Raw genomic sequence first — 115,343 nt, forward strand, 5'->3', positions numbered from 1 at the left:
CGCGCCCGCCGGGGGGGGGGCGGACGCGTGCCCGCCGCTAGCGCGACGGGCGGGAAATCTGAGGAAACACGGCACTTCAATGCCCCAAAACTTGGCTGAGGAAGGTTTTGGTGCGTTCGTTCTGCGGGTTGTCGAAGAACTGTTCCGGCGTGCCCTGCTCGACAATTTCGCCATCGGCCATGAAGATCACCCGGTCGGCGACCTGGCGGGCAAAGCCCATCTCATGGGTGACGCAGACCATAGTCATGCCCTCTTCGGCCAGCGACACCATCACGTCGAGCACTTCGGAAATCATCTCAGGATCCAGGGCCGAGGTGGGTTCGTCGAACAGCATGATCTCGGGCTTCATGCAGAGCGCCCGGGCAATGGCGACGCGCTGCTGCTGGCCGCCGGACAGCTGGCCGGGGAATTTGTCGGCCTGCTCGGGGATCTTGACCTTGTGCAGGTATTCCATCGCCACCGCTTCGGCCTCTTCGCGCTTCTGCTTGCGGACCAGGATCGGCGCGAGGGTGCAGTTCTCCAGGATGGTCATATGCGGGAACAGGTTGAAGTGCTGGAACACCATGCCGGTCTCGCGGCGGATCTCGTCGATGTGGTCGAGGTTGTCGTCCAGTTCGGTGCCCAGCACGTTGATCGAGCCCGCGTGGTAATCCTCCAGCTTGTTGATGCAGCGGATCAGGGTGGATTTGCCGGAGCCGGAGGGGCCGCAGACGACGATCTTTTCGCCCTTGCGGATATCAAGGTTGATGTTTTTCAGCGCGTGAAAGCTGCCGTAGTATTTGTCCATATCGGCGATGCGCACGGCGGTGCCGGTGTCAATAGCAGTAGCGGGCATGGGTTCCTCCCTCAGCGGCTGGCAACGGCCAGGCGGCGTTCCAGATAGGCGCCGTAGCGGGACAGCGCGAAGACGAAGACAAAGAAGATAAGCGCCACGAAGCTGTAGACTTCGATATGGGCAAAGCTCCATTCGGCGGTGCCAAAGGCGGCATTGCCCGAGGCCATCACATCGAAGAAGCCGATGATCACAACCAGCGAGGTCTCTTTGAAGGTGATCACAAACTGGTTGATGGTCGGCGGCAGCGCGTTGCGGAAGGCCTGCGGCAGCACGATGTAGCTGATGCGGTGCCAGTAGGACATGCCTAGCGCCTTGGCGGCCTCTTCCTGGCCAGCGGGCAGCGCCTGCATGCCGCCGCGGATGATCTCGGCCTGGTAGCAGGCAAAGAACAGCGCGTAGCCGACGATTACCCGGTAGAGCTTGTCGCCGATCAGCCAGCCCGGCAGCACGAAGGGCAGCACGATGGCAAAGGTGAACATGATCGACAGCAAGGGCAGCGAGCGGATGGTGTCGATCACCAGCCCCATGGTGCGGGCGATCCACGGGAGCTCGGACCGGCGCAACAGGGCAAAGACGATCGACAGCGGCATGCCGATGATGGCGACGGCGGCAAAGACAAAGATGGTCAGTGACAGACCGCCCCAGCTTTGCGGCGGGATTTCCTTGAGCCCGAAATAGCCACCCGCCATCAGCACATAGAAGATGGCAAAGCCGGTGAGCCACAGCACCGGCAGGCGTATGGCATTCCAGAACCAGGGCACGCAGGAGAGCGCGGTGACCAGCACGATGGCGGCGCAGGCGATGGCAGAGCGCCACTGTTCCTCGAACGGGTAGAGGCCGAACAGGATCAGCCGCCAGCGCGCGTCGATCACCGACCAGCAGGCGCCGGCATCATGGCCGCAGTGCTCCTTGTCGGCGGCACTGAACACGGCGTCCAGAACGGCCCAGTTCAGCAGGCTCCAAAGGATCCACAGGGTGATGGCGCCAAAGAGGACCGACATGGCGGTATCCAGGCGGGTGGCGAAGTAGCGGGTGCGGATGTGATCCAGCAGGGTGGGGCGGTGGTAGGTCTTGGCCATGGCGTGTGCTCCTTCAGATCCGCAGCTGCGTGCCTTTGAGCTTGATCGCGTCGTTCACGCGATTGAGCACCCAGGCCATGGAGTAGTTGATCAGCAGGTAGCCCCCCATCAGGATCCCGATCAGCTCCAGCGTCTGGCCGGACTGGTTGATCGAGGTGGAGACCACCATGAAGAAGTCCGCAAAGCCGATGGCGATGCCGATGGTGGTGGCTTTGAACAGCCAGACGTACTGGTTGATCATTGTCGGCAGCACCACGCGGATCGCCAGCGGCAGGCGGATGCGGCTGAAGATTTGCCAGCGGGTCAGGCCAAGGGCGTGGCCCGCCTCGCTCTGGCCGCCGGGGATGGCGTTGAAACCGGCGCGGATGATCTCTGCAATATAGGCGGCGCCGTAGATCGAAATGGCGATGATGCAGGCCAGGAGCTCCGGCGAGATGCGGATGCCGTCTCGGTAATTCAGCCCCTTGAGGTAGGGCATGTTGACCAGCGGGGTGTCCGGCAAGCGGCCGAGCCATATCGACAGGATGCCAAGGATAATGGCACCCAGCCACAGGCTGCGGCGCAGCGTTTTCTTACGTGCCTTGCCCATCCGCGAGAAGCGGCGCGCAGCACCGAGCCAGAGCGACAGGCCGAACGCGGCAAGCAGGAACAGGAAGGCGAGAAAGACGGAGCCGCCGGAGACATTCAGCCCGGGCACAAAGATGCCGCGGCCGGTGAGGGCAATGGAGTCCCAGACAAAAGGCGCCTGTTTCGGCTTTGGCAGCCCGATCAGCAGCGCGTACCAGAAGAACAGCTGCAAGAGCAGCGGCACGTTGCGGAAAATCTCGACAAATGCAGTGCCCAACAGCTCGGCCATGCCGTTGCCGGAAGTGCGCATGACGCCTGCGGTGACGCCCAGGACGGTTGCAACGGTCAGCCCGATGGCGCCGACAAACATTGAATTCAGCACTCCGACCAGAATGGCCCGCCAATAGGGAGAGGATGTGGAATAGTCGATCAGGGAGAAATTGATCTCCCAGCCGGTGGCGCGCTCAAGGAAGCCAAAGCCGGACGTCAGCCCCTGTGCCTCCAGGTTGGTTTGCGCGGTCAGTACAAAGACCACGATCATGATGAACAGGCCGCCGGTGAAGCCGGCCTGCAGGCCTGCGTCGCGCACGGATTTGCTTCTGAGCAAAGCTGTCATAGTGTCTCCCCCCTTTGTTTGACGGGCAGAGCCGGATGGCTCTGCCCGGGTTCAAACCGGATCAGTCGATGATCATCGGGTAGAAGACGCCGCCCTCGGTATAGAGCGCGTTGATGCCGCGGGGCAGGTTGTAGGGCGAGCCGGAGCCGATGTTGCGCTCGTAGATCTCGCCGAAATTGCCGACTTCCTTGATCATGTTGTAGGCCCAGTCGTCCTTGAGGCCGAGGCGCTCGCCGTAGCCCGGGGTCACGCCCAGGAACTTGCCCACGGTGGTCGACGGCGGGTTGGCCTTGAACTCATCCACGTTGGCGGAGGTGATGCCTTGCGCCTCGGCGTACCAGAGCGAGTTCAGCATCCAGTTCTGCACATCCAGCCAGTCCGGGTCGCCTTCGGGCACGATGATGCCTTCGGCTTCCAGCTCCAGCACGTCGGGCAGGATCACATGGGCGGAGGGGTCTTCGGCCTCAACCCGGGCGGCGGCCAGGCTGGGCGCCCATTCGATCAGCCCGTCGCAGCGGCCGCCGAAGTAGGAGGTGCGGACCTCGTCGCCTTTCTCAAAGACGATGATTTCGGCGTCGATGCTGTTGCTTTCCAGGTATGAGGCCAGGACACGCTCGGTGGAGGTGCCGGCCGAAACGCAGATCGAGCCGCCGTCCAGATCCGCCACGCTTTCCGCTTCGGTTTCGGCATGGGCCATCACCTGGAAGGCGCCGATGAAATAGGGGCGGCTGTAGGCCAGGTTCAGTTCGGTGTCGCGGCTTTGGGTCCAGCCGGAGACCTTGATCACCACGTCGATGTCGCCTGACTGCAGCGCCGGCCAGCGCTGGGCCCAGCTGATCGGCACGATTTCCAGGTTGCCGTCGGACTGGCCGAACAGGCCCGCCGCCAGCGCCTTGCACAGGTCGATGTCGACGCCCTTCCAATTGCCCTGATCATCCACCTCGGCAAAGCCCAGGAATGAGCCGTTATGGCCCGAGCACAAGAGCGAGCCACGCTCCAGGACAGTGCTGAGGCGGGTGTCATCAGCGGCAAATGCGGTGCCTGCCGCCAGTGCGGCAGCGCCTGCTGCGGCGCTCAATACCAGTGGTTTCATGTTTTCCTCCCATTCTTGTCGACATTTTGTCTGCACGTTTTGTGTCGACAGTTTGGCGACACGTCAATAAATTTGTTTGGCCCGGCAAATGCTGTATGAGTAGGCAGAGGAGCCGCTTGCCGCCTTTGGAAGAGTAAAAATGACGGAAAATCAGCAGTCTGCACAAAAGCTTGCCAAGGGGCGCGGGGCCAAATTTGTCTATGACGAGCTGCGCCGGGAGATCCTGACGCTGGAGCTGGCCCCGGGGGAACCGCTGGATGAGACCAGCCTGTCGCAGCGATTCGCCATGTCGCGCTCGCCGATCCGCGAAGCTTTGGTGCGGCTGTCAGCCGACGGGCTGGTTGAAATGCTGTCGAACCGCTCGACCCTGGTGGCGCCGATCCGGCTGGGGGAGTTTCCCCGTTACGTCGAGGCGCTGGATTTCCTGCAGCGGATAAATACCAGGCTGGCGGCAGAGTTCCGCAGCGCGGCGGATCTGGAGCAGATGACCCGGGATGCAGAGGCCTTTGAGGAGGCCTGCCGCAAGAACAATTATCTGCGGATGTCTGCCACCAACCGGGATTTCCATATGACCATCGCGGCAGCGGGCCGGAACCCCTATCTGGCGCGGTCTTACGGGCAGCTGCTGGATGAGGGGCGGCGGCTGCTGCACATGCATTTCGACTATATCCAGTCGTCGGCGACGGATCATCTGCTGACCAGCGAGCATTTCGATATCATCGAGGCAATCCGCAATCAGGACGTGCCGCTGGCCGACAAGCTGGCGCATGAGCATACCCGGCAGTTCCATGACCGGTTCATGAACTTCCTGAGCGCGCGCTACCACTCAGATTTCGAGTTCTGAGCCCGGCGGCAGCCCCGCAAACATCTGACACGATTCCCTGCCACCTGCCGCTTGCGGGCAGAGCGGAGCCGTTGAGCGGTACAAACTGCTGGGCCTGAACGTCCTGTCCTAGACAGCTGATTTCTCCTGTTTGCAAGGTCTTACGGCATCGCTTGAGCGGTTGCGGGTCACTGCTAATTGTAGCAAATGGAACTGAAAATAACAAAAGTATTGCAAATGCAACAAATCTCGACCTAAAGTCTCACCCGATGCGGCCCGCAAGAACCCGCACCAGTCTGACGCGTCCTGAGCAAGGGAGGGAAACATGCTCAAATCACTCAAATTCGGAAAACTCCTGGGCCGGGCCGGCCTGGCAGGCGCCCTGGCCCTGTCCGTTGCCACCCTGGCCTCCGCTGCCGACATGCGCCTGAAATTCGCAGGCACCTTCCCGGTCGATCACCCCGGCACCAAGATGATGGAGCAGATCAAGGCGGATATCGAAGCTGCTGACGTGGGCCTCAAGGTCTCGCTGTTCCCGGCCAACCAGCTGGGGTCAGGCGAAGCGCTGATGGAAGACACCATCCGCGGCAACATCGACTTCACCGCCGCCTTTATCTACAGCCACAAGGATCCGCGGCTGGAGTTCCTGTCGATGCCGTTCCTCGTCAACAATTTCGACGAGATGGACAGCATCATGCGCAACATGGACAGCCCCTTTAACCAGATCCTGCAGGAGCGCCTGAACGAACTGGGCCTGCGCCTGCTGGCCAACAACCCCGAAGGATTCACCGGCATCGTTGCCAACAAGAAGCCGGAGAACTGGAACGTCATGGGTTCCAAGGACATGAACATCCGGGTCTGGTCTTCGCCTGTTGTGAAGAACATGGTCGAAGGCCTGGGCTTTCAGGCAACCACCATGGCCTGGGGCGACATCTTCCCGGCGCTGCAGTCGGGCATCGTGGACGGCGCGATCTGCTGCACCAAGTCGGCGACCTATTCGATCTTTGCGCAGTCGGATGTGGGCAAATACTACGTCCAGTACAACTCGGTGTCCGAGCTGACCTCCTATTACGCCTCCGAGAAGACCTGGGCCAAGCTGGACGACGCGCAGCGCGCGGCTGTGCAGGCAGCCTTCACCAAGGCGTCGGATGATTTCTTTGCCTACAACCGCGAGAACGACGCCAAGTTCGGCGAGCTGCTGCAGGAAAAGGGGTATGAGATCCTGGCCCTGAACGACGACGAGCAGGCTGCGATGGCCGCTTGGGTGCGTGAAAACATCTGGCCGACCATGGTGGACACCATCGGCCAGGACACGCTGGACCGTCTGACCGCGGAGTAATCCAAGGACTGGGGCCGGCGGCATCCTGTGCTGCCGGCCCCTTCTGCCACGGCGAAAGGGGAGGGCTGATGAGCGAGATTACCGAAAGACTGCCGCATGGCGCAGCTGCCCCGCTGCGGGCGGCGCTGCGGTTCATGCGCCTGTTCGTGGCCGCAGGCGGCCTGTTGATGGCGCTGACCTTTCTGGCTGTTGTGATCATCCGCTACGGCTTTGCCGGCAATCTCTTTGCTTATGAGGAATGGCTGCTGGCGATCAGCTTCTGGACCTTCTTCTTTGGCGCCGCGCTGGCGGGCGAAAAGAAATCCCACGTCAACGCCGATATCCTGGGCGTGGTGCTGGGGGACGGCAAGCTGGCCTGGGCGCGGGGCATCCTCGTCTACCTGATCGAAATCGGGGTCGGCGCCTATATCGTCTACTGGTGCTACCTGGCGGTGGAGAGCGAGATCATCGCCTACCCGCTGTGGGAGCGGACCACGGCGCTGAAGATCCCCGCTGTTCTCCCCCGTGCCGCGATCATGACCGGCTTTGCCTTCATGACCCTCTTCAACGCGATTTACTTCGTGCTGCATCTCATCGATGGGCCCGACGCCTATCACGCGCCCCGCCCCGAGGAGGACGACGCATGATCATCTTTGGCAGCATTGTCATCATCTGCGGCCTGCTGTTGCTGGGCGTCAGCGTCTATATCGCCTTTGGCGCGGTTCTGCTGTTTCTGGCCATGACCGGCGGCCATGACATCACTGGCTATCTGCCGGCGGGCTATTGGAAGATGAACACGCTGGTTCTGCTGGCAATCCCGCTGTTCATGATCTCCGGTGCGATCATGGAAAAGGGCAAGATCGCCGCACCGCTGGTGGCATTGGCAGAGCTGTTCATCGGCCATATCAAGGGCGGTCTGTCCGCCGCTGCGGTGGTTGCCTCGGGCATTTTCGGGTCGATCTCCGGCAGCGCAAACGCGACACTTACCTGCATCGGCGGCATCATGATGCCGCATCTGCGCAAGGCGAATTACCCGGATGGCCTGTCTGCGGCGCTGATCGTCAGCGCCAGCCCCTTGGGTCTGCTGATCCCGCCGAGCTCTTCGCATATCCTCTATGCCTGGGTGGCGCAGCAGTCGGTGCTGAAGGCGTTCCTGTCGACCGTTTTTCCGGGCATCATCCTGATCGTCCTGCTGATTGCCACCAACCAATTTGCCCTGCGCAAATACAAGGACATCAAAACCACTGAAAAGCCGGTGGATTTTGCCCCGCAGTTCAAGCTGCAGACCCGTCAGGCAATGCCCGCGCTGCTGATGCCGCTGATCATCCTGGGTGGCATCTATGGCGGGATCATGACACCAACCGAAGCCGCGGGCGTGGCGGTGGTCTACTCAATCCCGATTGCGATTTATGTCTACCGCGGCCTCACCTGGCGCGGTCTGATGGAGACGCTGACCGGCGCGGGCATCACCATCGGCGTGGTGATGACGATGATCTTCATGGTGCTGATCGTCTCGCGCTTCCTGATCTTCGAGGACATTCCGAACATCGCCCGCGATCTGGTGTTCTCGGTCTCGGAGAACCCGATTGTGATCCTCTTGATGGTCAACCTGGTGATGATCCTGATCGGGATGCTGATGGACGATATCTCGGGTCTGCTGCTGGCAACACCGCTGCTCCTGCCCATTGTGCGCGATGTCGGGGTCGATCCGATCCATTTCGCGGCGATCCTGGGTGTGAACCTCGGGATGGCGAATGTCACCCCTCCAACCGCACCGCTGCTTTATCTCGGCGCGCAGGTGACCGAGACGCCGGTGGGCAAGATGCTGGGTCCGACGCTTCTGTTCATCTTCTGTGCCTGGCTGCCGACACTGGCGCTGACCACCTTTGTTCCTCAGCTGTCGCTCTGGCTGCCGGATGTGCTGCTGAGCCGCTGAGGCCTCCCCGGGCGGCAAGATGATCCCCCGCGCCGCCCGGGCCTTGAACTTCCCCGTTGCAAAGATTGCAAATGTAAAATCTTGTGCAGCGGGGTGTATCGAATGGATCGGGCTGCACCCTTGGCAATTGCAGGGGAGCCTTGGATGCAACAGGAGACGTCGGCCGGCATGAATACCTACCTTCACGTGAGCGACAGGCTGAAGGAGCTGTTTCCGCAGCTCCCGCGCGCGCTGAAGGTGGCGGCGACCTATATGCTTGAGCATCCGGGCGATATCGCGACGCTGTCGATGCGGCAGGTGGCCGGCAATGCGGGCGTGTCGCTGCCGAATTTCTCGCGCCTGGCCAAGGCGCTGGGATTTGAGACCTACAGCGAGCTGCGCGAGGTTTACCGCAAGCAGGTCCAGCAGAACGATATCAACGAGTACCACCTGCGGGCCGAGAACCTGCAGAAATCCGGTGGAGACCAGGCGGCGCGGGAGGTCTGGGAGGACTTCCGCAACGCTACGATTGGCAACCTCACGGCGATCTTCGATTCCATCGATCCCGACTATTTTGCCAGCGTGGCCAAGGTGCTGAACGACGCTGAACAGGTTTATGTGGTGGGGATGCAGGCCTCGGCCAGCTTCTCGGCCTACGCGCACTACATCGGCGGCATGGCCAGCGGCAAGGTGCGGCTGGTGCGCGGCGAGGGCGGGGTGTTTGCCGACCCTGTCGCCGACATCGGCGAAGGCGATGTGATGATTGCCATCAGCCAGCAGCCCTGCGCGCGGGCCGCGATCGAGCTGGCGATGCTGGCGCGGGAGCGCGGTGCCAAGGTTATTGCGATCACCGACAGCCCGGCCTCCCCCATCGCAATGGAAGCGGACTATGTGCTGCTGGGACCGAACCGCAGCCCGCTGTTTTTTGAATCCTATGTCGGAACCACGGTGCTGATCGAAGCGCTGATCGGATTCTTCACCATTGGCCAGCCCAGCGGTGTGGTGGAGCGGATCGAGCGGATCGAGGCCGACCGGCTGCGCATGAACGAATACTGGAAAAACAAGAAAGCCTGAGCCATGACCGCCACCGAGACCCTGACCCTTCTGGCCTGCCAGATCAGCATCCCGCCGATGACCAGCGCGGCGGAGCGCGATGCGCATCTGGCGGCCTCGGCGGCCAAGGTGCGTGCGCAGCTGGAGGCGGCGGACGGCAAGGTGGATCTGGTGGTGCTGCCGGAACTGTCGAGCATCGACTATGCCCGTGACACCTTTGCCCGGCTGGATGAGATTGCCGAACCGCTGGACGGCGCCTCTTTCCAGGCCTGGAGGCAGGTGGCGCAGGTGCATGGCGTGCATGTCTCCTACGGGTTTGCCCGCGCGGGCGAGGGCGGCCCGTTCATCAGCATCGGCGTGGTGGGCCCGGACGGGGAACTGGCCGGTCATTATGACAAACTGCATCTGGCGCAATACGGCGCCTCGATGGAGAAAGAGTACTTCAACCGCGGCAGCCACTTGTTTGTGTTTGAGGTCAACGGCTTCCGCCTGGCACCGATCATCTGCTACGACATCCGCATCCCGGAGCTGGCGCGCACCTTGGTGGTGGACCACGGGGTCGATGCGATCCTGCATTGCGGCGCCTATTACCGGGATGAGAGCTTTCACACCTGGCATCCTTTTGCGATTGCGCGGGCGCTGGAAAACCAGGTGTTCTTTCTGTCGCTGAACCGGGCCGGGGAGACCTATGGCAACTCGCTGTTCTGCCTGCCGTGGCAGGACGAAAACACCCCGCCGGTGGCGTTTGCCGAGACTGCGGAGGAGTTCCGTCTGATCACCCTGGACCGGGAAACCCAGGCCAAGGCGCGGCGGGATTACACGTTCCTCAAGGACCGGCTGGACGATTACCGGATCAGCGTTCTGTCGGCCTAATTCCTGCTTCCCACGTAATACTTCCGAACTTCCCGGATCGCCTAGCGATCCGGTTCGCGCCCGGCCCCGCCCCCCAAGGGCGGGCGCGAAACACTGTCAGAGCAGGATGTGTTAAAGCGTATTGAGGAAGCGCACCCTCGCGCCAAGCCGTGAAGCGCCCACCCTCGGGACCGGGCGCGAACCTGCTGTTGCACGAGGCCTAGCGGTTAACTCCGGATGCGCGGCGTGCGGCCGGCCTTGTAGTACGCGCCGCTGTCTTCGCGGGTGGCCTCGTAGTCGGCAATCCGCTGCTGGGCTTCCTCGCCGCCAAGCGACACGAGATGGCCCAGCAGGCACTCCAGCACCGCCATCGCTCCGCCGTAGCAGCCGAAGTAGTGATGCGACTGGGTGGTGATGGGGAAGACAACATCCGGGTCGATTTGCGGCGCGACCACCTCGCTGTCGGAAATCACGATCAGCCTGGCCCCGCGGCTGCGGGCATAACGCAGCGACTGGATGGTCTCGGCGGAGTAAGGGGCAAAGGTAATGGCGATCAGGCAGTCCTGCTCGGTCGCGCCGATCAGCTCATCCACGGCTGACCCCATATGGCGGGGGATCAGCTGCAGGCCGGGCAGCGCCATGCGGCCAACGTAGTGGAAGTAGTAGGCCATGGCGTAGCTGGAGCGGGTGGCGGTCACGTAGCAGTTGCGCGCTTCGGTCATGCAGCGCAGCGCGGTCTCGATCCGGTCCTGCGACATCATCCGCAAGGAGCGTGAAACGATATTGATCTCGTTACGGGCCAGCCTCCCTTGCGTCTGGGCCAGGCTGTCGCCGTCGTCCAGCTGGGCAATCCAGTCGGCGCCCATCTGGTCTTCGCGTTCGGTCACCAGGGCATGGCGGAATGGGTCGCGGAACGGCTCGAAGCCGTCAAACCCCATCTTCTGCGCCAGCCGGACCAGTGAGTTGGGACTGACCCCGATTTTCTCGGCCGAGACGCGGATCGGGTCCATGCCAAAGTCGCCGGGATTGTCGATGATGTACTTGGCGATCACCTTGAGCCGCGGCGGCAGGCTGCCGATGGCGGCTTTGAGATCGGCGAGGAGACGGGCTTTGCGGTTTTTGTCCATGCCTAAATAAGAACGAATGTTCTTATATTGGCAAATTGAAAACACGTGTGGAGAGGGCAATCTGGCGCAAATCTGAGTTTTAGAGAAAGACAGGCCCATGTCCCTTCCTTCCCACGCCTCGGTCGTTGTCATTGGCGGCGGCATCATGGGGTGCTCGACGCTGTATCACCTGGCCCAGATGGGGGTGCGCGATGCGATCCTTCTGGAGCGCAACAAGCTGACCAGCGGCACCACCTGGCACTCGGCGGCGCAGGTGCGGGCGCTGCGCCATTCCCAGAACCTGACCCGGATGATCCAGTATTCGGTGGATCTCTACTCGCGGCTGGAGCAGGAGACCGGCCAGTCGGTGGGCTGGATCCAGAAGGGCAGCCTGTCGATTGCCACCAACCCGGACCGGATGACTCACATCAAGCGGCAGGAAGCGCTGGCCCAGGCTTACGGCGTGCGGGCGCAGTCCGTGAGTGCGGAGGAGGCCAAGGAGCGCTGGCCGCTGATGAATGCGGAAGACGTGATCGGCGCGGTTTGGTCTCCGGATGACGGGCGGGTGTCTCCGTCGGATGTCTGCGCGGCACTGGTCAAGGCGGCCAAGGGGCTGGGCGCGAAGATTTTTGAGAACACCGGTGTCACCGGCATCCTGACTGAGAACGGCAAGGTCGTGGGGGTCGAGACCACGCAAGGCACCGTGATGTGCGATGCGATTGCGCTGTGCACCGGTCTGTGGTCGCGCGAGGTGGGCGCTATGGCCGGGGCCGAAGTGCCCGCGCTGGCCTGCGAGCATTTCTATCTGCTGACCAAGCCGATTGACGGCATCACCGGCAACACGCCGACGCTCAGCGACCACGACAACCATCTCTATATCCGCGACGACAGCGGCGGGCTGCTGGTGGGCTGCTTTGAGCCGATGGGCAAGCCGATCAAGCCGGGCGTGCTGGACGAAAGCTTTGAATTCGGCCTGCTGCCCGAGGATTGGGAGCATTTCGAGCCGATGATGATGAACGCGCTGCACCGCTTGCCCGCGCTGGAGACGGCGGAAGTGAAGATGCTGCTGAATGGCCCGGAGAGTTTCACCCCGGACGGGATGTTCATGCTGGGTGAGACGGCGGAAACCAAGGGGCTGTTCCTGGGCTGCGGCATGAATTCGGTTGGTCTGGCTTCGGGCGGCGGTGCGGGCATGAATCTGGCGCATTGCATCGTGCACGGGCACACCGCCTATGACCTGGGCGAGGCCGATGCCAAGCGGTTTGCCCCAGTTTACAACAGTCTGGAGCATCTGATGGCGCGCGCGCCGGAGATCCTGGGCACCCATTACGAAATTGCGTATCCGGGGCGGCAGCTCTCAACGGCCCGGGGTTTGCGCGCCTTGCCGCTGGAAGCCGAGTACAAAGCGGCGGGCGCGCATTTCACCCAAGTCTATGGCTGGGAGCGGCCGCTGTATTTCGGCAAGACTGCCGAGCCGCGGATGACCTTCGGCAAGCCGGACTGGTTTGAAAATGTGAAGGCTGAGGTGATGGCGGCGCATCAGAAAGCCGCCGTTTTCGACGCCTCGCCCTTTGGCAAGATCGAGGTACAGGGGCCGGATGCGGAGGCCTTCCTGCAGCACACCTGCGCGTCGAATATGGCCAAGGCGCCGGGCAGCGCGATTTATACCGCGGTGCTGAATGGGCGCGGCACCTATGAAAGCGACATCACCGCGCACCGGATTGCCGGGGACCACTACCGGCTGTTTGTCGGCACCAATGCGATCAAGCGCGACTTTGCCTGGTTCAAACGGTACGCCGAAGGCTTTGACGTGACCCTGATCGACAGCACTGAGGACTATGCGGTGCTGGGCCTGATGGGGCCGGAGGCGGCGCGGATCATTTCGGACTGCGGCGCGCCGGAGCTGAATGAATTGGGCTACTTCAAGGTTGGTCCGGCGCATGTGGCGGGATGCCATGTGCGGGCTGTCCGGATGTCCTATGTGGGCGAGGCCGGCTGGGAGCTGACCATGAAGGCGGAGGATGCCTCTGCAGTCTATGCGGCGCTGACCGCTGCCGGGGCGGTGCCTGCGGGGATGTTTGCCCAGACCTCGATGCGGGTGGAGAAGGGCTTTGCCGCGATGGGGCATGAGCTGGACAGCGACACCAGCCCGGTTGAAGCGGGGCTGGACATGCTGGTCTCCAAGAAGAAGAGCTTCATCGGCTCCGAAGCGCTGGCCGGGCGGCGCAAGGACGCGAAGCGCGCAATGATGACGGTGATCATCGAGGATGAGAGTGCGGTGCCGCTGGGGCACGAGCCGGTTTATGCGGGCGGCAGGATTGTCGGGCACACCACCACGGCCTGCTTTGGCTACCGCGTCGGCAAGCCGATCGCACTGGCCTATGTCCGTATGGAGGACGCGGACGGGGCCGCGGCCGAGGTCGACATTGCGGGCACCCGATTTGCTGCGCTCCTGCAGTTTGCCTGCGCTTTCGATCCGAGCGGCAGCCGGATGAAAGGATAGCTTCCGTCAGGAACACCCCGGTGCCAGCGATGACGTTGGCGCCGGACTGCCGCGCGCCGGCAGATAGGCCTGTTTGCGGTCCTGAACGGGCGTGACGCCGTAGAACTTGCGGTAATGCAGCGTCAGGGTTGAGGAACTGGCATAGCCGACCGCATGGGCGATGTCCGAGACGGAATCCCAGGAGTAAAGCACCATCTGCCGGGCCGCCTTCAGACGCTGGCGCCTGTAGTATTCGCCGGGGCTGAGGCCGGTGGCGGTACGGAAGCTGCGCTCCAGCTGGCGCGGGGAGATGCCGGCCATGCGGGCCACGTCGCGGATGCAGACCGGCGTCTCGAAGTTTTCTGAGAAGATTGCCATGGCCTCCTTAACCGCGGGCGGCATCTGGTCGACGGTGCGGTCGCTTTGCAGCACCGGGATTTTCTGCCGCGCACTGCCGTTGCGGATGATGGGGTGCTGGAACATGCAGGCAACCTCGTTCATGGCGTCGGCACCAAGCGCTTTGCCGATCAGCTCAAGCGACAGGTCGAACATGGCAGTGGCGCCGGAGACTGTGTGGACATTGCCGTCGCGCACGATCAGCCGGTCGACGGCGGTGCAGTCTGGAAAGGCGGCCTCAAATGCGCTGCGGTAGCACCAATGCACGGCAGAGCGCCGCCCGGCCAGCACGCCGCTGCGGGCGAGCGGGAAGACTCCGCCGGACACCGCGCCCAGGGTCACACCGTGGCGGGCAAGGTAGCGCAGCCGGCCGGGGCTGGCGACCGGGTCTTCAAACTCGGCTTCCGGGCCGGACAGAAGGAACAGGCAGTCGAACCCCTCGGCCTCTGCCAGGCTGGTTTCCGCTGGAAAAAGGACCCCGGCAGAAGCCTTTGCGTCCGCGCCGGTTTCCGTCACGAGGGACCAGGAGAACACCTGGTGCCCGGCGATTTCATTGGCGGCACGCAAGGGCTCCATTGCCGAGGTCAGGCAGGCCATGGGAAAGCCTGGAAACAGCAGAAAGCCTATGCGGGTATGGGGGGCGGGGCCGAAGTCGTTTGAATGGATCGTCATGGTCTTACTCCAGCCCCAGCGCTTCTTTCTTGGTCTTTGCCCAGGTGGTGACCAGATGGTCGACCATCAGCCCCATGAAGGCGACGGCGAGGCCAAGGACCAGGCCTTTGCCCACATCGGTGGAGGAGAGTGCGCGCTGCATCTCTTGGCCCAGGTCCTGGGTGCCGATAAAGGCGGCGATGATCACCATGAAGAGCGAGAACATGACCGACTGGTTCACGCCGACCATGATGGTGGGCAGGGCCATCGGCAGACGGACCTTCCACAGGGTCTGTGACCGGGTGGCGCCGGACATATCGGCGGCCTCAATCAGGGTTTCCGGCACCTGGCGCAGGCCTTCGATGGTGTAGCGCACCAGCGGCACGGCAGCGAAGAGGACCACGGCGCCGATCACCGCCACGTCGTTCACGCCGAACAGCATGACCACCGGGATCAGATAGATGAAGCTGGGGAAGGTCTGCAGCGTGTCGCAGATCAGCAGGGCGAGGGCCGAGCGTTTTTCGTGGAAAGAGCCCCAGATGCCCAGCGGAAAGCCGATCACGGCAGCAATCGAGACGGCGACCACGACAGTATAGACCGTGATCATCGCGCGGTCCCACCAGCCGGACATGGCGATGAGGCCAAAGAAGGCGAGGCAGACAAGGGCGGAGCGCAGGCCGCCTATGGCCCATCCAACGGCCGCCAGCAGCGCCAGCACCGCAGCATAGGGCATCCACAGGAAGGCGTCGCGGATCGGGATCAGCACCCAGGTGATCAGGAACCAGCGCAGCCATTGGGTGATCGGGTCGATCAGCACGATGAACCAGTCCGCAACCGCGTCGATCGGCTTGGAGATGGTGAAGGCATCGCGGCGGCCGATCTGGTCCATCAGCGGGATGAACTGTGCCAGTACCAGGCAGGCCAGCGACAGGCCGGCGCCAAGCAGCAGGAACTTGTTGCGGACAGCGAAGGAGGTGCCTTTCTCAAAGTGCTCGGGCTGTTTGGTGGCCCAGGCCTTGGTGCAGCGGTCCAGCATGACCGCCAGCAGCACGATGGTGATGCCGATCTCGACCGAGCGGCCGATCTTGAGCGCCTGCAGGAGCTGCAGCAGCTTCTGGCCAAGGCCCGGCATGCCGATGAAGCTGGCCAGAACCACCATGGCGAGGCACTGCATGATCACCTGGTTCACGCCCACCAGAATCTCGGTCCGGGCGGTGGGAATGCGCACGTAGCGCAGCAGCTGCCAGCGGGTGGAGCCGCACATGTGGCCGCTTTCGATCACCTCATGCGGAACCTTGCGCAGGCCGAGGAGGGACATGCGGATCATCGGCGGCACTGAGAAGATGATGGTGACGATGGCGCCTGCCTTGGGACCGACGCCGATGAAGACAACCACCGGGATCATATAGGCGAAATGCGGCAGGCTTTGCGCGATGTTGAGGATCGGGTTCAGGATCCGCTCGAACGTCTTGGACCGCCAGGCACAGATGCCCATGACCAGGCCGAACAGGATCGAGAAGGGGGCGGCGACGACGATGACCGAGAGGGTCTCCATCGCCCATTTCCACTGCCCCATGACGGCGATCCAGACAAAGGTGCCGCCGGTGAGCAGCGACAGGCGCCAGCCTTGCAGCGCGTAGCCGATGACAAAGCCGATGCTGGCAATCACGGTCCAGGGGATCGGGCCGATGCGGGGCCAGCGGTTCTTGCCGTAGAGCAGGTTGGCGGTCACATCGAGCAGCCATTCGACACCATCGGCAAAGGCGCGGGTCAGGTAGAGAAGGCCCAGGTCATCGCGCAGAAAGGCAAAGATGGCATTGATCCAATCGGCAAAGGGCAGCACCAGCCATTCCGGCGGACGCACCAGCCCTGCGGGCAGAATGGAGTTGCCAATGGCCAGCAAGCAGGCTGCGGCAAAGATTGCCCAGCCGGTTTTGGCCCGTGTCCAACTGTGGGATTTTCCGGCAAGTGTCATGGTTTGGTCTGTCATGATGCCTCTCCCAGAAGCACGTCGAGCGCCTCCTGGCGGCTCATGGCTCCAATCAGGCTGCCGGCGCCATTGGCCACGGGCAGGAAGTCGCGGTTGTCATTGACCAGCAGACGGGCCAGTTCGGAGATGGTCTGCTTTTCGCCAATGGGGGTGCCTGTCAGGCTGTGGCCGTTCACTTCGCGCGCCAGCACGCCAGCATGGACAACGCGGGATTTCTCGATCTCCTCGGTGAACTTGGCGACATATTCGGTGGCCGGGTTCAGCACGATCTGATCCGGGGTGTCGCATTGCTCAACCACACCGTCCTTCATGATGGCGATCCGGTCGGCGAGGCGCAGGGCCTCGTCAAAGTCGTGGGTGATAAAGACAATCGTTTTGCCCAGCATCTCCTGCAGGCGCAGGAATTCGTCCTGCATTTCGCGGCGGATCAGGGGGTCGAGGGCGGAGAAGGGTTCGTCCAGGAACCAGATGTCGGGCTCGATTGCCAGGCTGCGGGCAATACCCACACGCTGCTGCTGGCCGCCGGAGAGTTCGCGTGGGAAGTAATCTTCGCGGCCGGAGAGGCCCACCAGTTCGATCACTTCCAGCGCACGCGCGCGGCGCTCAAAGCGGTCCTGGCCGCGCATTTCCAGCGGAAAGGCGACGTTGTCCAGAACGGTGCGGTGCGGCAGCAGGCCGAAGCTTTGGAACACCATGCCCATCTTGTTGCGGCGCAGATCAATCAGCTCTTTCTCGGACATGTCGCCGATGTTCTGGCCTTCGACACGGACCTCGCCGCCAGTGATGTCGATGAGGCGGGACAAGCAGCGCACAAAAGTCGATTTGCCGGAGCCGGAGAGCCCCATGATCACCAGCATTTCCCCCTTGGCAATTTCCAGGGAAACGTCGCGCACCGCGGCGATGTAGCCGGCCTGGCGGATTTCATCAAAGCCCGGGTTGCCGGTCAGCGACTTCAGATACTGTTCCGGATTGGCGCCAAACAGCTTCCAGACGTTTTTGCAGGAAATGACGGGGGTGGCGGCGGTCATGGGTCTACTTTCGCTAGTAAAAAATCCGGGGCAGCAGGCCGCCCCGGTGAGTTGGAGAGGAGTGCGTGGTTCAGGAGCCGGTCCAGGGCTTCCAGAGATCCTCATTGGCCTCCAGCCATTCGGCGGCGGCGTCCTCAGGCTCCATCTCGTCAATGTCGACCAGCTTGGCCATCTCGGCGATCTGCGGGTTGGTGAAGCTGATTTCGGTCAGCGTCTGATAGGCGGCTGGCCATTTCTCTTTCATGCCGTCCCAAGCGGCCTTTTTCAGGTAGCCGTTGGCCGGGTTGCCGCAGTCATAGGTGGCGTCGGGGTTCGGACCGACCGAGGGATCCTTGTCGCAGCCTTCGACCCAGGTCGGGAACTCGACAAACTCGCCCGGCCAGACAGCTTCGGCAAAGTTCGGGGTCCAGTTGAAGATCACGACGGGCCGTTTGGTTTTTTCTGCCGCGGCCACTTCTGCCCACAGTGCCGAGGCTGAGCCAGCGTTCACCACGGTGAAGTTCATGCTCAGCGCCTCGACGCGCTCGGCGTCATGCTTGAGCCAGTCCACCGGTCCGCCCAGGAACCGGCCTTTGTCGCCGGTTTCCGGCGTGGCAAAGATGGCTGCGCAGTCGTTCAGCGCTTCCCAGCTCGGCAGGCCGGGGCAGGCTTCCTTGGTCCAGGCCGGATACCACCAGTCTTCGCGGGTGACGGCATTGTGGTCGCCCGCGTCATGCAGGCCGCCTTTGGCCAGCGCTTCGTTGAAGGATTTGCCAAAGGCGCCTTCCCAGACTTCAAGTTCCAGCGTCACATCGCCCAGACGCACGGATTCATAAACCGCCTGGCTGTCGGTCGAGACGTATTCAACATTGTTGCCCATCGACTCGAAAATCTGTCCGACAACGTGGCTCATCACGATCTGGCTGGACCAGTTGTGAACCGGGATTATGATGGGGTCTGAGGAGTCTTCCGCCATTGCCATCGGGGCTGCCATGGTGATGGCCGCTGCACTGGCCAAAAGATATTGCCGGTATTTCATGTGTGTCTCCCTGTTGTCGCAGCCCGGGTCCGGATGGCCTGAGCTTTTCGCGTGTTGAAAGCCTGTGCTTTCAGGAGGGTAGGCTAGGAAGCAGATGTGAACAGGTCAGCCCGGCCGGATGAACAGGCTGGTCAGTGATGTTAAAATTTGTTAACCGGTAGGAAAATTCCGCGAAGGGGCACTGCGTTCATGGCGCATATTCTGATCATCGAGGACGAGCCGGTCACCCGGGCCACCCTCGCCAGTTATCTGGATGCGCAGGGGTATGATGTCTCGCAGGCCGAGACCGCGGAGGAGGCGGAGAAAATCCTGGAAGAGCAGGAGGTTGACCTGCTTTTGGTTGACATCAACCTGCCCGGAAAGGACGGCTTGCAGATCACCCGCGAGCAGCGCGGAAAATCGGAAATTGGTATTATCCTTGTGACTGGAAGGGATGATGAGATCGACCGGATCGTCGGGCTGGAGCTGGGTGCGGATGATTACGTCTGCAAGCCGTTCAACCGGCGTGAACTGCTGGCGCGCCTGAAGAATCTCTTGCGGCGGACACAGGACATCCGGCGGCTGTCGCGCCGGATCTACAAGTTCGGAAAGTTTCAGTTCGATGTGGCCGCGCGGCATCTTCAGACGGCGGAAGGCGATAGTATTTCACTGACCCGCGCCGAGTTCGAAGTGCTTGACATGCTGGTGAGCAGGGCAGGGGAGGTGGCCACTCGAGATGCGCTGATGAGCCGGGTGACCCACCGGCAGTACGGTGCCAATCCCCGCACTGTCGATGTGCTGATCCGGCGTTTGCGCGGCAAGCTCGAGGAAGATCCGGCAAACCCGCGGGTGATCACCACCGTACACGGGGAAGGCTATGTCTTCACGGCGCCTTTGAACTGACGGCTTTGCAATCCCGCATGACAGCAGCAAGCGCTCTAAGGATTTGCGGTGCCAGCCGTTGGAGCGCGCTCAGCTTTTCCGCGGCAGCTGACCGGCCGCCGTCTCCGGCTTGGGTTTCAAGGCTTGCCAGCAGCGCCGCCAGATCTTTCTGGCCAAAAGTAGCCGCCGCACCCTTGGCCCTGTGCGCCTCCTTGGCAAGGGCTGCGAAATCCAGCGCCTCCAGCGCCGTTTCCATACGCGCAATGCTTTGCGGCAGTTCCCTTTCGAACATCAGCGCGATGTTCAAGGCCTGCGGTTCTCCGAGGTCTCTGATGTTCTCCTGCATTTGCTGCAGAAGGCCGGCATGGCGGTCAGGCGGTTCTGCTCCTGCCTGCCGTGCCGACAGGTAGATTGCACCTTCCCGGCCCTGTGTGACGCTGTCGAGTGCCTTGGCAAGGCGCTCGGGCGAGACCGGCTTGGCGACGAATCCGGTCATCCCGGCCTGCAGGTGGGTTTCGATCTGCTCTTCCTGCACATGCGCGGAGATGCCGATGACCGGCAGCCTGGCGAGCTCCGGGTCGGACAGGGCACGCAGGCGGCGGGTGGCCTCAGTGCCGCTGATACCAGGCAGGTTTATATCCATCAGGACAAGATCAAAACCAGAGCCCGGCAACAGCTCCAGTGCCTCTTCGGCACTGGCGACACATTGGCAGGAATGGCCCATGCGCTCCAGATATCCCTGGGCGACCATTTGGTTGATCTCATTGTCCTCCACAACCAGGACTGACAACGGGTTCTCGGCCACTTGCACCGGGGCCGGGACATCTTCCGGAACCAGATCAGCGGGATCGCCCTCTTCAAGTTCCAAGGCAAGGGTAAACACCGAACCAACGCCCTGTGTGCTTTCCAGAGAGAGCCGGGCGCCGATGGTTTCTGCAAAATGCTTGCTGATCGCAAGCCCCAGCCCGGTGCCGCCAAACCTGCGGGCTGTATCGCTGTCCTCCTGCTCAAAAGCCTCGAAAATACGGGATTTGGCCTCTTCTGAGATGCCCATGCCGGTGTCGCTGACTTCAAAGGCAACCTGGTGACGGCCATTGCCTTCACCATTGGCACGGACCCGCAGGATGACCTCGCCTTCCTCGGTGAACTTCAGCGAATTGGAGAGAAGATTGAATAGGATCTGACGAAGCTTGGCGGCGTCGCCCCGGACCACGTCGGGCAAGTCTGAGGGTGCATCGAGCCAGAGATGAACGCCCTTTGCATCAGCACCAGGGCGCAGCAGCACAACAATATCCCGGACCAGCCTGTTCAGCGAAAAGGCGGTTTCCTCAGGCTGCAGCGCGCCGCTTTCGATCTTCGAGTAATCCAGAATGTCGTTGAGGATCTTCAGCAGGTTCTGGCCGGAGACCAGCGCCGCCCGCAACCGTTCCATCTGCCGGGGCGGCAAGCCATCATCAGAGAGGCTGCGCAGCATGCCCAGCACGCCATTCATTGGCGTGCGGATCTCGTGGCTCATCATCGCCAGGAACTCGGATTTGGCCTGATCGGCTGCCTCGGCCTTTTGCCGGGCCTCGTCATGGGCTTCGACCTCTTCACGCAGCCGTTCAGTCTGGTCGTCGACCAGGGCCTGCAGGTTGTTGCGGTGCTCGCGAAGCTCCTGCTCGTTGCGGTCGCGAACCCTTTCCAGCTCAAGTTTTTCGATGGCTTGCTTGCGGAACACTTCAACCGCTTCTTCCATGCGGGCGATCTCGTCCTGACCTCTGGGGCGCAGGGGGCGGTTGAGCTGGCCGCGCATCAGGGCGGCCATGGTGCCGGACAGCTGGTTCAGGCGCCGGGTGATGCTGCCGCGCACGTAGAACCAAAGGACCGCCAGCGACAAGGCAAACCCAGCCAGGGCTGCGAAACCATTGCGCAGCTGCGCCCGCTGCACATCGAGCGCTGCGTCATTGCCGGAGCGGATCGCCCGTGCCTGTGCCTGGTCTGCGACGGCTGCGGCCTCATCGCCGAGGCGCAGCGCTGTGTTCTGCAAGTCCTGCTGCAGAGCGGTTATGCGGGTTTCAGTGGACAGGATCCGGTCGCGCAGCACAAACAGCCCGGTCTCCGTGTCGGAAATGGTCCGCAGCTGAGCGGCAGAGGCTTCAGCCTGCTGGCGGCGGCCGGGGTCGCGGATTGCTTTGATCCGGCGGGAGACGATCAGCAGGCGGCTGGTCAGCGACGCTTCGATCTCACCAAGCTCAATCTCACTGCCGGCGTCTTCGATCCGGTTGATCAGCAGGCCGATCTCAGCAGTTTGCGAGCGCAGTTCGAACATCAGGCCAAGCTGGAACAGATCCACTTCGATAAGCTTGTCCAGCGTGTCGGTGCGGGCCTGCTCTTCAACCGGGGATGAACCGGGGCCGTAGAGGCTGGAGATCACCGCAGTCGTGCCCATCTCGGCATTGGCAACCAAAGTGTCGGCCATGCTGAGCAGGTTGCTGGCAGCCGAGAGGTTGCGTCCTGTCAGCTCCTTGAATTCGCTGTGCAGGGCGATTCGCGTTTCGACCAGCTCGTTCAGCAGGGACAGCGTCCGGGAAGCTTCGGTCACGGTATCCCGCAGCCGCGCAGAGCCGCCCCCGGTCTGTTCCAGCGCTTCCAGCCGCAGCGTCAGTGCACCAACCTGATCTGCCAGGAACTGAGCCCGGTTCTGCCGGTCGGACTGGGTCGTCACAGCTGCCAGTTCCGGCGCAATCGCGATGATGCGGGTGCTTTCCTCGGCCATGCCGCGGACTTCGGCTATGGCGGGGATTGTCTGGCTGATCACCTCGGCCTGGCGCCGGGCCAGCACACGCAATTCGACCAGTCCAAGGATGCCCGCAAGAGTGGGCAGCCCCGCAATGACGATGAATGCGAGGCTCAGTTTTCCGCCAAGGCCGAGCTTTCCTAACATACCCGAACTTTCGCGCGCATCGGCACGCTGTGCAATTTTGAATTTCCCTTTTCTCTTCCTCTGCCTATCCTCTGAGCCGGGAAGGGGCACACATGCGCGCGATCTGGCTGCTGATTTTCACTGTTGTTTGCTCTGCCGCAGCTGCAGAAAGCTGGCGGCTGCAGTTGCCCAGGACGCCGTTCGACTACCAAAGCGGTTTCGGGACGGAGGACTACCAGCCTCTGGAAAGGGCGGCCCGGGACTGGCGGCTGTGCATTGCTTATCCGCATCTGAAGGACGCCTACTGGCTGAGCGTCAATTACGGAATGGTGGTGGAGGCTGCGCGGCTGGGCGTGTCCTTCAAACTGGTTGAGGCAGGGGGCTATCCTAACCTGCAGCGTCAAATCCGGCAGGCAGAGGAGTGTGTGGCGGCTGGCGCTGATGCTCTGATCCTGGGACCGGTTTCTTTTGCCGGGCTGACCCCGGCCGTCGAACGGATTGCCGCTTCGGTGCCGGTCATCGCTGCCGTGAATGACATCGCTGATGCAGGGATCACGGCCAAAGTGGGGGTGTCCTGGACCGAGATGGGCGCCGTTGCCGGGCGGATTATCGCCGCGCGTCACCCCAAGGGGACGCCGCCGGTCAAGGTCGCTTGGTTCCCGGGGCCGGAGCAGGCGGGCTGGGTGAAGTTCGTGGAGCAGGGGTTTCACGCGGCGCTGGCAGACAGCTCGGCCATAGTTTCGGTGACAAAGTACGGCGACACCGGGCGGGAAATCCAGGTGCGGCTGGTTGAGGATGCGCTGGATGAGGTGCCGGATCTGGACTACATTGCCGGTTCTGCACCGGCAGCGGAGGCCGCGGTCTCAGTGCTGCGTGCCCGCGGCCTGCATGGCAAAGTGCAGGTCGTTTCTGACTATATGACCCATGCGGTGTACCGCGGAGTGCTGCGCGGCCGCGTCATCGCGGCACCGACGGATTCGCCTGTGCTGCAGGGGAGGCTGGCGGTTGAAATGGCGGTGCGCGCGATCGAAGGCAAATTGCGGACCAAGCACGCCGGTCCGGAGATCCGTGTGTTCGACCGGAATGCGCTGCAGACAGAGGTGCTGGAGCAATCTCTGGCACCGGCCAGCTTTGTTCCTGTCTTTGACTTCCGGCCGCAGCGGTGATGCGGTTTTCAGCCGGCTTAAGGGGACTGCGTTGCTTTGGGCAGTGCGAGCCAAGGGCCCGGAACCGGGAATGCCGCTTCGGCAGCATGGGGCCGTTAAGAAATACTTCTGAACCCGGCTTTTTTGGGGTTGCGACTCTGCAGTGCTATGATTAAACCCCGCCGCAGTGGACCGATAGCTCAGCTGGATAGAGTACTTGACTACGAATCAAGGGGTCGGGGGTTCGAATCCTCCTCGGTCCGCCACTTCCAAATTGTCGAATGCCAAGCAAAACTGACCTTCTTGTCAGGTTTTTGACCCAATTCCCGTTATCTGCTCGCGGGGTCTGTTAGGTTTGATCTGACTTCCTTCAGGAAAATTAGGGCTGATTTGCAGATTCAATCGGCGAAGTTGCCTGTTCTTGCTGAGCCATCAGTTGCTATGAGCACCAGGCCGGATTGCTGCGGGCGCAGTCGGTCACTAGCAGCCCTAAGCAAACCGTCGGCCTGCCTAACATCCGGGACCGGTACTCATGCAAGTCGGGCGGATTCCGGTAGTTCGCCGCAGGCGCGAGCCGAACATGGTGAAACGTTGGAAGCCGACCTCCAGGCAACGCCGCAATAGGATTCTGTTCTGCATCGCCGCAGGTCAATTGAGCCCTGAGCCGCCATCCCCCGGCAGATGGGATGCTGCAGGCGCAAGAGGCCGGCCACAGCTCATAGCCACCGTTCATACGCAAGGGAGAATGGCGGAAAAGTAGCGTTCCTAAATGCGGCGTTGACCTGGCGAGCTTCCATGCAGACGACATCAAAGCCATTGTTCGTGAGCCCGTATTCCGCCAACGTAGCGATGATTAGCAGGTGGTGACTGTGGGCATCTTCCTAAAGAACGCCAGCCGAAACTTTGTCGGCTGGCCCTATCATAATGTAGTTACTGGCTCCCCCAAATTTTGTCGTAAACCAGCTGAGCGATCAACCTGTGGCCGGTCAGGTTTGGATGAACCGCACCGGTTATTCTTTTGTCGCCGGGTTGAGTGATAACTGTATCATTGCCCGTTCTTATCGCACGCGTTTCGCTCTCATAAGCATAAGGGTTCCAGTCCCACACTGCCCAGTATGGTTTGGTATTCGGGAGATTCCCACGCGATCCTTTCCACCACCCGTACCCGACAAATGCATCACGTGTTTCACAAACAAAAGAGATACCTCGGTCGCGTGCTGTGTTTGAAAGAACTTCCCGGAGTTCATCAAATTGTTTCAGGGCGAGCCCAGCTTCACTTGCTGTAAGGTTGAATTGCCAGCGACGAAAGTTTCGCCCAGGCAAGTCACTCAGAGTTCGGATGAGGCCCTTTGACGCGGCTGCTTTCAAACCGTACCAAGCGCCTTGAGGGTTGAACACCTTGGGAGCGTCGCCTGGCACTCGAAAATCCGTTGAGGCGAGTGGCTCGCAAACCGGGCTGGGAGAAGCAGTATCGCGCAGAGGGTCGGGGTATTGTGCCATCACAATCTGCTTAGGCTCCAATCCTAAACGGTGTTCTAAGATGTTGAACAATAGGGTGTATCGATCCTTCATACCCAGCGACCCAGTTTGACCATTGGTCAGATCACCGGAGTGATAGTTGATTTTCTTGTCTAGTCTCTTGCAATAGCGGTCCAGTTGTCGATTATCCTTGGAAGCCACTCGGTACTCTGGGCTGGGGCAGACTTCCGGAAACAGGAGATTGCCGACAATGCCTAGCTTCCACTGTGTCGGAACAACAAAGTACTGCACGATATCTGCAAAACCCATGCTGTTCCCGCCTTCGTTCAAGAGCACGTAGTCAGGCGTTCGAATTTTCCCTGTTGCACAGGTTAACAACCCGGACTGCGGGAAGTGCCCATTATTTTTTTCCCGGATGCTCTGTGTAAACCGGCTAAAGTTATCCAGTTCCGGATTAGGTATTAGGTTGCTGTGGCTGCGCGGCCGATTGCCAGGGCCGCCTCTACGGTGGAAAGCGCGAATGTTTATGCCGCCGGTTTCTTTTTTTGAAACCGCCTCATAAATTGGCGCCGCTTCGCCAAGAGGTTTCCCATCTTGACAGAGCTCACGGATTGCAAAATTTACTTGGGAGTACGGGACATAAATTCCTTTTCCCCAAGCTTGGTATTGCGGCACAAGCAGGCCATCGAAGGCTTCAGCGCCTGTGCAGGCATAGTGTAGAAAAGAAACGTAGGCGTGCGGGTTTTCTGAAGCGATCTTGAGCGCAGTAAGACTCTGGTGGCTATAAAAGCTGCGGTGGCAGGTATCGTCTACCCAGTGGTTAGATTTCGCATCTGGCGCTTCTGCTGGAGAAACGAGACGGTTCTTATAATCAACCAGCCACTCCAGTTCATTGTTTCCAGGGAGGGTTTGGCCTGACTTCCAGTCGCCCGGGTAATCAGGGTTGCCTTCTCCGGAGGCGTAACTGTCTCCCATGCCGATGATGACTACGTGGTTTGGATTGATCGGTTCTTCGATTTCCTTTCCATCAAAGGTCACTTGCAATTTTGCGCCTGAAAGCGGCACTTGGAATAAAAAACCGAGTTCACAAGGCTGCGTTGTCATTTCTCCCTGAAAGGACCAGGTGCAATCCGATTGCGAAGCCACTCTCGCGACGGCTGTAATCGTGGTGCTGGCGTCGTTTTCGTTTCTGACATAGCTTAGAATTTTGGCCCTGTGCTGTTTGGTGCGCTGATCCCAGTGCATGTTTTCATGCTGACCGGCTTTGAGTGCTGCGCGATAGGGCGAGGGCAGACCTCCAGCCGACAACCGCTTATGCCAGTCCTCAAAATTCTCCCCCGGGGCCAACTTGTAGCGCTCAAACAGATTGGCCGGGTCCTTCTGTGTAGCGAAGGGGCCAAACCTGTTTACAACTTCCCATTCGATTGTCTGCAAACTCTCTTCGGCTGAAAACCCGAACGAAGGTGTAAGTGTCGCAAGAAGCAGCAGTGGTCGAAATAAACGCAAAACTATACCTCCAAAAATTGAAAAGAATGACGTAAGCTTAGCTACTCACCCGTACATACAGCTTTTGATTGATTTTCAGGTCAAGTAAATTGGTACCTGTGATGGCCTGCGGTGTGTAAGCAGCTCGGTCTATGCTGGGTCCGTTCTCAATGCCTAGGATCAGGCTGTTCGTGACTAGTCATCTAATGTAGGCGCGACGAAAGCTCCTTCTGCACCTGAAGCTTGTTCGGCACCAGATTTGCGCACCCGCAGCGAACGACCGAAGGTCCCGCGTGGAGGTATCGGTTGGTTCGAAATGCTGCACGCTGCGTGAACGGCAGGTTTGACGGCCGCACCGCAGCATTCACGATGACTGCTGAATGTCTCCTCAGGGCCGTCCTTGAAGACGGCCCATAACCTTAGATTTCAATGGCCTCTGCAATCGCAAGAGCATCTTCCAACTCAACGCCGAGATATCTAACAGTGCTGTCCATCTTGGTGTGGCCCAACAGGAGCTGAACGGCGCGCAGATTGCCCGTCTTCTTGTAGATCTGGGTCACCTTGGTGCGCCGCATGGAATGGGTGCCGTATGCGCTCGCCTCCAGACCAATCGACGTCACCCAGTCACGGACAATCCGTGCATACTGACGGGTTGAGATGTGAAGACGTTCGTGAAACCGACCGGGCCATAGGTATTCAGATCCGACCATCAGCGGGTCTTGCATCCACTTTTCCAGTGACGCCCGCGTGCCTTCAGAGATTTCGAAGCGTACAGGTTTCTGTGTTTTGCTTTGCAAAACCGATGCGCGTTCCTTGATTTGGCCTGACGCCATAACGTCGATGACCTTCATTTTGACAAGATCGCAACCGCGCAGCTTGCTGTCGATTGCCAGGTTGAAGAGCGCAAGATCTCGTTGGTTATCAGCGAGCTCGAGCCGGACCCTGATCGCCCAGACATGTTTGGGCTTCAATGGTCGCTTTTGCCCAACAATGCGCCCCTTATTCCAAGCGGGACGAAGTGCGCGAATGGCAGGTAAGTTGGCAATGGTCATGATGGTTCCTCCCATCCGCCACGACCCACCACAGCGCCAACCGGACGTTGACAATCCAAGGTAACACTCTCAGGTTTCATCGCGGACAAAGGCGGGAACGAGCCCAAAGCGACTGATGCTGCAAGTTACATTCCGGTCAGGTTGGGTACTGATACGCGATATCAGTTACAGCCCATATTGAAGTGATGCGCGCGATTATCGCGCGCATCGGTCTGAGGCATTTCAGATCACAGCTCTACAACGACTTTCCCGAGCGTAGAGCCGTCTGTCAGATGTACAAAAGCCGCGCCGGTATCTGTCCATTCAAACCTGCGTTCGTCGACAATCGGTTTAAGCGCGCCAGCATTGGCCATGTCCGCCAGTGTCTTCAGGATACCGCCATGGGTTTGCCGTCCGACATTGTGCATCATCGGGATCAACATGAAGACGACGTGCAGGGTCAGGCCTTTGAAATGCACAGGCGTTAAGTCGATCTCGACCATCGCAACCGTTGAGGCGACCTGGCCATTGAGCTTGGCTGCTGCAAACGAGTTCGTCATATTCACCCCGCCCACGCTGTCAAACACCATGTCAAAGCCTGCGCCGCCGGTATGTTCAGCCACATAGTCTGCGACGTTTTGGGATGTGAAATCCACGGCACGCGCACCGAGTTCTTTGATCAGGGCCAGCTGATCTGCGCCGCGGCCTGTTGCAGATACGGTTGCGCCAAGGTGGCGGGCGATTTGAATGGCGATATGCCCAACACCGCCGGCACCGCCCTGGACAAGAACGGTCTGGCCCTCGCCAACACCTGCGCGTGTCAGACCTTCGTAGGCGGTGATGCCGACGAGAGGCAGCGCTGCGGCTTCCCGCATGCTAAGCGTCCGGGGTTTATGCGCAATCAGGCGGGCATCTGCATTGATGTACTCTGCCAGAGAGCCGGGAAGGTCCATCAAACCTCCAGCACAGCCGTAGACCTCATCGCCTATGGCAAAGCCTGTCACGTCTTCGCCAATTGCGACGACTTTGCCAGCAAAGTCCATGCCAAGCACGGCGGGCAATGCGGGGGACAGGGGCAGCTCTGCGCCCATGCCCCGGATCATTGTGTCGACAGTGTTGACGCTGACCGCGGCCACTTTGACAACCACATGGCCGGCTGTCGCAACCGGGTCGGGCACTTCAGCAAGTTCGAACGGCGCGTCGGGTCCGTAGGAGTTAAGAACCATTGCTTTCATTGGTGTGTTCCTTTTGGTGTCGTCACGCCAGGGGAGCGTCGCAGCAACGCACGCCTGACGGGATTATTGTTTTGTGGGTGGTCAGGTGATGTCCTGCACTTGCATCACCAGGTTGCCCCATTGGCGCTGGTTTTCGATGTCGTGCTCCAAACCTTGTTCGTCCGCGATGGTGAAACGTTTGATGGCCGGGGTTTTGCTGGTGGCCTGATACAGCCAATAGGCTTCGGCCCTCAGCGCCTCATCAATGGGTTTGTCGATGGATTCATAGACCATCTGCTTGCAGGCATTGATCGACTCTGCTGGGAATTTTGCGATCCGTTCGGCCAGCGCGGTTACGTAGGGGCCAATTTCATCCGGCTCCAATGCCTTGTTGATGGTGCCAAGACGCTCTGCGTCATCCGCGTCATAGTCCTGCGCGCTCAGGATGATCTCCAGCGCTTTGCCCAAACCGGTCTGGCGCGCCATGCGCGAGGCACCGCCGCCGCAGGGGAGGATGCCCATCCCGACTTCCATCTGCATGAACTTGTATTTTCCGCGCGCGGCAAAGCGCATGTCGAGCGCCAATGCCAGCTCGTGGCCACCGCCGCGTGCAAACCCTTCCAGCTTGGCTATGGTGGCCTGCGGCACCTTGCTGATCCGTTCACAAACCGATTGCAGGTCCAGAAGCTGTGCGTCCGCGCGGGACACCGCTTCAGTCGACATGTCTTTCAGCAAGTCGGTATCGTAGTGGCAGACCCAGATTTCCGGGTTGGCGGATTGGAAGATCACGACTTTGGTTTCACGGTCCCGTTCCAGCCGCATGGCCAGACTGTTGAGATCGGCCAGCATTTCCTGGCCTTGCACGTTCACGGAGCCAAAGTTGAATGTCACCGTGGCGACGCCGTTTTCGACGGTGACCTCGAAGGTTTGAAAGTTTTCGTATTTCATCAGGCAGTCCTTTCCTGGCCCCCGGCGCGGCATGCGCGGGGAGTAGCGAAGAGTTAAAGGGGGAAGGCAGGGCGCTGTTTCGCCGCGATGGTCAGCGCGTCTGGCTGATCAGACCTTTGATTGTGTTCATGACCTCGGCAACGTGCGCGTTGTCCAGTGCTGCGGAATGCGGATTGGCGAAGGCACCGCTGTCATTGTCGAAATAGGCACCTGACGCGTCAGCGAACCGCGCGCCCAAGGCTGCGTCAATCAGGATATCAGCCCCTATGCTCATATCGTTCCCAGCGATACCAAAGCCTTCTTTCACCATCTTGGACGCCAGAAGTGATCCGGGGTTCACCGCGACCATCACCGGCGCATCCGGCTTTGATTTGGCCCAATCCTGGGTCCAGATGGTGATTGCCAGCTTGCTTTGGGCATACGCGTCCATGTCGGACAGCGGTACACTGCCCTGCAGGGCCTTGATGTCGACCGGGGCCTGAGCTGCCGAGGACAGGTTCACAACGCGCCCGTCGGCGGGAAAGATCGGCAGCAGCAGTTCGGTCAACAGATAGGGAGCGAGCGTGTTCACGACAAAGCGGATGTCCTGCCCGTTCGCAAGCACAGGCTGCGGAGCTTTCAGCACGCCTGCGTTATTGATCAGCACATCCAGCTTATCATGTTTGGCCCGTATGTTTTCGGCCAGTTTTTGCACTGCGGACAGGTCGCTCAGGTCAGCGGCATAGGTTTCGGCAGCCCCGCCGACTGAGGCGGCTGCGCTTTCCAGTTTGGGCAGACTGCGGCCATGCAAAAGCACTTTGTGCCCCTCGGCTGCCAGCTTTTTTGCCGTGAGCAAGCCAATGCCGTCGGTTGAACCTGTAATGAGTATGGTCTTTGTCATCGGTTTGATCCTTTAGGAAAAGTCAGGCAGCACGGTGTCCGCCAGCAGTTGGAGGGTTTTTTCGATGGGGGCTTGGTTGAACCTAAGGTTCAGAGCGACGTGATTGACCCCAAGCGTTTCAATCTCGCGCAGATAGCTGCGAAGGAAACCGGTGCCGGACTGAAAACCCAAATGGATCGGGCGCGGAGGCGCCGCAGGATCGGCAACGACATCAACGTAAAGCGATTGCATAACGGGCTTATCAGGCTGGCCTGCGGCCTTCACGCGCCGCCGGTAGTCCACGATGGCCTGGCCCTGAGCCGCCGCGTTGCGCGGGTAGGTCATCCATCCGTCGCCGTTCTGCGCCACCCAATCAGGTGTTTGCTGGCTGCCGCCGGTTATCATCATCGGCAGGCGGGTGCCGTGCGGCTTTGGCAATAGATCTATACTGCCAGTCAATGTGCCCTGCGCGCCTTCATGCCTCGGATAGGCGGAGCTGGCTGCGCGGATGTAGTCAATGCTATCGCGGAAACGTGCCCCTCGGTCGTCATAACTCTGGTTCAATGCCGGATACTCCTCGGGCCGGTCACCAGAGGCCACACCCAGAAGAAACCGCCCGCCCGACAGCACATCTGCGGTGGCTGCGGCCTTGGCGACATGGGCGGGGTGGCGCAAAGGCAGGATCACACTTGACGTACCCAGCGCAATCCGGCTGGTCGCCGTGGCCAGCGCTCCCAGATAGACAAACGGATCAAAAACCTGTCCAGGATCACCAAAGCTGGGAACATTGAAGGGCACGTCGCGCAGCCAAAGCGCTGCAAACCCAAGCTCTTCCGCGCTTTGCGCCGCTTCCAGATGTCCCCGCAGTGCTGGCTCTGCGCCGGCTGCGTATGCTTCGAGCGGCAGCACCAGGCCAACGCTTAGCCGCCCGGGACAGAACACCCGGTTGTAGGCCACATTGATCCGGGCAAACTCAGCAGGCTGCATTTCATCCAACACATCCGGTCCCCTTAATAACGCACCAAAGTGCGGCTCTCGATGCTTTTGCGAACGGTGGTGACGGTTGGGTCCTCGACCATATCGAGCGCGCTATGGGCAATCGATGGCAGGCCTTGGTTGTCATAGATGTTGAAGATCGCGACCTCATCCGGTGACATTTTGGACTGATAGATCCATTCATGCCTGGGGTTTCCCACCAGCCCCATGATTTGCCCTGTGCGGTCAGGATAGATCAGGTCCAGCAAAAGCCAGTCAGACGGGTCAACCGACGCCGGGCGGACAAAGCCCAGCGGGGCTGAATTAATCGGACGCTCCACGGGGCGCCACACATTGACAAAAGCATAGTGGCCTTGCGCCCATTCCGCTGCGGTTCCGGCTCCCAGCAGGTCGACAAGCCGCTGTTCGGCGCCATCTTTGCTGTAGTCACTATGGACGTTACGCGCGGGTTTGCGTGGCGCATCCGGGTCATCTGTCCGAACCGTATGATCAAAAACAACAACCTCGCGTGCGCCCAGCCTGTCCGAGAGCAGTGCCGTCAGCTCTGCATCGTATGTTGGTTTCCAGGCGTCACCTGCAAAACCTTGCACCGCCGTTGTTAGCGAAATGAATTCAACCGCGTCAGACGCAAATGTCATTGAACTGTTTGTGTCGCGGGTATCCATCAGCGTAACGCCCGTGGGGGCGAGTTCAGGGGAAATCAGGTTGCCTGCAATCCCGCCAGCATCCAGCGCAAAGGCTTGGCGATAGGGCTTGTGTACGTGGTAGTTGACTGTGGCTGTCCGCGTCATTTGCGCCTCCTGCGTTTGCGTCGTTGCATCGATGAGAGGGATTTAACGTTGATCCATTTGCATATAAACTGGCCATTAATGGAATGATAATTCGGGTTTTCGATATAATGGGGCTAGATACAGACGCGCTGCGCTTGTTTGTTACAGCAGCAGACAGGTTGAACATCAGCGCTGCGGGACGTGTACTGGGAATGGCCCCGGCCGTCTCAAGCGCAAAGCTGGCCAAGCTGGAGCACAGCTTGGGCGCGGAACTGCTGCATCGCACAACACGCAAAGTCTCACTGTCGGTTGAGGGGGCCGATTTCCTGCCTTTCGCCCGAGAGATCATCGCGCAGGAAGAGGCCGCACTTGCGGCTTTGGGCAAGCAAACAACAACGATCAAGGGCACATTACGCTTCGCGGCACCCAGCAGCTTTGCGCAACTCTACATCGCACCGATCCTGCCAAAATTCCTGCAACAGCACCCCGGCCTCACGCTCGATTTGCGGCTGTCAGATGTTCAGTTTGACCTTATCGAAGGGAGCTATGACCTCGCACTCAGGAACGCGCCGCTTGTCGATACCAGCCTGAAGGGGCGAAAGCTTGCTGATGACCGGCGTATTCTCTGCGCCGCGCCAGACTATCTAGACACATACGGCACACCCAAAACACCCGGCGATCTGAAAGACCACAACCTGATCGCTTTCCAAAACCGCAATCCCCGCCCGCTGAAAGGAAAGGCAGGTGAGACAGCCGCATTCGACCCGGCAATGGCGAAGGGACAATTGATAATCGACGACGGCCACAGCCAAGTCAGCGCCACGCTGGCCGGGGCTGGTATCTCCTTGAACGCACTATGGAGTGTGCATCATCACCTGAAATCGGGCCGGTTGGCACAAGTTCTGCCGAATTTTGAGGCCGCCGAGGACAATGTTCTGTGGCTTATCTATCCCAAGTCCAACGTACTATCCCCCAAAGTGCGCGTATTCATGGATTTTCTAATCGCAGAGGTTGGTGCAAAGCCGCCTTGGGAAATGTAGACCAAGAAAATACAACCTCAGTTGCGAGAAACCTCCCAACTTCAAGGTCGAATAAGCAGCAAAACGGACACGCCAATCATAGTCATGAATGGCTGGATTGCCTGCAGTGTGTGAGTTCGCATTTCGCGTGATTTTGCAGGCGCAGCAAATGTCTCCTTTAGCGGGCCGCGCCGCAGCACCCAGCCATAGTGGCGAGTGACCGCAATGGGCCGCCAATACGATTGGTTGCTGGGTGCTAAACCGGGCTGCAAGGAGACCTATTCGAATTGAACCCATTAGCAGCTTACGCAGAAGTTTAACCGTTGAAACTATCGGCGATATCCAACCTTTGTCGCTGCTGTGGCCGAGGCCGCACCAACCCGACCCCCAACACCATCAGTCCTAAGGAAACTATCAAGGCGGGCGGCGCCGTCTCGTTCAGGAACAAAGTGCCGGACAAGAAACCGCCAATTGTCACGAAATAGGCCACCTGGCTAGCAAAGACCGCGCCGGTCCGGGCAACGATTGCAAAATAGGCCGCGTAGCACAGAACATGCAGCAGGCCGGAGAGGATGAGTGCCGTAAAGGACAGAGAGAGTGTTGCCAGGGCCAGCGGATCGGTGCCGCAGCCAAAGACCAGGGGCAGAGCAAGAAGGCAAGACAGGCCGGACGCATAGAACAGTGTTTCGACAGGGTCGAAGCGGTCGCGAGCGCTGGCGGCAATCACGTTGCTCTCGGCCGCGTAGCAAAGCCCGGGCAGCAAGGCGATAGCTATGCCCCAGGCTGCCTGCTGACCCAGCAGCGTGAGCGAAATGCCCAGCAGCAGGAGGATGGACGTGGCGCCTAGGAGCAGACCGGAGCCGCGTCGGAGACTGAGCGTTTCCCGGCCCAGGCCGAGGGCGATCATGTAGGCTGCCATCGGGGTGACGGCGATGCCGATGGACATCATGTTCGCCTGCACCATGCTGACGGCCGCAAAGCTCAGCCCGTGCGGCAGCAGCGTACCCAGCGACGCAACAATGAAATAGAGACCCCATTGCGGTCTGGCCCCTCTGCGCTGCCCTTTCAGCCGCCGGAAAGACTGCCAAGCCAGCAGTAGGGCAAACCCGGCCAGCTGCTGCCAAAAGACCAGGGCAGCAGTGGAATGCTCACCCGCCACGGCGAGCTTGTTTAGAGGTATGGTTGCTCCCCAAGCCAGTCCCAGGAAGATCAGAAGCAGTGTCCAGCGCATTGTGGTTTTCTCCTTAAACACATCAATCATTAAGATGCAGGCTGGCACTGCCTGCCTGGCAGCGTGTGGCGGGACGGATCAGGGCGCAGAGGCCTCTGAGGTGATCCAGGATAAGGGGTTCCGGGCTGCGCGACCGGATGAGCAGGCCGAGAGTGTACATGCCGTTGGCCAGTAGCCCCGCGTGTGTGCGGCGCGCGGGTTCCGAGTCTTCAGGTACCGCACGCTGCAAGAACCTGACAAACCCCTGCGACAGTATCCGGCGGTTGTGGGCTGCCAGTTCGGCAGCCTGCTCATCGGTTCCGGACATTTCGACCATGCTGGAGCAAGCGAAGCAGCCTAGCGGCTCGCCGCCCGGGGTCAGCCGCTCTCTTGCGCCCTGCAAGGCGCTGCGCAGCCCTTCGGGGCTGGCGCCGGCTCGGGCAATACCGCGGGCCAGCGGGGCGGTTACGTCCCGGTTGTAGCGGTCGAAAGCGGCCAGGTATAAGCCGTGTTTGGAGCCGAAGACCGAATAGAGACCGTAGTTGTTGACACCGGTGCCAGCGATCAGATCCTGCAGAGAGGCATCATGGTAGCCTTTGCGCCAGAACACCTTGAGCGCAGCTTCCACGGCATCGTCCGGGTCGAATTCCTTGTGCCTTCCCATGGTGCTCTTCCTGTTGCTTGAGGCCGCGGCGGGCAAAGAGCACCTGCCGCGGCTGCGGGGTCACCACTCTTCCGCAAAGGGGCGGATTGTGGTCTCAAAGGACCAGGTGGTCCGGTGCTGGTGGGTGAAGTGATAGATCTCTGCGGCGATGCCGTCGGGATGGGCGAAGAAATCCTCCCGCGCATGCGGCCAGTCAGCGGGCGGCACCAGCCAGCTGGGGCGCTCTGCGTCGCTGGCGCCCAGCCAGGTCACGTCGATGGCGGCATCCACCGACAGGTAGCAAACGTGGATACCTTCCGGGCCCAGGTCCCGCGCCAGCGCCTCGCATAGGTTGCGCTGTGCGGCCTTTGTCGGGGCAAACAGCGCGTAGTTCGGCACACCGCGGTGCGACGCAGTATTGCCGGTGGCCAGGATTGCCCCGCCGCCGCTGGCGGCCATTTTGTCCGCAAAGAAGCGGGCAAAGACCAGCAAGGCGGTAGTGTTGACCCGGAAGTTCCGTTCGATCTCCAGCGGATCCAACTCGCGGAACCGGCCAAAACTGTGCGACACCGCATTATGCACCAGTACCCGGGGCACACCCATTTCCGCCTCGATCCTGGTCAGGCAGGTTTCGAAGGTGTGCAGATCAGAGATGTCGCAGGCATAAGCCTGCGCGCCGGGGTGCTGGTCTGCAAGCGCCTGCAGGCGGTCCGCGCTGCGGGCGATCATGGCCACACGGTAGCCTTGCGAGATGAACTTGCGCACCGTGGCGCTGCCGGTGGCGTCGCCGACGCCGGTGATGATGCAGAGAGGTCCGGCCATGGTCAGGCCCACTGCTTCTTGCGGATTTCGGTATAAGGCGCGCCGTATTTTCCATTCTCCTCGCCGGCGGTGATGACGGTCATGATCGCGGGGTCGTACTCGTAGGTCCGGATCCATTGGCGGCCGCCCTTTTCCATCAGCATGTGAGAATGGGTCGAGCGCGCACGGCGTGTGTATTCCACTTCCACCATCCGGCAGGACTGGCCGCCAAAGCCATAAGAATACTCATCGGCACCGGGCTGCACAAAGCGGGCATGATAGAGTTTCCAGTACTGGCCATCGTGTTTGTAGATGGCGAAGGTCATCTCGTGGGTGTCGTACTGCCAGTGCCAGGTGCTGTCCTGGTAGATCTTTTCCCAATCTGCCAGCAGGCTGCCGTCCCGGAACGAATGGCCTTCGATTTTCCAGCCCAGAGTGTCGGTCATTTTCGTGTCTCCTTAAGTTTTCACATCGATCATTATGAAAAGGCGGCGGCAGGTCTCGCTTGCCGCAGCGGCTGCAGCAAAGCTGCCGTCTTTATCCGGTCTTTTGCGCGGGGGATGAGTTGGCACGGGGCGTTTCCCAGCTGAACAGGGCTGAAACCGCAGCAAGGTCCTGCACGCCCAGCCCGGTCAGGCTGCAGACGATGACTTGGCGTCCGTTGTTGCGCAGCCGGTCATTGTTGGTCCAGGCAGCGCCCAATTCCTGCATCCCAAGTTCTGCCTCCGTCAGGCCAGAAGACAGGGCGCGGGCTGCGTTGCCATAGGCGCGGGCCTGTCCGAGGCTGTCGGTAAAGACCTTGTCGGCCCGGGAGAGCAGAGCGGCGGGTATCTCGCATTTGGTTTCGTCATCGGCACCGGCGCTGATCACCGTCTGTCCGGGCTCAATATCTTCAGCCTGGAACAAGGGGTCTGTGGCGGCGGTGGCGCAGACAACCAGCCGGGCTCCACGCATCGCTTCGGCAGTGCTGCCGGCGGTGGAGATCCGGCTTGCCGGAAGTCCGGCCTGCAAGACGGCGGCCAGCGAATTGGCCGCCTCAGGCCGGCGGGCCCAGATGCGGAGGCTGCGGATTTCCCGCAATTGCGCCAGCGCCTGGATCTGATGGCGCGCCTGGGTGCCGGCGCCCAGCAGCGCCGCGTCCACCGGGCCGGCGGAAAGGCCGCTGTGCGCGGCCAAAGCGCCGGCGGCACCGGTCCGGTAGTCGGAAATCAGGTGGCCGTCGTGAAGCAGCGCAAGCGGCTGGCAGGTCTTGGAGTCGCATGCCAGGATCAGCCCGCTATGGCCGCTGCCGGTGGCTGCTTTCAGGCTTTCCGACCAGCCCGCGAGCTTGACGGTGAAAATGGGGGCGCCAGGCAGAACTGCGCTTTTGACATGCACATCGGCGCCCGGCGCCGGGAACAGCACCTGAGCCGCCGCGGTGGCTTTGCCCGTGCTGTAGGCTATCATCGCCTGGCGCACTGGTGACAGCAGGGCTGCGTGGGACAGCCGGGCGGAGATTTCTTCGCGGGTGATGTGGCGCAGGGCAAGGGTCATGGCAGCACCTCGAACCGGCCGGTGCCCAGGATCGAAACCTGACCTCCGACTTGGACAGCTCTGATCCCATCCGGCCCGCTGTCGACCTGCACCGAAATCCGGCTGGGGCGGCCTGCATACTGCCCCTGCTTAAGTTCCAACGTGTTGGCCGCGTTCAGCAACCCGTGCTTATGGGCATAAGCGCCAATGACGCCTGCGGCGCTGCCGGTTGCGATGTCTTCGATCCGTCCGTCGTTTGTCCAGTGGCGCCCCTCGTTCCGATGAACATCGAACAGATAGGCAAACTGGGCGCCCACATCCGCCAGCCGATGTTCCAGATCCGGGACCCGGATGGCCGCACTGTCCAGGCCCTGGTGAACCGGTACCACCAGATAGCGCAGCCCTGTGGAAATGACTTCCATCGGCAGGCCCGGGGCCAGATCCTCCGGCGCCAGTGAGAAACAGCTGGCAAGCTCCCGGGCGGCGGGGCCGTTCAGCTCTGCCAGGTACAGCGGCTTTCCCTGATCCATCCACACGTCAAACCCGGCTGCGCAGCGGGCAGAACACAGTGTCACCCGGCGGTCTCCCAAGGCAAAGGCGGTCTCAGTTTTTGCTGCGGGCTGCTCCAGGTGATGCAGCACGGCCGCGGCTCCCAGCATAGGATGGCCGGCAAAAGGCAGTTCCTCTTCCAGATCGAAAACCCGCAGTGGGCGGCTGCCGTCCGCGAGGGCGGGCCCGGTCAGAAAGGCGGATTCAAAATGCTTGAGCTCCCGGGTCAGTTGCAGCATCTGCCGACCGTCCAGTGCCCGGGCCTCGGGGAAAACCGCCAGGCTGTTGCCGTAGAACGGGCCGTCCGAGAAAACATCGCATAAGACATAGTGCATGCCGCACCCCCGCTGAACTGAGCATCTGCCTGCTGGCTAGCTCAGAAAGAGGGCGCGGGGCGAACCATATGTACATGAGCCCGCCTCATGAATATGGGGATCAGCCCGTACTGAACAGCTTTGATTGCTGCGCGCGGATTGCTGAAATCTCCTCATGCACCCACTGGCGCAACGCCTGATACCCATCGGTGGCGGCATTGGCGGGGGGGGGGACCAGCCAGTAGCGGGCGCGGGATTTCACCGGCTTTCCAACAACTTCCAGGAATCTAGCCTCAAGATCATTTTCCACCAGCAGGCTGCGCCCGAGCGCAATGCCCATGCCGCCAATGGCAGCCTGGATGGCAAGATCGGCACGGGCAAAGGCGTTGATGGAGCGTTCGAACTCAATATCCCAGCCGCGGCCGGCAAAATATTCCTGCCAGCTGAAACCTGTGCCGTCGCTTTCGCCGAAGCGATCCACCAGAAGCCGGGCGCCGGGCTGGCGGCAATAGTCCTGCAGCGGCACCGGCCCCAGATAGCCGGGCCGGCTGACGGGCAGCAGAACCGCCTGCAGCAGAGGCTCGGAATGCAGCCCGGGATAGGGGCCCAGCCCATAGCGGATTGCCGCCTTGGCCTCACCTGCGTGCAGGTCGACCAGCCGATCATCCACGTCGACTAGAAGATCCAGCCCGCTGTCCTGCGCACGCTGCAGGGCGGGCACAACCCATTTCATCGCCACCGAGGAAGACACTGAAAGGCGCAGGCTGCGGCTGGTCTTCAGGTCATGCAGCCGGGTGAGGGCTGCGCGCCAGGCGCTGCCGCTGTGCTGCGCGGCGTCACACAGGATGCGCCCGGCGTCGGTCGGCATGATCCGGCGGGTGGTGCGGTCAAACAGCGGCACCCCAAGCGCTTCTTCCAGCGCCTTGATCCTGTGGCTGACTGCCGATTGCTCAATGCTGAGACGCTCCGCGGCGCGGGTGAAGTTCTGCTCTTCGGCTATTGCCTCCAGCAAGGGTGAGCTCTGGATCAGCTTCGGCAGCAGGCTGTCGGTCTGTTTCATGAATCAGGATCATAGTTATATCAATGTATTCTTGGCAAGGGATGGATCATGCTGACGGCAATTCATGAAAAGGAGCCGAAAGCATGACCCACACTGAAGCCACGGTCACCGCCCGTATCGTCAACGGTTTCGTCACGCTCAAGGATTGCGGCGACCCGGAGCTTCTGAAGGCCGGGCGCGACGGGTTGAGCGACGAAGACCTGAAGCGCGTTGGAAATGGCGGTGCCGCCCGGCCGTCCGCAACCGGCGGCAATCCCGCCGGCGTCGTGCTGGATGCAGACGGTCTGAGCGATGCCCAAATGCTTGAAATTGCGCAGAAGGTCGGCCTGTCCGAAACCGCCTTTGTGTCCCGTTCTGAAACCGAAGGCTTCAAGCTGGATTTCTTCACCCCGACTCGCCGCATAGCCCATTGTGGCCATGCAACCATCGCTACCTTCAGCTATCTTGCCGAGCTCGGACGGGTGAGTGAGGGTGAGACCTCGAAAGAGACCGTGGACGGCCCGCGCAAGATTATCATCCGGGATGGCGCCGCCTATATGGAGCAGCTGGCACCGCGCTACGAAGACCCGTCTGAGTGGGCGGACAGGGGCGTTCAGGAACAGGATGTGCTGAACGCACTGGGGCTGACGCCGGAGGATTTGAATCCGCGCTTCTCTCCCAAGCTGGCCAATACCGGCAACAGTTTTGTGCTGGTTGCAGTCAAAGACGGTGCCGCGCTCAAGGCGGTGAAACCTGGCCTAGCGCAACTCGAGGCCATCAGCGAAGCCTTGGATCTGATCGGCTTTTACGTGTTCACGACGGATCCCGGTGCTACCTCTGCTGACGCCACCGCTCGCATGTTTGCACCGCGTTACGGCATCAGCGAAGAATCGGCCACCGGAATGGCAGCCGGACCGCTGGCCTGCGCGTTGTATGACCACCTCGGCGTGCGCAGGCCAAAGCTGCTGATCGAGCAGGGCCACTTCATGGAGCCCGCTTCGCCCAGCGAGATCACGGTTGAACTGAACCTCGACGCAGGCCGGGTCACCGGGCTGATGGCCGGCGGCTACGGCGCGGTGATGAAGGAACTGCAGATCAAGCTGGATCACAGCCCGGTACCGGCAGTGGGAGGGGGAAATGATTGATCTTTACGGATGGACCACCGGCAACACCTACAGGGTGCTGATCGCTCTGGAGGAAACTGGGCTGCCTTACCGGGCCGTGCCTGTGAACCTGCGCGAGCGGGATCAGGACAGGCCGGGGTTCCTTGCCCTCAACCCGATGGGCCAGGTGCCGCTGATCATCGACAGCGAAGGCCCTTGCGGCGCCCAGATCACCCTGAGCCAATCCATGGCGATCCTACTGTATCTGGCCGAAAAGTCAGGCCAGTTGCTGCCAGCCGCCCGGGCGGACCGCGCCCACGCGCTTGAAGCCCTGAGCCTAGTGATGACCGACCTGGTGGCTCCCGTCAATTTCGGGCTCAGCCTGGAGCGCGAAGAGGGCAGCAGCGCCGGCCAGGCCTTTGGCGAGGCGCGGGCAACGCGCGCGCTTGCGGCCATCGAGCAGCGGCTCGGCATCTGCAGTTTCCTCGGAGGCACCCGTTTCGGAGCGGCGGACTGTGCCGCTTTTCCCATGATCCACCTGCTGGGTACCGGCCGCCTAAAGGACTTGCCGGCCACCCTGCGCTGGTACCACGAGGCGCAGGAGCGCCTCCCGGTGCAGCGCGCGCTTGCAGCAGTTTTCTAACTTGATGAAAGGAGATTAACATGTGTGGCAATCATCAGAGCTTCGACGCTTATGCCTTTTCCAAGCAACCCGGCTTTGACGAAGCGGCGGTGCGCAAGGAATTCGCCAAGGCAGTGCCGCTGAAAACCGTGGTCGTCTATTGCTATGACCCGCGCATCGCCCAAGTGCCGCGGCTGGTCGCCGAAGAGTTCGGTCAGACACACCCTGGAGAGATCATTACCGACGGCAATGGCAGCAAGATCGCTTCGACCACAAATGTCTTCGAGATTTGTGTGGCAGGAGGCCGGGCTTATGACGCCCTGCGGTCCGTCACAGTGGCGCAGCACCTGTTCGGGATCGAGAACATCGTCATCATTCACCACACCCATTGCGGCGCCACTTCGTTCACCAAAGGGGGGATCATTGACGCTTACAAGCAGGAACATGGTGCCGATATTGAACAGCTTTACCCAGCGGAAAGCATTTGCATTAGCGACTACACTGCCTCCCTTGAGCATGATGTCCAATTGATGCGGGACTCCGCCGGAACCCCCCAACACGCCAATATCTACGGTTACATGTACGACATCGACGAGGAAAAGCTGATCAAGGTCGCGCAATCGCTGGCCGTGTGACTTTTCGGGCCGGCGGCAGAGCTGTCGGCCTGCTGCAGCGCGTAAAGGATATTGCGTTAGCCGCTTGCCAAAATTGGAGGCTGGCATGAGACAGCAGGATGTTAAAGACTGGCTGAAGGCCTATGGCAGGGCCTGGATCGAAGGCGACCCGGACGAGGCGGCCGCCCTGTTCACGGTAGCTGCAGAATACCATGAGACCCCTTTCAGCGAACCGCTGACGGGCCGGGATCAAATCAGGCAGTATTGGCAAGAAGGTGCGGCAGACGCGCAGGAAGACGTCAGGTTTTCAGCGCAGATCTGGTCTATTGCAGGGAACACAGCAATTGCAGGATGGCAGGCCGCCTTCAGGCGCAAAGCCTCTGGGAGGCTTGTAGAACTGGACGGGGTATTCCGGGTGGTCTTTTCCAGTTCCCGGAACGGCGTGATCTGCAACCGCCTGGAGGAATGGTGGCACCGAAGGGAGAGCCAGAGCTGATTGGCAGCGCTCTGGATTTTCAGGCCGCGCTACCTGCCAATGTCCGATATCGCGTGCTGCACTGCAGAGCCGACCACCCCACTCAATGTCCGCGAAGGGCCGGTCATACTGGCCGTGACCTGTCAAACCTAATGGCTCACTGCACCGCAGAAATTGGGGCTCTGGACCTTGCTCCTTGAGCAGCCTGTCCGGCCAGCTTGTCTTTAAACGCCATATGCTTCACGCTTGCCCCGTAAACTCTAGGGAACATGCGTCTAAGTGGACTTCAACCAGATACGATACTTCCTTGCGCTCGCAGACACTTTGAACTTCACGCGGGCGGCGGAGCAGTGTTTTGTCTCTCAGCCTGCGCTGACCCAGGCGATCAAGCGCCTGGAAACCGAGCTTGGCGGGGAGCTGATACGCAGGGATGGCCGGGAAAACGCGCTCACCGATCTGGGCAAGTCCCTAAGAGCGCATTTCGAGCAGATAGACCGCACGCGGCATTTGGTGCGGGCAACCGCAAACGCCGTGAACGCAGGCGAAATCGCTGAGCTCAACATCGGGCTGATGTGTACGATTGGGCCTGGTGTCCTGGCGCCGATGCTGGATGCATTCCATGTTGCGCACCCTCTGGTGTCAATTGTCCTGCATGATGTCGCACCTGACGCAATTTCCGATCTATTGCTGACCGGCGTGCTGGACGGTGCCTTTTGCGCGCGCCATGGGCCGCCGCATCCGCAGCTCAGCTATGTCGAACTGTTCGAGGAGCCTTTGGTCATAGCCTTTCCGGAAGGCCACACCTTTTCGCAGATGGAGGCGGTTTCCCTGCGCGACATAGCAAAGCAGCAGTATGTTGAGCGGCTTCACTGCGAGTTCCGGGAAGAGGTCCTTGAGTACTACAAGGACCTTGATCTCGAGCTTGAAGTTGCCTTTCGCAGCCAGCGCGAAGACTGGATCCAGGGGATGGTCCGCAATGGCGTCGGCGTCTGCTGCATCCCGCGGTATTCGTTGTTGCGGCCCGAGTTGGACCACAGGCCGATTGTGGACCCGGCACTATCGCGAAAGGTTGCTTTTGCCACTGCGGAGCAATCTGAACAGCTGCCTGCACTGAAACTGCTAGCGGAAATGGCACGTGCGCATGACTGGCCGGTCTACGCCTCTGAACGGCAGAAAGGGCCTGCGGCCTAACAAGGCAAGGCTCAGCGCCGATTGGACTGCTGTGCCCCTTTCACCGGGCTGCCATAAGCAGCGCCTATTGAATACGAACAACTGAATATTTCCCCGCGGCTTTGCCTTTGGCTACGGTTCATCAGGCGGCAGAAAAGCTCTGCTGCAGCAGCAACCTGAACCGAAAAGGATGGATAAGCCGCGGAGGTAGATCAGTTGCCCCGGAAATCTGCCAATAGGCCTGTCGCAGCCGGTTCGTGCATCGCGCCGGAAGCAGCGTTTCAAAACGCCTTCTGGGATCACTGGGAAGCTGGTCTCTATGTTGATACGGCCAGCGGCATCCCGTTGTTCGCATCGGTTCACAAGTTCAGGTCCGGCAACGGATGGCCTTGTTTCTTTGAGACGATTGCGGGTGAGGAAGTCAGGGAAACGACGGAGCGCTCAGGCGGCATGATCCGCATCCAGCTGCGGTGCCGGACGTCCGGCACGCATCTCGGGTACCTGTTTCTGGATGGGCCGGAACCGGCCGGTCTGAGCTACTGCATCAAGTCTTCGGCACTCCGCTTCGTGGCGCGGGAAAACCTTCAGGCGGAAGGCTACGGGGAATTCGTGCGCCTTTTTACGCTAGAGGCTTAGGCGGAGCCCGGAATGCAATAATACAAACGGGAGAATGACAAAATGAAGACCAAATCAGCAAAAACTGCCTTGAACTTTGCGGCGGCCACCGTGGCAACCATCAGCCTGTCCAGTGCGGTGCAAGCATCAGGGCACTTTATCTCAGGCTTGCAGGACCAGTATCCGGCCTATGACCTCAATGACACCTATGTGTTTCAGTCCAGCAACGACGGTTTCACATCCTTTATCTCCTCGGCCAATCCCAGCCTGCCGGGCACGAACACGTCGCCCGCAGGCGTCATCTTTGGCAATGAGGGACTCTATAATCTCCATATTGCCCAGGATGGAGACTTCCAATCCGGCATGACCTTGGTGTTTTCCTTTGACGGGGAAAATGTCGAAGTCAGCAGAGCGGGCGCCCCCAATGCCTCCGTAGGAGAGGCAGGAGAGCCGCTGGGCAGCGGCAAGGTTGGCGACACCCTGGAGCTGCCGGATGGAATCCGCGTGTGGACCGGGCGCGGAGAGGAGCCGTTCTTTGGCAATGGCGTTGGCCTGTCCAAATTCAACGCCGCGAAGCAGGCAGGCAGCTTTGCCCCGGAGGTTTTCCAGGAGGATGGTGATCTGTTCATGGGAGCAACCGCCAGTTTCATCGTCGTGGACGTCCCCAACACACTGCTAGGCGACGAAGTCAAAGTCTTCACCACCACAGCCGTGCCCTACAAGGACGAGTGGAGCCAGATCGACCGGCACGCCAATGTGCTGTTCCCCTATGTGTTCCTGGCTGACACCCCCGCTGTTCAGGAGGACCACGGCCAGCACCGCCCGGACTTGGATGTAGAGGAACGCCGCCAGGCCATTGTGAACAATGTCTTCTGGGCAGCCTCCGCGTCACAGGCGGTCGAGGGAAATCCGGTGGAATACGCGGGCAAGGTTGCTGATATGATCATGCCCGACGTGCTGACCTACAAACCTGGCACCAAAGCAAGCTATTCGGTGGACGGCCTGAACGGGCGGGCGCTGCAGGATGATGCGATGAACACGGTCCTGCATCTCATGACCGGCGTTGCGATTGACGATAATGCCGACGATGCCAAGCGCTATACGGATCAGTTTCCGTACATCGTCTCTGTAAACTGATTTAGCCAAAACCGTACCTGCCTTGCCTCCAGGACGCTCTGTTGGAGCTGGCCAGAGGCAGGCGGTACCTGGAGGGAAAACCATGAAGAATCTTGTTTGGTCAGCTTTTCTGCTGGCATGCAGCGCTGCCGTGGTCAGTGCCGAAGACCCGGCAAAACTGCCTGTTCCGTTCAACGCTGATGGAACTGTCAACCTGCCGCAAAACTACCGGCAATGGGTCAACGTCGGCACCACGCTGCTGCCGAAGGGAGAGGTGAACATCATCGACGGCCTGCCCATCGCAGCCAGCGAGTATATCGACACCTATGTCGAGCCGCAGTCCTTTGCCATCTACATGGAAACCGGAACCTGGCCGGACGGAACGCAGATCGTCAAGGAATTCACTGCAACTAAGGATGCCGCACCGGACGAAGTGCTTGTCGAAAGCCACTACACAGGCTTGGCGATGCTGATTAAGGATACCGAACTGTTTCCTGCGGAGACCGGCCACCTCGGCTACTTCAACTTTGGCCATCACCGTGAACCATATGAACCGGCCGCGTCAGTGCTGCCAAGGGAACAGTGCTCCTCATGCCATGAAGCGCTTGCTGCCGATCAGCAGTTCATTTTCGCGGATCATCACATCGGGCTTCAAAGCAAGCCGGCGGAATAACCTCCAAAGCCGCCAAGTGTTGCGATTGCTCCGTAAGCCCGGATGGATCCCGTGAGGCTGTCAGCCCTGTTGAGGGAATGCTGCGCTGTTCGCCAACGGCAGGTTTGACGGGCCGCGCTGCAGCGTTGCGCTTGCAGGTCGAACGGCAGGAAAGGGCCGTCTTCAAAGCTCAAACGAAGCCTATGGGTCTTGGCCCTAGCTTCTAGTGCAGCCTTCATTACCGAAACGAACATCGCAAACATAGTTGACTTCATTCGCCATCAAAGGTTTTGTGATGCCAGTGAGATATTTACCAGAGTATCTGACTTCAACGACCCCCCCAAGGGTCCGCGGCTCTGTTCGAATTGCTAGTTGAAATGCTGCAATTTTGATCATCCGCACTCCCTTTATTCTGCATTCGGCTACGGCAACGGGTCAGTGTCGCTGTTCTGCTGCTACTAAACACAAAAGCCCAGCACAAAACGCTTGGAAAGCCTGCAGCGACTTCTCTAAGCAACACAGCTGACTTCAGAGGATTGGGAGAGTTAAAATTCTCCCTTTTATTTTAATACGTTATTACCATTCATCATGCATATTGCCACCGTTGGCGGCTGCAATGTCTACGCACGCTGCGGCGTCCTAAGTTCTCAGTTAAACAGGATGGCGGTATGACCTACAAAATTTCCAGAATTGTGCTCTTAACAGGGGCTATACTTTCAACAGCTGCTTGTAGTGTGAGTGGAAATTCCAATGACAGTCTCAATGGAGCGCTAAGCACCCGCCTCCTAGTTGACGAAGGAATGCCTAGGGAAATTGGCAGAAATTCCATGCACGGCAGAGAACAAACCATGAACGTTTTCTTGACTGGCTACAGTTACTGGGACAACACTCCCCGCGGATCGGCACAGATTGCCCGACCAGTGATCCACCGGCAGGCTGGCGGAACAGGAACCTACGAGGACCCGATCACTCTTGCAGTCGGGCATGTGAAACGAAACGGCCGCAGCTACATGGACTACCCTGCAGGCACGAAATTCTATGTTAAAAACCTGCAAAGGTACGCAATTGTCGAGGATCTTTGCGGTGACGGGCCAAAACCGCAAGCAGGCCCTTGCCACAGCGGCTATCAAGGGCACGATTGGCTGGATATCTACGTTGGTGGCCAAGGTATCGACGAGAATTGGGTCGACCGCTGCATGAACCGTATCACGGGAATTCAGCCGGTAATTCTAAACCCCGGTCCTGGCTATCCGGTTACACCAGGGGAAATTGCAGCCAGCGGATGTGCAGCCCTTTGACGCGAAGCTGCAGTAAATCCATGTCTTGCCGGCTTAAGCCTGTCAGTTGAAGCGGGCAAGACGATGGGCAATGGCCTGAAGAATAACACCGTTTGTATTCAAGTCTGTGTAGGCCTCGGTTGTACGGCCGGTCTTCAGGTATATGCTTGACGCAAACCCGTTCTTCGTTTTCGCGGCACTTCTAGTGAACCTGTATAGTTTCTCAGAGTATTCATGCGGCTGATAAGCTGACCAGAGAAAAGCAGCCTTACTGCTGATAACCAGATTTTCCTCGCGAAACTCAGGCGTTCTGTATTCAAGCTCCTGCCCAACCGTGTCAATGGCCCAGGTCCGTTTCTTTGCGTCCAGTTGCAACCCCTGATAGAGGAACCAGGGCGACTTGTCGATTGCCCCTTCCGAGACGCAGATGAGCCGGCCGGTCTCGCGAAAGTCCTCCAGTTGAGCGGCAAACAGGACATCAGCCAGATAGGCGCTTTCCTTCGACATCCCCATTTCCATTGCTTCAAGCAGCAGGGGTTCTGCGCCGAACGGCCCGATTTTGGCCGCAGCTTCCAGCAATGCCATTTGCCCGTCGGCCGCCGACCGGCCAGCAAAGACCTCATATGGGGATTTGGCAGCGATCCCCCAACGCCGGAAGGCCAATGCCGAGTAATGGGCGCTATGTGACACATATGAAGTCTCAAGTTCTCCATTTGTGACCGAGTGAATTTCGCCCTCAAAGATCACCTTCCGAAGGTTCCAGGAAGCGACAAGCTTAGCCAGTTGCTCTCCGAAACTGCTGTGTCGGCGCAGGTTGTCCAAGGCAGCCAGCAGCCGACCTGCGTCGGATCCGTCAAAGTCCCTGTTGCCCCATTTGCGGCGATCGGTCCGGATCCATCCCTGCGGCAAGTGACGCCCTTTGAAAGTCCTGCCCGTGATATTGGGTAGGATCTTGCGGATAGCAGTCTCAAAGTCCGGTTGGCTGATCAAGCCAATCTGTGCAGCAGCCACTAAGCCATTGATGTGACTTCCAACGTCCCACATCGTGACAGCCTCGTGTTTCCGCCCCCCCGGTGCGAAGTCCACTGTCGCCGGACACAACCCGGTCCTGGGATCAGTGAATTTTTCGAAGTACTGCCAGGCAACATGGGCATCTTCCAGAAGCCCTTGCCGCTTGGCATCCGAGAGGTTCTGGCGTGTTTTTGCCAACTCTGGCGCGGCGGCAGCCGTCCTCCTCCATCGTGTTGGCAGCGGCCCTGCCGGGGCAACGGTCCTGGCAAACTCTTCAAGAAGGAGGAACTTCGTCTCCTCATCCCTGAGCATGTCCTTCAAAAGGGTTTCCAACGCTCGCCGCTCAGGCGGAAAGGCAATCGCCTCCGGCTGAATAAAAACCACCACATCCCCGGTTCCCGCCGTGGCTGACTCAAATGCTTCCGCCGCACCGCCATCGCTGACAACCCGTTGCGGGAATTGCAGGAAACCCGCGCCCTCCAGCCCTTGGACACCACCTGTTTCTGCAATAAAGGCAACGCCGATTCCAGGCCCCAACGGCCTGACCGTCCGGATTTTCGCCTCACTCCGGCTTTCAATTTCCATAGGGAGCATTCTGTGTTGCGCGGTACTGACCTCAGCGTTCATTGGGTGAAAGTCGGTTGGAACCCAAAAACCGTTGTCGGCCTCACCCGCAAACTGGTTTCCGGTGGAATGGGGGATTCCGGCTGTCTGAAGAAACTTTGTAAAACCTGAATACCCGGATAACTGATCACGATCATTCTCTTGCGGCTTCAGGACATGCAGGCAAACCGTCCGTTTGAAGCCGTAGGTGTCGCGCAGTTGAATGTCTGTCACCGGCAATAGCGACACATCTCCATCCAACTCTTGTTGCGACAGCGCGTCGGCAAACCAAACCGCGGCTGCCTTCAACTTTTTCACATCCATCCCAGAGAAATCCTTCGCTGAGAAGTAGACTATGTTCTGGCTAGCAGAAGGTGCGGCGGTTTGCGTTTTTCCGTCAAAATCGTTCAGGGATACCAGGTTGCCGCCAAACAGCCTCACGACACCATTGTCCCAAGTTTCGGTCCTGACCGGGGCTGACTGCGCCGGAACCGAAAGGAGATTGAGAATGCCCGCAGAACGCACTCCGCGCGGAGGAGAGGGATTTTCCCGGTCCGCACAGGCGATTGCCTGCAGGGCTTTGACCGGCTGCTGGGCGGAGCCGCCCGACCACAGCATCCTTTTCATGGCAGAGACGGCGTCATGAGCCGTCCGGGCTTGGAAATGCTCGGAAAATGACTGCAGATCCGGAACGTAAGGCACAACATCCAACCCGCTTCTGCCAATCAGATAACCGTTCAGAACCTGTGCTAGCTTGCTTTTCGCAGTATGCGGGCGGCCTTGTTTATCAAAGGGGTTCACCACGCAGGCGAGCGGTATGTTCTGGTCAACAAAGGCATCAATCACCGCAATAAGATGCGGGATTGAAATGTCTTCATTGATATCTGTCACTATGGGGACAGTTTGCGCAGGAAGCTTCCACGCAACAGAAGCTGATCCAACCTCTGGGAACAGGGCCAAGCCGGCCGCGACCGATTTCAGAAATAACCTGCGTCTCATGTGTGACCGGCCGCCAAACTATAGTCTCGTCCTTGGCGCTTTACGCTACCCCAGCTGGCTAAACGTCCGGTTACGGCACGTAAAACTGAGCGTATTACCGAAAAATACATGAGCGGACGGTAGACGAGGCGTTGAAGCGGAAACAGCAGCAAGGACCATTTGCTTTCATCCTCATCGGATGTGATGGCAATGGCAGCAATCAACAGTTCCAGCGCCGGGAGTGCTAGGTAGGCCCATATGTACTGCATCGGCTGTGTGTGCTGGGAACCTCCTACCTCGGCTGCCCAGCCACCGGCCATCAGCTTGTACAGCATCAAGATCACAAACAGATCTGCGATAGGGGCCAACAGCGGGAAAACATAGCCAAACACAAACATGTCGGAAATTGATACCAAGCCAACCGAGCGCCTCTCAATGATCGCCCGTTTATGCTTCCAGGCGCTTTGGAATATTCCAAAGGACCAGCGAAGCCGCTGTTTCAGAAGCTGACTCACCTTTTCCGGCACTTCGGTGTACGCCTTGGCCTTTGGCTCGAAGACTATATTATACCCCGCCCGGTTCACCTGGATTGTGAGGTCAGTATCTTCGGTCAGAGTTTCCTCACTGAACAATCCCGCTTTCTTCAAAGCCTCAACCCGCCACGCACCGATGGCTCCCGGAACCACCAGAATGCCGTTGATCAGGTCAAACGCTTTCCTTTCGACATTCTGGGACGTTGCATACTCAAATGCCTGAAGCCGGGTCAGTAGGTTCACACGGTTGCCTGCAATGATTTTACCTGCCACTGCGCCGGTCTTCGGATCTGCAAAGTGCCTGACGAGATGTGTAATTGCGTTTCTGCATACTTGCGTATCCGCATCGATGCAGACGACAAACTCAGCATCAGTGCTCAATATCGCCCTGTTAAGCGCACTCCACTTCCCTTGGTTTGGTTGGGAGATGAGGCGGACTTCGCTCTTGTGGCCAAACTTGAGCACCTCAATAAGCGTGTCGTCGGTGGAGCCGTCATCCACCACGACAATTTCCAGGTTCTTGTAGCCGCTGGCGCGCACGCTTTCGATGCTCTGGGAGATCACCTTTGCCTCATTGTGGGCGGGGATTATCACCGCAACCTTCGGCTGTCTTTGCAGGGGTGTAAATCTTTCACGGCGGTTCAAAAGCGCCAGGATCAGAATGCCGGCTGAGCGAACTATGCCAATTGCGAGCACCGTCCAGAAAACAACAACGACAGCTTGCTGCGCCATCCAGACAATGGAGAAGGAAACTCTGTCAAAGGCCGGGGATCCGCCCTCGGCAACAGGCATCAGCGCAGCCCGGTTGGTGCCAAGAAGGTCCGCCAGCGTCGTAAACTCATAGCCTTTTGCCCGCAGCGATCGGATTATCGGGCGAACTGCGTCTACTGTGGCAGTACGGTCCTGGCCACCATCATGCAAAAGAATGACATTGCCGCTCCCCTGTTCCACTTGGCCTATCACATAATTTGCGATTTCCCCGCTGTCCCAGCCTTCCCAATCCTTGGGAACAATTTCCATACCCGCAATCGCGAATCCCCGGGCTTCGGCTGCCTCCAGAGAGGCCACCCGCTCTGCGCTGATCGGGCCGCCGCTACGTTGGAAGGGTTCGCGGTAGAGCAAGGTTCTCCGACCGGTTGATCCAGCCAGGATTTTGGCTGAGAGCGAAAACTCCAGATCAACGCGGGTGCTGGAGATCTGGTCCATTCTGGGGTGAGAAAAGCTGTGCGCTCCAACCTCGTGCCCTTCGTCAACCATCCGGGTGACCAGGTCGGGAGAATCCATGACATTGGTGCCGACAACAAAGAAGGACCCCGGAACGTTCTCTTCCTGCAGGATATCCAGAATTTCCTTGGTGTATTTTTCATGCGGACCGTCATCAAAGGTCAGCACAAGCTTGCGCCTGTCCGGTTTGCCGTAGAGCTCAATCGAAAACGGCTTGGGCGGAAGGCTATAGGTCTGGTTGCTGATCAGGCCAGTCTCCACTTCGAAGGACAATTGACGTGCTCCTGCAGTTGCGCGCTGGTCGATGCGGATAAATGCGCCCTGTCCTTTGTAATCAACATAGTTATCGAGCTCTACGACATGAAGTTCAGCCCCCAGAATGTCTTTAGAAGCATCTTGATGCTGCAGGACTTTCCAAATTCCGGGGTCCTCTTGCCCAAGAGACCACACCGCAACGTTGGCAAGGCCAAGCTCCTTGAGGCGGACAAGTTGGTTGTGAGCTGACGCAGCATCCAGCATCCAGATTTTGCGCTGTCGCCCTTGGGCGTCACGGTAGCGGCTAAAGCTATTTTGGGCTTTGGCGCTGAACCGCAATTTTGCTCCTGAGGAGCTTACTCTCTGCATGGCTTCCGAGTATGATAATACCTCAGGCTTTGATACGCCAGAGGTCCACTCAACCGAGAAATTGCCGAGCGCAACAACTAGCTTGTCTGCCCCGACAGCCAGAACGGCCTCAGTGGTCAAACCTTCTATCCAGGTGTACGGTGCAAGCGGACCTGGCGCGGTTTCCGCCCAAGGCTCCTGAAAGAGCTTCAGGATGATCTGGTCAAACAGATCAGTCAGATCCGGTTCCTTCCAATAGGGCTGCTGGCCCGCAAGAATAGTGCAGGCCTTCAGCCCCCGGGAACGGAATGCTTTTGAGAATCCTGACATCAGAGGCTTGAGGCGACGGAACGAGTCTGGCTTCAATCCAGTGAAGTCCAGGCATGCACCTTGGGCATTCAATGCCGCTACGGCGGCGGCCATATCTTCGGCAAGGGGTGCCACGCGCTCTGCATCTGCCAGGCTATCCAGAAAGACCTCTTTCTGCCTTGCCTCACCCAGCAAAATGACCGGCAAAAGCTGCGGACGCAAAGCCGCCTCGGCAATGTACTCTTCAACAGCAATCCGGGTATCCTTGCTGATGACGGATACTGCAGGACGGCCCTTTTTCTCGACAATGCTGATCCACTCAGGCACGATCACGCCAATTTGGCCGCAACTGTCATCCAGCGACAAAAAAGCTTGTTCAGATGACACAGGCACATGACCAAAAACCTTGGGAACCGCCGTGTTTGCCAGTGCCGAAAAAAGGGGCTGTTTGCGTCCGTCTCCACAGGAAGTTTCTGCTTCTGGTACCGCAAAGGCCGAAGCCAAATGAACCTGGTCGTGATGAACGGAACCGTCAGCGGTAAAGGAAGAATGAATATGTTTGTCATCGTAGAAGGGATTCAGCTCCCGCAGTGCAGACTGCAAAGAGAAAGAGCCATAAAGAAACAGCACAGCCCAGCAAATCACAGCCGTTAGCAAGGCAATAAGAACAGCCCTTACCCGGCGCACACGGACCCTTTTGGGATCGGCAAATACCCTGCCGGATGACGCAACAGTTTCAAGTCTGTTCTGATGAAAGGAAAACCGCCTCAAACAGCCCCCCTCCGAACACAGCAGTACTGCGCTTCGAAAGCCGCCAGGCACACACCTGCAAAGCAAATATCAACACTGCTGTCAGCCACGGTCCCCCGACCCCTTTGCAGGCCAACACTGTCGTCAAAATTGCGCGGTGCCTGTCCCCACAGACTTCCACGCATGACAATCAGATCAGGCTACATGGCGTCCAATTTCCCCATTGAGGGAAGGCTTGTCAAAATTTCCTCAAATTTTAGCGGAAATTTCCTTTTGAACTCCGAGTTCAAGCGACAATTCCATGACTTTGGGAGACACTGTTGCCACAAGCCGCGTTTGATGCGGTTGCACGTGAATCAGTCTAAAATCTTTGAGACCTGTAAAATCAGGTTCCCACAGGAGGCCGACGCCGTACCGGCACGGCCTGTTGCCGACATGGGGACAATGGCTGATGATTGTCGGGATTGGATGAGAAATCCGGCTGAACATGTGAGGTTTGATTCAGATTCCACAAAAAGTAATTGTTTCTCTTAGGAAGTGTTCTATCACCTTTTACCCAAGGGGTTTTCAACCGAACGAAAATCCAAGTTTGGGCCAGAGCGCTTAGTGGGGTTCACATGAAGATATCTGTAAATCTGATGGCCGCCATTCTTTTGGGCACCATTCCATCTCTTGTCCTGGCGGACCCGAAGCCTCGCAGTGCCAAACCTGCACCCCCTCAACTTGTATCGAAAATCTATGCTGGGAATACTGATATCTGGGCTGAAGGGTGCAATGGCGGCATCTACTACTCGCCTAATCTGCAAGCCCGCGCCTGGTGCGGTGACAACAGTGACAGCCTTGGCGCCGGGGAATGGAACGTCGACGCCCAGGGCCGCTTGTGCCACCAGCTGTCTTGGTATTGGCCCAACAACAGCCAGGCAGGAAAGAGCATCGGCGATCAAACGTGCATTTCTCATGTTGTCGACCGCTGGGGAACAGTTTGGCGTAGCTGGCCGAATGACACGGAGTGGTGGCCGCTGTCCGGAAAACACTCTGGAATTAAGGATTATTCCGGGATGAAAAAAGGTTACAAATTTCATTCGAGTGTTATGGCAACCCGTTCAAAACTGGGGCTTTAGCAGCTGTTTTTATGGTTAGCTTGGAACTTGAATCGATCTAATAAGCAGCACTACCGTTATTAGGCAGGCACCGCGTTCAGCACCTGAAATCACATCTTGTAATTTCAGATGGGATACGCCCAACGCGTCACCAAGTCCTAAGTTTTTTGAGTAAAGGGCATTGGGCTGATCAACATTGCCTTGATGTTCTTAGCGTATATTGGATTTGGGTGCGCTCGGAATTTAATGACTGATCAGCAGTTCAAATCTTCGCCGCCTTCGTGAGCCCGCTTTAGCTTTTCTGAAGCAAACCCCGAGCAACCGCAGCCAATTTTCACTTTCTGCCCGACCGGGATGAGTGGCTTTAGCGCTCGGTCGGCGGTCAGGAAGTCGGTTTGAGCAGCCTGTAGCCATAGCTTCCGGCAACGGGAGCGGCAACTTTGTCCGGCGACGTGTGAATTCGGGGTTTCAGACTTGCTGCGGCCTGCCGGAATGGCTGCATTCTCCTCTGCCATGCAGCGAAAGATATTCGGGGGTGCAGCGGATCGGCGCGCTGCGAGCGCGCGCAGCATGAAAACCAGATTCACAGTTTGGGCTCTTCACCCGATTTCGCCGCTATCAGGCCGAACCTTGGCTTCTGATAAACGAGTGGCAGCGCATCATCGGAAACGTCGCTGGATCAATCCCTTGGCCAGACCTGTCAATGGCCGGTCCCTGTCCACGCATAACGAGGGGCTTGCTGCCCAAGCATTCGGCGGCTCCGAGCCCAAACTACTAAACGCTGCGCAAGACATGAACAGGTAAGAAACGCACTAAGCCGCCATTGGCCGAAGTAGTGTCGGCCTTTTGCGGGCACTCGTGTTGACCTGACTGTTCCGCTTTGCATCCCAGCATTGCGGTCTTTCGGGCATCGTGCAGCCTTGCAGAAGAGCGAGTATAGCAATCCGCTCGAAGTAGCCCTCGGGCGCCTGTGGCCGCGGCCCCAGCTTCGCGATCCTGACATCAGCTAGGTTGCGACAGGCTGCACAGTGTAAAGGTCTAGCTACAGGCGGTAATCTGGATTCTAGCGGTGCCTACCCTGAACTCTGACATACTACGGTAATCCGAAGGTTCAGACCACGCAGCTGCAAGGAGGCCAAGCGGGAGTGTACTGTGTTCTCAGCCCCTGTTTGCTGTGAAGGCCCCCGCTAGCGCACTCATCTTGCTTTGTGCGGCTTGCCTTTCTGCATCATTGCTGAATGTGCGGGTTATGACGGATTCGATCTGAGCCATTGCATCTTCGCGGTTCAAGCCACCAATCTGTAGACCGCACCGCATCCACAGCCCGTCAATCAGCAGGCTGACTGTGTGTGATACTTCTTCCGCGGCGTCGTCGCCAATGCCCGTTTGTTTGAAGGCGGACAAGAGGTTGCTGTGAAGCCGATGATAGATGGCATTCTGCAGCCGCTGAAACTGCGGATTATGGGGAACTTCGGCGCACATTGCGATCCAGCCATGTGCCACTTCCGCCCTGAACGTGGTTGGGGAGAAATTTGCCTCGATAATGGCATAGAACCTTTCCCATGGTGTTGAGGCCAGGGCCATAAAGGCAACGGCCTCCTTGCGCAGAGTGGCGTTGGCCCGGCGCATCGCCGATTCAATCAGGTTCTGCTTGTTGGGGAAGTAGTGCAGTACGCTGGCCTTCGATACGCCGGTATGTTCGGCGACGCGCTGCAGCGTTGTGCCCTTCATCCCGTGCAGTGACAAGACCTCAAAGGCCGCTGTGGCAAATTCTTCCCTGCGGATTTCCGCAATGCTCTTGCGTCCCATGTCCGGCACCTCCTGAGATGCACGGTAGAATTTATTGACTCCAGGGTCAAATTATCTTACTGGACAGTTTATTGACCTGCGGGTCAGTAAATTTTCCAATGGGAGGAAAAGCCGATGAAGATGAAATTCGCATTGCCGCTAGCTGCATCCGTGCTTGCGCTGACCGCGCACCAGGTCGCAGCCGGCTGCGAAACTGTGCGCTTGGCAGAGCCGGGCTGGACGGACCTCGCTTTGACCACCGGTGTGGCAAGCGTTGTGTTGGAGGGTCTCGGCTACACAGCGGAAAGCGATGTGCTGGGCATCCCGGTGATTTACGAATCGATGGTCAGCAAGGATCTGGACGTGTTCCTTGGCTATTGGGATCCAGCGATGGAGACCTACTACCAAGCCTATCGCGACACCGGCGAAATCGAGACGGTTCACCAGAACCTGGAAGGGGCAAAGTTCACCTTTGCAGTGCCGAAGTACGTCTATGACGTCGGGGTGACAGATTTCAGCCATCTGGCAGAGCATGCGGATAAATTCGACAGCCAGATGTACGGGATTGAGCCGGGCTCGAACGACATCATGCTGGACATCGTCGGCAAGGATGCCTTTGGCCTGGGCGGTTGGAAAGTGGTCGAGAGCTCCGAGCAGGGGATGCTGGCACAGGTCAAGAAGAACGCCCGCAAGGAAGACTGGATCGTGTTCCTGGCCTGGGCGCCGCACCCGATGAACACCGAATTCGAGATTGAATACCTGACTGGTGGCGACGACTTCTATGGTCCGAACTTCGGTGGTGCGTCTGTCCATACGCAGGTGCGCAAAGGCTACATTGAGGAGTGTCCGAACGTCGGCAAACTGCTTACCCAGATGACCTTCGACATCCCGGTGGAAAGCGAAGGCATGGGCTATATCCTGACTGATGGCGACGATCCCAAGGACGCTGGAGCTAAGCTGCTGCGGGCGCATCCCGACTATCTCGATGGCTGGCTCGACGGCGTTACCGCCAAGGACGGCAGCAGCGGCCTGGAGGCCGTGCGCGGCCATCTAGGCCTGTAAGAGCGTGGGGCGGCTGATGCCAAATACTGCCGAAAACCTAAGCAGCTGCCCTATCCATGCAGAGATGCACGGTGACGTCTCGTTGCCGTGCCTTGTCCTGATCCTCGGATTGGGGATGCGCATTGAGGAATGGCCGCAAGAGGCCGTTGCCGATTTGGCGCGCGACTTCAGGGTGATCTGTATCGACAATCGGGATTCCGGCCGGTCGGGGCGCTGCGGCCCGAATGTGGACAGCGCTGCTGTCAGAACGCTCGAAAGCGGGGCACCCTATGGCGAGGAGCCGCTGCCCTACACGCTGTTTGACATGCGCGACGACGTCTTGCGTGTGCTGAATGAACTGCAGATCGGAAGGTTCGCCGTTGCGGGTTTCTCCATGGGAGGCATGATCGCGCAGCTTGTCGCCGCCCAGGCTAGCAGCCGAGTAACTGGCATGGTGCAGATCTGCAGCTCTGCTGGGGAAGTTGCCGCCCCGGTGCCGGAAGTGACCTGGCAGCGCTTCCTGAAGAATGCGCGTCCGTTTGAAAGCCGCGATGCGCTGATCCGGTGGCTTGCAGAAGATCTGACCTGGTGTTCCGCACCATCCCCATTAGCAGATGCTGTCGATGCAGCCGAAGCGATGGTGGACGGAGGCTACACGCCAGGTGGCTATGCCCGGCAGCTACTGGCGCTGAGCCAGTCGGGAGACCGCAGCGCATATCTGACTCAGATTACCTGCCCGGCCCTGGTGATCGGGGCGGCGCAGGACCGTTGCATCGAGCCGGATAGCTCACGGCTGGCCCAACGGCTTATCCCGGATGCAGAACTCGTCATCTGCGGCAACACCGGCCATGCGCTGGAGCCGCAGGTGATGGCACATCTTAGCAGCTGGCTCAGGAAGACACTGATCCAGCGACATTGAATATCCGCAACACGGACAGGAGGGAGGACCTGAAAATGGAGTGGCTGGAATCTCACAAGATCCCTATCGGAGCATGGGCCAAAGGGTTCGTCGATTGGCTCACTGACAATTTCTTCTGGTTCTTCGACGGGTTGTCGGCAGTACTGGAAACTATCATTCTTGCATTGCTATGGCTACTGCAGTCTCCCAACCCGTTTGTGGTGATTGCGGTCATCACGATTTTGTCTTGGCTGGCCCGGAGATCCGCGGGCTTCACCGTGTTCACGGCGCTGGGACTGCTGCTGATTGTCAACCAGGGTTACTGGGTCGAGACGACTGAAACGCTGGCGCTGGTCCTGGCCGCTGCGACTGTCTGCATGGGGTTCGGGGTGCCGCTGGGCATTGCTTCCGCCCGCCGGCCCTGGCTGCACCGGGCGATGGAGCCGGTCCTGGATCTGATGCAGACGATCCCGACGTTTGTCTACCTGATCCCCGCGCTGATCCTGTTTGGCCTTGGCATGGTGCCCGGCCTGATCGCAACGGTGATCTTTGCCATCCCTGCGCCGATCCGGCTAACCCATCTTGGCATCACCTCCACCCCGACGGCGCTGATTGAGGCGGGCAAGGCTTTTGGCTCAACGCCGTTGCAACTGATGTGGAAGATCGAGCTGCCCTATGCGCTGCCACAGATCATGGCCGGGCTGACCCAGACCATCATGCTGTCGCTGTCAATGGTGGTGATTGCGGCGTTGGTGGGGGCTGATGGGCTGGGCGTTCCGACCCTGCGGGCGCTGAATTCTGTGAATATCGCCAAGGGGTTCGAAGTAGGGATCGCCATCGTGCTGGTTGCGATCATCTCTGACCGGATGTTCAAGCGGGGAGGTGCGTGAGCAATGACTGACACAATGGTTCGTTTCGACAACGTAAACATCGTCTTCGGCAAAGAGCCAGCGAAGGCGCTGCCGCTGATGGACAAGGGTATGAGCCGCACCGAAATCCAGGAGCAGACCGGCCAGGTTCTGGGCGTTCACGATTGTTCGATTGATATCAAGAACGGCGAGATCCTGGTGCTGATGGGGCTGTCCGGTTCTGGTAAGTCCACCCTGCTTCGCGCCGTCAATGGGCTGAACCCTGTGGTCCGTGGCAAGGTCGAGGTCAAAACCGGGCATGGGCTTGTCGATGTGGTGCAGACCGATGCGCGCAATTTGCGACAGATCCGCCGCGACCGGATCGGCATGGTGTTCCAGCAGTTCGGCCTGCTGCCCTGGCGCACGGTGATCGACAACGTGGCCTATGGCCTGGAGGTGGCAGGAGTTCCGAAAGAGGAGCGCTACCGCCGCGCGCGTGAGCAGCTTGAGCTAGTCCATCTGGAGGATTGGGCGGACCGCAAGGTGCAGGAGCTGTCCGGCGGTATGCAGCAGCGTGTCGGCCTCGCCCGCGCCTTTGCCACCGAGGCGCCGATCCTTTTGATGGATGAACCGTTTTCGGCGCTTGACCCACTGATCCGCAACAAGCTGCAGGACGAATTGCTTGAGTTTCAGCAGAAGCTGGGCCGTACCATCATCTTTGTCAGCCATGACCTGGACGAGGCGCTGAAGATCGGTTCGCGCATCGCCATCATGGAGGGCGGCCGCATCGTACAATGCGCCGAACCCCAGGAAATCGTGCTAAACCCGGCAACTCCCTATGTGGCCGAATTCGTTGCGCATATGAACCCGCTCAATGTTCTGCGCGCGATGGAGATCATGGTGGATGGTATCCCGCCTATCGAGGTGAACGCCCGCACGATCCCAGATACGACACCCTTGAAGGACATCATCGGAATGCTGATAGAGGAGCAGAGCGACATCCTAGTGACAAACGGGACTGGCCCGGTTGGCAAGATTGACGTGAAGGCGGCGCTGTCCAGCTTGCTCAGAACACAGCAGGGGCAAAGGATGTCGGCACAGTAGCCTGCGCTGCAAGAGCTGCCACCCTCGCTGTCGCTGCATTGTTTCGAAGTTATTACTAAGCCCGCCCGCTCGATCTGTGGGCGGGCACTTGAGTTCTCTGACATGATCTTTCGGAGAACTATTCCCAACAGAATACTGTTTCCTCCTTAGAGCACCCCTTGGCAGCGGGGCCATAGCCTGCGTGGATAGTGCCTTCTCGATTTCAATTGGCTGCTTTCTCTGAGGCAGAGGGGGCGCTGAAGCAGCGAACTTCCTCTTCCGGCACTTCCAGCGGAGCGCCGCAGGCAAAGAGCACGGTTTGCCGCCAATAAAGCAAGTTGCAGCGAATTTTCACTTTGTCCGGCAGACTGTGAGTTCGATCATCTCCAGATTTTGCTCGCGCAGCGAATGACCGGAAAGCGGGCTGCGCCTGCAGCAACGTGAGGGTAGGGCGAAGGTCCGGAATGGCCCGGTTCCCGCCCTTTGTGCATGACAGGCGAAGAGCGAACAGCAGCTCGGATCGTGTCTGCTTCGGACTGCTAGTGCCCGGCTGCGCCCGCAGCAATCCGGCCTCGTGCTCATAGCTGATGACGGCTCAGCAGGTACAGACGGCTTCCCCGATTGTACCTGCAAATCAGCCCTGATTTTCCTGAAGGAAGTCAGTTCAAGCGCAACAGAACCCGCGAGTCGAAAACGGGAATTGGGTCAACAACCTGACAAGAAGGTCAGTTTTGCCCAGCATTCGACAAATTTGTGTCAGATGTCGGCCAAAACTGACTCAATGGGAGCCGTTTCCTGGGGAAATTTGCCCGCGCGGGCCAGGCATTTCCAGCCCAAGTGTCAAGCATTTCTGACCCAAACCGGACCTTCAGAACAGGATGCGAAATGGGCTAGATGCGGGACTTACCTGCCGTCCGTTTCAGTATGGTGAATGGCTGCTTTCGACTCCGCTGTCGAGAATCAACGGGGACGAAAACATGAAATATCGGATTGCTTATGTGCGCCGTGGTCGGTTGAGTTTCTCATTTTACCAAAGGAGCGCGCCGCTCGGTTCGCAGCTATTGCATGGCACGCATCTTCAACCCAAACAATGGGAATGGCGCCAAAGAGCTTTCCGTCCGAAACCTCAGATCTGAGGCTTTCCCAATCAGACAACCCATGCCGTACCGCAATCTCTTCTTGCACCCATCTAAGTTGCGCGTCCATGATGTCTGATGCCCGGGAATGCGCTGTGTGAGCGGCGGCCCATCGAGCGATCTCCGCCTCTAACTCGTCCATGAACGCCATCTCAAACCAGAATGACTGTGCCAAACTGTCAAAATCGTTCAGCTTCTTCGCCATGACCTTTACCAAAATCTCGCGCGTGGTTTCCGCCTGCTCGTCCTTTGGCAAAGCTTGGAGCTCCGAAAAATCTGATGCGCCGATCACAATGGGCCAGATATAGGCCTGATACCTCCCGCTCCCGAACAACCAACGCAGAAGGCGCGGCTTCAGCTCATCTTCGGTTAGACCAAATTTGGCGTCAGATCCATGATAGCGCTGTTGTGGACCCAACTGCGCGATCCGTCGCAGACCCTGTTTCGGGGCCTGATCTTTTGAAAAGAAACGCGCGGCCAAATTTGCATCCCGTGCTTTGAGATCAAAGGCAACCATCTTCCGAGCAATGTCTTCCGAAATATCCGCGTCCGTGCCCCAAGTCCGAAGGTCACGCTCAGAATAATGTAGTTTTGACGCCGTCCTCAAGATGTGCCGCGATTGCGGTTCAGAGATCAAGCCAAAACGCTCAAGGCAACGCAGTGCATAGCGTACATTGATCAACGCATACGTGATCGCGGCATCCTTCGCTGCGGGATTCGTCAATACCGCCACCTCGTCATCGCTCGTTAGGATACCGCGCCTATAAAGCCGGTAAATCGAGCCGTATCCTTTCATACCCGCAGGCCAACATTCAGCCGCGCGCAAAGCCCCCATGCTGGAGGCGCCCGCGACCTCGGCGCCATCTTTCAGCACATCCATGACCTCTCGCGGTGAAACAGCCAAAGTCTGAGAAAAGACACCATCTATTATCAACATCCTACGAGCACCATTTGCGCGCGCGCGATAAAGGTCCCCCCGCGCGATCGGCGGCAAAAAGTCAGCCTTTGGCAAGTATTTTTGCAGGTCAGAAATCTTGGCTGTCGGTCCAACGAATACGACGTCCGAGGTATGCGTGGTCATATCAAGCTCCTCAGCAACCGATCACCTGGGAGACGAGTAGTGAAGCTATAGGGGCATTCCAACCCCGGTACCACAACGCGAACCACTGGCACGCCTAACTCAGCGCGCGTCATGTTTACCACAATGCACCGGTCCAGACCAACCGTGCGCATCGCCTTCAAAGCCCGGTTTGTGTTGCGCGCAATGTCCTCGTCACCGTCGCTAACAAAATCAAACGTGGCCAATGCGTCCGGGTTCAAGACACGGATACGTCGCAACAAGCGGCTTGCCCGATCTGGTCGCGGCCTCATACCTTCAATTGCGTCGCGTGCGCCTAGGAGGGTTACGGAATGCGCCTGCACAGCTTCTGTCACAGCGCGCAGCGCGGCGCGCCCTGCATCGTAGTCACAGCCGTGGCCAACAAAAACAGTGTCTCGATTCATATTCCCCGGAAAACGACGCGTGAGTACATGGGCGGCGATCACCGGGACGCCTAAGTCCGAGGTCTGATCCTGAAACGTGACCACGCAGTTTTCGCTCCGCAATCGTGCGACCCAGTCCGCAACGGTTGGTGGCAGAGTGTGTGTGCTAAGCATGCGAGGCTGAAATCGCGGCCCGTCGGCGGCCTCGCCGTGCTCCTCAATGAACCGGTCTATCGAGGCCGCGTCTCTTTCAATCACCTCATAGATGGCGTGCAGGGTCGCTTCAGCAATACTGTTCCCGGACGCTAGGCCGTTTGTCTCTACCCCTTGAAAAACACCGTCTTGAGGTGGCGTGATCACAGCATCAGAGGGCAACCAAATCTCAGTCTTCTGCTGTACATCATACCCTTTGGTCCAGTGGATGGATGTTTTATTCGTCAACCTTCCTTGCGCGGGTGCGTTCAGATCCCCAGGCGTCACGATTGGCAAATCCTGACGCTCTAGCAGGCAGGAAAGACTGCATCGAACCTGCCGATCGCTCGGCAAGCTCTCTCCGCAGACCCTTTCTATTGCTTCCATGATTGCGCTTGCTTTGGCAGCCTCCGGTGTCTCGCCCTTGCCGGAATGCACAGTGATATCTGCCGCCAGCGGTGTAACGGCGCCCCAAACAGGCAATCCAAGACTGTCAATCGTGCTAAGGTCATAGACCCGTGTGACCGGCACCTTGGGAAGGATCGGGGCAACCGTAGCAAGAGTGTCTGAGATGAGTCTAACATGCCCTGATGCTGTCACGATGGGCTGCGGGTCAAAATCCGAAGCGCACAAACCACTTTGAACGCTGACAAAATCTGACGTCGTACTCAAGCTCATCTTCCCGTACAAAAATTGACAAAGCGACCTAGGACCCGGTCTCTCTGGGGATGTGTTGGTGTGCCCACTGACGTTTGAAGACACCGCGTTGCTTGATTGCATCGAGCGTATTCAAGTGTTCTGTTGCCCATGAGCAGATGGTCTGTTGCCCCAATTGTTTGGAGACCTCGACCAAGGCTTCAGCCGCGGAAATAGCTTGTGGGTCCAGCGAAAGCGCAGCAAGATACGCATCGCCCGCCTGGTGCAGATCATCCAGCGCTTCCAAACATTGCCCGATCATGAACCACGCAATCTCGCGCCCCGGAGGTGCCAGCTCCGCTGCGTGCCGATAGGCTTTCAATGCTTGCTCGAATTCGTCGCGCTCAATGTGAACCTCGCCCAGCTGAAGCCAAACACGAGAGTCATTGGGGGAAATCCGGGTCAAGCGCTGAATCCGTGACAAAGCAAGCTCGGTATCTCCGTTCCAAAGTGCTTCCTTGGTTCGACTCTCAATAACAGGAAACAGCACTTCATCGGCTGCAATCCGCAAAACTTCGGTGGAGCGGTCCAGTTCATTCGCCAACGCTTCCGCACGTTCCATTTCGGCGACCATGCTGGCACTGTCCTGTCGCATTTGCGGTAAAAAACCCCCAACCCGATGATAGCGACTGTTGACAAACGTCAGAGTGAATGGGTCTAACGCGTCCATTGCTTCATCAATGATCGTACGGTGCCGCTCTTGCCAGGCCGAGGCCGTCTCGTGGTCGCCAGCGTGTTTCACCGACTGCACAACAACCTGATACGTCGCATCAATCCGGTCAATTCCGTCGGCGCCGCGTTCTGAAATAGCTTTGAACTCGTCAATAGAGTACGGCACCGCCGGGTCGTCGACATGCATTCTGTAACGTGAATAGCAGTGCAGGAACGCGGCCGACGTCTCCAGCGGTGTCATCGGTTCCGACAACTGGTAGGCGCCATCAAAAAGCCGTGCGGTCACGGGCTGGAAACACATCTTTGACAGAACCCAACCTACACGGATTTTTTGGATCTCGGTCAGATCAGCGAAGTTATCCAGATAGGTCGCTAGCTGTTTGACTTGATCACTCTGTGAGACATCAAGCGACTGTATTGGATCTACAATATCAAACTCGAAAAACCCCGTGTCGCGCACGAGACTCTCGCGAAAGGATGGATTGAAACTCGCTTGAATATGCGGATAGACGCGACCCTCGACCAACGCGCGAAAGCAAAAATCTATTCCATGCACATGAAAAGGCGCGTCAGTCTCTGGGGCAGACAAGTTAAAGTAGGTCTGAAAAAGGTGCGCGCGAAAACTAGAAGACAAAAGTCTCATGAGGTACGTTTTTTTCAGTGTATTGCGGCCGATTAGCAAGCCACGCTAACCGGCCAGCCAATGGAAGGCTCAGAACTGAACGCTAAGCGGCGACTTCGAGTCCAGAGTTTCAAATTTCTTGATCTTCTTCTTTTTCATGACAGATTCCTTTCGTAAAAAAATGATATGGTGCCGCTTACCAGCAAAGCACCGCAACGGTGGCTCGAACTAAAGACGGAGACATACGATCCCGTGCTTCTTTGTCCAAATCAACCAAGGTAAGGCCGGTCAAGCCGTCCAGTCCGCTTGCAGCTTCCAGCTGTTTGCGCTGCTCTGCTGAGAAGTCGATGGTTGCAATTGTTTTTGGTGCGCCAAGTTCAGTCTTGGACATATTGGGATCCTCCCGATCTAATATCCACACCTAACCCTTGCACAGAATCGCGGATTCTCGAAGGAATTTTTGCATGCATAGATTGCAATGAAGTAGCTGTTATGGCCTTTTGAGTCGCAGAAACCCTTTGATCAACTAAACAAACTTGCTTGATAGTGTTGAGAAGCCTATGCCTGAATTTGTTCTCACAAGTAGCGAAACGGACATGCGTGCGGTTCTCGAAAGTCCTGAGACTAAAGGTTTTCCTGTCCCCTCAAACTGCGCGTCACAATTCAGAAAGCTGTTCCGAAATGGGAGCAAAATTTCGGAGCCACGGCGAGGCCCAAGGGTATCTCAGGGTTGCCTCGCTGTTCCTGACAACCATGACGAGGCACTCTTGGCCAAGCGATACGCGGCGCTAAAAGGATACGAAACGGTCCCGTTTTCACAGCTTGCAAACAGCGAAGGGGACGTAACAGTTGTGTTGCCGATAGGGATGGACCCACAGGACGTTTTGACAAGATTGTGGCCCTTACATGGGTTGGGGACCAAAGCGTGGCCAATATGCAGCTTTCTAGTTGGTGAAAGCTTGGCAAGCCTTGCGCTTTTGATGGCAAAGCACTTGGTTCCGGACGCCATGAACGCACAGGCTGAAACCCACGTGTTCTCAAATGAGAGAATGGGTGGCGGCGCGACCTATCCTGACGCGGTCGACATGGAAGGACTCAGCGGGGACCAGATCGCCTCGCAAATGACATCCGCTAACGGGACGCTTCTCATTGGAGGACATAGCAGACCGCATTGCGGATTATTCCCAACGCAAGACGGGCTGATTGGGCTATGCGCAATGCCCGACGGCGGCGCGTCCGGCCGATGCCTTCAGGGCACCGCATGTTTTTTTAAGGGCAGGCCGATTGTGCCCCTACAATCGCTTAAGGCGGAACGTGTTTTTTACAACGGCTGCACAACGGCTGGCACTTCGACACGGCGCCCGGATTTGCTAGACGCGTCCGAAATGATTGCGCACGCGGTATTGCGTGGTCCAGCGCGCGAATATGTCGGGAACCTGCGCGCCGGTCGCTACTCGGACCAAGAACTATCTTGGTTTGCAGCACTTAGCGCGCATGGACTGCGCCCCGCCGAATGCGTGCGCTTGATCGAGGCTCGACGCGGCGATGTCGGGACCGAAAAACTCCCTTCGCTGGTTCATTTTGGCGACGTCCAAGCTCCGCCCTGGCCTGTCTCGAATGTCGAAATAGCGCAGCCGACATACCGCGAGAACACCATGACATTGGCCTGGACTGGCGCAAGGTCCATCAAGACGGCGCTGATCACCGATCCCGCTTGGCTGCTAGCGATGGGCGCAGGGAAGTTCACAATACAGACCCAAAACGCCGAACCAGCGCAAATAGCCGTCCTCGAGAGCCCGTTCGACAGCGCTTTGTATGTGCTGCTGGACTGCGGCAGCAGCGAACCAGCCCGGCTCAAACTCACCCGGCAGGACACATCGGCAGCCCCGGACTTCGAAGCCGCGGCGGGCGCGTGTCTGTCAGAAAGCTATGCGAGATTAGCCGAATTGGCGCGATATCCAGCCTTTCGCGATGCTCTTGGTCTGAATTTGAACGATCTCGAAAACCTGATGCTAACCGAGCAGTGGGAACTGAAAAGCAGCACAGGGGTTCCGCCGCAGAGCACCACAAACACCTCCCCAGGAATTCAAGAGGCTCTGCGCCACACTAATGCCTGTATCTTGACCGTTGCTTTGGCAAAATGCTCTGGCAAATGGAGCTGGCAAGACGAATACCTGGACCGCACCCTTGCCACACCCGAAAGCACCCCTGGAACCTGCCCAACCTGCGGCGGAGCAACGGTTGCATATCAAAACGCCAGTCTGCTCAACCCCGCTCTGCGGAGAAGGTCGGTGGCTTGCGGCATCTGCGGTATCGTGCAGGATCAGCCCGACTATGGTCTCTCCTTCACTTTGCAACGTGAAGGTCTGATCACGCACGGATCTGAGTTTTCCGGCACCGTGCGAGTTGCGAACACCACTAATCGGTCCCGAGATTGCATCTTGGCCGCAACGGTCCGCGGTGCTCAAACACCTCACGCTAACAATGCCATCACAGCGTTTTCGATTGCTGCCCAATCCGCGACCTCCGTTCCTTTCCATTTTTCTACGCAAGCTCTGATCAACGAAGTGGTCCAATGCTGGGTAATGATCGTCTGCGATGGGGATATCGGTTTTGCGGGGCGCATTTCCGCCATGAGATCAATATAGAGGGGTACAAAGCATGCAGTTTGACGTGGCCGTTATCGGTGGCGGACCCTCGGGGTCGGTCACCGCTAGCTTGCTTGCTATGGGTGGCGCTTCGGTTGTCCTATTTGAGGCAACGTCCTTCCCCCGATACCAGATTGGCGAGTCGCTGATGGTCTCGACGGTTCAAGGACTGTGCAAATATATCGGTGCCTTGGAGGAGGTCCTCAAGGCGGGGTTCATTCGAAAACCCGGCGGTGTATTCAAATGGGGCGCCTCGTCAGAACTTTGGACATTGGCGTTCACCCAAGCCAACGAACTGCTCGAAGACGACGCGAATTTCGCCTTGCATGTAGATCGGTCGCGTTTCGACTCTATTCTGCTGGAGACGGCCAAACGCCACGGGGTGGAGGTAAGGCAGCCCAATCGCGTTCGCGAGATTGCTCCCAAAACCCCACATGCAAAAACCATTACCTTTGACACGCCAAGATCCGGCCGTGAACAAGTAACCTGCCGCTTCGTCATTGATGCCAGCGGGTCTTCCTCGCCATTTGCGAAGCAAGTTGGTACGCGGGTTCACTCGAAATTCTTCAACAACATGGCGTTCTACGGGTATTTTGAAGGGGCCAGTAGACTGCCCTCACCATTGCAAGGAGGGGGGATCACCGAAGCCTTCTCGGAAGGCTGGGCTTGGTTTCTCCCCATTCAGGACAACTTGACTAGTGTCGGCGTCGTGTTGGGGGCAGAAAGCAAACCCAATGACGGGCCCGAATTCTTGATGAATACCTATTTGCCAGAGTGCCGGCACATCAGTGGGCTTTTGAAAGATGCGCGGTATGCAACAACGAAGCCGTTTGACGTTTTCCGTATGCGCAGCGACTTTTCCTACACCACGGACCGGTTGGTGCGCGACGGTGTGTTTCTGGTTGGAGATTCCGCCGCCTTTTTAGACCCTTTATTCACAACCGGAGTCCATCTTGGTACCTATTCCGGCCTGCTGGCGGCCCGAACGATCTTATCCATCATGGACGACACGCTACCAGACACGGACCTATATCAGGAGTTTGAAACGCGCTACCGTTACGAATACGAACTTTTTTACCACTACGTTGTGGCCTATTATGACGCAAACGTTGCACCCAACAGCAACTTTTGGTCAACGCGTAAGGTCGCCAACACCACGGAGCAGGAAAACTCTTTCTATATCGATCTAATAACGCAAGGTCGTGATACCGCTTTGGACTATTTCGCGTCCAAAATTGGCTTGGGTGATTTTGTGCAGGAATGGATCGAAAAACTCAGCTATGTTACCACGCCCGAAGAAAAGGCGCTCGCCTGCCGACGCATGGCTGAAGAGATCCATTTCCACTTCCCGCCTCCCTCAGGCCCGCGTCCTTTCCACCTTGGGTTTCAGGATGTGCGCAACATGGCCAACGGCCTCGTGCATGACGAGCCGAAGGCTGAGGACCTGTTGTTCCAACCGTCTCAAGATGGGCTCAGATGGCAGCTACGTGCCACGACGAGTTGACCACCGTTGCTGCAAAGACATGGTGCTCAGCAAGAAGATATCTGCCGCTGAATAACGGCGTTGTGAAACATTAACTTCGGGAGCGCCAGCTCAGGATAGAGGACGTTTAAGGTGCTGTGCAGCAACAGGCTGTTTGGGCTCGAAGCCCGATTTCGCCGCGCGCGGCACGAATGTCTGCTTCCGCCGAAGGAAAACTTATGAGTCGCAAAAGGTAACTTTGCTGCCTCGGCTGTAAATATTTCGCTTTAAAATCAATCAACCAAGTTCCCCAAAAAGGAAAAACTATGTGTCGCCCGACAAAATTGTCGAATGCCAAGCAAAACTGACCTTCTTGTCAGATTGCTGACCCAATTCCCGTTTTCTGCTAGCGGGGTTTGTTAGGTTTGATCTGACTTCCTTCAGGAAAACCAGGGCTGATTTGCAGGTTCAATCGGGGAAGCCGTTTGTACCTGCTGAGCCGTCATCAGCTATGAGCACCAGGCCGGATTGCTGCAGGCGCAGTTGGTCAACTAGCGGCCCTAAGCGAACTTCCGGTCTGCCTCGCAGCCGGGATCGGGACTCATGCAAGTCGGGCGGAATCCGGTCATTCGCTGAAAGCTCGGGCCGGACATGGCGAAACGTTGGAAGCCGACCTTCAGGTAACGTCTCATGAGATTTCTGTTCTGCAGTGCCGCAAGTCTGCTGCGAGCCCAGTTCAGGAATTGCTGCGACTCGACGGAACGTCTCTCTTTACAGATTTTCGCAGTCTCCGGATCGTGTGGCCGGGCCGCCTTCGGTGGGAAAAATCAGATAAATTTGATTATTTGGTCAAAAAATGTTTCACTGCCGAAAAAACTGGGAGGGAACTATGATGAACGCTTCACTAACAAGAAGAGCCGTGCTTGCGGTTTTCTTTGCTTGCGCAAGCCTGCTGAGCGCGGGTGCTGCCGTGGCCGAAAAGACCAAGGTTGCAGCAATCTACACGCTGCCCGTCGAGCAGCAATGGATCAGCCGGATCCACAAGGCTCTGAACGCCGCAGCCGAGCGTGGCGATATCGACTATGTCTTCTCGGAGAATGTGGCGAATACCGACTATGAGCGGGTGATGCGCGAATATGCCGAACAGGGGCAGCAGCTTATTGTTGGTGAGGTGTTCGGGCTTGAGCGCGCGGCGCGCAAGGTTGCAAAAGACTACCCCGGAACCGCTTTTCTGATGGGATCTTCTTTTGGTCCGGTGGCGCCGAACTTCTCAGTGTTCGACAACTGGATTCATGAGCCGTCCTACCTGTCCGGCATGGTTGCGGGTGCCGCGACCGAATCGAATGTGATCGGCATGGTCGGCGGATATGCCATTCCCGAGGTGAACCGTCTGATGCATGCCTTCATGGATGGCGCGCGGGAAGTGAACCCGGATGTGAAGTTCATCGTGAACTTCATCGACAGCTGGTATGACCCGCCAAAGGCCAAGGAAAGCGCCTTTGCCATGATGGATGCAGGGGCGGACGTGATGTACGCCGAACGCTTTGGCGTATCCGACGCAGCCGTTGAGCGCGGTGTGAAGGCCGTAGGCAATGTCATCGACACCTCCGGCGACTATCCGGGCACCATCATGGCGTCGGCCCTCTGGCATATGGAAGCAACCATCGACAAGGCGGTTGCCAATGTGGCCGGCGGCAGCTTTGAGGCTGCGGATTACGGCCAGTACAGTTTCATGGCCTATGGCGGCGGGTCTCTGGTGATGGACGAAGGCTTGGTATCCGCAGAAACCGCGGCGGCCGTGAAGGCGCGCGAGGCCGAAATTCTGGACGGGCTGTTCCGTGTGAACGTGAACGATGCCCGCCCGGTTTCCGACAACTGACGGCAGAAGGGCCGGCATGTGCGCCGGCCCTGTTTCCCATGACAGATTCCACGGTTCTAAGGCTCAACGGGCTGAGCAAGCGTTTCGGCCCGGTTGTGGCAAATGACGATGTCAGCCTGACGCTGGCCAAAGGCGAAGCGCTTGCGCTGCTGGGTGAAAACGGCGCCGGCAAGACCACGCTGATGAACATGCTGTTTGGCCACTACCTGCCGGACGCCGGCAGCGTTGAAGTGGCGGATGAAAACGGCGTGCTGCAGTCCCTGCCGCTGGGCCATCCGCAGGCGGCGCTGGCGGCAGGCGTGGGCATGGTGCATCAGCATTTTGCCCTGGCCGAGAACATCAATGCGCTCGACAACATCACCTTGGGATCAGAACCCTTGCTGGCGCTGCGGCGCAACCGCCAGGCGGCGCGGGCCAAGATCGAGGGGATCATCGAACGCAGCGGGCTGAAGGCACCGCTGAACACGCCTGTCGGCAGGCTTTCGGTTGGCGAACGCCAGCGCGTGGAGATCCTGAAAGCGCTCTACCGCGACGCCCGGATCCTGGTGCTGGACGAACCCACAGCCGTGCTGACGCCGCAGGAAGCGGACACACTGTTTGAAAACATCAAGGCGATGACGCGGGAGGGGCTCTCAGTCATCTTCATCAGCCACAAACTGCGGGAGGTTCTGGCGTTTTCGGACCGGATTGCGGTGCTGCGGCACGGCCGGAAGGTGGGCGAGATGGCCACCGCGGATGCCGATGAGAAGGCAATCGCACGGATGATGGTCGGGGCGGATACGCCCAAGGTCGCCCGCACCGACATGGCGCCGGGCGCGCCGGTCCTGAACCTGTCGGGGATTTCCGTCACCGGGCGCTCCAAGCGCGATACGCTGAAAGGTGTTGATCTCATGGTAAACGCGCATGAAATTCTGGGCATTGCCGGGATTTCCGGCAACGGGCAAAGCGCGCTGGCCAATGTGATATCCGGCCTGGCAGCGCCCAGTGAAGGGCATATTCAGGTTGACGGTATTCCAGTGCCGAAACCCGGTCCGGCTGCAATGGTGAAGGCCGGTATCGGGCGCATCCCCGAGGACCGCCATCACGAGGGTATTGTCGGCGCCATGAGTGTCGCCGAGAACATGGTGATCGAACGGCTGGATGATCCGGAGGTGCAATCCCGCGGATTGCTGCGGCGGGACGCCATCCGGGACAATGCCGAACGGCTGGCGCAGGCCTATGACGTGCGCGGGCCGGGTGTGACGGCGTCCTCCAGGCTGCTCTCGGGCGGCAATATCCAGAAGCTGATCCTGGCACGGGTGTTCGAACGTTCGCCCCGGCTGATCCTGGCCAACCAGCCGACACGCGGCCTGGACATGGGGGCCGCGGCTGAGGTGGGCCGGCGCCTGTTGGAAGCGCGGGAGCGCGGCGCGGGCGTTGTCCTGATCTCAGAGGACCTTGACGAAATCCTGGGGCTTGCCGACCGCATCGTGGTGATCCGCGACGGCAACCTGGTGGAGGCAGGCAGCCACGACCGCGAAAAGATCGGGCTGATGATGGCAGGAGAACCGGCATGATCCGCATTGAACCGCGCGAGAACCCGTCCCGCGCCTTTGCCATTGGCATTCCCATTCTGTCCGCCGTGATTTCCCTGGCCCTTGCCGCCATTCCGCTGCTGGCCGCCGGGGCCAATCCGCTGACCGCCTATGGCGAGATGATCAAGGGCGTCTTCGGCTCGGTCTTTGCCCTGTCCGAAATGCTGACCCGTGCAACGCCGCTGATCTTCACGGGTCTTGCCGCTGCTTTGGCTTTCCGTGCCAAGCTGTGGAACATCGGGGCTGAGGGGCAGCTGTACCTAGGTGCAATGGCGGCTGTTGCCATCGGGTCGGGATACCTGGACGCACCAGGCATTGTGCTGCTGCCGCTGATCATCCTTCTGGGAGCAGGTGCAGGTGCCGCGGGTATGATGGCGCCGACCTATCTGAAGGTCCGCTTTGGGGCTGACGAGGTCGTGACGACGCTCCTGCTGAACTTCATTATCCTGATTTTCCTTCAGATGATGCTGGAAGGTCCGCTGCAGGACCCGATGGGGCTGGGCTGGCCGCAGTCGGCGCCGGTTCTGGATCAGGGCATGCTGCCGCCGCTGATGGAGCGGATGCGGGTGCATTCCGGACTGATTATTGCCCTGGTATTGGCGGCAATTGCCCAGTTCATGCTGGCGCGGTCGGTTTGGGGCTTCAAGCTGCGCGCAGTCGGAGAAAACGCCGCCGCTGCCCGCCATGCGGGGATCAATGTGAACCGGTCGCTGTTCGGCGTGGCCGCAATCTCGGGCGCCTTGGCCGGGCTGGCAGGTGTCAGCGAGGTTGCGGGGCTGAAGGGCTATCTGACTTCGGATCTGTCGCCGGGCTTTGGCTACACCGGCATTGTGGTTGCGATGCTGGCCGGGCTGTCGCCCGCAGGCGTGGTCGTTGCGGCCTTGTTCATTGCCTCGGTGTTCGTAGGCGCCGACAGCATGAGCCGCGCAATGGGCGTGTCGTCCTTTCTGGCGGACCTGGTTGTTTCGATGTCGCTGCTGTGCGTTCTAGTCGGCGGCTTTCTGGCGAAGTACCGCATTCTGCGCACCAGGGAGGCCGTATCATGATGGATCTTCTGAACATCCTCCTGAGCGAAAGCTTCTGGGCGGCGTCCTTGCGTATTGCCACGCCACTGATTTTTGGCGTGCTGGGCGCCTTGATCTGCGAGCGCGCAGGCGTCCTGAACCTCGGGATCGAGGGGATCTTTGTCGTCGGGGCCATGTGCGGCTGGATGGCGGTCTGGCTGGGGGCCGGTCTGTGGGGCGGCGCCCTTGCAGCGGCGGCGGCAGGAGCGCTGTTCGGACTGCTGCATGCGGTGCTGACGGTTCCCTTGGGCCTGTCGCAGCATGTGTCCGGACTGGGGATCACTTTGTTTGCCACATCCGTCAGTTACTTCACCTACCGCACAGCCTTGCCCAATGTGTCCTCGCCGCCGCGGATCGAACCGTTTCAGGCGCTGGACATTCCGCTGCTGTCGGATCTGCCGTTTCTGGGGCCGGTGCTGTTCCAGCAGACCGCGCTCACCTGGCTCGCGCTGCTGATGGTGGCAGTGGTCTGGTATATCATGAACCGCACTGCTCTGGGCGTTGCCATCCAGGCGGTCGGCGACAATCCTGACAGCGTTGACGCGCAAGGGCTGTCGGTCTACGGCCTGCGCATCGGGGCGATTGTTGCTGGCTCGGCGCTGATGGCGCTTGGCGGTGCCTTCCTGACCATGAGCGCCTTTGATGCGTTCTTCTTTGGGATGGTCAACGGGCGCGGATGGGTCTGTATCGCGCTGGTGATCTTTGCCAGCTGGCGGCCCGGCAAGGCATTGTTCGGCGCCTTGCTGTTCGGGGCATTCGACGCGCTGCAAGTACGTTTGCAGACGGAAATGGGCGCGCTGGTTCCCGGCCAGGTCTTCCTGATGGCCCCCTATATCCTGTCGATCATCGCGCTTGTCATTGCAGCCCGTTCTGCTGACTATCCGCGTGCGCTGCTGACACCCTGGTTCAAGGGACAGCGTTAGAAATCCGCTTTGGGAAGGAGAGCCCGATGTTTGACCTGATTGTCAGAAACGCCAGCCTGACTGACGGGCAAACGGGCGTCGATATTGCCTGCAAGGACGGCAGGATCGCTGCGGTTGAAGCCTCCATCACCGCCGAGGCCAAGGAGGTGATCGAGGCAGAGGGATATCTGGTCTCGCCGCCGTTTGTGGACCCGCATTTCCACATGGATGCAACGCTGTCGCTTGGCACGCCGCGGATGAATGTCTCCGGCACGCTGCTGGAGGGCATCGCCCTGTGGGGAGAGCTGAAGCCGGTCCAGACGGTGGACGACATCATAGAGCGTGCGCTGCGCTACTGCGACTTGGCTGTTGCTAAGGGGATCGGCGCAATCCGCAGCCATGTGGATACCTGTGACGACGAACTGAAAGGCGTTCAGGCGCTGCTGGAGGTGCGTGAAAAGGTGAAGGATTATCTGGACCTGCAGCTGGTTGCCTTCCCGCAGGACGGTGTGCTGCGCGATCCCACGGCAATGGAGAACACAGTCCGGGCCTTGGATATGGGGGTGGATGTCGTCGGCGGCATCCCCCATTTTGAACGCACCATGGCGGATGGCGCCGAAAGCGTCCGCCAGCTGTGCCGGATCGCGGCGGACCGCGGCCTGATGGTGGATATGCACTGCGACGAAAGCGATGATCCTCACAGCCGCCATATCGAAACCCTGGCCTATGAGACACAGCGCCTTGGGTTGCAGGGGCGGGTGGCTGGATCGCATCTGACCTCAATGCACTCCATGGACAACTACTATGTGTCCAAGCTAATCCCTCTAATCGCCGAAGCCGGAGTTCACGCAATCCCGAACCCGCTGATCAATATCATGCTGCAGGGCCGTCACGACACCTACCCCAAGCGCCGCGGACAGACGCGTGTTCGCGAATTGCGCGATGCGGGCATTACAGTTGGCTTTGGGTCCGATTGCGTAATGGACCCTTGGTATTCGCTGGGCAAAGCCGACATGCTGGACGTGGCCTTTATGGGGTTGCATGTGGGGCAGCTTTCGAGCCGTGATGATATGAGCTGGTGTTTTGACGCCGTGACAGAAAATTCCGCGCATATCATGGGATTGCAGGGTTACGGGGTCGCAAAGGGGAAAGATGCGAATTTCGTTCTGCTGCAGGCCCAGGACAAGATAGACGCCATACGGCTGCGGGCGCACAGGATAGCGGTCATTCGTGCGGGCAAAGTTGTTTCACGGTCCGCTGCAGTGGTGCATGAGATCACCAAACCCGGCGATGCCGCTAGGGTTCTCAACGATGCGAAGATCACGGATTAAAGAAAGAGCTGATAGGCGCTAGCCCGCGATGGATGACGGCCTTGTCCGCACTGTTTGGGAGCGGTCACCTCCTGACTTAGCACGCGCAGCGAATGACCGGTAAGCGGGCTGCGCCCGCAGCGCTGTGAACGCAGGACGGAGGTCCGGAATGGGCCGGCTGCGCCTTTTGTGAATCGTCTTTTCCAAAACCAATAGTGTTTTACCTCAGCCGCAAAGATTCAGCCGCTTTGAACCAATCCTGCACTAAGCTGCCTTGGCAGCTCCGAATTTGTTCCAAAGCTCATCAGCAACAACGCCAATTGCCTGGTCCCTGCGCCTTATCTTGAAAATCATGGTCCGGCGAAGCGGGAACCCTTCCAGGTTCAGGGAAAGCAAGGCTCCGGACCGCCGCTCCTCCACCGTCATGTGATCGGGCAAGCCGCCCCAGCCGAGGCCGGCGAGGATCACCTGTTTCTTGGCTGCGAGGTCAGAAACTGTCCATTTCAGCCCGCCCGGCAGCAGATCCCGGCTTTGTTCATGCGCCGCACCGCCCGTTCCGGCCGCCACCACCTGCACATGGCTTTGCATTTCGGAAGCGGACAGGGCGCGGGAACCGGCGGGCAGGCCCAGCCCGGGGCCGGCCACCGGCCTGATCGTGACCTCTGCAACCGGCTCTGCCTCCACTTCGTCCAGGGGGACCCCGTCCAGGGACGCGAGCGCGATATCCGCCTTGCCCTCCATCAGCCGGGCAATCGGGCCGCCCATCATTTCCATCCGCAGCCGCAGGTGGGTGGCCGGGTGGTCGCGCCCGGTGTCTGCAAGCGCAGGCAGCAGGGGGGCTAGATCCATTGTTGCGCTGACGGCAATGGTCAATTCCGGCTCTTCGCGGGCGCGCAGGCGGGACGCGGTGGTGCGCAGCCCTTGCATCTGCCGCAGCACCCGGGAGGCTTCGCGGTAGAAAATTTCGCCGGCCGGGGTGAGCGAGGGACGGTAGGCTTCCCGGCTGATCAGTTCCAGCTCCAGTTCCTCTTCCAGCTGGCGGATTGTGTGGCTGATGGCGGACTGCGACTTGTGCAGGCGCTCCGCCGCGCCGCGGAAGGTGCCGGTTGCGACAATGGCATCCAGGGCAATGAGCTGGTCGTGTTTCATGGGTTTTCAATATGATCTGATTTTCTAATCATTATGCTGAAAACACAATATTATCAATCAATCATATCAGGAGGTAGTCAGAGGGCATCACCAACCAAAGGAGACTGTCATGAAACTCTACTACAAGCCCGGTGCCTGCCCGCTGGCCAGCCATATCGCACTGCATGAAACCGGCCGCCCGTTTGAAATCGAATCTGTCGATACTGCGGCAGGCCGGACCGAAAGCGGCGCAGACTACCGTGCGATCAATCCCAAGGGGTATGTTCCGGCTCTGGGCCTGGACGACGGCAGCGTTCTGACTGAGGGGGCGGCTGTTTTGCAGTTTATCGCAGACAGCAGCCCGGAGGCTGGCCTGGCGCCGGCGGCAGGCACCCTGGCGCGCGCGCGGATGCAGGAACAGCTCAATTGGATCGGGACCGAGCTGCACAAGGCATTTGGCCCGCTGTTCCGCGACGGCACGTCCGAGGCCGGGAAAGACGCGGCGCGCACCGCTGTTGCAGGCAAGTTCGATCTGATCGAGGCGCAACTGGCGGATGGCCGAGAGTGGCTGGTTGAAGGCCGGTTCTCGGTGGCGGATGCCTATCTGTTCGTGGTCTCGAACTGGGCGAATTTCACCGGTATCGACCTGGCCCGCTGGCCCAATCTGGCTGCTTTTGTGAGCCGCAGTGCATCCCGTCCGTCGGCTCAGGCAGCGATGCGCGCCGAGGGGCTGATCCAATGACGCCCGCCGCCCACAAACAGGTCGGCGAACTGATGGAGACCTATTTCGAGGGTCTCCATCAGGCCGACAGCACCATGCTGCGCGAGGTGTTCCATCCGCAGCTGGCCTATGTCTGCGCCACTGAAGGCGATGAGCTTTACTTGGATCTTGAGACCTACCTGGCTCGCGTGGACGGGCGTGAGCCGCCAGCCAAACGCGGCGACCCGCGGGAAGAGGAAATCCTGGAGATTGCCTTTGCCGGCGGAAGGCTGGCCCGTGTCAGCGCCCGGATGACCATGATGGGCCGCGACTTCCATGACTTCCTGACACTTGTCCGCCACGGCGCCGAATGGCGCATCGTTGCAAAGGTGTTTTCCTATGTTCCGCGAAAGGACTGACTGATGCCCTATGTGAATATCAAGGTGACCCGCGAAGGCGGCCCGGCGGGCACCGGCCCAAGCGTAGACCAAAAGGCACAGCTGATTAGCGGAATCACCGGTCTACTGCAGGACATTCTGGGCAAGAACCCGGCAACGACCTTTGTCGTGATCGACGAGGTCGCGCTGGAGGATTGGGGTGTCGGCGGCCTGCCGGTGCAGGACTACCGGAAACAGGCGCCATGAAGACGCGTCTGACCGAGGCGCTTGGGATCACCTGTCCGGTGATCCAGGCGCCGATGGCCTTTGCCGCGGGCGGTACGCTGGCCAGCGCCGTCTCCAGCGCTGGCGGGCTGGGCATGATTGGGGGCGCTTACGGAGATGCCGGGTGGATCGATCAGCAATTCGGCGCCGCCGCGGGCGTCCGCGTTGGCTGCGGGCTGATTACCTGGAAGCTGGCGGAACAGCCGCAATTGCTTGACCGGGTGCTGGCGCATGAGCCGGCGGCGGTTTTCCTGTCCTTCGGCAATCCGGCGCAGTTTGCATATGCAATCCGGGACGCCGGGGTGCCGCTGATCTGCCAGGTCCAGACCCTGCGCGATGCCCGGCAGGCGCTGGAGTGCGGCGCGGACATCATTGTTGCGCAAGGAGCGGATGCCGGCGGACATGGCGAGGCGCGCGGCACCTTTGCGCTGGTTCCCGAGGTCGCGGACGAGATTGCGCGCCAGAACAGCCAGGCACTGTTGTGTGCGGCCGGCGGTGTTACCGACGGGCGCGGTCTGGCTGCGGCCCTGATGCTTGGGGCGGACGGGGCGGTGATCGGTACCCGGTTCTGGGCCTCGCACGAGGCGCTGGTGCATCCGCGCATTCTGGAACGCGCGTTGCGGGCGACCGGGGACGACACAATCCGCACCAAGGTCGTGGACGTGGTTCGCGGTTTCGACTGGCCCGGCCGCTACAACGGCCGTGTTCTGCACAACCCGTTTATTCAGAAATGGCACGGCTCAGAAGACGCCTTGAAGCTGGAAGCGGGTGTTGAAGCAGAAAAATGGACGGCAGCTCAGGATGTCGGGGATCCTGATATTGCAACTGCATTTGTCGGCGAAGGCATCGGCCTGATCAGCTCTGCGGCGCCTGCCGACGATATTCTAGCGAGCCTTGTGGAAGATGCGCAGCGGTGTCTCGCTGGGGCGGCTTTATAGAACGCGGTGAACCGGCAAGCGCTAGAAGCACTTGCGCTGGAGTTTGCGGTGGCATGATTAGCACTTCGAACTCCAGCTCGGGCCGGAACTAGTGTCAGGACCCATTGATTTCCGGTGGGTGGCGTGATTCACGGTTCGAAAATTGAGCGGTGATATGTCTGATCTTTTCTGGCTGACGGACGCGCAGATGGCCCGTCGTGAACCTTGTTTTCCGAAGTCCCACGGCAAGCCGCGTGTTGATGACCGGCGTGTTTTGAGCAGAATAGTCTTCATCAATCGCAATGGTTTGCGCTGGCGTGATGCGCCCAAAGATTACGGCCCGCACAAGACCTTGTACAACCGTTGGAAGCGTTGGAGCGACAAAGGCATCTTTGCACAGATGATGGCCGGTCTGGCTGCTGATCACGGTGAGGAAAAGACCGTGATGATCGATGCAACTTACCTGAAAGCACGCCGTACGGCCTCCAGTCTTGGGGTTAAAAAGGGGGGCGTGGGCGCCTGATCGGGCGCACTAAGGGCGGCATGAACACTAAGCTGCACGCAATCTGTGACAGCCAGGGGCGCCCACTGAACCTGTTCGTGACCGCCGGACAGGTCAGTGATTACACCGGTGCAAAGGCGCTGCCGAGCGGCCTGCCTGACGTCCAATGGCTTCTCGGAGATCGCGGGTAAGATGCCGATTGGTTTAGAGAAGGGTTGAAAGACAAAGGGATACGCGCCTGCATCCCCGGTTGAAAGCAGCGCAAGAAAGCCATCAGATACGACAGACGCCGATATAAGCGGCGCAACCGCCCCTCTCGTGACATTGCTGCGCAATGCACTGCCGGGCAGTGATTGAGATTATGTTCGGCAGGCTGAAGGACTGGCGGCGGGTTGCGACACGATACGACAGATGCCCAAAAGTCTTCCCGTCAGCAATCGCGCTTGCAGCCCTCGTTATCTGCTGGCTTTGAAACTCAATGAGTCCAGAGCCTAATGCAGCGGGCAAGGCCCTGTTCTCTCGACAAAGCTGCGGAAAGCGACAATAGTCCAAGACCGCCCCCACAGAAGAGCGGCAGGTATGACAAATACAGATAAGGCAAGGCTGGCCGACCCGCTCGGGCAAGCAAGTGTTCTCATCGTGGACGATGAGCCGGGCATGCGCAATTTCCTGGTGAAAACGCTTCGCCCCCTATGCCAACTGGTGGATGAAGCTGAGAACACTGAAGCCGCAGCTGCCTTGCTCAATACCCGGCAGTATGACGTGATGATCCTCGACAACATAATGCCGGGCCGAAAAGGCCTGGACTGGCTGGAGGAGCAGCGGCGCGAAGGCGGCTTCACGGATACCATCCTGATTACCGCCTATGCGGATCTGCAGACGGCGATCGACGCGCTGCGTGCCGGGGCGTCGGATTTCGTTCTGAAGCCTTTCCGCTCCAACCAGATCCTCAATGCCCTGCGCCGCTGCATCGAGACGGCCCGGCTGAAGCGCGAGAACATGCTGCTGCGGCGGGAGCTGGAAGCCGCCGGTCCAGGGCGCCGCCGGCGCCGCGAGCTGATCGGGGCGTCGCCCGCCGTTGGCCAGGTGCGCGCATTGCTGGACCGGGTGGCCCAGGTTTCCACCCCGGTGCTGATCACCGGAGCTTCGGGCACCGGCAAGGAGGTTGCCGCGCGCCATCTGCATGCGCACTCCAGCCGCGCCGGGGCGCCCTTTGTGCCGGTGCAATGCGGCGCCATTCCGGCGGATGTGATCGAGTACGAGCTGTTCGGCCATGCGCCCGGCGCCTTCCCCGGTGCGCCGGCAGGGCGTGAAGGCCTGCTGGCCTCGGCGCAGGGCGGTACCGTGTTCCTGGATGAAATCGGGGAACTCAGCCCTTCGGCGCAAACCGCACTGCTGAGGGTGCTGGAAGACGGCCGTATACGGCCGATCGGCACCGAGCGGACAGTGCAGCTCGATGTCCGTTTCGTGATGAGCTCCAGCCGCGCGCTGGACGAGGCGGTGGCGGCGGGCAATTTCCGCGAGGATCTTCTGTTCCGCATCAATGTGATCGAAGTGGCAATGCCGCCATTGCGCGAGCGCGGCACGGATATTGTCGAGCTTGCCGGGCTGTTCCAGTCCGAAATCGCTGCCCAGCTGCAAATTGCGCCGCTGGAGCTGTCCGCCAGCGTCAAAGCAGCCCTGTTGCGCCATGACTGGCCCGGCAACATCCGCGAGCTGCGGAATTTCATTGAACGCTCCCTGATTTTCGGCAGCTTTTCCATGGACACGCTGGCGCCCGCCCGTCCCGCTGCAGACATCCTGCCGCTGGAGGAGGTCGAGCGCCGTGAGATCCTGCATGCACTGGAAGCGGCCGGCGGCAACCGCAGCGAGGCGGCGCGGCGGCTGGGTGTCTCGCGCAAGACCATTGACCGCAAATGCGCGGCCTGGGGGCTCTGAGCCGTGCGCAGGCTGCGTTTGTTCCTGCGGTCGGTCCGCGTCCGGCTGCTGCTGATCGCACTGCTGCCGATGCTGGTGCTGATGCCGTTGCTGCTGGGCATTGCCACCTGGCGCTGGTCGGAAAAGACCGACGGCCTTCTGATCAGCAAGGTGAACGGCGATCTGACCATCGCTGACCAGTATTTGGCCAGGCTGACCGCCACCTCAGGCGAGCTGCTGGATGCGGTGGCGCAATCGGTTCGCTTCCGCAGTGCCATCACGGCTGGCCGCACCGCGGATTTCCTGGCCCGGGAACAGGCCCGGCTCGGACTTGATTTCCTCTATCTGGCCGGCCCCGAAGGCCGTGCCGGCTTTGCCCCCGCGGACTGGCCGGTCCTCCGCGGCGCGCTGCAGGGGCAGTGGCAAAGCGCGGTCGACATTCTGGACGCCGCCCAGCTTGACGCTCTGGCCCCCGGCCTTGCCGCCCGCGCTGCCATCCCGCTGGTGGCGACCGAAGCGGCTGTGCCCACGGACCGGACCGCCGAGACCCGCGGCATGATCATCCATTCGGCGGCCCCGGTCGCCCTGCCGGGCGGCGGGCGGGCCGTGCTTGCGGGCGGGCGGCTCTTGAACCGCAACCTGGATTTCATCGACACCATCAACGCGCTGGTCTACCGCGAGCAAAGCCTGCCGGAGGGCAGCCAGGGCACCGCCACTCTGTTCCTGGAGGACGTGCGGATCTCCACCAATGTGCGGCTATTTGAGAACGTGCGTGCGCTCGGCACCCGGGTCTCGGCCGAAGTGCGCGGCCAGGTGCTGGGGCGCGGTGACGTTTGGCTGGACCGGGCGTTTGTTGTGAACGATTGGTACATCTCCGCCTATGAGCCGATCCTGGACAGCCGCGGCGACCGTGCCGGAATGCTCTATGTCGGCTTTCTGGAAACCCCCTTCCGCCAGGCCAAGCGCAGCACGGTGCTGACGCTCGGCGGGGCCTTCCTGCTGATCGCGGCGATGTCGGTGCCGATCTTCCTGCGGTGGGCCGGGCGCATCTTCCGTCCGCTCGAGGGCATGACCCAGACCATCGCCAGGGTCGAGCAGGGCGATCTGACCGCCCGCAACCGCCCGCAAGAGGAAGGCGGCGAGATTGCGCGCGTGGCGGCGCATCTGGACGGCCTGCTGGATCAGGTGCAGGAGCGCGACCGGCAATTGCGCGGCTGGGGTGAAAGCCTGGAGGCCAAGGTCGAGGAGCGCACCGCCGATCTGCGTGAGGCAAATCAGCGGCTGGAGCGGACGACCGAGCGGTTGATCGTTTCGGAGAAACTTGCCGCTGTCGGCGAGATCACCGCTTCTGTTGCGCATGAGATCAACAACCCGGTGGCAGTAATCCAGGGCAATCTCGATCTGGCCCGGTCGGTGCTGGGCCGTCACGCGGAACCGGTCGAGGACGAATTCCGGCTGATCGACGATCAGGTCTACCGCATCGGCGTGATCGTCTCCAAACTGCTGCAATTCGCCCAGCCCGAGGAATACTCTGGCGCTGCCGGATTGATTTCCCCGGCCGAGGTGCTGGCCGACTGCCTGGTGCTGACCCGCCATCAGATCGAGGCTACCGGGATCGAGGCAAAGGCGCACCTCGCCAGTACCGGTCAGGTCAGGATATCGCGCACGGAATTGCAGCAGGTGATCGTCAATCTCATCCTGAATGCGGTGCAGGCGATGCCCGGCGGCGGCCGCCTCATCCTGACCGCCGAGGATGTCCCGGATGGTGTGCTGCTGGCCGTCGCAGATACCGGCACTGGCATCCCTGCAGAGGTTCTGAACCGGATCTTCGACCCGTTCTTCACCACCAAGCAAGCGCAAGGAACCGGGCTGGGCTTGTCGATCAGCCATCAGCTGGTGAGTCGGGCCGGCGGCCGCATCACCGTGCAGTCAGAGCTGGGCCAGGGCAGCCGCTTCGAAATTTTTCTGCCTTCCCCCGCTGCGGCCTGATCCGGACAATTTGGCGCGAATTCGCTGATCGTTGCTCACTGGTTCGGACAGAATGTCCCGATACCGGCTGCAGAGGTCTGAGGTTCCGGACAGAATGACCTTCTAAGCTATTGATATTGATAAATTATTTATTTGACAGCTGGGTGATCTCTCCGCCTTTGTCAAGCTACGGCACATTGCCGCGGGCCATTCGGGACGGCCGCAATAGGAGGTTGCAGCCGCCGGAAAAGCACTAGGGAGGAGACCACATGAGTACGCCATCATCCGGCGGGCTGAGCTTTCTGCACAAGGATCACATCACCGCCAAACCTGGGTTCAACCGCTGGCGGGTACCGCCGGCATCCATCGCCATCCACCTCTGCATCGGCTCGGTTTATGCCTGGTCGGTGTTCAATCCGCCTCTGACCCGCGAGCTGGGGGTGGTCGCCTCCAGCGCCGACGACTGGAGCCTCAGCTCTGTTGTCTGGATCTTTTCGGTGGCCATCGTCTTCCTTGGGCTCGCTGCCGCCTTCGCCGGAAAATGGCTGGAGGAAGTGGGCCCGCGCATGGTCGGCGTTGTGGCAGCTTTGCTGTGGGGCGGCGGCTTCATTGTCGGCTCGTTCGGCATTTCCAGCCATCAGCTGTGGCTGGTCTATCTGGGCTACGGCGTGCTCGGCGGCTGCGGGCTTGGACTGGGCTATGTCTCGCCGGTTTCAACGCTGATCCGCTGGTTTCCCGACCGGCGCGGCATGGCAACGGGCATGGCCATCATGGGCTTTGGCGGCGGTGCGATGATCGCTGCGCCGGTCAAGGGATGGCTGCTGGAATTCTATCAAACCGCGCCCACCTACCTTGGCGCCAGGGACGCGGTGCAGACCGTGGTTGAAAACGGCCGCGTCTTTGCCGAGACCGCGCAAGGCAAGATCGAGGTGGTGATCGCCAGCGCGGCGCAGGCTGCCGAGTTCGGCGGCCAGGCGGGCGCTTACGCCGTGGGCACCGGCAACACCGGCGCAGCACAGACGTTCATGACTCTGGGCGTCGTATACTTCGCAGTGATGATCCTGGCCGCCTTCCAGTACCGGGTCCCGGCGAAGGACTGGAAGCCCGAAGGCTGGGAGCCGAAACCTGTCGCATCCGGGCTGGTGACGCAGAACGACGTGCATATCGACCAGGCGCTGAAAACCCCTCAGTTCTGGCAGCTGTGGGTGATGCTGTGCTTCAACGTCACCGCGGGCATCGGTGTGATCGGTGTCGCCAAGACAATGATGTCCGAGATCTTCGGCTCGGTGATGCCGCTGGTGGCAACCGCCGCCTTCGCCTCGACCTATGTGCTGATGATTTCGGTCTTCAACATGGTCGGCCGGTTCTTCTGGGCGTCTGCTTCGGATTACATCGGGCGCAAGGCAACCTACATGTGCTTCTTCGTTCTGGGCACTGCGCTCTACTTGTCGATCCCCTATTTCGCCTCTGCCGCTGCGGCCAACCCGTCGCTGGTATATCTGATGGGCTTCTACCTGGCGACGATGCTGATCTTCTCAATGTACGGCGGCGGATTTGCCACCATTCCGGCCTACCTGGCCGACATGTTCGGCACCATGCACGTCGGCGGCATCCACGGCCGCCTGCTGACCGCCTGGTCAACCGCGGGTGTGCTGGGGCCGCTGGCGATCACCTCGCTGCGGCAGATGTCGGTGACCAGTGCGGTCCAGGATCTGGCCGCCAAAGTGGACCCGGCTGCCTTTGCAGAGAAATTCGGCGCACCCGTTGCGCAGCTGGACCAGCTGGTGGCGGCCAAGACCGTGACCATCGCCAAGCTGATGGAAATCGCACCGGCCGGCACCGTGGATCCGACGCCGAGCCTTTACAACACAACGATGTATTGCATGGCGGCGCTGCTGGCGGTGGCCTTCTTTGCCAACCTCTTCATGCGTCCGGTGAAAGAGCACCACCACCACGACGAACCGGAGCTGCAAGCTGTTCCGGGAGAGTAAAGATGCCAGCCGGGGCGCATTCTGTGCTCCGGCTGCAGTCTGCAATCAAGACAGTAAATCCCCAGGCAGAAGTTCAAGATACTGCCGCAGCAATCGGAAATGCCGCAAACGTGACGCAGGACGCAAACCTGCGCCTAGGCATCCGCAACACTGCATCCGTTACTAGCTGCAGCGCATAATTTTCTCTGAATGCCCGCTTTCTAATTCTCTGCATGGAAACTGAGCCATTGCAGAAGGCGGAGAGATGCCGCTTAGCGTCTGCCCGCCGCACAAAAGCACTCAGTTCCGCGGATGTAAGTTCGCGTAAACGGACAGGCGGGCATCTGCTGAGAAGCGGTTCGGGCAGCAGGCAGTAAATGTTGGACGTCAGCACCCAGCTCATGTCGAACTATCACCAGAAAGTAGGGGCATTTCCAGCGTTTGGCGGTTATGGCTGCGACCGACGGCAAGAGCACCCCGGCCAGGGCAAAGGTATGGCCTTTGTTGGGCGCAGCTTTCCCGGCCACCCTTCGCGCACAGGCCGGCGCATCGCATGCAAAACGGCTTCCGTCGCAGCAGCCATCCAGGGCATTTCCCCGTGCAGTTCGACCGCTAGTTCATCAGCATGGTGCTCAGTAGCAATCGCAGCCAGCTTGACGCCATCCCGCAGCACAGTGAGCCGCTCCCGGTACTCCCGGGTGAGATGCCCCATGCCGGAAACTGCTGTCCGGCGCTGGCGAAAAAGAGCAACACGGCGGTTGATCCGCGCTCTTTCCTGTTCGCTGGGGTTGGTGGAGTGGCGGCGCCTGGCGGTTTTATCAAGCAGAAGCTGGACTGCAGACGGATTGCCGGTCTTTCGGCCGATGCGCACCAGTTTGATCCGCCTCACTAAGTGTTTTCCGCGAGAACGCCGAATCCAGGCCGATAGGCTTGAGCATTGCAGGGAAGGGTAACCCTGCGCTCGTCTTTGTTCAGCATCGTGTCACTGGATATCGATTGGGGCACGGGCTTGCTCTGCAACCCAGTCGCAAAATATTCTGGCATCCTTCCGGTTCTCGGTCGCATTGATCAGATAAAAGAAATCTCTCTCGATTTCTGGAAAGCCTGCCAGTTTGTGCAAAGAACCGTCCGCTAAGTAAGGGTCGACCAGAGGATTGCCGGCCAGCGCCACGCCATGCCCGGCAATCGCCGCCTGCAGCATGTTGATGTAGGTGTTCATCACCACGCCGCTGGATTCCGGAGGCGGAGAGACATGGGTTTTCCGGAACCAATTCGGCCAGCGCGCTCCGGGACGGTAAATACCCGAAAGATGCAGCAGATTCTCTTTCAGCAAGTCTTCGGGATGAGACAGTTCGGTACGGGCCTGATACTTTGGACTCACCACCGGGAAAACGCGTTCACGCAGTAATGGTGTGACTTTCTCCCAGGGGGGCGGTGTTTTCGAATAGCGGATCGCCACATCGATGCCTTCTGCCAGCAGGTCCAGTTTCCTGTCGGAGACCACAAGGTTCAATTCGACATCCGGATAGTGATTGCTGAAGTCCACCAGCCGCGGCATCAGCCAGTATGTGGCGAAGGCAGATGTGGTGGTGACTGTCAGGCGGCTTCCCCCTGCCTGCAGTGATGCATTCTGCATAGCAGAAGCAATCTGGTGCAGGGCCGGAGAGACTTCGGCTTCCAGTGCGCGTCCTGCCTGGGTCAGGGTCACGGTGCGGTGGTCCCTGTGAAACAGCCTGACGCCCAGAGTGTCCTCCAAATCGGCAATCTGGCGGCTGACTGATACACGGGTGACCCCAAGCTCCTCGGCCGCGCGCGTAAAGTTGGCATTTCGGGATGCTGCTTCGAAGGTAATCAGATGCGGCAGCTTCGTAAGGGTTTTGCGTAGATTTGCCATAACACTGTGGTTAACATAGTGAACCGGATTTTGGAACTTCACAGGGGGCGGTTTCTCACCAACCATTTGCGCAACGAGCGGGCTGAAAATACCCGCGCTGCGATGACAACTTGGGAGGATGACATGAAGCACCTAGTAAAAACGGCTGCCGCACCGGTTCTGGCACTTGCTTTGGCCCTGCCGGCTGCAGCCGGCGGCATGCCAGGGAAGGGAATATCCGTTTCGCCGATCAAAGGCTCACCTGCAAACGCCTGGTTTCAGCATATGGTGGTGCAGCTGGGCCTTGAAGCCTTAGGCTACGAGGTCGGGGAAACGCTGGAAGCGGACTTCCCCGCTGTGCACCTTGCCGTGGCCTCAGGTGATGCCGACTACACGTTCAACCACTGGAAGCCGCTGCACAACGATTTCTTCGACAAGTCCGGCGGCGAGAGCGTCATGACCCGGGTGAATGCGGCCATCACCGGCGCGGGCCAAGGGTATTACATCGACAAGAATACCGCCGAGGCGCATGGCATCACCGACATCGGGCAGCTGGCCGACCCGGCTTTGGCCGCGGTGTTTGACAGCGACGGCGACGGGCGCGCAAACCTCTCCGGCTGCAATCCCGGCTGGGGCTGCGAGCTGGCCATCGAAACCCATCTGGACGACTTTAAACTGCGCGATGCCGTGCAGCATGATCAGGGCAGCTATTTCGCCATCATGGCCGACACCATCACCCGCTACAACGAAGGCGGCGCAATCCTGTACTATACCTGGACCCCGAACTGGATCAGCGATGTTCTGGTTCCGGGCGAGGACGTGGTACAGATCGGCATCCCCTCAGGCGGCGGGTTCAAAACCGGGTTTGCAGTGAACGACGTCTACATCGTGGCCAACAATGGTTTCCTCGAAGCCAACCCGGCCGCCGCCAAGTTCTTTGAGATGGTCGACATCCCGATCTCGGCCGTCAACGCAGCCCAGGTGAAGCTGCGCGACGGCGAGAACACCCAGGAAGATTTCCGCCGCCACGCCGAGGACTGGGTGTCTGCCAATCAGGCTCAGTTCGACTCTTGGGTGGCCGCGGCAGCAAATGCCAACTGACCCCTCCCCAAAGGTTGGCGGGCGCGGCTTCGGCAGCGCCCATTTTTTCCGGAAAGGACTGCGCCATGAGTGAAGCGCAAATCGAATGCCGCGACCTGTGGAAAGTCTATGGGCGCAGGTCGGACGAAGCCATGCGGGCGGTGCTGTCCGAAGGCCTGAGCAAAGAGGAGGTTCGCGACAGGTTCAACTGCGTTCTGGGCGTGCGCGACGCCAGTTTCAGCGTCAAAAAAGGCGAGATCTTCTGCATCATGGGGCTGTCCGGCTCGGGCAAGTCGACGCTGGTGCGGCACGTGAACCGGCTGATCGAGCCGACGGCCGGCGAAATCCACGTTGCAGGCCAGCGGGTGGACACCATGAACGAAGCCGGGCTGCGCCAGCTGCGGGCTAAGACCATCGGCATGGTGTTCCAGCACATGGCGCTGTGGCCGCACCGGACGCTGGGCGATAATGTCGGCTTCGGGCTGGAGGTGCGCGGCGTCTCTGCGAACCAAAGGCGCGAGGCGTCGGTCCGGGCGCTGGAAGCCATGGATCTGGGCGGCTGGATCGACCATTATCCTGACCAGCTGTCGGGCGGGATGCAGCAGCGCGTGGGCCTCGCCCGCGCGCTTGCGGCAGATCCTGAGATCCTGCTGATGGATGAGCCGTTTTCGGCACTGGACCCGCTAATCCGGCGGCAGCTGCAGGATCAGTTCCTGAACCTTTCCGCGCAAATGGATAAGACCACCCTGTTCATTACCCATGATCTGGACGAGGCCATCCGCATGGGCGATCACATCGCGATCATGAACGACGGCGAGATCGTCCAGATCGGCACGCCTGAGGAGATTGTGACCAATCCCAAGGACGGCTACGTCGCCGAGTTTGTCAAAGGCATCAGCCGGGTCGCCCTGGTCCGTGCGGAAACCATCATGGACAGGCTGGACGGCCGCGAGGTCACTGCCAAGCAAGTCGGCCTTGGGGCAGAGCTGGGCGACATCATCGAACATTTCATGGAAGACCAGTCCCCGGTCACGGTGATGAGCCCTGACGGGCCACCCGTCGGGCAGATCACCATCAAGGCCGCACTGACGGCCTTGCGCGGGTAAGGAGGCGATCATGGACATCTGGAATATCTTCGACACCGAATGGGTGCCCATCGGCGGCTGGGTGGAAACCGCGCTGCAATGGGTCGTGACCCATTTCCGCTTTATCTTCCAAGCCATCAAGGTCCCGTTCGACATCGTGCTGACCGGATTGGAGGACGGGCTGACACAGGCACCGGATCTGCTGATCCTTCTGCTGATTGTGCTGGTGGCCTGGCAGGCGGGCGGTCGCAGGCTGGGGCTGATCTCGCTGGCCTGCATGACCGGCATCGGCCTGATGGGTGCCTGGGAAGAAAGCATGACAACGCTGTCTATCGTGCTGACCTGCGTGGTGTTCTGCTCGCTGATCGGCATTCCGCTGGGCGTTGTTGCAGCCAAGAATGACCGGTTCTGGATGGTGCTGCAGCCGGTCCTGGACCTGATGCAGACGATCCCCTCCTTCGTCTACCTGGTGCCGATCGTGATGCTGTTTTCCATCGGCAATGTCTCGGGCGTGATCGTGACCTTCATCTATGCGCTGCCGCCGGTGGTGCGGCTGACCAACCTCGGCATCCGTCAGGTGCGGGAGGACATGGTCGAGGCCGCACGCGCCTTTGGCGCTTCGAACCGGCAGACGCTTTTCAAGGTTGAGCTGCCGCTGGCGATGCCGACCATCATGGCAGGGGTCAACCAGACCATCATGATGGCGCTTTCGATGGTGGTGGTGTCCTCGATGATCTCGGTCACCGGCCTGGGCCAGATGGTGCTGCGCGGCATTGGCCGTCTGGACATGGGGCTCGCCACGGTCGGCGGCTTGGGCATCGTCTTCCTAGCCATCGTGATTGACCGCACCTCGCAAAGCTTTGGCATCTCGGCCCGCGAACGGGGCCACAGGAAATGGTACGAAACCGGCCCCGCGGGAGCCGTGCGTGCATTGATAAAGAAAGATTGAGACATGACTGACAGGCCGAATATTCTGTTCATTCAGGTGGACCAGCTGACCGCAAGCGCCCTGCGCGCATACGGCGACCAGATCTGCCACGCGCCCGCGCTGGACGCTCTGACAGACAATGGCGTGGTGTTTGAAAACGCCTATTGCAACTTCCCGCTCTGCGCGCCGTCGCGGTTCTCGATGGCCACCGGGCAGCTCTGCTCCACCGTCCGGGCCTATGACAATGCGGCGGAGTTTTCGGCAGAAATCCCGACCTATGCCCATTACCTGCGGGCAGCCGGCTATCAGACCGCCCTCTCAGGCAAGATGCATTTCATCGGCCCGGACCAGTTCCACGGGTTCGAGAAACGCCTGACCGCGGATCTGTATCCGGGCGATTTCGCCTGGGTGCCGAACTGGGGCAACGAGGGCAAGCGCGACACCAACGACCCCCGCGCGGTGCGCATTGCCGGCATCTGCGAACGCTCGGTGCAGATCGACTACGACGAGGAGGTCACTTTCAAGGCGGTACAGCACATCTATGACATGGCCCGCTCAGATGACGAGCGTCCGTTCTTCCTGCAGGTCTCCTATACCCACCCGCATGAGCCTTATCTCTGCCGCAAGGAATTCTGGGATCTTTACGAGGGCAAGGAGATCCCTATGCCGCGCGTTGGCGCCTTGCCGGAGCAGGAGCACGACCCGCATTCCGCCCGGCTGCTGAAGGATTTCGGGATGCTGGGGATTCAGTTCAGCGATGATGACGTGCGGCGAGCGATCCGCTCCTACTACGGCTCGATCAGCTATATCGACAGCCTTGTTGCCCGGGTGCTGGATGCGCTGAAGGCAACCGGAGCGGACAAGAACACGGTTATCATCTTCACCTCCGATCACGGCGAGATGCTGGGCGAACGGGGCATGTGGTTCAAGAAGCACTTCTTCGAGAAGTCGCTGCGGGTGCCGCTGATCATGACCGCCCCCTGGATCAAGCCCCAGCGGGTGCGGGAGCTGGTATCGCTGGTCGACCTGCTGCCAACCTTCAACGCAATTGCGGGAACCGAGGAGCGCGACGCGCCCTTGGAGGGCGTTGACCTCTCCACTTTGACTGATCGCGGCGACCCCGCCCCCGAGCGCGCGGTTTACGCCGAATACCTGGCCGAAGCGACGCCGGTGCCAATCTTCATGATCCGCCGCGGGCAGTACAAGTTCATCTCCTCCTCCCATGATGGAGAAATGCTGTTCGACCTCCGCTCCGACCCCGATGAGCGCAGCAATCTTGTATACGATGCCGGCCACCAAGAGGCCGTGGCCCGTTTCCGCGAAGAGATTTCCAGGAAATGGAACGAGGCAGCGCTGACCCGGGACATTGTCCTCAGCCAGAAGCGCCGGGCCATTGTCCGCGACGCCATGAGACAAGGGGAAAAGCAACGCTGGAACCACGGTGAAAGCGGTACGGACATGGTCATCTGGTATCGCGGTGAACAGGGCTACAACGAGTGGGCCTTCGACTATATTTGAGTGCTGAGAGAGTGGCAGCGGCACCATGATCCTCACGTCGGTCTGGTTCTGCCGGGGGCGGTATTGGGGAGCAGAAAAGGGTGGACCGTCACTAGCGGCTTCGCACGCCCCTCTGACGAATTTTGTCACAAACTGCCACCGCTTAGCGGTGGCCGCCCGAGCGGCCATTAGCGACCTTGTGCAGCATTCTAGTTTAGGCAATGCCTCCGGGGCCAAACGGGCTGCCAACCTTGCAAGTGGAAACGGGCGGCCCCGCCCCTTTGGATCTGGGAAAAGCCGCCTGCAGCCCCGCTTGTCTCAGCAGGCAAGACTAACCGCCTTGCGCGCAGTCTCCAGCCCGTCACTGGCAGTCATCGAACAGCATACGCTTGCTAGGGTTCGCGGCTGCTCATAGGGCCAAGGCATTCCGCGATGGAGCGTTGCTCTCTGGTCCCACATCAGGACATCACCAACCTGCCACTGGTGCGAATACACAAACTGGGGCTGCGTGCAGAAGGCCATAAGCTCATCCACCAGTGCATCGCCTTCCGCTGGGCTGAGCCCCTCCACTTCGAACACATGCGATGCAATGAACAGTGCCTCATGCCCATTGACGGGATTTGCCCAGACTGCCGGCCATCGCTGCGCCGGCCATTTGTTGAACATGGGCAGATTTGCCAGCTCCATTGAAATCCGTTCCCGCGAGCGGCGGTAGTTGTGCCCCAGTATCCGTCCTCTGATCTTCTGTTTGAGTTCCTCTGGCATCGCGGCCCATGCCGCGCGCGTGGAGGCCAGCTCTGTCTGGCCGCCCTCCGTTGTCACAACTTTGGCAGCCAGGATGTTGCACAGGGAAGGAACCGGCATGAAGGTGGAATCGATATGCCACTGCTGGTTCGCTTTCAGGTGCAGGGTGTGCAGATCCATTTCATCCGTGACACCTGCACCCGTTTCATTGGAAACAAGCGACACCTCCGGCCCCGTGCCCGGCTGCCGTTCATCCTTTTTCCGGTCCTCAATTGGGCCGAACATCCGCGCCAGGCGCAAGTGGTCTTCCGGCGGCAGTGACTGGTTGCGAAACAGCAGCGCAGAATGATCTTCGAAAAGTTTCCGGAGTTCCGGGTAATCTTCCTCCGCCGAGGCCTTCGACAGGTCGAAGTTGTGGACGACAGCGCCAAAGCAGTCCGTCAGAGGGCTGATTTCAAGTAAAGGTGACATTGGTTGTTCCTGTATTGCATCTCCTGACTGCATCCTAAGAGTGCGAAACCGCAAATAAACTTGCTAAATCTGCATGACGTTCATAGCTTTTCTTTATGCAAGGCCGTTTTCGCCGCACACAGCATCTGCTCAATGCGCTTCCGGTTCTGGAGGCATCCGTAAGGCTTGGCAGCTTTACAAAGGCCGGAGAGCATCTGGGTCTCAGCCAACCCGCTGTGAGCCGCCACATCGCCAACCTTGAGGATCAGCTGGGAGTGCAGCTCTTTACCCGGGAGCACAACAAGCTGACAGTGACCAGACAGGGCCGGGACCTGGCGAATGCGGTCAGCCTGGGCCTGACCCATATCGATTCAGCCATCCGCAAAACGGCAGGAAGCGCCGGTGCCGGCGGGGTGCGCCTGGCCTGCACGCAAAGCTTTGCCAACTGCTGGCTGCTGCCCCGGTTTTCCCGTCTGAGGCAGGCAATGGGGGATGTGCAGGTGCAGCTTGCGGTCTCTCATTGGCTGGATGACATCGACCCCGACAGCGTCGACATGATTGCCCACTGGCGGCCGCAAGGCTGGGCCGGATGGCCGCGGGAACAGCTTTTTGAGGAAGCAACCTTTCCGGTGTGCTCCCCGGACTACCTGCGCCGCAACCCCGTGCTCCAGGATGCTTCGGAGGATCCGTCTGTTTTGGTGCGGCCCGATCTGCTGCACTATGAGGAACGTGCGATGGAGTTCGCAGGCTGGCCCGATTGGTTTGCCGCCTCAGGCATCAGCTACACCGCTCCGGATCGGATTTCCCGGTACCCCAGCTACCAGTTCATGCTGCAAGCCGCGGCGGATGGCGCCGGGATCGCATTGGCTTGGCAGCACTTGGCTGCAGACAAAATTGCTTCTGGCGATCTGGTGCAGATCGGACAATGTCTCCGCCGGGACGGGGCTGGCTACTTTCTGGAATACAGGGATTCAGGAACTGCTTCGCAACTTCCGCAAAGGCTGCTGGACTGGTTCTTCGCGGAGGCAGGCAAGTGAAGAGTTTCTTGCAGCAAATCGCTAATTGAGGGCGGGAACCACGTTGAAGGATCATGAGTTTCAAGGAGGTTCTGCCCTTCCTTACTGGAAGCTGGATGGGAGCTGCAGGTCCTGGACGCGCTGCTGGGTATCAGGCTGGCGTGTTTGGTTCAGGGGTGTGCCAGCGCTGGACCTATCAAGGCTACGGCCGGCGGCGCAAGCACTCCTTTGATGCGGCTGGCCAGTTGGCATCCGCCGGAAGAAAGGCATAGCCAATGTGCCTTACTCATACTTTGGAAATCGGCGTTCTCGTCCAGTCACAAGCAGTGCTGCAATCATGAAGATCAAAGACGGAATGAGTGCAAGTTCCAGCCAATCCAGGTGTTTGGCAAGCCAGCCTCCCGCCAGCGGCAATACAAAGGCGATGCCATAGCCAACCAGTGTCATGCCGGCACTAAGCCGGGTAACAGCATGCCCTTTGGCGATCACCGCGGGCAGTGAAACCAGCAGAATCAATTCAACTGAAGCTGCAAAGCCCGTGAGCAGCGCGGCCGCCCAGGACAGCCATCCGGAAAAGAAGGCAAACCCTGCAAGCCCCGCAACGGATAGTACGGCCGATGCTGCAATCGGCCCTTGCTTTCCAATCCACCGCGGAAAAGCAAGAACAGCAATCGAGGCCAGAAGAGGGGTCGCGTTGTACGCTAAGAGCAATCCTGCCAGGGCTTCTGTTTCCCCTCGATCCTGCAGGATCGCTCCTACGTAAGAATTGATGACGTAGAAGGCCACGACCGACCCCGCCAGCAGCACCCCATACCGCCAGACATGGGGATCGTTCCATCGCGGCAGTGATGCTGTTGTGACCTCTTGGCCAGCCGCGCCTTCTGATGAGCTGCGCTCGGCGTTAGTTGGCCGGACGAAGGCCGTCGCCAAGGCAATGAGCACAATCGGAATGGACCAGAGCAGCAGCGCCGTGCGCCAGTTGTCTGCAGCCATCGGCAGCACCACAGGGAGCGTCAAGCCGGCGCCGGACATCTCGCCAACCATCATTCCATTCAGGTACACTGCGCTTCCAAGCGCTATGTGGTTTGGCGTCCAGGCCCGCGTGGCAGCCGGCAAAGCTGTTTGGAACACGGCAACGCCAAGCCCCATGAGCACTGAAACTGCAAACAGTACCGTGCTGGACGGGGCATAGCCTCTTGCGCTGGACGCTGCCGCCATCAGAAGAAGCCCCCCGGCAATGGCGGCTTTAAGCCCGAACCGCGCAATGATCATCGCCGCTGGGACCGCTCCAAAAGCGATGGCGACCACCGGCAGCATGGTCAGCGCCCCTATGCCTGCCGCGTCCAATCCATATGCATCGCCGATGCGTGTTGCCAATGGCGGGGCCGCCAGAACCGGGACGCGCAATGTCCAGCCGACGAGCCACAAAATGGCAAACATGGCGATTGGATACGAATGGGAACGATGCGTTATGCAGTGACTCACGAGCGGCTCTTTTTGCTTAGCAGGCTGAATTCCACAAACATAGCCTTTCTGTAAATTTGGAGAATGGGTATAAGTTAGGCAGGTGATTTCGAAAAATTGGAAATCAAATGAACCGGTTTGCAGAGATTGAAGCTTTCGTCGCGGTTATAGAAACCGGCTCGTTCTCCGCGGCCGCAGCACGGCAAGGGGTAGCGGTATCTGCTGTCAGCCGCAGGGTCGACGAGATGGAAGCGCGGCTTGATGTTAAGCTCACGCAGCGTTCGACTCGCGGTGTCCAGGCTACCGAAAAGGGGCGCATGTACTATGACCGTTGCCTCCGCCTCCTGTCGGATTTGACAGAAGCGGACAATGCGATTGCCGGTCTTGATGGATCGGTCTCAGGGCCAATTCGTATCGCTTGCCCGCCCGCATTCGGGCTGCGTCATCTCGCACCGCTTGCAAACGCCTATGCTGCTGCGAATCCCGGTGTTCAGTTTGATATCGATATGGGGGACCGGGCAGTTGATCTCGTTGAGGAAGGCTTTGATTTTGCAATCCGCATTGGAAATACAGACGATCCGGCTCTGATCTCTGAACCTCTTTTTCCTGTTCAGTATGTCATCACCGCAAGTCCGGCATTTTGGGATGAATATGGGCGCCCCGGAAAGCCGGAAGACCTGAAGGAGGCGCCGGCGATCGTATTTAAGACTGGCAGTGACCCAGCGCGCTGGCGGATTACCTGTCCTGACAATCGAACCGTCGAAGTGCGCCTGTCCCGGCGCTTCGTGGCCAACAACGGAGAGATCCTGATCGAGGCGGCAAGAGCCGGGTTGGGTGTTTGCCTGGAACCCAGATATGCCTGCGACGATGCTATCCGCGACGGTTCACTGGAGGCGGTTCTGAAAGGCCATCGCATTGACGAGCGAATGGTTGAACTCGTGCGGCCAAGCGCTCGGCCGCTCTCTCGCAGGGCTGGTGATTTTGCCGACATTCTCCGGGAAAAATTTGGCGGGGCCGCTGCTTGGGGCGACGGCTGAAGCGCAGGTTCCGATTTGCGGTAAAGGGCAGCTTCCAGGCGCTAGGGCCGAAGCAGCCGGCCCGTGCAAACAAGATCAAACCGGATGCCATTGCATGTGAACTCTGCAACCGTTCTGCAGGGCTGGGCCGCGGCACGGGCGTTTGCACGCGCGGCAGGATTGTTGAGGGTACGCCCGCGGAACCGGAACAGCCTGGCGAGGCCACAAAACACCTTTGGATTGCAGGGGATCGTGCTTGGTTGGAACCAGATGCAGGTTGCAACTGGTAACTCTAAGGCAACGGCGGCAGAGCACGATCTCCTTTGGCAGCATCCGGCGCCTCGGACCGTCTTTCGATGGGCTGCTCAATCCTCACGGTCATCTGTCCGCTGTGACCTGCAGCAAGGAATTACAAGGCGGGCTGTTGCTGCGCCGAGCAGAACCCGCTGCCGCGGACGTGCTCGTAAGCCATTGCCGCGCGGCAAACGTCTTGGTCGCTGTAGGTATGGCCAACGATCTGAATACCAGTTGGCACACCGCTGGAGGAGATCCCGGAGGGGGCCGAGACAACCGGACAGCGGCACAGCATGTTGAAGGGCAGAGTCAGAACCCAACCGGTCAGCGGGTGCACCCGGTTGCCGTTGATGAATATTTCATCGGTCACACCGTCGCCATCGGCCGGCACCGAGGGAATCCCAGTGGTCGGGCAGACCAGCAGGCGGTAGTCCGCAAAGATCTTGCTTAGCTTGCTGTACATACCGTTTTCCACTTCTGCCGCATGCAGGAACTTGGCAGCAGTGCTCTTCTTGGCGTTCTCGATATGCGCCTGTGTGTAGGGCATCAGCAGATCGGGATCTTTCTCCGCCATCGGTGCGAGGTAGGTACCCATCAGATGATTCAGATGCCCCATCGCCCCTTGCAGGACGTCTATTGTCCAAGAGAGGTCCACCTGCTCAACAATGGCGCCGGCCTCGCGCAGCACGTCAAGGGCGGCCTCGGTGTTTCTGCGCACTTCGTCGCTGACATTGTAAAAGCCCAGATCCGGCGAATATGCAATTTTCCAGCCCTTGATGGATTGCAGTTCGGTTGAGATCTCCAGTTTCGGGCGCAGGGAGACGATGTCCTTGGGGTGTGGTCCGCACATGGCATTTTGCAGCAGGATCATGTCTTTGGCGGTGCGCGCCATCGGACCGTCAACCGCATAGCCATCCAAATTGAAAGGAGAATCTGTGGGGTTGCGGCCGTAGGTCGGTTTCAGCCCGTACAAGCCGCAGGTCGAAGACGGCACCCGGATTGAGCCGCCGATATCCGACCCGGTACAAAGCGCCGATGTGCCTGACGCCAGAGAGGCGCTGGAGCCGCCGGAAGATCCGCCGGGTGTCTGGCTGAGGTTCCAGGGGTTGCGGGTTACCCCCCACAGTTTGCTGTTCGTGATGACGGTGCCCGAGAACTCGGGCGTAGCGGTGCGCGCATGCATAATGCCGCCTGCGCGGAAGATATGCTCGTTCATCGGCGAGGTCGAAGTTGCGATATTGTCCTTGAGCAGCAGCGAGCCATTGGACGTGTGCTTACCTTTGACGTCGCTTTCGTCCTTGATGCCGATGGCCAGCCCTTCCAGCGGGCGGGTGTCCTGGCCGGATGCATATTTCTCTTCTGCAGCCCGGGCCGCGCTCATGGCCTCATCGAAATAGGTGTAGGTGAAAGCGTTGACTTTGGGCTCCACTTCGTCGGCGCGGTCGATCATTGCCTGCAAGTGTTCAACGGGCGACAGGGTCTTGGCCCGGAACATCTCAAGCGCTCTATGTGCGGGCAGGTAATGCAGATCGGTCTGGGACACGGGACGTTCCTTGCTGTGTGAGGGATTAGCGCCGTTCTGGCGCCGGCTGTGGAGGCGTGTTTCGGCGAAGACACAGGGAGAGGGTGCCTTCGCCGGGCTGGCGGCAGGGAGGAGAAACGCCGCTGCCGCCGGCCATTTTCATTGCATTGGCGCGGGGTCAGGCCTGGTGGGTGATCCGGCCGCCGCAGATGGTGACAGCGGCGCGGGCAGTGCTGAGCTGGCTGGGCTCCAGCGCCTCCAGATCCTTGTCCATCACCACGATGTCCGCCATCATGCCCGCTTTCAGGCGGCCTTTGCGGTGTTCATTGAACTCCACCCAGGCGTTGTCGCGGGTGTAACTGGCGAGCGAGGCACGCAGGCCGAGGCGCTGCTCAGGCCAATGGGCCGGCAGCTCGACACCCGCAACCGCGCCCTGGATTGACAGCATCGGATCCACCGGCACAACCGGCCAGTCGGTGGACAGCACCACCTTGGCACCGCTGTCGCGGATGGTTTTCCAGGCAAAGGCGGTTTCGAATTGATGGTCATGCAGGATGTCGCCACCGTCGTAGGGAGGGAAGAATCCGCCGCGCGGGGAGTGCAGCGGCTGCAGCGAGGCCACCGCGCCCAGCCGGCTGAGGCGGGGAATGTCGTCCGGGTGAATGGTCTCGATATGTTCGATCCGGTGGCGGCTGTCGCGTATACCGTTTGCCTTTTGGGCGGCTTCATAGCCATCCAGAGTGAGGCGGACGGCGGCATCGCCAATGGCATGAACGGCGATCTGCAGGTTCTGGGCATCGGCGCGGATGCAGACTTCGTTGAAATGCTCAGGCGCAAACAGCGGCTCGCTGCGGTCATCGGTGCCCGGATAAGGCTCCAGCATATAAGCGGTTTTGCTGTCCAGAACACCGTCCACGAACATCTTCACGCGGTTCGACCACAGCATGCTGCCTTGGTAGAGGTTGCGCATTTCCACCGCTTCCGCGATGCGGTCCACCGGGTCGGTGTGTTTCAGATGCAGCGGGATTTCGGTGCGGCACAACAGGCGTTCTTCGGCCTCCAGCTCTGCCAGCAGCTCCAGCTGGTAAAAGTTGCCGTCCATGTTGTGCAGCCCGGTGATGCCTTTCTCAGCACAGTGTTTCATCCCCTTGGCCAGCACGTCCTTGTCGGTGGCACGGACTGCCGCAGAGGGGGCAGGGACCGGATCGGCACCAGTGGTCATGCCCAGCATCTCGCGGCCGCCGAGAGCGGTCAGCGCCATGATGTCCTCGAATGCGGCAGGCTCCAGGAGTTCGCCGGCGGCCAGGCCGTCCGGCCCCATGACCACCTCTGAGCCGACACCGCAGTTTTTGCCGTGCAGCAGCCCGGCCAGCTCAAGCGCCTTGGTGTTGGCGTAAACGGTATGATGGTCCGCAGTGGAGGCAGCGAAGGGCCGGTCTGCAATGGCGGCGTCCAGATCGTGGCGGGTGATCGAGCGGTCGCCCATCAAGGCATAATCGATAGAGCAGGCAAACAGCAGCTGGTCATCGGGCCGTGCTGCCGCATAGGGCTGCACGGCTGCGCGCAGGGCCTCGACCCCGGTAACGCCGTGGAGGTTCAGGAATTCCAGCTCTGCAGAGCCTGCGAAAATATGCACATGGCTGTCGATGAAGCCGGGCAGGACGGTGCCGCCCTGAGCGTCGATCACCCGCGCTGCACCCGCGATATCGCGGATTTCGGCGGTGGAGCCAACAGCAGTGATCTTGCCGTCCTCAATGGCCAAAGCTTCGGCGTCCGGGCCGTCAAAGGTGATGATCCGCCCATTCAAAATGACGATATCAGGCATGAATGTCTCCAATACGCGGGATGCCCGGCGGGGCACCCCGTCTGCCGTCAGGCAGGGTTACTTTTGCAGATCGGTCCAGATTTTGGTGTAAATACGCTGCACCTCGGGCGGGCAGGCTTCGGCGACGTAAGCGGCGTCTTTCAGGTGCTCCGGGATGATCACCTCAGGTGCGGAAGCCATATCTTCGGGCATGAATTCTTCAGATCCCATGATGCCGTTGGCATAGCGTGCAAAGGCTGAGATCAGCGCGGCGTTTTCCGGATCCATCAGGAAGTTCTGAAAGGTCTTTGCATTTTCGGCGTTCTTGGCGTCTGCAAGCACAACGACGTTGTCCATCCAGACCGGATAGCCTTCCTGAGGATAGCCAAAAACGATGTTTTCGTTTTGCAGCCGCGCCCGGTAAGAGGGGCCGTTCCAGTTCACTCCGGCAGAAACATCGCCCTTGGCGTATTGCTCGACCGTGCCATAGTCGATCGACAGCCAGTGTTTCTTGGCCTCAACCAGCGTGTCCCGTACCTGTTTCAGGATGGCCTTGTCGCCGGTGCATTGATCTCCGCCGTGATAGCTGATCGCCAGACCCAGGACATCATTCATCTCCGGGACGACATTGATCTTGCCTTTCAGTTCTTCCGGCGGGTCCAGAATGATGGCTGCGGTATTCGGATCGCCGTCATAGACGGCAGAATTGACAACAATGCCAACGGTTCCCCATTGCCACGGCACGGAATACTTGCGGCCGGGGTCAAAGGCGACATCCACCCAGCGCGGGTCCACATTTTTAAAGTTTTCCATTGCATTGGGGTTGGTTTCCATCAAGAGGCCCTCGCCGGCCCAGATCGGAATGTAGGTGCCCGAGGGAACCACGATATCAAACCCGTGGCCGCCGGCCTTGACCTTGGCCAGAGCGGTGTCGTTGCTGTCGAAATCGGTGAGCGTGACCTTGATGCCGGTCTCTTCTTCGAATTTGGCGATCAGATCGGGGTTGGTGTAATTGCCCCAATTGTAGATGTTCAGCTCACCCTCGGCCCAGGCAGGCACAGCCAGTGCGGCAGCAGCGCCCAGTGCAGTGATCAGAGTTTTCATGTGTTTCCCTCCCTTGGGTTACTTTTCTTTACTCTTCGACAGCAGGTAAAACGCCACTACCAGTGCGACGGAGATCGCCAGCAGGACGGTTGAGATCGCATTCACCTCCGGTGTGATCGCCCGGCGCAGCTGGCCCAGCATGTAGGTGGGCAGCGTGTCCTGGCCGGCGGATTTCACAAACTCGGTGATCACCACGTCATCCAGGGAAATCACAAAGGACAGCATCGCGCCTGCCAGCACCCCAGGCCACAGCTGCGGCAGGGTCACCCGGCGGAACACCTGCCAGGGGCGGCCATAGAGGTCGGCGGCGGCCTGCTCCAGGTTCAGGTCCATGCTCTGAAGCCGGGCGCGGACCGGCATATAGGCGAAAGGAATGCAAAAGGCCGAGTGGGCGATGATCAGGTACCAGATGCCGGTATAGCCGGTGGCGACCTTGATCATGGCAAAGAACAGCAGCAGGGCCACGGCGGTCACGATTTCCGGGATCATCAGCGGCTGGTTGATCATGGCAAAGACCAGGCCGGAGCCGCGGAACTTGCCGGTCCGGGTGGTGGCCAGGGCCGCCATCACCGCAACGCTGGTCGCCACCAGGGACGCGCTCGAGGCGATGATCAGCGACAGAACCGTCGCCTCCTGCACCTTCTCGTTCTCCCAGGCCGCCGCGTACCATTGCCAGGAGAACCCCTCCCATATGGCGATGCTGGTGCCTGCGTTGAAGGAATAGATCACCAGCAGGATGATCGGCAGATAGAGCATCACAAAGCAGCTGAGGGCCACCAGGGTAAAGCCGGTCTGCTGGCGGACGTCGAATGCGCGCGGTTTAGCCATGATGCGCCCCTTCGCTTTCGGACGAGCGGACATAGATGATCAGCGCCACCATCACGATGGCCAGAAGGGTGATCGACAGGGCCGCGCCCAGGGGCCAGTTGCGCCCTTGGCCGAACTGCAGCTCGATCAGATTGCCCAGCATCAACTGCTTGCCGCCGCCCATGATGCGGGGCGTCACATAGGCGCCCAGCGATGGCACGAAAACCAGGATGGAACCCGCCACCGCACCGGGCTTGATCAGCGGCAGGATGACCCGGCGCAGCACTTTCCAGCGCGAGGCATAGAGGTCGTATGCAGCCTCGACCAAAGAGAAATCCATCCGCTCCATGCTGGCGTAGATCGGCAGTACCATCAGCGGCAGGAAGACGTAGAACATGCCCAGTGTGACCGCGAATTCGGTGTACATCATCTGGATCGGAGCCTCGATCAGACCCAGTTTCATCAGCACCGTGTTCACCACGCCCTCGTTGCGGATGATCTCCATCACCGCGAAGGTCCGGATCAAGAGGTTGGTCCAGAACGGGATCATGATCAGCAGCATCCAGAAGTCGCGTTTGCGAGCCGGGCGGGTGGCGATGAAATAGGCAGTTGGAAAACCGACCAGAAACGCTACGGCAGTGGTCATCAGCGAGAGTTTCACAGAGCGCCAAAAGATCGCCAGATGGGCGTCGGAAAAGGACAGGGTCTCGTCAAAGAAATCGCGTTCCGCGACGACGCTGAACCAGGCGTCGGTCGAGAATGTCCATACTACGCCGCCGTAGTCGCCGGCGGTCAGGAAGGAATAGACGACAACGATCAGCAGCGGGCCTGCGGCGGCCAGTGTCAGGATGGTCAGTGCCGGCGTCAGCAGCAGCCAGCGGTTGCGTTCGGTCTGGGCATCTGCGGACATGGCGTCAGTCCCTCAGAACCTGGGCAATGCCGGGGTTGAAGGAAATGCCGACGCTGTCGCCCACGCTGTGATGCTCTACCGCGTCGGGCTGGTTCTGGCGGCGGATAACAAAGGTGGGCTGGCCTTCGCTTTCGACGTGGTAATGGGTGTCGGTGCCGAAATAGACGATGTTCTTCAGCCTGCCGTCGATCAGCGCGCCGGGCTCTGACAGCATCGCATGTTCCGGGCGCACTGCAATGGTCACCGCGCCGGAATGGGCCCCGCCCTCGGGGCTGCGCGCCTCGACAGTCGCGCCGGAGGGCAGGCGCACCTGGGCTTTGCCGTTGTCCTCGGACAAAAGGTTGGCGCTGACGAAATTGGTATCGCCGATGAAATCCGCCACAAAGCGCTCAGCCGGGTGGTCATAGATATCCTTGGGGCCGCCGATTTGCAGGATGCGGCCGGACTTCATCACCGCAATCCGGTCTGACATCGTCAGCGCCTCTTCCTGGTCATGGGTGACAAAGACAAAGGTGATGCCGGTTTCCGACTGCAGCCGCTTCAATTCAATCTGCATGTCCTTGCGCAGCTTGAAATCCAGCGCCGACAGCGGTTCGTCCAGCAGCAGCACCTTGGGTTTCGGGGCCAGGGCCCGGGCCAGTGCAACCCGCTGCTGCTGCCCGCCGGAGATCTGGCTGGTCATCCGGTCCGCCATTGGCGCCATCTGCACCAGATCAAGCATATCAGCCACGACGGATTTGATTTCAGATTTGGGGCGGCCCAGCATCTCCAGGCCAAAACCGATGTTTTCGGCCACCGTCATATGGGGAAACAGCGCATAGTTCTGGAACACCGTGTTCACAGGACGTGCGTATGGCGGCTTGGACAGCATGTCTTCGCCGTTCACCGTCAGGCTGCCGGAGGTTGGATTCACAAATCCCGCTATTGAACGCAACAGGGTTGTCTTGCCGCAGCCCGAAGGCCCCAGCAGGGTGAAGAACTCATTTTCCTTGATCGTGACGTTGATGTTTTCCAGCGCAGTGAAGGCCGAAGGGCCTGCGCCAAAAGTCTTCGACAACCCGGTTATCTCAATCATTGTCCGCGCGCCATCCGTACCGTCCTCCCTGTGCGGAGCATCTTTTCCGTACGCTCCAATGGGAGAAAGTAGATATGATCAAATTTCTTCCGTCAACTTTTTTATAGTCAACTTCAATTTTGTACTTGGCTTCAAACTTGCACTGGAACTTGGAATGAATATGATCACCGGCATGGCGGGATTGAGAGAAAAGCAAAAGCAGCTGCGCCGCAGCGAGATGCTGAAGGCAGCAATGTCCCTGTTTGCCGCACAGGGCTACAGTTCAGTAAAACTTGAAGAAGTCGCGGAGGAGGCGGGAGTTTCGCCGGGCACGCTCTACACCTACTTCAAAACCAAGAACGACCTTCTGCTGGCAGTGGTGACCGAGGATTTCGAGCACGGCTTCACCTTGGGCCGGCAGGTCATTGATGCGCCGCAGGCGGATGCTTTGACAGCAATCAACACCCTGACGAAATGCCTGTACAAATACCGCATGGGAGGGCCGACCTCGGAAATGTGGCGATTCGCCGTGGCAGCGTTCATGACCCAGCCAAAGTCGCACTTTGCCCGTGAGTATGAGAAATGCCTGAAACGTCAGCGCGGTCAGTTTGCCCGCCTGATCCGGAGGCTGCAGGCCGCCGGTCTCTTTCCCGAAGCTGCTGATGCAGATGATTTCGTCTATCTCCTCGATAGCGCCGCGTCGTTGAGCTTTCTTGAGCATATCCGTGATGATGAGGCGCCGGACACCGACCTGGAGGCAAAACTGTACAGGTGCAATGAGCAGCTGCTCTCTATGGTGTTCCAGCGGGGGGCTGCATAACCAAGCTTTTAGCAGGCCGTGCAGGCAAGGTGGTCTGGTACATTCCTGCGTGCCAATAGGCTTGGAACGGAGATGACTCCGCAAGAACGGCCTTCGCCTCCGCCGCACCGAAGAAGCGCGCTGGGCGGAGCTTTGCGCCTCTCTAGTCAGCAAAAGGTGCTTAAGGGGCTGCTCTTTAGTGCTGTCATTAGATCGGTAGCGACAGTCCGACTTTGGTGCGTTCCATTGACACTGAGGTTCGGAACCGGCGGACATTGGAGTTCTCGAAGAACAGGCGGTGGGTCAGGGCCTCGAAATCCTGCATGTCCTGAGCGCTGCAGATCAGGATGAAGTCTGCATCACCAGTCACATAGTAGCATTGCTGCACCTGCGGGTCGGACCTGGCCCGTTTGCGGAAATGATCCAGCTGGTCCAACGATTCACGGTCCAGCTCAACCAGGACCACAAATGTCATCTTGTAGTTGAAGCGGGCAGGGTTAAGGATCGCCACTTCCTGCTGGATAAGGTCGGATTCCCGCAGCTTTTTCAGCCTGCGCTGTACAGACGGAACGGAAAGAGAGCACTCCTGAGAGAGTTGCTCCAATCCGATTCGGCAGTCTTTCTGGAGCTGGCGCAGGATTATTAAGTCAGTTTCGTCCAGATCAATATTCATGACTTCATCATATCACGTTGAGGTAAGTTGGCGAGAAACTTTTTCAAGTTCCAGCCGGTCGATGAAAATTTCAAGTGGCCAGTGCGTGTTAGTTTTGGGCCATGGAACAGATAGACTCTCTCAGCTTTGCCCCGGACTTCGAACGTGCATTGAAGTTTTTCCAGGCGCAGGAAAACTATGAAGCCTCGCCGCTTCGCGAACTCAGCAGCCCGGACGGCCTGACCGTCCTGGCCAAGGATGAAACCGGCCGGATGGGCCTGGGTGCCTTCAAGGCGCTCGGGGCGCCTTATGCGGTGGCCCGGATCCTGCAACAGGCCTGGGAGCAGAAAACCGGTGAAATTCCGACGCTGGAACGGCTGAAGGACGCTGACATCCGCGCTTTTGCCGCCACCCATACCTTTGTTTGCGCCAGCGCCGGCAACCATGGCATGGGCGTTGCCGCAGGGGCCCGCGCGATGGGCGCCAAGGCCCGTATCCATCTGGCGAAAACTGTTCCCGAAAGCTTTGCCGAGCGGCTGCGCGGCCTGGGCGCCGAGGTCGTGCGTTCCGGCGATGTCTATGATGTGAGCGTTGCCGCAGCCATTGCCGATGCGGATGAAAGCGGCGCGGTGCTGCTCGCGGACGGCACCTGGGAAGGCTATACCGAGATCCCGAAATGGGTGATGGAAGGCTATTGCGTCATCGCCGAGGAAATGCGCGCAGTTTTCGAGGCCTCCGGCACCTGGCCGACCCATGTCTACCTGCAGGCCGGCGTCGGCGGCCTGGCTGCTGCCATGGCCTATATGATCCGCCGCAACTGGGCCGAACAGCCCGAGCTGATCGTGGTCGAGCCCGAGGCCGCTGCCTGCCTGAAAACCAGCCATCTTGCCGGTGCGGCCACCCGCGCTGACGGCCCGGATTCTAATATGGGCCGCCTGGACTGCAAAGAGCCATCGGTTGTGGCCTGGCACGCGCTCGAAAAAGCCCAGGTGTCTTATCAGACCCTCACGGAGGAGGAGGGCGAAGCAGCGGCGGAAGCGGTTTCGGCTCTGGGCCTGGAAACAACCCCCTCGGGCGCGGCCGGCTATGGCGCGCTCTGCAAAGGGGCTCCCCATGACCAAGGCACGGCATTCCGCCCCCTTGTCATCATTTCGGAAGGCGCCGCGTAAGCGGCGAGCAAGAGGATCACCTAAATGACCAACTTCACCCGCAAACTGCTGTCATCGGCCGTGCTGATTGCCGGTCTGGCAACCTCGGCAGTTGCTGACACCTGGAAATTCGCCTCTGAAGAGGACAAAGGCGACGTTCAGGATATCTTTGCCCAGGCCTTTGCCGACAGCATCAAAGAGCAGTCGGACGGCGATATCAAAGTGCGCATCTACTACTATGGCCAGCTGGGCACTGAGAACGACATTGTCGAGCTGACATCAAAAGGCACCGTGCAGTTCGTGTCCGTCGGCACCGGCCACCTGGGTTCTTATGTGCCCGAGGCACAGGTGCTGGATCTGCCCTATGTCCTGGGCGGCGACATCGACACCATCCGCAAGGTGCTGACCACCAGCCCGACCATCTATGAAGGTCTGAGCGCGAAGTTCGAGAAGGTGAACCTCAAGCTCCTGACCATGATCTCCGAAGGCGAGATGGCCTGGGGCGCAAACAAGCCGATCCGCTCGCCGGAAGATTTCGACGGCCAGAAGGTCCGCACCTTCACCTCGACCATTCCGGTTGAGACCTACAAGGCATTCGGCGCCAACCCGACGCCGCTGTCCTGGGGCGAGGTCTACGGCGCGCTGCAGCTGAAGACCGTCGACGGCATGGTGAACCCGGTTTACTTCATCTACAACGCTAAGTGGCACGAGGTGCAAGACTACCTGATGTTCCCGGGCCAGCAGCCCTATGTCGGCACTGTTTCCACCAACAGCGAATGGTTCAACGGCCTGCCTGCGGAAGAGCAGGAGATGGTCCGCACCGCAATCGCAGCCGCCGAGCAGGCCGCGCATGACTACCAGATCTCGATCAACTCCCAGAACATGGAGAAGATCAAGGCCGAGCGCCCCGACCTGGAAGTGATCGTGCTGAGCGAAGAAGAGCGCGCCGTTTTCAAAGAGCTGAGCACCGGCCTGCATGAAACCTTCTTTGACGTCGTCGAAAACGCCTATGGCGACGACGAGAAGGCAGAGGCCCGCGCAGGCGCCGAGGCGATCCTGAACGGTGTTCTGGCAGACGTCGCGGCCGCCAACTAACCCGGCTTGCTGAAACTGGAGGGCGCGGCTTCCCGGGGAGGGGAACCGCGCCTTTCCTTGAAGTGCGCGCACCTCGCGGCGCGAGGGAGAGAGACATGAAGACCCTGCTGCTTGCCCTGAGCAAAGGCACCGAGCTGATTGAGAAGACCGTCATCATTCTGGCGATCCTGCTGATGATGCTGAATTCAACTGCCAACGCCATCGGCCGCTACGGCTTTGGCAAGAGCCTGTTCTTCTCAGAAGAGGTGAACCAGTTTCTGATCGTCGCGGTGACCTTTGTCGGATTCGCCTATGCGGTGCGCAAAGGGCGCAACATCCGCATGACCGCCGCTTATGACCTGCTGCCGCCGCGCGGCCGCAAGGCAATGATGCTGCTGATCACCGGAACCACAAGCGCGCTCCTGCTGTTTCTCGCCTACCAGGCGGTGTTCTATGTTCTTGAAATCAAAGCGGTGAACCGGCTGAGCCCGGCGCTGCAATTCCCGGTCTATCTCATCTACGCTGTGATCCCCGTGGGTCTGGCCATGGCCGGGCTTCAGTACCTTATCGCCTTCCTGATGAACGTCACCCATGCGGGCACCTGGCTGTCTTATGAGGTCAAAGACGGCGAAGCCGAAGAGATCGGAGTCTGAGATGGAGTTTCTGAACGATATCCTTTCGGGCGAGCTGGATACATATGTCATCACCGCAGCGCTGGTGGTGCCGATGGTGGTGCTCTTGTTCATGAGCTACCCGATGGTGGTGCCGCTGGTGGCTGCCACGCTGATCGGTCTGGTTCACTTTTCGCAGACCGACACTGGCGTGGTGATCCAGCAGATGGTGACGGGGATTTCTCCCAACGCACTGATTGCGGTGCCGATGTTTATCCTTGCCGCCGACATCATGGCGCGGGGCCATACCGCCAATAACCTCCTGGGGCTGATCCAGGCCTATGTCGGCCACCGCCGCGCGGGCCTGCCGATCACCGCCTGTATTGCCTGCACCCTGTTCGGCTCAGTTTCCGGCTCGACCCAGGCAACCGTGGTATCGATTGGACAGATCATGCGGCCGCGGCTGCTGAAAGCGGGCTACAAGGACAGCTTTGTGATGGCGCTGATCATCAACGCCAGCGACATTGCCTTTCTGATCCCGCCCAGCATCGGCATGATCCTCTATGGCACCCTGGCCAACACCAGCGTCGGCGACCTGTTCATCGCAGGCATCGGCCCCGGCATCCTGCTGGCGGTGCTGTTTTCTGTCTATTGCTACTTCTACAGCCTGTGGCAGGGCGACACGATTGCGCTGGTTCCCAAAGCCACGCGCGCAGAACGGCTGGCGGCCATCAAAAAGGCAGTCCTGCCGCTGGGCTTCCCGGTGCTGATCGTCGGCGGCATCTACTCCGGTGCAGTCACCCCGACCGAGGCGGCCTCTTTCTCGGTGCTCTATGCGCTGATCGTGGAGTGCGTGATTTACCGCGAGCTGAAATTCAACGACGTGATGGATGCCGCTCTCAGCACCGGGCTGATCACTGCTGTTGTGTTCATCCTGGTGGGGGCAGGGCAGGCGTTCTCCTGGTATATTTCCTTTGAGCAGGTGCCGCAGGGGCTGTTGGAGCCGCTGAATCTGGAAGGCGCCTCGCACGAGTACATCCTGTTTGTCATCGCGCTGTGCTTCTTTGTAGGCTGCATGTTTGTGGACTCGCTGGTGGTGCTGGTGATTCTGACGCCGATCTTTGTGCCGATCATCAGCGCCTCCGGCCTGGATCCGGTGCTGGTGGGGGTCATGATCACGCTGCAGATGGCCATCGGCTCGGCGACACCGCCCTTTGGCTGCGATATTTTCACGGCAATTGCGATCTTCAACAGACCCTACCTGCAGGTAATCAAAGGCACACTGCCCTTCTTCCTGATCCTGGCCCTAATGACGGCGCTGCTGATCTACTTCCCAGGCATAGCGCTGTTTCTGCGGGACCTGGCGAACCTCTAGACCTGCAACGAGGCACAATGAATTGGACAGGCACCGCCGGGTAAAGCGGTGCCTGCTTCAAATTTCTGCATGATTGGAGCCACTCGCGCGTAGCTTGCTGGTTCGTGTGTTTGCGGCCGGTACGCGCAGACGCTTACACACAAATCTATTCACGCATCCAGAAGCCCGTAAGCCTTCTGGACATTCGCTCAACGCATCAAGTTTCGGCTCTCTAGCTGCGGCTGGCGGATGCAGTCAATGTCCGCTTTCCGCGTGCTTGGTGGCCAGCGGGAACCTGCAGGGCATGGAGGGGCCATACGGTGTGAGCTCATGACCTACTGGCGGGCAAGCAGCGCATCGAAAGCCAGTATTACGGTCTCGGCGGCCAGCGGATCCGGTCCCTGTTTGCCCAATGCTGCCCGCAAATAGACGCCATCTATCAGGGCGGATAGTGTGCGTTCGATTTTTTCCGGCCGGCTGCTCGTCTTGCGAAGGTCGTGCAGAAGGTTGCTGCGCAAACGCTTTTGATAGATCTCCATCAGATGCGCGGCGTCTTCGTTGCTTTGCGACAAGGCGTAAAAGCTCAGCCAGGCCGAAGTCTTCCGCCTTTCAAAGACGTGATCCTCAAAGTTAGCCCGAATGATCGCTTTGATGCGTTCTGCCGGCCCTTCGGCGTCAGCCAGTCCAGCTATGACCCGCTGCGAGAAAATTGTCAGAATATGCCGCATGGCAGCGATCAGCATTTGATCTTTGCTGCCGAAGTAATGATGTGCCAGACCGCTGCTCATCCCAGCACGTTTTGCAATCTTGGATACGGTGACGTCTAGCGAGCCAGCCTCGCCGATTTCATCGATTACCGCATCCACAAGTGCTGCGCGCCGCTTAGGCTCCATCCCCAATTTTGGCATAGGTTTCCCCTTGTGTGCAGGCATTTTTTTAACTTGGGACTGGACCAAGGATCAATCGGTTACATCGTTTGGCCGCCATGGAATACTCTGTTCCGGCTGGGTGCAACTCCGGCATTTTGACCCCTGCACGCAAAATGGGAGTAAGCGTGCAGGGGAGGCTCAGGTCAACTTGTCCAAGCTGCTGGTGCGCTGCTTCGGACTGGTTGACCAGGCCAAGGCGGGCTAGGGCAAAAGCTGCCGCTGCATGGCGATGCCATGCAGCAGTATTTGCCAGAGTCCGCCTGAAAAGATGAACCGGTACAGCTTCGGTTTGGCCTGGAGCGGAGGCCGATATCGGAAGCTGCACAAGCCTCCCGGCGATCATTTTTGAGATCACCGTCGCATAGACATGCGCGTTTAACGTCTATCCTATGGGCTGCAACTCTGTTCGGGTGGTTTCTTCGGTGCTGAGGGTCTCCTCTTTTGGCGCTCTGCGTTCTGACAGGGAACAGGCGCCGGCGTCTCCCAAAGCACTGGCTACTCTCCGCGGGGAAACCTTGCGTTTTCCTCCACTACGTTAAGATCCATGTGATTGCGCATGTAGCGTTCACTGGCTTTCTGCAGCGGCTGGTAGTCCCAGGGGAAATAGCCCCCCTCGCGCAGCGCCTCATAGACCACCCAGCGGCGGGCCTGGCTTTCGCGCACGTCTGCGTCGAACCGTTCCAGATCCCAGCGCTCCGCCGCTGCCGCCTTGAGGTGCTCCAGAGTTTCACTGTGGGCCGGATCGCCCGCAAGATTGGTCAATTCATGAGGATCGGCATCAAGATCGAACAGCTGGTCCGGATCCAGGCTGCACAGGTTCAGTTTCCACTGGCCAAAGCGCAGTGAGACCATGGGCGCATAAGATGCTTCAGCGGCATATTCCATCGCCACCGGTGTCGTCCGTTCCCCGCCTTGGCCCAGCGGAACAAGTGTTTCGCCTGAGGTCCAGGGCATCACCTCCTCCATGCTGACACCGGCCAGATCGCACAGCGTCGGACAGACGTCGATGTTGGAGACCGGGGTGTCCACCCGGCCCGGGGCCATCTGCGGTGCTGCCACCATCAGCGGCACCCGCGCCGAGCCTTCATAAAAGCTCATCTTAAACCACAGGCCGCGCTCGCCCAGCATGTCGCCATGATCCGAGACAAACAGGATGATGGCCTCCTGCCGGGTGCTCTCCAGTGCCTCCATCACTTCGCCGATTTTGTCATCGAGATAGGAAATATTGGCGAAATAGGCCCGGCGGGAGCGGCGGATGTCCTCTTCGGTGATGTCGAAGCTGCGCCAGTCGTTGGCATCAAAGATCCGTTGTGCATGCGGGTCCTGATTGTCATAGCCAAGGTCCGCCACCTCAGGCAGGAGGTGTTCGCAATCCTCGTACAGGTCCCAGTACTTTTTGCGCGCCACATAAGGGTCATGCGGGTGGGTGAAGGAGACGGTCAGCGCCCAGGGACGGCTGTCCTTGCCGCGGGCAAGATCATAGATTTTCTGGGTGGCGTGGAAGGCAACTTCGTCGTCGAACTCCATCTGGTTTGAAATTTCGGCAATGCCTGCGCCGGTGACGGACCCCATGTTGTGATACCACCAATCGATCCGCTCGCCCGGTTTGCGGTAGTCCGGAGTCCAGCCGAAGTCAGGGGGGTAGATGTCGGTGGTCAGGCGGTCCTCGAAGCCGTGCAGCTGGTCGGGGCCAACAAAATGCATCTTGCCGCTGAGGCAGGTGTAGTAACCCGCGCGGCGCAGATGGTGCGCGTAAGTTGGAATGGAAGAGGCGAACTCGGCCGCATTGTCATAGACTCTGGTGGCCGAGGGCAGCTGGCCCGACATGAAGCTGGCCCGCCCCGGTGCGCAAAGCGGTGATGCGGTATACGCGTTGCGGAACCGGGTCGAGCGGTCAGCAAGCTTCTTCAAATTGGGGGTGTGCAACCACGCGGCGGGGCCATCTGGGAACAGAGTTCCATTCAGCTGATCCACCATGAAAATCAGTATGTTGGGTCGGGTCATGTTCGTTTTCCCAAATGAGGCCAATGTTTCTGCCGCGCAGGCCTTGGAGCCGGCGGGCGGGTCAGGTTGCACGCGCAGCAGTGTTCTGCCTTGCAGCTGCTGCCGATAGGGGGCAGCGGCCCTGCAGGCGAAGAATCCGGGCGTGGCGGAGAAATTGCCTTATATTGATTGGTCAGTCAATCAAAAACCGCTGCAACGGCATTTCGCTTGTGCTGGCTGATCTGGCCGCCCAGGTTTCCGGGCGCTGTGCCGCCGCAGGGCAGCGGTGAACCCAGACCGAATTTGCCGCAGCGGCGTAAGGAGCCGCGCCGTCTCACAGCGAAAACAGCATCCGTTCTTGCTTGTGGTAGAAGAGCTAAGGTGAAGCGTGATGAGATCACCGCGCTCGCCGATGCCCGAAAACGCGGTGCCGAGGATTGCGGGTGCTTCTTCCATAGCGGTATGGCAGCACCCGCTTAGACGGCTCTCATTATGGCTGGAGCAGGGGAATCAATTTCAGGCCGGCTGATGTGAACATTATGCGAACACTGCCGCGCGGGTTTTGCATGCGAATTACATGCAGTTCCGTAAAAGTTCCCGGGAAACTGGGGAAATTTCCCTATTTTTGTGATGCGGCAAAAATTTGAAAAAACGCCTTGTTTCTCTAGGCTCTGGCAAATATACGGGTCAGCGGAGACGTGGCCGAGTGGTCGAAGGCGCTCCCCTGCTAAGGGAGTAGGCGGGAAACCGTCTCGAGGGTTCGAATCCCTTCGTCTCCGCCATCATCTTATGATTTTCTTGAATGAAAGGCGTTTGCCTGCATCAGCTGCCATCCATCCGCGTGGTGAAAAAAACGCCGCGGTTTATGGGAAAGGCCAAGGTGCTGAGTGGTAGGAAATTGTGCGCCCGCGACGCCGGGGCACTTTTCGATCAAGCCGGAAGGCAAGCCCGGAGCGGTTGCACCAGGCCTGTATTTTTGCTTCAGAACCGCAGCGACAGGCAGGACATGCCGCCGTCAAGCTTGGCGCAGTCGGTGTTGTCGATCTGGACGACATCATATCCAGCCTTGTCCAGGACTTCTGCGGTGCGGGGGAAGCCTGCGGCCATCAGCACCAGGTTGTTGAAGCGGATGGCGTTGGCGGCGGCTTCCTCGCCCTCCGGCACATGCAGCACTCGGTAGCCTTGGAAACAGCCGGACGCATCCAGGCGCTTGGTCGACAGGATGGTTTCACCGTCCATCAGCGAGCAGTCGGTTTTGAAGTGCAGCACACCTGCGGGGGTGAAGACTTCGCGCAGGCTGTGTCCCCATTCGGCGGCAATCTCTGCCAGTTCGGCAACGCCTGCGGCGTCGGTGCGATCGGAGCGGCCGACCAGGATTTCCTTCTCCGTTACCAGGATGTCGCCGCCTTCGACATGGCCGGGGCCGGTGATTTCGCGAACCTCATCGTAGCAGGCGCGGAGGGTTGGAGCCATTTCGGCGACCTCACCCAGACGCGACGGCGCGCCGGGGCGCATCAGAATAGCGCCCTGAGGCAGGCAAAGGGCGGTGTCCTCGACAAACTGGGCGTCGGGAAAGGCTTCCAGCGGATCCAGCTCGATCACCTCGGCGCCGGTGCTGCGCAGGGCGGCGACATAGGCCGTGTGGGCCGCCAGCATGCTGTCGAGGCTGGGGTTGCCGATATCCTCGGCGCGCAGGCCGGCGGCGATGGTGGAGGCCGGGCGGCGGGTGATGGCGCGGGTAAACTCGTAGGTGGGGTTGCGCATGGGTTACTCCTGCTCCGGCGCGGGGCCGGTGATTTCGATTTCCACGATGGAGGGGGCTTGGCGTTTGCTCGCCTCGGCCAGTGCGGCAGCGATCGCTTGCGGGTCCTGGGCTACGCGGGTGAAGGGGATGCCGAAGGAGGCCGCAGTGGCGGCAAAGTCCGGCGGTGTTGGGTCGCAGCCGACCACCTCGACGCCGACGGCCTCCATCGAAGAGGCGATCTCGCCATAGCCGCGGTTGTTCCACAGAACAAAGGTGATAGGCAGGTTTTCGTCCACCGCGGCCATGATTTCAGGCAGCGAGAACTGGGCGCCGCCGTCGCCTGCGATGCAGATCACTGGAGTTCCGGGGGCAGCAATGGCCGCACCGATGGCGGCGGGGATGCCATAGCCAAGCGCGCCATATCCGGTGGCGGCATTGAACCAGCCGCCGGGGCGGTCATGGTCGTAGTAGAGGTTGCCGGCATAGATCGGCTGGGTGGAATCCCCCACCATCAGCGAATCCGGCACGGCCGCACGCATGGCGTTCAGCACTTCGACCTGGGCGCGGTAGCCCGGACCGATTTCCTCAAACGCAGCGGCGCGGGCCTGTTCGGCGCGGGCGGCGCCTTCGCTTGTCTTTGAAGGATCGGGAAGGGTGGTCAGCAACGCTGAGATGGCATCGTCGGTTCGGCCTTGAATGGCGAGTGCCGCGTCATGCCGGGCCAGCTGTTCGGCGCAGATGTCGACCCGGATCAGCCCCTCCATGGCCGCCATGCGACCGGTGGCATACATGTCGTAATCGGTGGGCCCAAGCTCGGTGCCCAGTGCCAGCACACAATCGGCACCTTCGATCAGGGCGCGGACGGCTTGCAGGCTGGGGCTGGCAGGTACGGTCAGCGCATGGCCGTGCATCAACCCGCGGGCGTTGACGGTTTGCACCACTGGCGCATCAAGGCGTTCGGCCAGCGCTTGCAGGTCTGCGCC

Annotated in this window: 96 protein-coding genes, 2 tRNA genes and 1 pseudogene (1 of these 99 running past the window's edge); 52 read left to right on the forward strand and 47 right to left on the reverse strand. The window is 59.7% G+C overall.

What is annotated here, in order from left to right:
• Positions 1 to 76: 76 nt before the first annotated feature.
• The 4 genes from RA20_RS10170 to RA20_RS10185 all read right to left on the reverse strand — a co-directional run bounded on the left by RA20_RS10170 (position 77) and on the right by RA20_RS10185 (position 4,190).
• The gene (locus RA20_RS10170) at positions 77 to 835 is read right to left on the reverse strand and encodes an amino acid ABC transporter ATP-binding protein (RefSeq protein WP_039127759.1); all 759 of its coding nucleotides are present in this window, start codon (positions 833 to 835) and stop codon (positions 77 to 79) included.
• 11 nt (positions 836 to 846) lie between these two features.
• Positions 847 to 1,914, reverse strand: coding sequence for an amino acid ABC transporter permease (locus tag RA20_RS10175; protein WP_039127762.1), 1,068 nt, complete (start codon positions 1,912 to 1,914; stop codon positions 847 to 849).
• Between the two features lie 13 nt (positions 1,915 to 1,927).
• Positions 1,928 to 3,097, reverse strand: a complete 1,170-nt coding sequence (locus tag RA20_RS10180) for an amino acid ABC transporter permease (protein WP_039127765.1) — start codon at positions 3,095 to 3,097, stop codon at positions 1,928 to 1,930.
• A 61-nt stretch (positions 3,098 to 3,158) separates the two neighbouring features.
• Positions 3,159 to 4,190 (reverse strand): transporter substrate-binding domain-containing protein, encoded by a 1,032-nt coding sequence (locus RA20_RS10185; RefSeq protein WP_039127768.1) that lies wholly within the window; start codon positions 4,188 to 4,190, stop codon positions 3,159 to 3,161.
• A gap of 139 nt (positions 4,191 to 4,329) precedes the next feature.
• Between RA20_RS10185 and RA20_RS10190 the strand changes: the two genes are divergently transcribed.
• The 6 genes from RA20_RS10190 (at position 4,330) to RA20_RS10215 (ending at position 10,172) form a co-directional block, all read left to right on the forward strand.
• Positions 4,330 to 5,034: a GntR family transcriptional regulator gene (locus RA20_RS10190; protein ID WP_039127770.1), complete on the forward strand. Its 705-nt coding sequence runs from the start codon at positions 4,330 to 4,332 to the stop codon at positions 5,032 to 5,034.
• Positions 5,035 to 5,338: 304 nt separating this feature from the next.
• The gene (gene dctP, locus RA20_RS10195) at positions 5,339 to 6,352 is read left to right on the forward strand and encodes a TRAP transporter substrate-binding protein DctP (protein WP_039127772.1); all 1,014 of its coding nucleotides are present in this window, start codon (positions 5,339 to 5,341) and stop codon (positions 6,350 to 6,352) included.
• Positions 6,353 to 6,420: 68 nt separating this feature from the next.
• Positions 6,421 to 6,978 carry a TRAP transporter small permease gene (locus RA20_RS10200; protein WP_241482235.1) on the forward strand — a complete coding sequence of 186 codons (558 nt, stop codon included), beginning with the start codon at positions 6,421 to 6,423 and terminating at the stop codon, positions 6,976 to 6,978.
• Positions 6,975 to 8,267 carry a TRAP transporter large permease gene (locus tag RA20_RS10205; RefSeq protein ID WP_039127774.1) on the forward strand — a complete coding sequence of 431 codons (1,293 nt, stop codon included), beginning with the start codon at positions 6,975 to 6,977 and terminating at the stop codon, positions 8,265 to 8,267. The genes RA20_RS10200 and RA20_RS10205 overlap by 4 nt, the downstream gene beginning before the upstream one ends.
• A 168-nt stretch (positions 8,268 to 8,435) precedes the next feature.
• Complete coding sequence (locus RA20_RS10210) at positions 8,436 to 9,320, forward strand: MurR/RpiR family transcriptional regulator (protein ID WP_039127777.1); 885 nt, start codon at positions 8,436 to 8,438, stop codon at positions 9,318 to 9,320.
• Positions 9,321 to 9,323: 3 nt separating this feature from the next.
• Complete coding sequence (locus RA20_RS10215) at positions 9,324 to 10,172, forward strand: carbon-nitrogen hydrolase family protein (RefSeq protein ID WP_039127779.1); 849 nt, start codon at positions 9,324 to 9,326, stop codon at positions 10,170 to 10,172.
• A 206-nt stretch (positions 10,173 to 10,378) separates the two neighbouring features.
• On the opposite strand, the gene RA20_RS10220 is transcribed toward RA20_RS10215, so the two are convergent.
• The gene (locus RA20_RS10220) at positions 10,379 to 11,278 is read right to left on the reverse strand and encodes a MurR/RpiR family transcriptional regulator (protein ID WP_039127782.1); all 900 of its coding nucleotides are present in this window, start codon (positions 11,276 to 11,278) and stop codon (positions 10,379 to 10,381) included.
• Between the two features lie 97 nt (positions 11,279 to 11,375).
• Between RA20_RS10220 and RA20_RS10225 the strand changes: the two genes are divergently transcribed.
• Entirely contained in the window at positions 11,376 to 13,760 is a 2,385-nt protein-coding gene (locus RA20_RS10225) for a GcvT family protein (protein WP_039127785.1), read from the forward strand.
• A 6-nt stretch (positions 13,761 to 13,766) separates the two neighbouring features.
• Here the strand turns inward: RA20_RS10225 and RA20_RS10230 are convergent, their stop codons facing one another.
• From RA20_RS10230 to RA20_RS10245, 4 genes are all read right to left on the reverse strand, one after another.
• Positions 13,767 to 14,807 carry a GlxA family transcriptional regulator gene (locus RA20_RS10230; RefSeq protein ID WP_052248928.1) on the reverse strand — a complete coding sequence of 347 codons (1,041 nt, stop codon included), beginning with the start codon at positions 14,805 to 14,807 and terminating at the stop codon, positions 13,767 to 13,769.
• 4 nt (positions 14,808 to 14,811) lie between these two features.
• Positions 14,812 to 16,776, reverse strand: coding sequence for an ABC transporter permease (locus RA20_RS10235; protein ID WP_039127788.1), 1,965 nt, complete (start codon positions 16,774 to 16,776; stop codon positions 14,812 to 14,814).
• A complete protein-coding gene (locus RA20_RS10240; RefSeq protein ID WP_039127791.1) occupies positions 16,773 to 17,804 on the reverse strand; it encodes a quaternary amine ABC transporter ATP-binding protein in 1,032 nt (343 codons plus the stop codon). The genes RA20_RS10235 and RA20_RS10240 overlap by 4 nt, the downstream gene beginning before the upstream one ends.
• 70 nt (positions 17,805 to 17,874) lie before the next feature.
• Entirely contained in the window at positions 17,875 to 18,822 is a 948-nt protein-coding gene (locus tag RA20_RS10245) for an ABC transporter substrate-binding protein (protein WP_039127794.1), read from the reverse strand.
• Positions 18,823 to 19,011: 189 nt separating this feature from the next.
• Here RA20_RS10245 and RA20_RS10250 point away from each other — a divergent pair, with 189 nt between their 5' ends.
• On the forward strand, positions 19,012 to 19,704 hold the full coding sequence (locus tag RA20_RS10250; RefSeq protein WP_039127798.1) for a response regulator: 693 nt from the start codon (positions 19,012 to 19,014) through the stop codon (positions 19,702 to 19,704).
• Here the strand turns inward: RA20_RS10250 and torS are convergent.
• Positions 19,685 to 22,609 carry a TMAO reductase system sensor histidine kinase/response regulator TorS gene (gene torS, locus RA20_RS10255; protein ID WP_039127801.1) on the reverse strand — a complete coding sequence of 975 codons (2,925 nt, stop codon included), beginning with the start codon at positions 22,607 to 22,609 and terminating at the stop codon, positions 19,685 to 19,687. The two genes, RA20_RS10250 and torS, sit on opposite strands and share 20 nt — an antisense overlap.
• Positions 22,610 to 22,701: 92 nt before the next feature.
• On the opposite strand from torS, the gene torT reads away from it, so the two are divergent.
• Positions 22,702 to 23,754 (forward strand): TMAO reductase system periplasmic protein TorT, encoded by a 1,053-nt coding sequence (gene torT / locus RA20_RS10260; protein ID WP_052248929.1) that lies wholly within the window; start codon positions 22,702 to 22,704, stop codon positions 23,752 to 23,754.
• A gap of 168 nt (positions 23,755 to 23,922) precedes the next feature.
• Positions 23,923 to 23,999, forward strand: a tRNA-Arg gene (locus RA20_RS10265).
• A gap of 664 nt (positions 24,000 to 24,663) precedes the next feature.
• Here RA20_RS10265 and RA20_RS10270 read toward each other — a convergent pair.
• The 7 genes from RA20_RS10270 to RA20_RS10300 all read right to left on the reverse strand — a co-directional run bounded on the left by RA20_RS10270 (position 24,664) and on the right by RA20_RS10300 (position 32,536).
• Positions 24,664 to 26,646, reverse strand: coding sequence for a hypothetical protein (locus RA20_RS10270; RefSeq protein WP_039127804.1), 1,983 nt, complete (start codon positions 26,644 to 26,646; stop codon positions 24,664 to 24,666).
• Positions 26,647 to 27,116: 470 nt separating this feature from the next.
• A complete protein-coding gene (locus RA20_RS10275) occupies positions 27,117 to 27,749 on the reverse strand; it encodes a tyrosine-type recombinase/integrase (RefSeq protein ID WP_039127807.1) in 633 nt (210 codons plus the stop codon).
• A 227-nt stretch (positions 27,750 to 27,976) separates the two neighbouring features.
• Positions 27,977 to 28,963, reverse strand: coding sequence for a zinc-dependent alcohol dehydrogenase family protein (locus RA20_RS10280; RefSeq protein WP_039127810.1), 987 nt, complete (start codon positions 28,961 to 28,963; stop codon positions 27,977 to 27,979).
• A gap of 81 nt (positions 28,964 to 29,044) precedes the next feature.
• Positions 29,045 to 29,890, reverse strand: a complete 846-nt coding sequence (locus RA20_RS10285; RefSeq protein WP_039127813.1) for an enoyl-CoA hydratase/isomerase family protein — start codon at positions 29,888 to 29,890, stop codon at positions 29,045 to 29,047.
• Between the two features lie 91 nt (positions 29,891 to 29,981).
• Positions 29,982 to 30,770, reverse strand: coding sequence for an SDR family NAD(P)-dependent oxidoreductase (locus tag RA20_RS10290; protein WP_039127815.1), 789 nt, complete (start codon positions 30,768 to 30,770; stop codon positions 29,982 to 29,984).
• A 12-nt stretch (positions 30,771 to 30,782) separates the two neighbouring features.
• The gene (locus RA20_RS10295) at positions 30,783 to 31,748 is read right to left on the reverse strand and encodes an LLM class oxidoreductase (RefSeq protein ID WP_082017977.1); all 966 of its coding nucleotides are present in this window, start codon (positions 31,746 to 31,748) and stop codon (positions 30,783 to 30,785) included.
• 11 nt (positions 31,749 to 31,759) lie between these two features.
• Positions 31,760 to 32,536 carry a CmcJ/NvfI family oxidoreductase gene (locus RA20_RS10300; protein WP_039127819.1) on the reverse strand — a complete coding sequence of 259 codons (777 nt, stop codon included), beginning with the start codon at positions 32,534 to 32,536 and terminating at the stop codon, positions 31,760 to 31,762.
• 107 nt (positions 32,537 to 32,643) lie between these two features.
• Here RA20_RS10300 and RA20_RS10305 point away from each other — a divergent pair, with 107 nt between their 5' ends.
• Entirely contained in the window at positions 32,644 to 33,555 is a 912-nt protein-coding gene (locus RA20_RS10305; protein ID WP_039128009.1) for a LysR family transcriptional regulator, read from the forward strand.
• 295 nt (positions 33,556 to 33,850) lie between these two features.
• On the opposite strand, the gene RA20_RS10310 is transcribed toward RA20_RS10305, so the two are convergent.
• From RA20_RS10310 to RA20_RS10340, 7 genes are all read right to left on the reverse strand, one after another.
• Positions 33,851 to 34,765: a DMT family transporter gene (locus RA20_RS10310; RefSeq protein WP_193748821.1), complete on the reverse strand. Its 915-nt coding sequence runs from the start codon at positions 34,763 to 34,765 to the stop codon at positions 33,851 to 33,853.
• Positions 34,766 to 34,787: 22 nt separating this feature from the next.
• Positions 34,788 to 35,408, reverse strand: a complete 621-nt coding sequence (locus RA20_RS24630) for a TetR/AcrR family transcriptional regulator (protein WP_052248930.1) — start codon at positions 35,406 to 35,408, stop codon at positions 34,788 to 34,790.
• 60 nt (positions 35,409 to 35,468) lie between these two features.
• Entirely contained in the window at positions 35,469 to 36,209 is a 741-nt protein-coding gene (locus RA20_RS10320) for an SDR family NAD(P)-dependent oxidoreductase (protein ID WP_039128017.1), read from the reverse strand.
• 2 nt (positions 36,210 to 36,211) lie between these two features.
• On the reverse strand, positions 36,212 to 36,634 hold the full coding sequence (locus tag RA20_RS10325) for a hypothetical protein (RefSeq protein ID WP_052248931.1): 423 nt from the start codon (positions 36,632 to 36,634) through the stop codon (positions 36,212 to 36,214).
• Positions 36,635 to 36,725: 91 nt separating this feature from the next.
• Positions 36,726 to 37,721: an ornithine cyclodeaminase family protein gene (locus RA20_RS10330; protein WP_039127826.1), complete on the reverse strand. Its 996-nt coding sequence runs from the start codon at positions 37,719 to 37,721 to the stop codon at positions 36,726 to 36,728.
• Entirely contained in the window at positions 37,718 to 38,584 is an 867-nt protein-coding gene (locus tag RA20_RS10335) for a PhzF family phenazine biosynthesis protein (RefSeq protein ID WP_039127828.1), read from the reverse strand. Before RA20_RS10335 ends, RA20_RS10330 begins: the two co-directional genes overlap by 4 nt.
• A 100-nt stretch (positions 38,585 to 38,684) precedes the next feature.
• Positions 38,685 to 39,623: a LysR family transcriptional regulator gene (locus RA20_RS10340; protein WP_052248932.1), complete on the reverse strand. Its 939-nt coding sequence runs from the start codon at positions 39,621 to 39,623 to the stop codon at positions 38,685 to 38,687.
• An 83-nt stretch (positions 39,624 to 39,706) separates the two neighbouring features.
• On the opposite strand from RA20_RS10340, the gene RA20_RS10345 reads away from it, so the two are divergent.
• The 9 genes from RA20_RS10345 (at position 39,707) to RA20_RS24990 (ending at position 47,267) form a co-directional block, all read left to right on the forward strand.
• A complete protein-coding gene (locus RA20_RS10345; protein WP_082017978.1) occupies positions 39,707 to 40,747 on the forward strand; it encodes a PhzF family phenazine biosynthesis protein in 1,041 nt (346 codons plus the stop codon).
• Positions 40,740 to 41,348, forward strand: coding sequence for a glutathione S-transferase family protein (locus RA20_RS10350; protein WP_039127831.1), 609 nt, complete (start codon positions 40,740 to 40,742; stop codon positions 41,346 to 41,348). Before RA20_RS10345 ends, RA20_RS10350 begins: the two co-directional genes overlap by 8 nt.
• A gap of 20 nt (positions 41,349 to 41,368) precedes the next feature.
• Positions 41,369 to 41,962, forward strand: a complete 594-nt coding sequence (locus tag RA20_RS10355; protein WP_039127834.1) for a carbonic anhydrase — start codon at positions 41,369 to 41,371, stop codon at positions 41,960 to 41,962.
• 85 nt (positions 41,963 to 42,047) lie between these two features.
• A complete protein-coding gene (locus RA20_RS10360) occupies positions 42,048 to 42,437 on the forward strand; it encodes a nuclear transport factor 2 family protein (protein WP_039127837.1) in 390 nt (129 codons plus the stop codon).
• Between the two features lie 258 nt (positions 42,438 to 42,695).
• Positions 42,696 to 43,607 (forward strand): LysR family transcriptional regulator, encoded by a 912-nt coding sequence (locus RA20_RS10365; RefSeq protein WP_082017979.1) that lies wholly within the window; start codon positions 42,696 to 42,698, stop codon positions 43,605 to 43,607.
• A gap of 195 nt (positions 43,608 to 43,802) precedes the next feature.
• Complete coding sequence (msrB, locus tag RA20_RS10370) at positions 43,803 to 44,222, forward strand: peptide-methionine (R)-S-oxide reductase MsrB (RefSeq protein WP_052248934.1); 420 nt, start codon at positions 43,803 to 43,805, stop codon at positions 44,220 to 44,222.
• A 42-nt stretch (positions 44,223 to 44,264) separates the two neighbouring features.
• Entirely contained in the window at positions 44,265 to 45,338 is a 1,074-nt protein-coding gene (locus RA20_RS10375; protein ID WP_039127839.1) for a DUF4331 family protein, read from the forward strand.
• Positions 45,339 to 45,420: 82 nt separating this feature from the next.
• Positions 45,421 to 45,990 carry a cytochrome P460 family protein gene (locus RA20_RS10380; protein WP_052248935.1) on the forward strand — a complete coding sequence of 190 codons (570 nt, stop codon included), beginning with the start codon at positions 45,421 to 45,423 and terminating at the stop codon, positions 45,988 to 45,990.
• 647 nt (positions 45,991 to 46,637) lie between these two features.
• On the forward strand, positions 46,638 to 47,267 hold the full coding sequence (locus tag RA20_RS24990) for a hypothetical protein (protein ID WP_082017980.1): 630 nt from the start codon (positions 46,638 to 46,640) through the stop codon (positions 47,265 to 47,267).
• A gap of 42 nt (positions 47,268 to 47,309) precedes the next feature.
• On the opposite strand, the gene RA20_RS10385 is transcribed toward RA20_RS24990, so the two are convergent.
• Together RA20_RS10385 and RA20_RS10390 are read right to left on the reverse strand one after the other, a co-directional pair.
• Complete coding sequence (locus RA20_RS10385) at positions 47,310 to 49,751, reverse strand: DUF3131 domain-containing protein (RefSeq protein WP_241482236.1); 2,442 nt, start codon at positions 49,749 to 49,751, stop codon at positions 47,310 to 47,312.
• A gap of 104 nt (positions 49,752 to 49,855) precedes the next feature.
• Positions 49,856 to 53,278: a glycosyltransferase gene (locus RA20_RS10390; protein ID WP_039127845.1), complete on the reverse strand. Its 3,423-nt coding sequence runs from the start codon at positions 53,276 to 53,278 to the stop codon at positions 49,856 to 49,858.
• A gap of 596 nt (positions 53,279 to 53,874) precedes the next feature.
• Between RA20_RS10390 and RA20_RS24995 the strand changes: the two genes are divergently transcribed.
• The gene (locus RA20_RS24995) at positions 53,875 to 54,378 is read left to right on the forward strand and encodes a DUF995 domain-containing protein (protein ID WP_082017981.1); all 504 of its coding nucleotides are present in this window, start codon (positions 53,875 to 53,877) and stop codon (positions 54,376 to 54,378) included.
• A gap of 1,137 nt (positions 54,379 to 55,515) precedes the next feature.
• Here RA20_RS24995 and betI (RA20_RS10395) read toward each other — a convergent pair.
• Positions 55,516 to 56,166 (reverse strand): transcriptional regulator BetI, encoded by a 651-nt coding sequence (betI, locus tag RA20_RS10395; RefSeq protein WP_052248936.1) that lies wholly within the window; start codon positions 56,164 to 56,166, stop codon positions 55,516 to 55,518.
• Positions 56,167 to 56,280: 114 nt separating this feature from the next.
• Here betI (RA20_RS10395) and choX point away from each other — a divergent pair, with 114 nt between their 5' ends.
• The 4 genes from choX (at position 56,281) to choV (ending at position 60,036) form a co-directional block, all read left to right on the forward strand.
• Positions 56,281 to 57,207, forward strand: a complete 927-nt coding sequence (gene choX, locus RA20_RS10400) for a choline ABC transporter substrate-binding protein (protein WP_039127847.1) — start codon at positions 56,281 to 56,283, stop codon at positions 57,205 to 57,207.
• Between the two features lie 64 nt (positions 57,208 to 57,271).
• Positions 57,272 to 58,105, forward strand: coding sequence for an alpha/beta fold hydrolase (locus tag RA20_RS10405; RefSeq protein WP_039127850.1), 834 nt, complete (start codon positions 57,272 to 57,274; stop codon positions 58,103 to 58,105).
• A gap of 35 nt (positions 58,106 to 58,140) precedes the next feature.
• The gene (gene choW / locus RA20_RS10410) at positions 58,141 to 58,974 is read left to right on the forward strand and encodes a choline ABC transporter permease subunit (RefSeq protein WP_039127853.1); all 834 of its coding nucleotides are present in this window, start codon (positions 58,141 to 58,143) and stop codon (positions 58,972 to 58,974) included.
• Positions 58,975 to 58,977: 3 nt separating this feature from the next.
• Positions 58,978 to 60,036, forward strand: coding sequence for a choline ABC transporter ATP-binding protein (choV, locus tag RA20_RS10415; RefSeq protein ID WP_039127855.1), 1,059 nt, complete (start codon positions 58,978 to 58,980; stop codon positions 60,034 to 60,036).
• Between the two features lie 939 nt (positions 60,037 to 60,975).
• Here choV and RA20_RS24635 read toward each other — a convergent pair.
• The 4 genes from RA20_RS24635 to RA20_RS25360 all read right to left on the reverse strand — a co-directional run bounded on the left by RA20_RS24635 (position 60,976) and on the right by RA20_RS25360 (position 65,206).
• Entirely contained in the window at positions 60,976 to 62,232 is a 1,257-nt protein-coding gene (locus RA20_RS24635) for a TfuA-like protein (RefSeq protein WP_052248937.1), read from the reverse strand.
• The gene (locus RA20_RS10425) at positions 62,229 to 63,497 is read right to left on the reverse strand and encodes a YcaO-like family protein (RefSeq protein ID WP_039127860.1); all 1,269 of its coding nucleotides are present in this window, start codon (positions 63,495 to 63,497) and stop codon (positions 62,229 to 62,231) included. The genes RA20_RS24635 and RA20_RS10425 overlap by 4 nt, the downstream gene beginning before the upstream one ends.
• A 34-nt stretch (positions 63,498 to 63,531) precedes the next feature.
• Positions 63,532 to 64,836, reverse strand: coding sequence for a tetratricopeptide repeat protein (locus RA20_RS10430; RefSeq protein WP_039127864.1), 1,305 nt, complete (start codon positions 64,834 to 64,836; stop codon positions 63,532 to 63,534).
• Positions 64,837 to 65,011: 175 nt separating this feature from the next.
• On the reverse strand, positions 65,012 to 65,206 hold the full coding sequence (locus RA20_RS25360; protein WP_152618479.1) for a hypothetical protein: 195 nt from the start codon (positions 65,204 to 65,206) through the stop codon (positions 65,012 to 65,014).
• Positions 65,207 to 65,582: 376 nt separating this feature from the next.
• On the opposite strand from RA20_RS25360, the gene RA20_RS10435 reads away from it, so the two are divergent.
• From RA20_RS10435 to RA20_RS10465, 7 genes are all read left to right on the forward strand, one after another.
• On the forward strand, positions 65,583 to 67,463 hold the full coding sequence (locus RA20_RS10435; protein WP_152618480.1) for a hypothetical protein: 1,881 nt from the start codon (positions 65,583 to 65,585) through the stop codon (positions 67,461 to 67,463).
• A 13-nt stretch (positions 67,464 to 67,476) separates the two neighbouring features.
• On the forward strand, positions 67,477 to 68,967 hold the full coding sequence (locus tag RA20_RS10440) for an NAD(P)/FAD-dependent oxidoreductase (protein WP_052248938.1): 1,491 nt from the start codon (positions 67,477 to 67,479) through the stop codon (positions 68,965 to 68,967).
• A gap of 847 nt (positions 68,968 to 69,814) precedes the next feature.
• Positions 69,815 to 70,804 (forward strand): BMP family protein, encoded by a 990-nt coding sequence (locus tag RA20_RS10445; protein ID WP_039127869.1) that lies wholly within the window; start codon positions 69,815 to 69,817, stop codon positions 70,802 to 70,804.
• Between the two features lie 38 nt (positions 70,805 to 70,842).
• Positions 70,843 to 72,360 (forward strand): ABC transporter ATP-binding protein, encoded by a 1,518-nt coding sequence (locus RA20_RS10450; RefSeq protein ID WP_039127871.1) that lies wholly within the window; start codon positions 70,843 to 70,845, stop codon positions 72,358 to 72,360.
• A complete protein-coding gene (locus tag RA20_RS10455) occupies positions 72,357 to 73,424 on the forward strand; it encodes an ABC transporter permease (RefSeq protein ID WP_039127872.1) in 1,068 nt (355 codons plus the stop codon). The genes RA20_RS10450 and RA20_RS10455 overlap by 4 nt, the downstream gene beginning before the upstream one ends.
• Entirely contained in the window at positions 73,424 to 74,365 is a 942-nt protein-coding gene (locus tag RA20_RS10460) for an ABC transporter permease (protein WP_039128037.1), read from the forward strand. The genes RA20_RS10455 and RA20_RS10460 overlap by 1 nt, the downstream gene beginning before the upstream one ends.
• Positions 74,366 to 74,391: 26 nt before the next feature.
• Positions 74,392 to 75,675, forward strand: a complete 1,284-nt coding sequence (locus RA20_RS10465) for an amidohydrolase family protein (RefSeq protein ID WP_039127874.1) — start codon at positions 74,392 to 74,394, stop codon at positions 75,673 to 75,675.
• Positions 75,676 to 75,918: 243 nt separating this feature from the next.
• Here the strand turns inward: RA20_RS10465 and RA20_RS10470 are convergent, their stop codons facing one another.
• On the reverse strand, positions 75,919 to 76,803 hold the full coding sequence (locus RA20_RS10470) for a LysR family transcriptional regulator (protein WP_039127877.1): 885 nt from the start codon (positions 76,801 to 76,803) through the stop codon (positions 75,919 to 75,921).
• A gap of 109 nt (positions 76,804 to 76,912) precedes the next feature.
• Here RA20_RS10470 and gstA point away from each other — a divergent pair, with 109 nt between their 5' ends.
• The 8 genes and pseudogenes from gstA (at position 76,913) to RA20_RS10515 (ending at position 85,439) form a co-directional block, all read left to right on the forward strand.
• Positions 76,913 to 77,524 carry a glutathione transferase GstA gene (gstA, locus tag RA20_RS10475; protein ID WP_039127879.1) on the forward strand — a complete coding sequence of 204 codons (612 nt, stop codon included), beginning with the start codon at positions 76,913 to 76,915 and terminating at the stop codon, positions 77,522 to 77,524.
• Complete coding sequence (locus RA20_RS10480) at positions 77,521 to 77,901, forward strand: nuclear transport factor 2 family protein (protein ID WP_039127882.1); 381 nt, start codon at positions 77,521 to 77,523, stop codon at positions 77,899 to 77,901. Before gstA ends, RA20_RS10480 begins: the two co-directional genes overlap by 4 nt.
• A 3-nt stretch (positions 77,902 to 77,904) precedes the next feature.
• Positions 77,905 to 78,126, forward strand: coding sequence for a tautomerase family protein (locus tag RA20_RS10485; RefSeq protein WP_039127885.1), 222 nt, complete (start codon positions 77,905 to 77,907; stop codon positions 78,124 to 78,126).
• Complete coding sequence (locus RA20_RS10490; RefSeq protein WP_039127889.1) at positions 78,123 to 79,082, forward strand: NAD(P)H-dependent flavin oxidoreductase; 960 nt, start codon at positions 78,123 to 78,125, stop codon at positions 79,080 to 79,082. Before RA20_RS10485 ends, RA20_RS10490 begins: the two co-directional genes overlap by 4 nt.
• 154 nt (positions 79,083 to 79,236) lie before the next feature.
• Positions 79,237 to 80,035: pseudogene (locus tag RA20_RS25000) on the forward strand (IS5 family transposase).
• A 107-nt stretch (positions 80,036 to 80,142) separates the two neighbouring features.
• The gene (locus RA20_RS10505; protein ID WP_039127894.1) at positions 80,143 to 81,501 is read left to right on the forward strand and encodes a sigma-54-dependent transcriptional regulator; all 1,359 of its coding nucleotides are present in this window, start codon (positions 80,143 to 80,145) and stop codon (positions 81,499 to 81,501) included.
• 3 nt (positions 81,502 to 81,504) lie between these two features.
• Positions 81,505 to 83,469 carry a sensor histidine kinase gene (locus RA20_RS10510; RefSeq protein WP_039127896.1) on the forward strand — a complete coding sequence of 655 codons (1,965 nt, stop codon included), beginning with the start codon at positions 81,505 to 81,507 and terminating at the stop codon, positions 83,467 to 83,469.
• 248 nt (positions 83,470 to 83,717) lie between these two features.
• On the forward strand, positions 83,718 to 85,439 hold the full coding sequence (locus RA20_RS10515; protein WP_039127899.1) for an OFA family MFS transporter: 1,722 nt from the start codon (positions 83,718 to 83,720) through the stop codon (positions 85,437 to 85,439).
• Positions 85,440 to 85,866: 427 nt separating this feature from the next.
• Here RA20_RS10515 and RA20_RS25365 read toward each other — a convergent pair whose 3' ends face one another.
• Together RA20_RS25365 and RA20_RS10525 are read right to left on the reverse strand one after the other, a co-directional pair.
• Positions 85,867 to 86,307, reverse strand: coding sequence for a hypothetical protein (locus RA20_RS25365; protein ID WP_152618481.1), 441 nt, complete (start codon positions 86,305 to 86,307; stop codon positions 85,867 to 85,869).
• Between the two features lie 93 nt (positions 86,308 to 86,400).
• A complete protein-coding gene (locus RA20_RS10525; protein ID WP_206540100.1) occupies positions 86,401 to 87,354 on the reverse strand; it encodes a LysR substrate-binding domain-containing protein in 954 nt (317 codons plus the stop codon).
• 81 nt (positions 87,355 to 87,435) lie between these two features.
• On the opposite strand from RA20_RS10525, the gene proX reads away from it, so the two are divergent.
• The 4 genes from proX (at position 87,436) to betC (RA20_RS10545) (ending at position 91,902) form a co-directional block, all read left to right on the forward strand.
• Positions 87,436 to 88,392, forward strand: coding sequence for a glycine betaine/L-proline ABC transporter substrate-binding protein ProX (gene proX / locus RA20_RS10530; protein WP_039128041.1), 957 nt, complete (start codon positions 87,436 to 87,438; stop codon positions 88,390 to 88,392).
• Positions 88,393 to 88,457: 65 nt separating this feature from the next.
• On the forward strand, positions 88,458 to 89,477 hold the full coding sequence (locus tag RA20_RS10535; protein WP_039127905.1) for a quaternary amine ABC transporter ATP-binding protein: 1,020 nt from the start codon (positions 88,458 to 88,460) through the stop codon (positions 89,475 to 89,477).
• A 10-nt stretch (positions 89,478 to 89,487) separates the two neighbouring features.
• A complete protein-coding gene (locus RA20_RS10540) occupies positions 89,488 to 90,405 on the forward strand; it encodes an ABC transporter permease (protein ID WP_039127908.1) in 918 nt (305 codons plus the stop codon).
• 3 nt (positions 90,406 to 90,408) lie between these two features.
• On the forward strand, positions 90,409 to 91,902 hold the full coding sequence (gene betC / locus RA20_RS10545; protein WP_052248940.1) for a choline-sulfatase: 1,494 nt from the start codon (positions 90,409 to 90,411) through the stop codon (positions 91,900 to 91,902).
• A gap of 297 nt (positions 91,903 to 92,199) precedes the next feature.
• On the opposite strand, the gene RA20_RS10550 is transcribed toward betC (RA20_RS10545), so the two are convergent.
• Complete coding sequence (locus tag RA20_RS10550; RefSeq protein ID WP_052248941.1) at positions 92,200 to 93,096, reverse strand: TauD/TfdA dioxygenase family protein; 897 nt, start codon at positions 93,094 to 93,096, stop codon at positions 92,200 to 92,202.
• Positions 93,097 to 93,191: 95 nt separating this feature from the next.
• Between RA20_RS10550 and RA20_RS10555 the strand changes: the two genes are divergently transcribed.
• A complete protein-coding gene (locus tag RA20_RS10555) occupies positions 93,192 to 94,112 on the forward strand; it encodes a LysR substrate-binding domain-containing protein (protein ID WP_082017984.1) in 921 nt (306 codons plus the stop codon).
• A gap of 261 nt (positions 94,113 to 94,373) precedes the next feature.
• Here the strand turns inward: RA20_RS10555 and RA20_RS10560 are convergent, their stop codons facing one another.
• Positions 94,374 to 95,531: an MFS transporter gene (locus tag RA20_RS10560; protein ID WP_052248942.1), complete on the reverse strand. Its 1,158-nt coding sequence runs from the start codon at positions 95,529 to 95,531 to the stop codon at positions 94,374 to 94,376.
• A gap of 152 nt (positions 95,532 to 95,683) precedes the next feature.
• On the opposite strand from RA20_RS10560, the gene RA20_RS10565 reads away from it, so the two are divergent.
• A complete protein-coding gene (locus tag RA20_RS10565) occupies positions 95,684 to 96,592 on the forward strand; it encodes a LysR family transcriptional regulator (protein WP_039127914.1) in 909 nt (302 codons plus the stop codon).
• Positions 96,593 to 96,980: 388 nt separating this feature from the next.
• On the opposite strand, the gene RA20_RS10570 is transcribed toward RA20_RS10565, so the two are convergent.
• The 6 genes from RA20_RS10570 to RA20_RS10595 form a co-directional block, all read right to left on the reverse strand.
• Positions 96,981 to 98,408, reverse strand: coding sequence for an amidase (locus tag RA20_RS10570; protein ID WP_039127916.1), 1,428 nt, complete (start codon positions 98,406 to 98,408; stop codon positions 96,981 to 96,983).
• Positions 98,409 to 98,565: 157 nt separating this feature from the next.
• Positions 98,566 to 100,212, reverse strand: a complete 1,647-nt coding sequence (locus tag RA20_RS10575; RefSeq protein WP_039127918.1) for an amidohydrolase — start codon at positions 100,210 to 100,212, stop codon at positions 98,566 to 98,568.
• Between the two features lie 57 nt (positions 100,213 to 100,269).
• Positions 100,270 to 101,295: an ABC transporter substrate-binding protein gene (locus RA20_RS10580; RefSeq protein WP_039127920.1), complete on the reverse strand. Its 1,026-nt coding sequence runs from the start codon at positions 101,293 to 101,295 to the stop codon at positions 100,270 to 100,272.
• 18 nt (positions 101,296 to 101,313) lie between these two features.
• The gene (locus tag RA20_RS10585; RefSeq protein ID WP_039127925.1) at positions 101,314 to 102,123 is read right to left on the reverse strand and encodes an ABC transporter permease; all 810 of its coding nucleotides are present in this window, start codon (positions 102,121 to 102,123) and stop codon (positions 101,314 to 101,316) included.
• Entirely contained in the window at positions 102,116 to 103,012 is an 897-nt protein-coding gene (locus RA20_RS10590; RefSeq protein ID WP_039127928.1) for an ABC transporter permease, read from the reverse strand. Before RA20_RS10590 ends, RA20_RS10585 begins: the two co-directional genes overlap by 8 nt.
• A 4-nt stretch (positions 103,013 to 103,016) precedes the next feature.
• Positions 103,017 to 104,087 (reverse strand): ABC transporter ATP-binding protein, encoded by a 1,071-nt coding sequence (locus RA20_RS10595; RefSeq protein ID WP_039127931.1) that lies wholly within the window; start codon positions 104,085 to 104,087, stop codon positions 103,017 to 103,019.
• Between the two features lie 154 nt (positions 104,088 to 104,241).
• On the opposite strand from RA20_RS10595, the gene RA20_RS24645 reads away from it, so the two are divergent.
• The gene (locus tag RA20_RS24645; protein ID WP_052248943.1) at positions 104,242 to 104,886 is read left to right on the forward strand and encodes a TetR/AcrR family transcriptional regulator; all 645 of its coding nucleotides are present in this window, start codon (positions 104,242 to 104,244) and stop codon (positions 104,884 to 104,886) included.
• Between the two features lie 187 nt (positions 104,887 to 105,073).
• On the opposite strand, the gene RA20_RS10605 is transcribed toward RA20_RS24645, so the two are convergent.
• Positions 105,074 to 105,538: an Lrp/AsnC family transcriptional regulator gene (locus tag RA20_RS10605; RefSeq protein WP_039127934.1), complete on the reverse strand. Its 465-nt coding sequence runs from the start codon at positions 105,536 to 105,538 to the stop codon at positions 105,074 to 105,076.
• 101 nt (positions 105,539 to 105,639) lie between these two features.
• On the opposite strand from RA20_RS10605, the gene RA20_RS10610 reads away from it, so the two are divergent.
• From RA20_RS10610 to RA20_RS10625, 4 genes are all read left to right on the forward strand, one after another.
• Complete coding sequence (locus tag RA20_RS10610) at positions 105,640 to 106,686, forward strand: pyridoxal-phosphate dependent enzyme (protein WP_039127938.1); 1,047 nt, start codon at positions 105,640 to 105,642, stop codon at positions 106,684 to 106,686.
• A 24-nt stretch (positions 106,687 to 106,710) separates the two neighbouring features.
• A complete protein-coding gene (locus RA20_RS10615) occupies positions 106,711 to 107,760 on the forward strand; it encodes a TRAP transporter substrate-binding protein (protein ID WP_206540101.1) in 1,050 nt (349 codons plus the stop codon).
• A gap of 95 nt (positions 107,761 to 107,855) precedes the next feature.
• A complete protein-coding gene (locus RA20_RS10620) occupies positions 107,856 to 108,392 on the forward strand; it encodes a TRAP transporter small permease (RefSeq protein ID WP_039127941.1) in 537 nt (178 codons plus the stop codon).
• A gap of 1 nt (position 108,393) precedes the next feature.
• The gene (locus RA20_RS10625) at positions 108,394 to 109,725 is read left to right on the forward strand and encodes a TRAP transporter large permease (protein ID WP_039127943.1); all 1,332 of its coding nucleotides are present in this window, start codon (positions 108,394 to 108,396) and stop codon (positions 109,723 to 109,725) included.
• 314 nt (positions 109,726 to 110,039) lie between these two features.
• On the opposite strand, the gene betI (RA20_RS10630) is transcribed toward RA20_RS10625, so the two are convergent.
• Positions 110,040 to 110,612, reverse strand: coding sequence for a choline-binding transcriptional repressor BetI (gene betI / locus RA20_RS10630; RefSeq protein ID WP_039127946.1), 573 nt, complete (start codon positions 110,610 to 110,612; stop codon positions 110,040 to 110,042).
• Between the two features lie 516 nt (positions 110,613 to 111,128).
• Positions 111,129 to 112,637 (reverse strand): choline-sulfatase, encoded by a 1,509-nt coding sequence (gene betC, locus RA20_RS10635; RefSeq protein WP_039127949.1) that lies wholly within the window; start codon positions 112,635 to 112,637, stop codon positions 111,129 to 111,131.
• 671 nt (positions 112,638 to 113,308) lie between these two features.
• Here betC (RA20_RS10635) and RA20_RS10640 point away from each other — a divergent pair.
• Positions 113,309 to 113,398: transfer RNA gene (locus tag RA20_RS10640), tRNA-Ser, on the forward strand.
• Positions 113,399 to 113,597: 199 nt separating this feature from the next.
• Here RA20_RS10640 and RA20_RS10645 read toward each other — a convergent pair.
• Both RA20_RS10645 and RA20_RS10650 read right to left on the reverse strand, forming a co-directional pair.
• The gene (locus RA20_RS10645) at positions 113,598 to 114,380 is read right to left on the reverse strand and encodes a dimethylarginine dimethylaminohydrolase family protein (protein WP_039127952.1); all 783 of its coding nucleotides are present in this window, start codon (positions 114,378 to 114,380) and stop codon (positions 113,598 to 113,600) included.
• 3 nt (positions 114,381 to 114,383) lie between these two features.
• Positions 114,384 to 115,343, reverse strand: the 3' portion of a protein-coding gene (locus RA20_RS10650) for a 5-guanidino-2-oxopentanoate decarboxylase (protein WP_039127954.1). The gene runs 645 nt beyond the window's last position; only the last 960 of its 1,605 coding nucleotides appear in the window; its start codon lies beyond the right edge, outside the window; the stop codon is at positions 114,384 to 114,386.

This window comes from Leisingera sp. ANG-Vp (assembly GCF_000813725.1).
Taxonomy (GTDB): Bacteria; Pseudomonadota; Alphaproteobacteria; order Rhodobacterales; family Rhodobacteraceae; genus Leisingera.

Coding starts and splice junctions, on each gene's coding strand:
- RA20_RS10170 (WP_039127759.1), bottom strand. CDS start 835: ATGCCCGCTACTGCTATTGACACCGGCACCGCCGTGCGCATCGCCGAT.
- RA20_RS10175 (WP_039127762.1), bottom strand. CDS start 1,914: ATGGCCAAGACCTACCACCGCCCCACCCTGCTGGATCACATCCGCACC.
- RA20_RS10180 (WP_039127765.1), bottom strand. CDS start 3,097: ATGACAGCTTTGCTCAGAAGCAAATCCGTGCGCGACGCAGGCCTGCAG.
- RA20_RS10185 (WP_039127768.1), bottom strand. CDS start 4,190: ATGAAACCACTGGTATTGAGCGCCGCAGCAGGCGCTGCCGCACTGGCG.
- RA20_RS10190 (WP_039127770.1), top strand. CDS start 4,330: ATGACGGAAAATCAGCAGTCTGCACAAAAGCTTGCCAAGGGGCGCGGG.
- dctP (WP_039127772.1), top strand. CDS start 5,339: ATGCTCAAATCACTCAAATTCGGAAAACTCCTGGGCCGGGCCGGCCTG.
- RA20_RS10200 (WP_241482235.1), top strand. CDS start 6,421: ATGAGCGAGATTACCGAAAGACTGCCGCATGGCGCAGCTGCCCCGCTG.
- RA20_RS10205 (WP_039127774.1), top strand. CDS start 6,975: ATGATCATCTTTGGCAGCATTGTCATCATCTGCGGCCTGCTGTTGCTG.
- RA20_RS10210 (WP_039127777.1), top strand. CDS start 8,436: ATGAATACCTACCTTCACGTGAGCGACAGGCTGAAGGAGCTGTTTCCG.
- RA20_RS10215 (WP_039127779.1), top strand. CDS start 9,324: ATGACCGCCACCGAGACCCTGACCCTTCTGGCCTGCCAGATCAGCATC.
- RA20_RS10220 (WP_039127782.1), bottom strand. CDS start 11,278: ATGGACAAAAACCGCAAAGCCCGTCTCCTCGCCGATCTCAAAGCCGCC.
- RA20_RS10225 (WP_039127785.1), top strand. CDS start 11,376: ATGTCCCTTCCTTCCCACGCCTCGGTCGTTGTCATTGGCGGCGGCATC.
- RA20_RS10230 (WP_052248928.1), bottom strand. CDS start 14,807: ATGACGATCCATTCAAACGACTTCGGCCCCGCCCCCCATACCCGCATA.
- RA20_RS10235 (WP_039127788.1), bottom strand. CDS start 16,776: ATGACAGACCAAACCATGACACTTGCCGGAAAATCCCACAGTTGGACA.
- RA20_RS10240 (WP_039127791.1), bottom strand. CDS start 17,804: ATGACCGCCGCCACCCCCGTCATTTCCTGCAAAAACGTCTGGAAGCTG.
- RA20_RS10245 (WP_039127794.1), bottom strand. CDS start 18,822: ATGAAATACCGGCAATATCTTTTGGCCAGTGCAGCGGCCATCACCATG.
- RA20_RS10250 (WP_039127798.1), top strand. CDS start 19,012: ATGGCGCATATTCTGATCATCGAGGACGAGCCGGTCACCCGGGCCACC.
- torS (WP_039127801.1), bottom strand. CDS start 22,609: ATGTTAGGAAAGCTCGGCCTTGGCGGAAAACTGAGCCTCGCATTCATC.
- torT (WP_052248929.1), top strand. CDS start 22,702: ATGCGCGCGATCTGGCTGCTGATTTTCACTGTTGTTTGCTCTGCCGCA.
- RA20_RS10275 (WP_039127807.1), bottom strand. CDS start 27,749: ATGACCATTGCCAACTTACCTGCCATTCGCGCACTTCGTCCCGCTTGG.
- RA20_RS10280 (WP_039127810.1), bottom strand. CDS start 28,963: ATGAAAGCAATGGTTCTTAACTCCTACGGACCCGACGCGCCGTTCGAA.
- RA20_RS10285 (WP_039127813.1), bottom strand. CDS start 29,890: ATGAAATACGAAAACTTTCAAACCTTCGAGGTCACCGTCGAAAACGGC.
- RA20_RS10290 (WP_039127815.1), bottom strand. CDS start 30,770: ATGACAAAGACCATACTCATTACAGGTTCAACCGACGGCATTGGCTTG.
- RA20_RS10300 (WP_039127819.1), bottom strand. CDS start 32,536: ATGACGCGGACAGCCACAGTCAACTACCACGTACACAAGCCCTATCGC.
- RA20_RS10305 (WP_039128009.1), top strand. CDS start 32,644: ATGGGGCTAGATACAGACGCGCTGCGCTTGTTTGTTACAGCAGCAGAC.
- RA20_RS10310 (WP_193748821.1), bottom strand. CDS start 34,765: ATGCGCTGGACACTGCTTCTGATCTTCCTGGGACTGGCTTGGGGAGCA.
- RA20_RS24630 (WP_052248930.1), bottom strand. CDS start 35,408: ATGGGAAGGCACAAGGAATTCGACCCGGACGATGCCGTGGAAGCTGCG.
- RA20_RS10320 (WP_039128017.1), bottom strand. CDS start 36,209: ATGGCCGGACCTCTCTGCATCATCACCGGCGTCGGCGACGCCACCGGC.
- RA20_RS10325 (WP_052248931.1), bottom strand. CDS start 36,634: ATGACCGACACTCTGGGCTGGAAAATCGAAGGCCATTCGTTCCGGGAC.
- RA20_RS10330 (WP_039127826.1), bottom strand. CDS start 37,721: ATGACCCTTGCCCTGCGCCACATCACCCGCGAAGAAATCTCCGCCCGG.
- RA20_RS10335 (WP_039127828.1), bottom strand. CDS start 38,584: ATGCACTATGTCTTATGCGATGTTTTCTCGGACGGCCCGTTCTACGGC.
- RA20_RS10340 (WP_052248932.1), bottom strand. CDS start 39,623: ATGAAACAGACCGACAGCCTGCTGCCGAAGCTGATCCAGAGCTCACCC.
- RA20_RS10345 (WP_082017978.1), top strand. CDS start 39,707: ATGACCCACACTGAAGCCACGGTCACCGCCCGTATCGTCAACGGTTTC.
- RA20_RS10350 (WP_039127831.1), top strand. CDS start 40,740: ATGATTGATCTTTACGGATGGACCACCGGCAACACCTACAGGGTGCTG.
- RA20_RS10355 (WP_039127834.1), top strand. CDS start 41,369: ATGTGTGGCAATCATCAGAGCTTCGACGCTTATGCCTTTTCCAAGCAA.
- RA20_RS10360 (WP_039127837.1), top strand. CDS start 42,048: ATGAGACAGCAGGATGTTAAAGACTGGCTGAAGGCCTATGGCAGGGCC.
- RA20_RS10375 (WP_039127839.1), top strand. CDS start 44,265: ATGAAGACCAAATCAGCAAAAACTGCCTTGAACTTTGCGGCGGCCACC.
- RA20_RS10380 (WP_052248935.1), top strand. CDS start 45,421: ATGAAGAATCTTGTTTGGTCAGCTTTTCTGCTGGCATGCAGCGCTGCC.
- RA20_RS24990 (WP_082017980.1), top strand. CDS start 46,638: ATGACCTACAAAATTTCCAGAATTGTGCTCTTAACAGGGGCTATACTT.
- RA20_RS24995 (WP_082017981.1), top strand. CDS start 53,875: ATGAAGATATCTGTAAATCTGATGGCCGCCATTCTTTTGGGCACCATT.
- betI (WP_052248936.1), bottom strand. CDS start 56,166: ATGGGACGCAAGAGCATTGCGGAAATCCGCAGGGAAGAATTTGCCACA.
- choX (WP_039127847.1), top strand. CDS start 56,281: ATGAAGATGAAATTCGCATTGCCGCTAGCTGCATCCGTGCTTGCGCTG.
- RA20_RS10405 (WP_039127850.1), top strand. CDS start 57,272: ATGCACGGTGACGTCTCGTTGCCGTGCCTTGTCCTGATCCTCGGATTG.
- choW (WP_039127853.1), top strand. CDS start 58,141: ATGGAGTGGCTGGAATCTCACAAGATCCCTATCGGAGCATGGGCCAAA.
- choV (WP_039127855.1), top strand. CDS start 58,978: ATGACTGACACAATGGTTCGTTTCGACAACGTAAACATCGTCTTCGGC.
- RA20_RS24635 (WP_052248937.1), bottom strand. CDS start 62,232: ATGACCACGCATACCTCGGACGTCGTATTCGTTGGACCGACAGCCAAG.
- RA20_RS10430 (WP_039127864.1), bottom strand. CDS start 64,836: ATGAGACTTTTGTCTTCTAGTTTTCGCGCGCACCTTTTTCAGACCTAC.
- RA20_RS25360 (WP_152618479.1), bottom strand. CDS start 65,206: ATGTCCAAGACTGAACTTGGCGCACCAAAAACAATTGCAACCATCGAC.
- RA20_RS10440 (WP_052248938.1), top strand. CDS start 67,477: ATGCAGTTTGACGTGGCCGTTATCGGTGGCGGACCCTCGGGGTCGGTC.
- RA20_RS10445 (WP_039127869.1), top strand. CDS start 69,815: ATGATGAACGCTTCACTAACAAGAAGAGCCGTGCTTGCGGTTTTCTTT.
- RA20_RS10450 (WP_039127871.1), top strand. CDS start 70,843: ATGACAGATTCCACGGTTCTAAGGCTCAACGGGCTGAGCAAGCGTTTC.
- RA20_RS10455 (WP_039127872.1), top strand. CDS start 72,357: ATGATCCGCATTGAACCGCGCGAGAACCCGTCCCGCGCCTTTGCCATT.
- RA20_RS10460 (WP_039128037.1), top strand. CDS start 73,424: ATGGATCTTCTGAACATCCTCCTGAGCGAAAGCTTCTGGGCGGCGTCC.
- RA20_RS10465 (WP_039127874.1), top strand. CDS start 74,392: ATGTTTGACCTGATTGTCAGAAACGCCAGCCTGACTGACGGGCAAACG.
- RA20_RS10470 (WP_039127877.1), bottom strand. CDS start 76,803: ATGAAACACGACCAGCTCATTGCCCTGGATGCCATTGTCGCAACCGGC.
- gstA (WP_039127879.1), top strand. CDS start 76,913: ATGAAACTCTACTACAAGCCCGGTGCCTGCCCGCTGGCCAGCCATATC.
- RA20_RS10480 (WP_039127882.1), top strand. CDS start 77,521: ATGACGCCCGCCGCCCACAAACAGGTCGGCGAACTGATGGAGACCTAT.
- RA20_RS10485 (WP_039127885.1), top strand. CDS start 77,905: ATGCCCTATGTGAATATCAAGGTGACCCGCGAAGGCGGCCCGGCGGGC.
- RA20_RS10490 (WP_039127889.1), top strand. CDS start 78,123: ATGAAGACGCGTCTGACCGAGGCGCTTGGGATCACCTGTCCGGTGATC.
- RA20_RS10505 (WP_039127894.1), top strand. CDS start 80,143: ATGACAAATACAGATAAGGCAAGGCTGGCCGACCCGCTCGGGCAAGCA.
- RA20_RS10515 (WP_039127899.1), top strand. CDS start 83,718: ATGAGTACGCCATCATCCGGCGGGCTGAGCTTTCTGCACAAGGATCAC.
- proX (WP_039128041.1), top strand. CDS start 87,436: ATGAAGCACCTAGTAAAAACGGCTGCCGCACCGGTTCTGGCACTTGCT.
- RA20_RS10535 (WP_039127905.1), top strand. CDS start 88,458: ATGAGTGAAGCGCAAATCGAATGCCGCGACCTGTGGAAAGTCTATGGG.
- RA20_RS10540 (WP_039127908.1), top strand. CDS start 89,488: ATGGACATCTGGAATATCTTCGACACCGAATGGGTGCCCATCGGCGGC.
- betC (WP_052248940.1), top strand. CDS start 90,409: ATGACTGACAGGCCGAATATTCTGTTCATTCAGGTGGACCAGCTGACC.
- RA20_RS10550 (WP_052248941.1), bottom strand. CDS start 93,096: ATGTCACCTTTACTTGAAATCAGCCCTCTGACGGACTGCTTTGGCGCT.
- RA20_RS10555 (WP_082017984.1), top strand. CDS start 93,192: ATGCAAGGCCGTTTTCGCCGCACACAGCATCTGCTCAATGCGCTTCCG.
- RA20_RS10560 (WP_052248942.1), bottom strand. CDS start 95,531: ATGTTTGCCATTTTGTGGCTCGTCGGCTGGACATTGCGCGTCCCGGTT.
- RA20_RS10565 (WP_039127914.1), top strand. CDS start 95,684: ATGAACCGGTTTGCAGAGATTGAAGCTTTCGTCGCGGTTATAGAAACC.
- RA20_RS10575 (WP_039127918.1), bottom strand. CDS start 100,212: ATGCCTGATATCGTCATTTTGAATGGGCGGATCATCACCTTTGACGGC.
- RA20_RS10580 (WP_039127920.1), bottom strand. CDS start 101,295: ATGAAAACTCTGATCACTGCACTGGGCGCTGCTGCCGCACTGGCTGTG.
- RA20_RS10585 (WP_039127925.1), bottom strand. CDS start 102,123: ATGGCTAAACCGCGCGCATTCGACGTCCGCCAGCAGACCGGCTTTACC.
- RA20_RS10590 (WP_039127928.1), bottom strand. CDS start 103,012: ATGTCCGCAGATGCCCAGACCGAACGCAACCGCTGGCTGCTGCTGACG.
- RA20_RS10595 (WP_039127931.1), bottom strand. CDS start 104,087: ATGATTGAGATAACCGGGTTGTCGAAGACTTTTGGCGCAGGCCCTTCG.
- RA20_RS24645 (WP_052248943.1), top strand. CDS start 104,242: ATGAATATGATCACCGGCATGGCGGGATTGAGAGAAAAGCAAAAGCAG.
- RA20_RS10605 (WP_039127934.1), bottom strand. CDS start 105,538: ATGAATATTGATCTGGACGAAACTGACTTAATAATCCTGCGCCAGCTC.
- RA20_RS10610 (WP_039127938.1), top strand. CDS start 105,640: ATGGAACAGATAGACTCTCTCAGCTTTGCCCCGGACTTCGAACGTGCA.
- RA20_RS10615 (WP_206540101.1), top strand. CDS start 106,711: ATGACCAACTTCACCCGCAAACTGCTGTCATCGGCCGTGCTGATTGCC.
- RA20_RS10620 (WP_039127941.1), top strand. CDS start 107,856: ATGAAGACCCTGCTGCTTGCCCTGAGCAAAGGCACCGAGCTGATTGAG.
- RA20_RS10625 (WP_039127943.1), top strand. CDS start 108,394: ATGGAGTTTCTGAACGATATCCTTTCGGGCGAGCTGGATACATATGTC.
- betI (WP_039127946.1), bottom strand. CDS start 110,612: ATGCCAAAATTGGGGATGGAGCCTAAGCGGCGCGCAGCACTTGTGGAT.
- betC (WP_039127949.1), bottom strand. CDS start 112,637: ATGACCCGACCCAACATACTGATTTTCATGGTGGATCAGCTGAATGGA.
- RA20_RS10645 (WP_039127952.1), bottom strand. CDS start 114,380: ATGCGCAACCCCACCTACGAGTTTACCCGCGCCATCACCCGCCGCCCG.